This is a genomic window from Microbacterium sp. AK031 (genome assembly GCF_024807145.1).
Taxonomy (GTDB): domain Bacteria; phylum Actinomycetota; class Actinomycetes; order Actinomycetales; family Microbacteriaceae; genus Microbacterium.
In genome coordinates this window covers 282,620-395,048 of sequence record NZ_JANUCA010000002.1, presented here as the reverse complement: position 1 = coordinate 395,048, position 112,429 = coordinate 282,620, and the positions used below count along the sequence as shown (strand labels likewise).

Below are 112,429 nucleotides of genomic sequence, written 5' to 3'. Positions count from 1 at the left end.
CGTGCTCCGCGTACTCCACCGGGGCGCCACCGGGCTGGAACGCCGTGCGCTTCACCGTGATGACGGGCAGCCGGTTGGAGATCTCGAGCAACTCGCGTTCTTCACCCGTCGGTAGGCGCGCCGAGATGGATTGGTGGACGACGATCGGGCCGACCCCGTGATCGCGCAGGATGGAGTAGAGCCCTTGCTTCTCGAGCACGTCGTCACTGATGGGGCCGAACCGCGTGGGAAGCCAGTTGTGCATGATCGTCAGCGTCTCGCCGTCGGCGAATCGCAGGCGCTTCAATGCGATCAGCTCCGTATCGGGATCCAGCTCGAGCGCGGTCGCCGCCTTCGGGTTCTGCTCGGTCACCTGACTGAGCACTTTCGTGCTGGGGCTCCGGCCCTGATTCGACAGATCTTCGTACAGACTGCCCTTGCTCACCTTGCGGTGCACGCGGCGGCTCGTGATGAAGGTGCCGAGACCGCGCTTGCGCACGAGCAGGCCCTGATCGACGAGGTGCCGGATCGCGTATCTGACCGTCGGGCGCGACAGACCCAACCGCTTGCTCATCGCGACTTCGTTCTCGACCGGGTCTCCAGGTTGAACCGAACCGTCGGTGATCGCGGCCATCAACTGTTCGGCGAGCTGGAAGTACAGCGGAACCGGTGAGTTCCGGTCGAGCGAAACGGGGATCACGGCTTCTGCCGACATCGTCGCCTCATTCCTTTGCACAACATGTCAACTCATTATGACGACAATCCGTTCCGGGTGTGCAGAAACGCGCACGCGGCGGGTCATCGTCAGAGCTCGGAGCGCGACTGCAAGAACTGAGCGACCTCGTCCATCGTCGGCATTGCGACCGAGCAACCGCGGCGCGATGCGACGATCGCGCCCGCAGCCACGGCGTTGCGCATCGTGTCCTCGAGCGGCAGCCCCACCGTGGCGCCGTGCACAAGCTGGCCGCCGAACGCGTCACCGGCCCCCAAGCCGTTGATCGTCTGCACATCGAACGCCGCCTGCTCGATCATCCCCTCGGCAGTGGCAGCCAACGCGCCCTTGGCACCCTCCTTGACCACCACCAGACGCGGTCCGCTGTCCAGCAGCTCGCGTGCGATATCGGCCGGCGTTCCGCTGGTGCCGAGAGCGATCTCCACTTCGCGCACATTCCCGATCACGGCATCCGCCCGACCCAGAACCGGGCGCAGTCGATCGCGCACATCGCTCTCACTCGCCCAGAAATCGGCGCGGTAGTCGAGGTCGAGGAACACCTGGTCGGCCGTCGCGAATGCGGCGGTATGGGCCGCGGCCGACTGCTCGGAGGCGAACCCGGATGCCGTGATCCACAGCACTCGCGATGCCGCCGCGGCCTCGCCGAGCTCGTCGGCGTCGAGGCTCTCCTCCGGTGGTTGCGGGTCGCGGAAGAACGTCAGCCCTGGTTCGTGTGGTTCCTGCAGGTCGCAGACCGCGAGAGTGGTTCGGCGGCCGGGAACCGCCAGTGCCCAGCGGCTGTCGACGCCGAACGCCTCGAGTCGATCGACGACGAAGTCGTGGAACAGGTCGTCGCCCGTTCGCGTCACAACGGCGCTTCGCAGCCCGGCGCGCGACGCAGCAACCGCGACGTTCGTCGGCGAACCACCGAGATACTGGCGGTACGAATCCACGTCCTTCGGAGCACGCCCGTCGTCGGCGGGGTAAAGATCGACGACCGCTCTGCCGACCGTGACGACGTCGAAAGCAGGGTTCACATGTACAGACATAGCGACATACTAACAATCTGATAGAGTGCTGGGCATATTCAGCCCTAGAATTGGCGCAACGGTCACCGATCGGAGAACGAAAGCAATGATGCGAGCTCTGCGTAAAACAGGTAATGCGCCTGAAGATATCGCGTTGCTAGAAATGCCGCGCCCCGAAGCGGCCGCTGGGCAGGTTGTTGTGGATGTCGCGGCCGCGGGAGTGTGCGGAACTGACCTGCATATTCTCGACGGCAGTTACGGCTCGCGCCCTCCGGTCACTCTCGGTCACGAGGTGAGCGGCACGATCGTCTCGGTGGGTGATGGCGTGGATCCTGCACGCATCGGTGAGGCGGTCGCGCTCGAGACGTTCTTCTCCACCTGCGACGTATGCCGCGAGTGCCGCGCCGGTGCTCCGAATCGTTGTCTGTCCCGCGTATCGATTGGGTCGGGAGCTGACGGCGGGTTCGCGGAGCAGATCGTCGTCCCCTCCCGGAACGCGCGGCGCTTGCCCGAGCGTGTGAGCGTTGAACTCGGTGCGCTCAGCGAGCCGTTGGCGTGCGTCTGCCGTTCCCTGTTCCAGCCTTTTTCTGCCGTGCGAGCGGCGGATCGCGTTCTCGTGATCGGCCCAGGGGCCATCGGCCTGCTCGCCGCGCAGGTCGCACGTGTCTCCGGCGGCGAAGTGACCGTCCTCGGAACACCGGCAGACGCCGAGCGGCTCGAAGTCGCCACCGCACTGGGATTCACCGCCGTTGCCGATCCCGCCGACGCCCCCGAAGACATCGATGTCGTCCTGGAGTGCTCTGGTTCGGCCGGAGGAATGGCTGCCGGCGTCACTCGGGTTCGCCGCGGCGGTCGATACGTCCAAATCGGCCAGCGTGGGGACGCTGTCCCCATCGAACTAGCCCTCGTCTCCATCCATGAGCTCGTCATCACCGGCGGCTTCGCCAGTACGCCGGACTCCTGGGACCGCGCCATGCGGTTGCTCGAACTGCGTCTGATCGACCTCGCGCCGCTCGTGAGTCGAACGTATCGACTGGACCAGTGGCAGGAGGCGTTCGAGGCGGTGCGTACGAGTGCGGGCGTGAAGCAACTGCTGATCCCGAGCGCGGAGGCATGATGAAACTCGGGTACAACACCTGGTCCATGCCGAACACGCCGTTCGGCGAGGCCGTGCAGCTGCTGTCTCGCATCGGCTACGACAGCGTCGAGGTCACCGTGTGCGAAGGGTGGCGGACCGACGCGGCCACTGCGACCGACGAGGATGTCGTTCAATGGCGCGCATCCGCCGCCGCTGCCGGTCTCGATATCTCGAGCGTCACGGCGAATGCGCCGCTGGTCTGCGACGACGACACGTGGAGCGAGAGTCGTCGACGACTGATCCGTTCGTTCGAGGTCGCGGCCATTCTCGGCGATGGGCGGGCGCTGCCGGTGAGCCTCGGTGTGCACAAGCCAAAGGCGCCGCTGCTGGGTGGGAATCCGCCGCCCATCGTCGCTCAGGATAGCTGGGAGACGGATCGGACTCTCATCATCGACCGCTTCGGCGAGCTGGTTGAAAGCGCCGTCGCGCTCGGGTGCTCGGTCGCCCTCGAACCCCATGCCGGCGCAGTGGTATCGACTCCAGAGCACGCGCTCGCCGTCCTTGACGGTGTGAGGTCTCCCGCTCTCGGAATCAACCTCGATATTTCCCACTTCGCCGTGCGCGACTTCCGCCTGGAGGATGTGGTGGCATCGCTGCTGCCGCAGGCCGTCGTCGTCGAGGTGAAAGATCACAGGCGCACTGCTGACGGTTTCGACTTCCTCATCCCCGGCGAAGGGGAGTTCGATTACCCCGACTTCCTGCGGCTGCTCGCAGATGGCGGCTATGAGGGCACTGTCTCGGTCGAGATCAGCGTGCGGCGACAGGCGCTCGCTGACTTCGACGAGGCGAAAGCAGCCAAGCTCTCGTATCGCACCCTGACGGATGCCGCGGAGGCGGCAGCGGTCGTGCGCGGGGGGCTGCGGTGACAGATCTCGTCCGCGTGGGTGTCGTGGGACTTGGCAACTTCGGCACGATTCACGCCGACGCCGCGTCAGCGCTGCCGGGCGTGCAGGTAGCCGCGGTGTGCTCGCGCACTCTGGCGAAGGCGGAGGACGCCGCCCAACGATATGCCGGGGCGACGGGCTACGACAGCGTGGAGCGGATGTTGGAGCACGCGGAGTTGGATGCCGTACTCATCGCGACTCCCCATAAGCAGCACTTCGAACCGGCGATGCAGGCCATTTCGGCCGGTGTCGCGGCGCTGGTGGAGAAGCCGCTGACGACGTCGTTGCGCGAGGCGCACGAACTCGTGGTGGCGGCAGATGAAGCAGGTGTGGCGCTGGGTACCGTCTTTCAACGTCGTTTCGTCCCGGCGGTGCAGCGCATGCACGACGCAATTGCCGAGGGCCGTCTGGGTCGGGTGGTCGCAGCGGAGTGCCTGGCGCACCTCGGCCGCGACCGGCAGTATTACAAGCAGGATGATTGGCGTGGCTCGTGGAGCGGAGAAGGCGGCGGTGCGCTGCTGACGATGGCCATCCACTACATCGACATGATGAATTGGATGCTGGGCACGCCGGCTTCCGTCTATGGGCGCTGGGCGACGTTGAAGCATGCGGACTACATCGACGTCGAGGACGTCGCATGCGCCGTGGTCACCTACGACAGCGGAGCAATCGCGACGGTGCAGGCGACGACGACATTCGAGAACGGATTCGCCTCCCAGCCCAGTCCCACGGTCGGCCATCGAGCGCCCGGCTTCCGTCTGGCAGTGCACGGCACGGCAGGGCACAGCGTGGGCGTATCGGAGAATCCGGAGCTCGCGCAGGCGGTCAACGACGTGTGGACATTCGACGGAGAGGAGCAGCGCATGGCGACCTGGCGAACACTGGAGGAGGGGCGTACGAGCGTCCCGGAGTTCCATGGCCGGCAGATCGCGGAGTTCTTCGATGCCGTTCGCGAACGCCGCTCTCCGGCTGTCACGGGTCGCGACGGCCTGCGGGCGCTCGAGGTGGTCAAGGGCGTCTATCTCGCGCAGGAGCGGGGCTCCGCGGTGTCACTGCCGATGTCCGGCGCCGATCGCCGGGCCGCAGACCGACTCACAGAAGGTGCGGCATGAGCACCACTGGTCGGGTCGCTCTGGTCACCGGCGGAGCCACCGGAATCGGGCGGGCGACCTGTCTGGAACTCGCGCGGCGCGGCGTCACTGATATCCACATCGGATACTCACGTTCGGCGGCCGCTGCCGAGACGCTCGTCGCCGAACTGCACGACCTCGGCGCATCTGCCTTTCTGTTGCAGATCGATGTCTCGGATCGCGGCGCCGTCGACCGGGCGGCCTCGCATCTGATCGAGGTGAGCGGCGGTCTGGACATCCTGGTGAACAGCGCGGGAACGACGAAGAAGATCGAGTTCTCTGACCTCGACGCTGTCACGCCCGGGGTCTGGGACGAGATCCTCGGGACGAACCTTCTCGGCTCATTCTGGGTCTGCCGGGCGTTCGCGGAATCCCTCAAGGAGCGAGGCGGCTCCATCGTCAACGTGTCATCGATCTCGGCGACGCGCGTCGTCGGAAGCTCGCTTCCGTACAGCGTGAGCAAGGCTGCGCTGTCTCAGATGACCAGAGCTCTGGCGGTCGCCCTCGCGCCCTCCGTCCGTGTGAATGCGGTCGTTCCGGGGACCGTGTTGTCGGGCTGGCACGAACGGCTTGTCGGATCCGAGAAGGCCACGGCCAACTTCGAGGCAGAGGCGCAATCAGTGCCGATGGGCCGTCTCGCTGCCGCCGGCGACATCGCCGAGGCCATCGCGACGTTGGCACTCGATCTGGGCTTCGTCACCGGTCAGGAGATCATCGTCGACGGCGGCAAGGCACTTCGCTACTGACCCGACAGGTTCAGTTCGCGCCGCCGCGCGGAACCCACGCGTCGATCCGGTCCTTCGCTTCCTTGAGACCGACTCCGGTCGCGGCTCGGAAGAGCTTGATCGCGTGGATCCTCTGATCGGCGGCGACGAGCTGGTCGATCTGCGCGATGACGTCCGGTGGCAGCACTCCCTTGGCGACCGGCGGCACGGCCGCGGTCGGCGAGGCGACGTACGGGGCGAATCGATGCTGGGCGACCGTGATCGCGTTCGGCCAGGTGTCGATAAGGTTCTTCGTCTCGGCGAGTCCGAGCCCGGTCTGCTCTCGCAGCAGCTTGATCGCCTGGATCTTCTGCCCCTGGGAGAGGAGTCGTTCGACCTCATGCGCGGCTTCTGCCGTCACGACCGTCGGCGACGCCGCGAACGGGAGGGCGCTCTGCCCGGAAGGGCGGATCGAGGGCACCTCAGGGCGCATCGATCTCAGCGCGCGCCGCACCAGCACGATCACGACGACGATCACGATGACGACGCCGAGGACGGTCAGGATCTCCATCGCGCCATTCTAGGAGGCCGCCCTCTCGCGACCAGCCGCTTCCCACCCGCCACCGCGTACCCTTGAACACATGACTGAGTCCTCCCGCATCCGCTCGACGGGTCCCGCACGCCCGAAAACGGATGCCGCCACGCAGGTGCGTCCCCGTACCGAAGGCTGGACCCAGAAGAAGGACGAGAGCGGGCGTCCGCTGCTGCAGTTCGCGAGCCCGAAGCGCGGCAAGCCGCCGGTGCACCTCGCCGATCTCACAGTCGATGAGCGCGCCCTGAAGGTCAAGGAGCTCGGCCTTCCCGGCTTCCGTGCGAAGCAGCTGTCGACGCACTACTTCACGCACTACACGTCAGACCCTGCCGAGATGACCGATCTTCCCGCCGCGCAGCGCGAGGAGCTCGTCGCCGGCATGCTGCCGCCGCTGCTCACAGAGGTGCGGCGTCTCGAGACCGACAAGGGTGACACGATCAAGTTCCTCTGGCGTCTGCACGACGGTGCTCTCGTCGAGTCGGTGCTCATGCGCTATCCCGGGCGCATCACGCTCTGCGTCTCAAGCCAGGCCGGATGCGGCATGAACTGCCCGTTCTGCGCCACCGGCCAGGCGGGTCTGACCCGCAACATGTCGTCTGCCGAGATCATCGAGCAGATCGTGCGCGCGAACCGCCTGATCGCCGAGGGTGGTCTCGGCGGCAAGAAGGCCGACGACCACAGCATGGAGCGCGTCTCGAACATCGTCTTCATGGGCATGGGAGAACCGCTCGCGAATTACAAGCGCGTGATGGATGCTGTGCGCACTATGGTCGCCGAGCAGCCGCACGGCCTCGGCATGAGCGCCCGCGGCATCACGGTGTCGACGGTCGGCCTGGTGCCCGCCATCCGCAAGCTAGCCGACGAGGGCATCCCCGTCACCTTCGCGCTGTCGCTGCATGCCCCGGATGATCACCTGCGCGACGAGCTCATCCCGGTGAACTCGAAGTGGAAGGTCGACGAGGCGCTGGATGCCGCGTACGAGTACTACGAGAAGACCGGCCGCCGCGTCTCGATCGAGTACGCCCTGATCAAGGACATGAACGACCACGCCTGGCGTGCCGATCTTCTGGCCGAGAAGCTCAACCAGCGCGGACGCGGTTGGGTGCACGTGAACCCGATCCCGCTGAACCCGACGCCGGAGTCGGTGTGGACGGCATCCACCCGCGAGGTGACCAACGAGTTCGTGCGACGCCTCAACGACGCCGGCGTGCCGACGACCCTCCGCGACACCCGCGGCAAGGAGATCGACGGCGCCTGCGGTCAGCTCGTCGCGACGACGGACGACGAGGCTGCTTCGGCCGCGATGGCCTGAGGCGTCGGTCGATCGGCGTCGCGCTGCGCATCCGACTTTCCGATGCGCTCCGCCTCGTCGAGCCATCTCGCGATCTTGACGTCGTCCGATCCCTTGACACCCAGTAGGCGGTGCACACGGAACGGCCTGACGCCGCAGAACTTCATCGTGCTCCTGGCGACATGCGTGGCGGCGGGCAGCCCGAGAATGGGAGCAGCGGCCCACGGGGTGTCGGCGAGGAGGAACATCCGCCCGCGACGTCCTTTCAGGAGGCCTTCCGGCAGACCGTTCGAGGCGTAGCGGTATTCCTGTTGCGGAAGCAGGGCACGGTCGAAGAAGCCCTTGAGCAGTGCGGGCACCGACCCCCACCACAGCGGGGTCGCGATGATGATGGTCTTCGCCTCCTGCATGGCCTGTTTGGCGTCGGCGAGGTCGGGCTCCAACGGCATGCGCTCTCGGTAGCCGAAGCGCATGTGCGGATCGAAGTCGAGGTCGCGCAGGGCGAGCAGCCGAGCGTCGCCGTAGCCGTCGGCATAGCGCTGGGCGATGGATGCCGTGAGGGATTCGGCGTCCGGATGGCCATCGATGATGAGAGCAGAAGGCATGTGCGGTTCCAATCTTGACACTGTCTAGTGAGTGGACACTGTCAAGATAGGAGATGATGTTGCTTGTGTCAAGTTCCAAAAGCGGCTATCACCATGGCGATCTGGCGCGTGCTCTCGAGACGGCCGCCATGCAGCTGCTCGAGCGGATGCCGGCGGCCGAGATCAGCCTGCGAGAGGTGGCGCGTGCGGCGGATGTGAGCCACAACGCGCCCTATCATCACTTCTCCGACCGCCGCGGACTGCTCAAGATCCTCGCCGAGCGCAGCATGGCGGAACTCCTGAACGCCGTGGCCGAGGGATCGAAGGTGGATGGGGTGCGTGCGTCGCTTGTGGGGGCCGGGGGTGCGTACATCCGTTTCGCGGTTGAGCATCCGAATTCATTCGACGTCATCTACGACCCGACGGTCTGCGTGCCCGGCGCGCCGACCGAGACCATGGCGCCCCTCATCGAGGAGCTGGAGGCCGTGATCGCTGACGCTGCTCGTGCCGCCGGACTCGATGCGGCAGCCGATGTCGCGGCTCTGTGGGGTCTTGCGCACGGACTCGGTACCCTTGCAGCCGCGGGGCATCTGACGCTCGACGCGGCCCTCGCTGCGTTCGGTGGGACTGTCGATCGAATCGTCTGACCCCTCCCACGGCATCCGTTCCTGGGAGCCGCTCGCAGGACTCTTGCATCGAGTCCACAGGCGCTCTTTCCTACATTGGTCTGATGCCCTATTCCGCCCATCGACCGGGTCGCTTCGACTCGCAGGGTCAGATCATCCTCGACAGCGACGCGGATACTGACACCGATGACCTCGACTTCCTGCGCGAGTTCGAACCCACGGGTTCCGATTCCGCGCCCGCCGTCGATGACACGACGGACGCCTCGGTCGACATCGCTTCCATCGACGACGAGCCGTTCATCGGGACCACGCCCCGGCGCGAGGCTGCCGGGGAGCCTGATGCCGCGCCCGATGCCGCGAAGCGTGTGAAGCCTGAGCGTCAGCAGCGCATCCGCCGACCGCGTCGTCCTCGCACGCCCCGTTCACGCCTGCGCACCCTCGCCATTCTCGGTGGCGCCGACGGCGAGATCCTCGACCGTGTCCCCGGTGAGACCTCGCGCTTCGTGCAGATGTTCTTCGTGCTCGCCGGCACCGCCCTCGTCTCGGCGATCTCGATGCTGTTCGCACTCACGACGGGCGTGCAGGCGATCATCTGGCTGGCGGTGCCGCTGGCGATCATCTGGGCCTTGATCATCTTCAACCTCGACCGCTTCCTCACCTCGACGATGACGTCGACGCGCAACATCTGGAAGCTCATCGGCCTCGCCATCCCGCGCGTGATCATGGCCGTGATCATCGGCTTCGTCGTCGCCGAACCGCTCGTGCTGCAGATCTTCCACAACGACATCTCCCGTGAGGTCGCCGCGACGAATATCGTCCAGGCGCAGTCCGACCAGGAAGCCCTGGAATCCGGTCCGGAGAAGCTCGCGCTGGATGCCGCATCCGAGCGCGTCGCGACGCTGGAGAATCAGGCGGCGACCGGGATCGTCGCCGGCACCGACTCCTCGTCCGCCAGCGAATCCGCCGCCCAGGCGACCGTCGACGACCTGAACGCCAAAATGGCCGATCAGCAGGCGGTCATCGACCAGGCGCGTGCCCTGTACCAGTGCGAGCTCACCGGTGAGGGGGCAGGCACGGTGCCAGGCTGCACCGGCGTGAACGGCGAGGGTGCGAGCTCCGACGCCGCCGAGGCGCAGCTCGCCGAGGCGCAGCAGACGTACGACGCGCTCGCCGCCCAGCAGCGCGACGCGAACGACGATCTGGAAGCCGCCGGCTCCGCCGCCAAGGAGAACACCTCGGCGTCCGAATCGCAGAACCGCGAGCAGGCGCAGTCCCAGCTTCCGGCCGCCAGGGACAGCTATGACCAGGCTCTCGCCGCGTACAACGCGCGGGCGGATGCCGTGGCAGGAGGCAACGCGGGAGCCACAGGGCTGCTCAGTCAGATCAGTGGTCTGAATCGCCTCTCCGAGAAGGAGCCGGCGATCCTGTGGGCTCATTGGCTCATCGCCGCACTGTTCTTCATGATCGAGCTGCTGCCGGTTCTCGTGAAGGTTCTCACGAGCTTCGGCGAGCCGACGCTGTACGAGCGGACAGTTGCGATCCGCAAGCAGGTGGCACTGGACAAGGTGACCGCCGACGGATTCCGCGATCGTGCACGCATCGTGACGGAGCAGTCGGCCCCGCAGGCGACCTGAGTCGTGGACCGGAGCGGATCAGGCCCGGCCCACGACGGTGACGATCAGTGCCGCGAGCTCTTCCTTCGCCTGATCGGCGGGAAGCGCCGCCGACACCGCCGCATGTGAGAGAGCGTCAGCGGCACCGAAGATCGCGGTGAGCGACGCGGGCTTGACCCCGTCAGCACCGCTGAACGGTGCGAGGATCTCGCGGCATCGTTCGGAGTATGCACGCTCCGACTCGCGCTTGACCTGCTCGAGCTCCGGTGACCCTTCCAGCGCGGCGAGCACGCCCGTGAGTTCTCGCCCCTGAGCGAGCGCGCATTCGACGTACGAGTCGGCGATGGCGTTCGCGCGCCCGCGGAGAGACGGCTCGGCGGCATCCAGATACTCCTCGAGCATCGCCGTCTGGCGATCGTCGAACTCCGTGAAGAGGGCAGCGAGGAGAGCGGCGCGGGAGGCGAAGTGGCTGTAGACGACGGGCTTCGCGACGCCCGCTCGCTCAGCGAGCCGGCCGAGCGTCAGGGCGTCGGCGCCTTCCGAGCGGACCAGCGCCCACGAGACATCGATCAGCTGGCTGTACCTGTCTGCTCGCGAGAGCCTCTGTCGAGTCATCCGACACCGTCCTTGCCCTATGTACCATTGGTAACCTACGCTTGGTACATAACAACTCTACCGGAGGAAGTCCATGAGCAGTCTCGTCGTCGTCTCGCATGCCGATCGCACCTCGCTGACCCACAATGCCGCTCGCGCCACATTCGACGCGATCGAGGCGGCAGGCGGTGACGTCGAGTTCGCCGACCTCGCCGCTGAGGGCTTCGACCCGCGATTCACAGGCGCCGATCTCGACCTGTACCGAGGCAAGGGCCGCGTGCCTGCAGAGGTCGTCGCTGAACAGGAACGGATCGACCGGGCGGACCACCTGATCCTCGTGTTCCCGATGTACTGGTGGTCGATGCCCGCGCTGCTCAAAGGCTGGATCGACCGCGTCTTCGTCGGCGGGTGGGCGTACGACGCGACTCCGGGAAGCACGCAGTTCGGGATGCTGGATCGCCTCACAATCCATCTGATCATCGTCGCCGGAGATGACGCGGCGAGCTTCGAGCGGCATGAGATCCCGCAGACGGTGCGTACGCAGATCGAACGAGGGATCGTGAAGTACTGCGGCGCGACGCACGGGTCCACGACCTACGTCTACGAGTCCGACACCAAGGACCGCGACCTCCTTGCTGCTGAGCTTCACGAGCTCAGCGAGAAGATCGCAGACCGCACGGCCAGCCGTTCGGCTGCCGGCGTCCTGGCCTGACCGACGATCTACCGTGACCTGCTTTCGAATCGGGTGATCTACTCCTTCACGGCTCCGCCGGGCGAGGGCGTCGACCGGACGAGTGCCGACCCCTGAGGCGACTTCGGCGAGTGTGTACGCGCGTATCGCCGGGTGAGCGCGGGAGTGCAGCGCGATCGATCGCACCAGGCTGACGATCGCGGGTGAGCGCGACTCGCGGCTGCCAGGGATCGACGCATCGGGGCCGACGGCCCAGTGGTGGCCCGTGAGTGCCTCCTCCAGTGCGAGCAGCGGGCTCCGCAGGGCGGCATCGCTGAGGCGATCGTCGTCCTCGGCGAACCAGTCCAGCAGCCTCTCAATGGTCCAATCGCTCGAGAGTGGACCATTGAATGGTGAATCTATCGTGATCGGGTGGCTCATTGGACCAGAATGAACTCTCATGAGCGCAGATGACAGGGCCAATCAGCGGCTGGTGGACCATCCGACGGCCATCGTCGACTCCGCAGCGCTGGCCGCCAGGCTCGGACGCTGGTCGCATGGTGACGGCACACTGTCGGCACAGCTCGCACAACGCATCCGCTCCCTCGCCACGACCGGAGAGCTGCGCCCGGGGGACCGCCTGCCTGCCGAGCGCGCGCTCGCGGCGGCGATCTCGGTGTCGCGCGGGACCGTGGTGTCGGCATACGCGTCGCTCGCCGAGCAGGGTGCAGTGGAGCGGCGCCAGGGCAGCGGCACGCGCATCGCGGGGTCTTCTGTCACTCATACACGCGACAACGGACGCGGCGGACGCGGCGAGGCGCTCTTCTCGGCGCTGCCGGACGCGATCGATCTGCTGCGCACTGTTCCGCAGATCCCCGACGCGGCTGTGGCGATCATCCGGGCGCACGAACCGCGTCTCGATCTCGCGCTGAGCCCGGAGACGGACCCTGCCGGCTTCCCAATGCTCCGTCAGCAGATCGCCGACCTGCTGACGGCCGAGGGGACACCGACCTCACCTGAGCAGATCCTGGTGACCCATGGCGCACAGCAGGCCATCAGCCTGGTCGTGAACGCACTGGTCGGCCCTGGCGACGTCGTGCTCGCCGAGGAGGTGACCTGGCCGGGCGTGACGGACACCGTCGGACTGCGCGGGGGCAGCGTGCACGGCATCGCGATGGGCGAGGACGGCATCGACGTCGCCGCGTTGGAGGTGGCGATGGCTCGGATGCGCCCGGCACTGGTCGCCCTGAATCCGCACCATCAGAACCCGACCGGCACGCGGTTGACCGCCGCCTCGCGCACGCGTGTCGCCGATCTCGCGGCGCAGTACGGCGTGCCGATCATCGAGGACCGGGTCGTGGCCGGGATATCGTTCGATGGCGTCGTTCCGCCGACGCTCGCCGCTGAGCGACCGGATGCTCCCGTGATCGTCGTCGAATCCGTCTCGAAGTGGGCGTGGGCGGGTCTGCGGGTCGGGTGGTTGCGTGCGGATCCGGTGCTGGTGCGCCGCTTGCGCGGTGCACGTCAGCTGGCCGACCAATCCACGAGCGTGCCCGCTCAGCTGCTCGCGAGCGATCTGCTCGAGCACGCGGCTGAACTGCGGCGTGAGGTCTCGACCACGCATCAGGAAAGGCTGCGCCTGCTGCTCGGACTGATGGCGGAGCATCTGCCGGACTGGACGTTCCGCGAGCCGCGCGGCGGGCTCGCGCTGTGGGCGTCGCTACCCGTCGGATCGGCGGACGCCCTGGCGCGCATCGCCGCCGTGCACGGCGTCGCCGTCGCCGGCAGCGGCGAATTCGCGGCGGGCGTCTCACCTGACGATCACATCCGCATCCCGTTCACCGCTGCGGATGCCGTGCTCACCGAGGGCATCCGGCGCCTCGGCGACGCGTGGCGGGAGTATCGCGCGCTGCTGTGATGTTGAGGCGCCGTCGCCGGCGCCCCAACAGGCTCACTCTTTGACGGCTCCTGCGGTCAGACCCTGGACGATCCACTTGCTGGCGAGGGCGAACAGCACCATCGTCGGAAGGATCGTGACGACGGCGGCGGCCGACATCGAGCCCCAGTCGACGTTGAACGTCGAGATGAAGCCGTTCAGTGCGGCGGGCACCGTGCGGTTCTCCTCGGAGTGCATGAGCACGACCGAGAGGAACAGCTCGTTCCAGCAGTTCACGAAGTTGAAGATGAACGCCGCGATGATGCCGGGCGTCATCACGGGCACCAGCACTCTGAACAGCGCACCGAGGCGCGAGCATCCGTCGATCATGGCCGCCTCCTCGAGCGCCACGGGGACGTTCTCGAAGAAGCCGCGCAGCATCACGGTGGAGAACGGAATGCAGATCGCGACGTAGACGAGGATCAGGCCGAACTTGTTGTCGACCAGACCCAGGTCGGCCATCATCGAGTACAGCGGACCGAGTGCGATGAACGCCGGGATCATCTGCGTGAGCAGGAACGCGATCAGCACCGCGCCCTTGCTGCGGAACTCGAAGCGCGCGATGACGAATGCGCTCAGCAGCGCGATGAACGTGCTCGTGACACCGGCGACCAGTGCCACGATCGCGGAGTTCGCCAGGAACACCCCGAAGCTGCTCGTGTCGAACAGATTCACGTAGTTCTGGATCGAGGGCTGGCTCGGCCAGTACTCGATCGGGTACACGTTGACCGTGGCCGGCGCCTTGAACGAGGTCAGGGCGATCCAGTACAGCGGGAACAGCGTGATCAGCAGCCAGACGGCGAGCCCGACGAATCGCAGGATGCCGAGGCCGGAGACCTTCTTCTTACGGTTCCCGACCGGACGACGTCGAGCGCCGGTCGGAAGGACCATCTGTGCGGTGGCGCTCATCGGTTGGCCCTCCTCATCGCCATCAGGTAGAAGGCGCAGAACACGAACAGGAAGCCGACGACGATCAAGCCGATCGCGCTCGCGATGCCGTAGTTGCCCTGCTGGGTGTAATTGATCATCCAGGTCGTGATGATGTGGGTCTGATTCGCCGGTCCGCCCCTCGTCATCGCCCAGATGATGTCCGGGAAGTTGAAGATCCAGATCACCCGCAGCAGCACGGTCAGCATCAGGGTCATCCGGATGTAGGGGATGATCACCGAGAACAGCTGGCGGAGCTTGCCCGCGCCATCGAGACTCGCGGCCTCGAGCATCTCATCCGGCACCGACTGGAGCGCGGCGAGGATCATGATCGCGAAGAACGTCACGCCGTACCAGATGTTCGCGACGATCACCGCGACCATAGCGAGCTTCGGGTCGGCGAGCCACGGCAGCGGGGCGTCGATGAGCCCCGTCTTCATCAGCAGGTCGTTGATGACGCCGAACTCGGCGTTGAACATCCAGCGGAACAGCATCCCGATCAGGAAGCCGGACACCGCCCATGGGAAGAACACCAGAGCCTGGTACACGCCGCGGAAGCGGAATCGCGTGCGAAGTGCGAGCGCGATCAGGAACCCGATGACGAACTGCGGCACGAGCGAGCCGATGACCCAGAGCACGGAGTTCCATGCGACCTGCGGGAAGACCGGATCGCTGAAGATGCGGGTGAAGTTGTCGAATCCGACGAACGGGGTCGATGTCAGATCCCACAGATTCCAGTCATGGAACGCCATGCGGACGCCCTGAAGCATCGGGTAGTAGGTGAACCAGCAGACGAACAGGATGGCAGGAGCCAGGAAGGCGAAGATCGTCCAGGCGTGCCTGCTGCGAAAGACGCGCTTTCCCGGCCGCGCCGGGGCGGCCCCACCGGATTCACCGGTGGAGCGCCCCGAACGTGTCAGCAACGTCATGGTCAGCCCTTTTCAGAGGCGTACTTCTTGACCCAGTACGCATCCCACGACTCGAGCAGTTCGGCCGTGGTCATGTTGCCGAGCAGCACGTTCTGCACGTCCTGGTCGGATTTCTGAATCCACTCGCTCCACCAGCTCACGCCGCGCGGCTGCTGCACGTTGACGTAGGTGTCCGGATTCTCGGTCATCGTGACGTAGCTCGTCCACGGGCCGGTCGAGTAGAACTCGTCGTCGGATGCTTCGGCGATGATCGGCACGAGGCTGTTGGCCTGCGCGAACTCGGTGGCGGGTTCAGCAGAGGAGAGGAACTCGACGAGTTCGACAGCGGCATCCTTGTGCTTACTCGCCTCGGCGACACCCCAGCCGGCGACTGCGAGGGGCTGCGCCGCCTTGCCGTCAGGGCCGGTCAGCAGGGGTGCGGTGTCCCACTGGTCCTCGGTGAGGTTCGACTCCTGCACGGTCGCGATGACTTCCGGGTCCTGCAGCAGGAACGCGGTCGAGCCGTTCGTGAAGCCGGCCACCATCTCGGGGTAGCCCCACGAGACAGCAGAGGGCGGCGAACCCTGCTCGAACAGGTCGAAGTACGTGTCGACGGCATCCTGCGCCTCAGGCGCCGCGAAGATCGTCGAACCGTCTTCGAGGAGGAAGGCGTTGCTCGGATCGAGGTCGTCGACGAGGTAGGCCTCGATGGCGGCGACCACGTTCGTGTTGCCGTTCTGGCCGCCGCGGAACGCGTAGCCGTACGTGTTGTTCGTCGGGTCCTGGATGGCTGACGCCTGCTCGAGGAGCTCTTCCCAGCTGGTGGGAGGCCCGTCGAACCCGGCCTCTTCGACGAGATCGGTGCGGTAGAACAGCGACAGCCCGTAGAAGCCGTAGGGGACGAAGTAGCTCTCGCCTTCGCCCTCGGCAACGGCCTTCGCATTGTCGGTCAGGGCATCCCAGCCGTCCCAGCTCGCGAGCTCATCGCTCATGTCATACAGCCATCCGTTGTTCGAGAACGGACCGACGGTGATGTCGCGCACCTCGAGCACGTCGACACCAGAACCGGACTGCAGCATCTGCTGGATGGTCTGGTCGGCCTGCTCGGTGGGCGGCGAGACCAGCTTGACTGTGACGCCGGGGTTCGCGGCCTCGAAGTCATCGAGCAGGCCGCGCAGCAGTTCGGTGCGCGCGGGGTTGGTCAGGCTCTCGACCATCTGCAGCTCGACGTCGCCGCCGTCGCCGGAGGAATCGGAGCCGCCGCCCGAACATGCGGTCAGGGCCAGCAGGGCGACTGTGCCCACGCCGGCGATCGTCGTCAGACGAGTGCGCTTCATGACGTACCTCTTTCGTGTGTGGTGATTGTTCTCGGGGATTCGGGTCAGGATGCTGCGGACTCGGCCGCGCGGAGGATCTCGGGGATGCAGCGTTCGACGAACGCTTCGAAGTCGCTCACCTCGGTGTAGAGGTGCACGGAGAGGCGGTAGTAGCCGCGGCCTTCGAAGCTCGTGAACGCCGTCTCGACGCCGACGCGATCGAACAGCGTCATCCGCAGGTCGTCCGCCTCTTCGCGTGTCTTGCCGAGGCCGTCGGGCAGGCGGATGAGCCGCATGGCATCGACCGCTGCGGGCAGCTGCACGAGCGCCTCATCGGCGACATAGGGCTGCACGGCGTCTGCGATCATCTGCGCACCGACGTCGGCGAGCTCGCGCATCGTGGAGCGCGTGCGCTCCCAGGTGTACTCGCGTTCGATGAACTCGATGGCAGCGGGGGTGCTGATGTAGGTGGTCCCATCGATCGTGCCCTGCGTGTCGAAGCGACCGGGGTAGGGCTCGGGTGCTCCCCAGGAGTCGATGAGGGGCCAGAGTTCCTGCCGGTCGGGATCGGCCGTGACGAGAACCGCCGAGCCGCGCGGAGCACAGGGCCACTTGTGCAGGTTGCCGAACCACCAATCGCCGCCGCCGACAGTCGCGGCGTCTGCGACGAGTCCGGGTGCGTGCGCGCCGTCGACGAGCACGCGGATCCCGCGGTCTCGGGCGAGCGCGGTGATCTCTGCCGTGGGCAGCACGCGGGCAGTGGGTGAGGTGATCTGGTCGACGACGATCAGGCGCGTGCGCTCGGTGATCGCCTGGCGGAAGAGCTCGACGACCTCATCGGCAGCGGCGAACAGCGGTACGTGCACGGCGCGCACCTGCGCACCGAAGCGTCGAGCGAGTCGGGCCGCCCCCATCGTGACCGCGCCGTAGCCGTGGTCGGTGACGAGGATCTCGTCACCGGTGGCGAGGCGGAGGCTGTTGTAGACGACGGTCGCGGCGGCTGAGGCGTTCGGCACGAACGCGGTGTCCTCCGCACGGGCGCCGACGAACGGGGCGACGCTGGTGCGAGCATCCGCCACGCGTTCTGCAATTCGGGGGAACCACCCGACGGGGCTGCGATCGGCTTGCGCGCGCAGCTCGTTCTGATGCTGGACGACCTCGGTCGGGACAGCGCCGAACGAGCCGTGGTTGAGGTGGATGATCGCAGGGTCGAGGGGCCAGGCGTCACGGGCACGCATGCCAGATGCCAGGTGCACCGGGGCGATGGTGGATGTCGGCTGCTGCATGGTGCCTCGTTCGGAGAAGGTCGATCAAAGGGGGAACTTGTTGCACAACTTTGCCACAGGATGCCGAGAAAGGCGATTCTGAGACGTATATTTAGCGAAGTCGTAATACAACTTGGCGCACCGGTGTCCGCGCGGCAGACTCCGACTGTGGGTCGGCGCGGTACAGCGCCCGAGAGAGAGCAGGCACATGGGCGCGATGGAGACGGCCCTGCACGGACTGCGTGCGTTGATCGCCGACGGTGATCTGCGCCCCGGTGATCGATTGCCCAGTGAAGGTGAACTGTGCGAACGGCTCGGCGTATCTCGCGGTCCGCTCCGCGAGGCCATCCGAACGCTTGCAGCGCTCGGCGTGATCGACACGCGACACGGCTCGGGCAGCTACGTCTCCGAGCTGCACGCCGCCGATCTGATCAAGGGGCTCGGCCTCACCGTGGGCCTGCTGCCCTTGGACTCGATCATCGAGCTGTACGAGCTGCGCCGTGCACTGGAAGCACACGCCGCGAGTCTCGCAGCGGCCAGGGTCGACGTCGAGACGATCGAACGGCTGGACGCCTTGCTCGACCGACTGGAAGCAGTCACCGACGACGACGAGCTCTCAGAACTCGATCATGAGTTCCACTCCGCCATCGCAGACATCGCGGGCAACGACGCTCTCGCGATGCTCCTCGATGTGCTGCGGGCGCGCTCGCGGGCCTACCGGATCTTCACGACCGACGACGCTGCACAGATCAAACTGCTCTCCGACGCCGGACATCGGTCGATCCTGCGCGGGCTCGAGGCGCGCGATCCCGTCGCCGCCTCGGCCGCCGCTGCGGGGCACGTCGCGCAGACGGAGTTCTGGCTGCGAAAGCACCAGACGCCGACGCAGAGATGACGCATCGGTGACCTGCAGATGACGAAGCGCGACGCAACGCGCCCTCGCCGTTTCGTCAGCCGCTAGCGTTGAGCCATGGTCAACTATCGCTATCTCGGCAACAGCGGTCTCAAGGTCTCTGAGATCACCTACGGCAACTGGGTCACTCACGCATCGCAGGTCGGTGACGACGCCGCGGTGAAGACCGTGCACGCGGCATTGGATGCCGGTATCACGACGTTCGACACCGCGGACACGTACGCGAACACCGCCGCGGAGGTCGTGCTCGGCAAGGCGCTGGAGGGTCAGCGCCGCGAAGGTCTGGAGATCTTCACGAAGGTCTACTTCCCGACCGGTCCCAAGGGGCCGAACGACACCGGGCTGAGCCGCAAGCACATCCTCGAGTCGATCAACGGATCGCTCACGCGACTCGGCACCGACTACGTCGACCTCTACCAGGCGCACCGCTTCGACTACGAGACCCCGCTCGAGGAGACGTTCCAGGCATTCGCCGACGTCGTCCGACAGGGCAAGGCGCTGTACATCGGCGTCAGCGAGTGGACGGCCGAGCAGCTGCGCGAAGGTCACGCCCTCGCCAAGCAGCTCGGTGTGCAGCTCATCTCGAACCAGCCGCAGTACTCGATGCTGCACCGCGTGATCGAGGGCAAGGTCGTCCCGGCATCCGAAGAGCTCGGAATCTCGCAGATCGTCTGGTCGCCCATGGCTCAGGGCGTTCTCAGCGGAAAATACCTGCCGGGCCAGCCGGTTCCCGACGGCTCGCGCGCGACCGACCCGCACAGCGGCGCCGATTTCATCAAGGGCTTCCTGCGCGACGAGATCCTCACCGCGGTGCAGAAGCTCAAGCCCATCGCCGAGCAGGCCGGAATCTCGATGCCGCAGCTCGCGATCGCCTGGGTGCTGCAGAACAAGAACGTCGCGGCGGCTCTGGTCGGGGCATCCCGTCCCGAACAGCTCGCCGAGACGGTCAAGGCATCCGGTGTGACCCTCGACGCCGACACCCTGGCAGCGATCGACGCGGCCCTGGGCGACACGGTCAACCGCGATGCGGAGGGCACGTACTCGGTCTCGCCGAAGTCGCGCCTGGTCTGAGCCTGGCGCGCCGTCAGGCGACGCCCCCTGTTGTCGTCGAGGCCCCCCGTATCCGCGTCGGTACGAGAGGGCCTCGCCGGTGGGAGGGGGCGTCGGCGTCAGGCCAGCGTGATGTCGACCTGAAGCTCTGACGTGAGTCGCTCGAGATCTGCGCGCAGCGCGTCGAGATCAGCGGATGCCGGCACCTCAGCCGTCACGGATGCCTCGAAGAGGCGGCCGCCGGCCATCGCGGCATCCTTCGTCTCGGTGTCGATCCGCTCGATGCTGACGCCGTGCGCCTTCAGCACCGCAGACACCTCGCGGACGATGCCGGGCCGGTCGTTGCCGAGGATCTGCAGTGATATCGGCTGTGCGGCGGTGGCCGCCGCATCCGATCCGGTGTGCACGGCGACCGTGAGCAAGCCGTCCAGTGCATGCAACGCCGAAGTGAGTTCGTCCTGACGCTCGGGTGTCACAGACACCTGGATGACCCCGGCGAAGACTCCGGCGAGTTCGGCGAGCTGACTGTTCTCCCAGTTGCCGCCGTGGGCGTCGACGACGTCGGCGACGGCTGCGACGAGCCCGGGGCGGTCGGATCCGGCGACGGTGAGGATCAGAGTGGTCATGCCGTCAGGGTAGCGGGATCATTCGGACCAGACCCCGGTCTCGAGGAACTCATCCATGCGCGCGCGATGCGGGGCGAGGTGCCAGCCCTGTTCAGCAACCCACTCATCGGAGTAGTACGTGCCGGCGTAGCGGGCGCCGCCGTCGCAGATCAGCGTGACGACGCTGCCCTTCTTGCCGGAAGCTCGCATCCGCGAGATGAGCTGGAATGCGCCGACGAGGTTAGTGCCCGTCGAGCCGCCCGCCCAGTGCAGGGTGCGCTCGTTGAGCAGGCGGATGGCGGCGATGGATGCGGCATCGGGGATCTGCAGCATCTCGTCGATCACGCCAGGCACGAAAGAAGGCTCGACGCGTGGCCGTCCGATGCCCTCGATGCGGCTCGGTGTGCCGGTCGTGTAGTCCGCGGCACCGGTGCTCCAGCCGCCGTAGAAGGCGGAACCTTCCGGGTCGACCACGGCCACCTTGGTGGGATGCTGGCGGTAGCGCACATACCGGCCGAAGGTCGCGCTCGTTCCGCCGGTCCCCGCACCGACGACGATCCAATCCGGGATCGGGTGCCGTTCGCGCGAGAGCTGGCTGAACACGCTCTCGGCGATGTTGTTGTTGCCGCGCCAGTCGGTGGCCCGCTCTGCGTAGCTGAATTGATCGAGGTAGTGCCCACCGCACTCTGCCGCCAGACGCTCGGCCTCGCTGTACATGTCGGGTGCGCGGTCGACGTAGTGGCAGCGACCGCCGTAGAACTCGATCAGCGCGATCTTCTCGGGGCTGGTCGAGCGGGGCACCACAGTGACGAAGTCGAGTCCCAGCATGCGCGCGAAGTACGCCTCTGACACGGCAGTCGATCCGCTGGATGCCTCGACCAGCGTCGTGCCCTCGTTGATGCGTCCGTTCACCAGGCCGTAGAGCAGCAATGAGCGGGCCAGACGGTGCTTGAGCGAGCCGGTCGGATGCACGGATTCGTCTTTGAGATACAGGTCGATGCCCCACTCGAGCGGCAGGGGGAAGACGTGCAGATGCGTGTCGGCGCTGCGGTTGGCATCTGCTTCCAGCAGGGAGATCGCGGTGCTGGTCCAGGAGGTCATGGGTTCGAGCGTAGCTGTGCGGTCAGACAGCGAGGAGCACCGCGTGTTCGCCGCGGAGCGCGGAGCTCGAATGCTCGCTCTGCGGTGCAGCCTGCAGGGAATTGCTCCATGCGATGCCGCCGGCGATCAGACCTGCCAGCACGATCAGTACGGCGCCGAGGATCAGCCAACGCCTGCGCTTCCTCTTCTGGGCGCGGATGACGGGCGCCGGCTTCGTCAGAGGGCCGGGAACCGGGCTCGGGCGGGTGCTGAGGTCAGCCAGCGGCGGCGTCGGCTCGGCGGGGGGTCTCGGCTGTTCGTCGACCATCATCGTCCCTTCCGAGGGGAGCGATCACCCTCAGAGAGAGACTGTACCCGCACGCGACGTTCCGCCGTCGCCATCGACGTGGAGCAGCGATGCCTGCGACTGCTCCTGCCGCAGCCGGAACTCGAACCGCGAGCGGTCACCGCGGTGCAATGCGACGAAGTACTCGATCGGCATCCCGTTCGCATCCCGGCTGATGCTGCGCAGCCGCAGCAGTGCCGATCCCGCACTGACACCCAGCTGCTGCGCCTGATCGTGGGTCGCGACGGTCGCCTCCGCTGAGCGTACGCCGTCGGTCGCGCGGACGCCGTGCTCGGCGAGCACGCGGTAAAGCGACGCCTCGGACAGGTCGATGTCGAGGGTGAGGGCGCCGACGGCATCGGGCATCCACGTCGTGGAGAGCGACCACGGCTCGCCATCGACGTGGCGGAGCCGCTCAAGTGCGATGACAGGAGTGCCGACGGGCACCTCGAGGGCCGCGGCGACGTCGGCGTCGGCATCCTCGTGCTCGTGCCGGAGGATGTCGCTGTGCACGTGCCCGCCGCGTCGCGCGACGTCGTCGAAGAGACCGATCAGGGTGTGAACGAGGGCCTCGCTGGTGCGTGGACGCGACACGAACGTGCCCTTGCCCTTGACTCGTTCGACGAGGCCCTCATGCTCGAGCTGTGCGAGCGCCTGCCGCACGACCGTGCGCGAAATACCGTACCGCTCGCACAGCCGGTGCTCGCCGGGGAGCGGATCGCCGGGCTGCAGTCCGTCTCTGTCGATGCCGTCGATGATGAGCTGGCGCAGCTGGTCGTACATCGGCGCGGCGGAGTGCCGGTCGATCGCGTCGGTCGAGATGGCGGACATCTAGTACGCAACCCCCGCGTGCAATATGACGTTGGCGTACGGCGTGAATTCTCCGGAGCGCACGAAGGCGCGGGCGCCGTGGGTCACCTTCTTGAAATCGACGTGCTGCACGAGTTCGATCTCGATCCCGGGCAGCCGTTCGCGCAGCGCGGCCAGCACCTCTGGGCTCCGGTCTGCCACCTCGGCCGACACCGTCGCGCCCTCGACGACGAGCTCGGCGAGCACGGTGTCGAGCACGTCGAAGAACGCGGGCGCGCCAGGGCGATAGGCGAGGTCGATCCGTTCGGATCCGGGAGGGATCGGGAGCCCGGCATCCGTCACGACGATGAGGTCGGTGTGCCCTGTCTCGCTGATCACGCGTGAGAGCGCCGGGTTGATGGTTGTCGAGGTCTTGCGCATCGCGGGCTCCTGATCTCTGGCGGTCAGACTCTGGATGCCAGGAAGGCATCGACATCGGCGCGGACGGGCAGGCTGGGCGAGGCGCCCTGCTTCGTGACCGTGAGGGCGCCGGCTGCGGTGGCGAGGCGCACGGCTTCGGTCAGGGATGCCCCGTTCGCGAGAGCTGCTCCGAGGTAGCCGGCGTAGGCGTCGCCGGCCGCAGTGGTGTCGACGGCGTCGACCGGCAGCGGCGGCACGAGCGTCGCGCCTTCGGCCGTGACGACGCAGGAGCCCTGAGCGGCGAGCGTGATGACTGCGGCGCCGACGCCGTGATCGAGGAACCAGCGTCCGGCATGCTCGGCGGTCGCGGCATCTGTCACCTCGATGCCGCTGAGCACCGACGCCTCAGTCTCGTTCGGCGTGACGATGTCGATGTCGGCCCACACCTCGGCGGGCAGCGGAGCGGCAGGGGCGGGATCGAGGATCACGGTGAAGCCGAGTTCGCGGCCTCTGGCCGTGATGTGCGCAGTCAGAGCGGATGGCGTCTCGAGCTGGGTCAGCAGCACCGAGGTGGTCGGAGCGAGTGCGTCGAGCGCGGCATCGATCTGATCGGTGTTCAGCTCGGCGTTCGCGAGCGGCACCATCACGATGTCGTTCTGCGCCGAGGCGTCGACGCGGATGTGCGCGACGCCGGTCGGACCGGGGACCGTGCGCAGATGCGTGAGGTCGACGCCGGCCTCCGTCAGGCCGTCGACGACCAGGTCGTGGAAGAGGTCGTCACCGACGCAGCCGACGAAGCTCGTTCGCGCGCCGGCGCGCCCGGCCGCTACGGCCTGGTTCGCGCCCTTGCCGCCGAGCATCAGGGTGAAGTGATCTCCGAGGATGGTCTCTCCGCGAGCCGGGAGGCGCTGGGAGAAAGTGGTCACATCCGCCGTGACGCTGCCGACGATGACGACGCCGTTGCGTCCTTCGGTGGGTGAGACGGTCATGGGGCTCCTGTTTCCTCTGCGACGAGCGTCGTCTTCGGCTGGGTCTTCGACACGTCTGCGACGGTGCCTTTGACACGGGCCGAGTCCTGTCATTACATTAGCCGAACCCGAACTTGTAACGACAGGTTCGTCACAAGGAGTAGATCTCATGCCTGTTGTCGCCATCGCCCCGCGCCTGTATGTCGACAGCGCCGACACCGAACGCGTCTCGCGACTGCTCGCGGCCGGAGTCGTGCACGGCGTGACCACGAACCCGACGATCCTCGAGCGCGGTGGTCGCAAGGCGACCGAGATCCCCGACCTCTACGCGCGCTGGGAGGGCGAGGATGCGAAGGAGATCTTCTTCCAGACCTGGGGTGCTTCGCGTGACGAGCTGCTGCGCAACGCCGAGACGATCCGCGCGCTCGGCGATCGAGTGGCCGTGAAGGTGCCGGCGACCGCCGAGGGCTTCGCCGCGGCATCCGCCCTCGTCGCCGACGGAGCGACGGTGCTCATCACCGCCGTGTACTCGGTCGCGCAGGCGCTCGCCGCTGCGAGCGTCGGCGCGTCGTACATCGCGCCCTATCTCGGTCGATTGCGCGACGCCGGCGTCGACGGCGATGCGCTGATCCCCCAGATGCAGGCCGTATGCGCGGGCAGTGCGACGAACGTGCTCGCGGCGAGCCTGCGCTCTGCAGACGACATCGTGTCGCTGCGCCTGGCAGGTGTGCCGTACTTCACCGCCGCGCCCGATGTGCTCGATCAGGTGCTGCAGCACTCCGTGAGCGACAGCTCTGCGGTGGAGTTCGATGCCGCGATGGGGCGCATCGGGGCGTGACCTGAGCGGATCGGGATGCTACGACTCGGTGCCGCTCTCGGTGACGGCAACCGCCTGGCGCAGCCAGCGCTCGATGCCCGCGATGTGCGCGGTGGCCAGGGACGTCGCGAGGTTCGGATCGCGCTGCGCGATCGCGTCGGCGATGGCGCGGTGCTCCGACAGCGTCCGCTCGACAGCGCCCTGCTCTGTGAGTCCTCGCCAGATGCGCGCGCGAACCGTCTGACCGCTGAGGCTCTCTATGAGGCTCGCGAGGTAGGTGTTGCCCGCCATCCGGACGATCTCACGGTGGAACCGGATGTCGTGTTCCACGAGAGCATCGACCGAGACGTCGGAGTCGATGCCGTCCAACTCCGCGTGCAGCGCATCGATCTCCTCGGCGGTGCCGAGAGTGGCGGCGATGCCGGTGGCCTGGGATTCCAGCATCCGCCTGACGGCGAAGATCTCGAGCAGCGAATCGTCGTCGTGCATGTCGGCGACGAACGATATCGCCTCCAACAGCAGGTGCGGCTCGAGGCTGGTGACGTAGGTGCCGTCGCCGCGACGCACGTCGAGCACGCGGATGACCTCGAGTGCCTTCACGGCCTCGCGCATGGAGTTGCGCGAGAGGCCGAGACGCTCTGCGAGCTCCTTCTCCGGTGGGAGGCGGTCTCCGGGGGTCAGCTCGCCGGACACGATCATCGCCTTGATCTTCTCGATCGCCTCGTCAGTGACTGCCATGATCGTCATCCTAGCGATTGATCGGATGTCTGGGGCAGGATGGTGTCATGCGTGTTCTCGATTCACATCTGCACCTCTGGGATCCGTCACTTCTGGACTACCCGTGGCTGGAAGGTCCGTTGCGTGCACGGTTCGCGCAGGAGGAAATCGCGGCCGCCGTCGGTGCGGTCGATGACGAGCGTGGGTTCGTCTTCGTCCAGGCCGATTGCCTGGAGGCGCAGTATCTCGACGAGATCGACTGGGTGACCTCGCTCGCCGATCAGGTGGGCGTGCGCGGGATCGTCGCTGGAGCTCGGCTGGATCGCGGCGCTGAAACCATGCGTCACCTGGATGCCGTGGCAGGGCGACCTCTCGTCGTCGGAGTGCGGCATCTGCTGCAGGGCGAAGCGGATGGGTTCGCGGGGACTCCCGCATTCCGGGCGGGAGCGGCGGCGTTGGTCGACCGGGACCTGACGTTCGATGCGTGCGTCCGCGGTGAAGCGCAGCTGAGCGACGTGCTCCTGCTCGTGACGGAGATGCCGCGGCTTCGCGTCGTCCTCGATCACCTCGGCAAGCCCGCGGTCGGGACTGCCACGGCGCCGGAGGCGCCCTCCCCGGAGTGGTCAGCGTCGATGCACGCGCTCGGCACGCACGCGCAGGTGTGCTGCAAGCTCTCGGGTCTGCCCGCCGAGGCCGGCGGGTCATGGAGTGCCGAACAGCTGGAACCGTTCTTCGACGTCGCGCTTTCGGCGTTCGGACCCGAGCGGTTGATGGTGGGCAGTGACTGGCCGGTGTCGGCGGTCACGGCAACCGGCTGGAATGGCGGGGATGGCGCGGCGCTGGATGCGGGGGCCGGTGCGGCGCTGGATGCGGGCGCGCTCGGTGCATGGACGGATGCCGTGGCATCATGGGCGACCGCGCAGCACCTCGATGTCGATGCGATCATGTGGCGCAACGCCGAGCGCTTCTACCGCGTCTGACTCATTCACTCTCGCCGAGGCCCCTCTGGGCCCCGACACCCCCTCCTGAATACGTTGGTGCGAGGGGGCCGCGGCGGCAGGAGGGGGCGTCGGGGCGGCATCCTCCGCCGGTGACCCGTGCCCGGGGCTACTCCGCGCGGAGGCGCAGCTGCGCCATGCCGCCGTCGACCTCGATGAACGTACCGGTGGTGGATCCCGCTGACGGGCCCACCAGGTATGCGACAGCTGCGGCGACCTCGTCGGGTGAGACCAGGCGCCCGTGCGGCTGACGTGCTTCGAGCGCAGCACGCTCGGCCCCGGGATCGGCGGCCTGATCGAGCAGGCGTCCGACCCAAGGAGTGTCGGCCGTGCCGGGGTTCACGGCGTTGACGCGGATGCCCTCGCGCAGATGATCGGCGGCCATCGCGCGGGTCAGCGCCGACACCGCACCCTTCGACGCGCTGTACAGGGCGCGTGCGGGCAGGCCCGTCGAGGAGGCGATGGATGCCGTGTTGCATACCGCCGCGGCGGGTGACTTCCGCAGCCAGGGGAGTGCGGCAGCGGTCACGCGCGCGATGCCGGTGACGTTGACCGACAGCACCCGTGCCCACTCCTCATCGTCGTTCGCGCTGATGTCGCCGACCGCGCCGATGCCCGCGTTGTTCACGACGATGTCGATACGGCCGAACTTCTCTGCGGCGGCGGCGACCGCGGCATCCACGCTCGCGCGATCCGAGACGTCTGCCGTGAACGCAGCGAAGCGCGGGTCAGCGCCGGCTGTGTCGCGGTCGAGCACGGCGATCTGCGCGCCGTCGGCATGCAGACGGGCGGCGATCGCCGCGCCGATGCCCGATGCTCCACCGGTGACGATCGCGACGAGGCCTTCCAGCGGGGCCGTCACTTCGCAGCCTCCCACGCCACGAAGTTCTGCCGCTGACGGCCGAGGCCTTCGATGGAGATCTCGACGACGTCGCCCGCCTTGAGATACGGGTACTTGCCGGCGAGTGCCACGCCCTGGGGCGTGCCGGTGAGGATGAGGTCGCCTGGCTCGAGCGTCACATACTGCGAGAGATGATGCACGATGGTGCGGACGTCGAAGATCATGTCGGAGGTGTTCGAATCCTGGCGGGGTTCGCCGTTCACGAAGCTCTTCAGATTCAGGTCGGAGGCGTCGACCTCGTCCGGGGTCACCAGCCAGGGGCCGGTCGGGTTGAAGCCAGGCGCGATCTTGCCCTTCGACCACTGTCCGCCGGAGACCTCGATCTGGAAGGCGCGTTCTGACACGTCGTTCGCGACGACGTAGCCGGCGATGTGCGCATCGGCGTCATCGGGGGAGTCGAGGTACGCAGCGCGTGCGCCGATCACGATGCCGAGCTCGACCTCCCAGTCGGTCTTCTCACTGCCGCGGGGGATCGTCACGTCGTCATTCGGTCCGACCACGGTGTTCGGGGTCTTCAGGAAGATGATCGGGATCTTCGGCGGCTCCGAACCGGACTCCGCCGCGTGCGCGGCGTAATTCATGCCGATGCAGATCACGGCGCTCGGGCGCGCGATCGGCGCGCCGATGCGAAGATCCTCCGCTCCCTCGAGCGCCGGAAGCTCGTCTGCGGCGCGAGCCGCGTCCACGCGAGCACGGAAGTCTGTGGAGAGAAAATCTCCGTCGACATCGGATGTCACCGACCGCAGGTCAAGGTGGCGACCACCGTCGACCAGGACGGGAATCTCGGATCCAGGGGCGCCAAGCCGCGCGAACTTCATGGTTCTCCAGCCTCTCAGGGGAGCCGCCAGCTGACGGCACGTCTGATTGACAGTATAGACATCCGATGTTTACACTCCAAGAGATCCGTGCAGAATCTTCAAGCTGCACGAGGAGAGGAATCCCCCGTGAGCCGCGTCGTCGCACTCGAGACCACCGACATCCGCTTCCCGACGTCTCTGAGCCTTGACGGCTCGGACGCGATGAACCCCGATCCGGACTACTCGGCGGCGTACGTCGTGATCCGCACCGACGCTGCCGACGGCATCGAGGGGCACGCGTTCGTGTTCACGATCGGTCGAGGCAACGACGTGCAGGTGGCGGCGATCGATGCGCTCGCCGGGCACCTGGTCGGGCGTGAGATCGAGCCTCTTCTGGATGACATGGGCACCACGTTCCGCGACATCATCGGCGACTCGCAGCTGCGCTGGCTCGGCCCGGAGAAGGGCGTCATGCACATGGCGATCGGCGCCGTGATCAATGCGATGTGGGACATCAAGGCCAAGCGTGCAGGCCTGCCGCTCTGGCAGCTGCTCGCCCGCATGACCCCGGAGGAGCTCGTCGACCTGGTCGACTTCCGCTATCTCACCAACGCGCTCACCCGTGAAGATGCCCTCGAGATCCTGCGCGCGGGCGTCACCGGAAAGGAGGAGCGCGAAGCCGAACTGCTCGCCACCGGTTACCCGGGGTACACCACGAGTCCCGGCTGGCTGGGCTACTCCGACGAGAAGCTCGAACGCCTCGCCTGCGAGGCCATGGCCGACGGCTTCACCCAGATCAAGCTCAAGGTCGGTGCCGACCTCGACGACGACATCCGCCGCTTCCGCAAGGCGCGCGAGGTCGTCGGTCCCGACTTCCCGATCGCGATCGACGCCAACCAGCGCTGGGAGGTGTCAGAGGCGATCGAGTGGGTGAATGCGCTGGCCGAGTTCAACCCGGCCTGGGTCGAGGAGCCCACCAGTCCCGACGACATCCTCGGCCACGCCGAGATCGCCCGCGGCATCGCGCCGATCCGCGTCGCGACGGGTGAGCACGCGCAGAACCGGATGATCTTCAAGCAGCTTCTGCAGGCGAATGCGATCGAGGTCATGCAGATCGACGCCGTGCGCGTCGCCGGCGTGAACGAGAACATCGCCAACCTGCTGCTCGCCGCGAAGTTCGGCGTTCCGGTCTGCCCGCACGCCGGCGGTGTGGGGCTGTGCGAAGCGGTGCAGCACCTGTCGATGTTCGACTTCGTCGCCGTCACCGGCACCCGTGAGGGTCGCCTGATCGAGTTCGTCGATCACCTGCACGAGCACTTCGTCGTGCCGACCGACATCCAGGGCGGCTCTTACATGGCCCCCACCGCCCCGGGTGCCAGCATGGAGATGAAGGCGGCCAGCATCGCGAAGTACACCTGGAAGGGCGAGCATGTCATCGACTGAACTGCAGCTGCCAGCCCTCGGGTATGGCGCGGCGAACGTCGGGAATCTGTTCCGCGAGCTCTCCGACGATGAGTCGTGGGCGGTGCTGGATGCCGCGTGGGAGAGCGGAGTCCGCTACTACGACACCGCCCCGCACTACGGCCTCGGACTGTCGGAGAAGCGGCTCGGTGCGTTCCTGCAGACCAAGCCTCGTGACGAGTTCGTGGTCTCGACCAAGGCCGGTCGGCTCCTGCGCCCGAACCCCGATTTCAACGGCGGCCTCGACACCGCCCATGACTTCTTCGTGCCGGATGACCTGCAGAGGGTGTGGGACTTCTCGGATGCCGGCATCCGTGCGTCACTCGAAGAATCGCGTGAACGGCTGGGGCTCGACCGGATCGACCTCGTCTACCTGCACGATCCGGAGCGCCACGATCTCGACCTCGCGCTCGCCGAAGCCTTCCCCGCCCTGGAAGCCGTGCGTGCAGAGGGCGGCGTGCAGGCTATCGGCGTCGGATCGATGGCGGCGGATGCGCTGGCGCGTTCGGTGCATGAGGCCGACCTTGACATCATCATGATTGCCGGGCGCTACACGCTGCTCGAGCAGCCCGCCGCGACAGACGTGCTGCCGGCATGTCACGAGCGCGGGACTGGTGTGGTCGCGGCATCCGTGTTCAACTCCGGCCTGCTCGCCAAGGCCGAGCCGACACGCGACAGCCGCTACGAGTACGGCGGCGTGCCTGACGACATCTGGGACCGGCTGCAGCGCATCGTCGCCGTCTGCCGTGCGCATGATGTGCCGCTGCCCGCGGCGGCGATCCAGTTCCCGCTCCGCGATGCCGCAACGCGGTCGGTCGTGCTGGGCGGCTCGCGTCCCGAGCAGGTGCGGCAGAACGCCGAACTCGCGGCTCTCGACATCCCCACGGACTTCTGGGCGGAACTCGCCTCCGCCGGACTCATCCCCTGAAGCCTCAACGGAAGGAGTGCACCGTGCTCGAAGGAATCAATCCGCTGCTCACCGGGGAACTGCTGCTGCACCTGGATCGGATGGGGCATTCGGATGCCGTCGTCATCGCCGACGCGCACTTCCCGGCGTGGGCGCTGGGGCGCAACGTGCTCGATCTGCCAGGGACGACGACGCCGGAGGTACTGGCTGCGATCCGCACGGTGATCCCGCTCGATGATGCGCCGGGCCTCGATCTGATGGAGTCCGCCGACGGCGAGGTGCTCGACGTGCAGCGCGAACTCATGCATGCCGCAGGCACCACGCCGGGGACCACACGGTTCGTGGAACGTTTCGCGTACTACGACGTCGCGAAGCCCGCGTACCTCATGGTGCGCACCGGCGAGACGCGCAAGTACGGCAACGCGCTGCTGCGCAAGGGCGTGGTCGGGCACGCTTCGGCGTAGGCCGGCTTACGCTCCGGCCGTCGAGTCTCGCACCACGAGCGCGGCGGGGAACTCCTTTCGAGCAGGCGGGGTGGCGGCCGGGTCGGTGAGCTGCTCCAGCAGCATCTCGCCGGCGGCGCGACCCAGCTCATACCCGGGTTGGCGCACGCTCGTCAGCGGGACGAGGCTCTGGTGCGCCTGCTCGACGTCGTCGAAGCCGACCAGGGCAATCTCGCGCGGCACCGAGACGCCGTGACGCAGCAGGCCGGTGAGCACGCCGATCGCCACCATGTCATTGGCGGCGAAGATCGCGTTCGGTCGCTCGTCCGTCGGGAGCGTGAGCACAGATGCCGCGGCTTCCAGTCCGTCCTCGATCGACAGGCCGCGTGTCGGGACCACGGACACGCGCGTACCCGTTCCGGTGACGGCATCTTCGAGTCCGGCGAGGCGCTCGGCGGTCTGCACGATGCGCTCGGGGTCACCGACGAACGTGATCCGGTCTCGTCCGAGTGCCACGAGGTGCTCGCCGGCGAGCCGGCCGCCGCCGCGATCGTCGAAGAGCGCCGAGGCGACGGTCGTGGATGCGTGCGCGGGGCCGATCGTGACGGAGCGGATACCGCGATCAGCGAGCTGCTCGAGGCGGGGGACGACATCGCCCAGCGGCGAGATGATGATCCCCTGCACGCGGTGCTTCTCGAACATCTCGATGTTGCGCAGCTCCTGCGCGCTGTCGCGGTTGCTGTTGCTGAAGAACAGCGACCAGCCGCCTTCGCGGACGACCTCTTCAACCCCGCGGGAGAGCTCGTTGAAGTAGGGCAACCACGCATCGAGCAGGATCAGTGCGACTGCTTTGCTGGAGCCCGCGCGCAGCTGGCGCGCCGATTCGTTGGGTACGAATCGCAGCTGTTCGATGGCCGCGCGCACCTTCTCGCGGGTCGATTCGCCCAGCATGTGCGGATGATTCAGGAAGTTCGAGACCGTCGAAGATGAGACGCCGGCGGCGGCGGCGACATCCTTCACGCTGGCGGTCATCCGGTCAGCATATCCAAGCGGGTTGGCACGTTACAAGTAAGTCTTGACAAATCGCCATGCGCGCTCTTAGCGTGGGGGTCAGTGTTGATTTGTAACGTGCCAATCGACAGGACGAAAAGGGAGTTCGATCACCATGAACATCGGTTGCCACGGTCTGGTGTGGACGGGAACCTTCGATGCAGACGGCATCCGCCTCGCTGTCGAGAAGACCAAAGAGGCCGGATTCGACCTGATTGAGTTCCCGCTGATGGATCCGTTCAGCTTCGATGTCGAAGCGGCGACGGCCGCGCTCGAAGAACACGGGCTCGCAGTCAGCGCCTCTCTCGGGCTCTCGGAGGCGACCGACATCACCAGCTCCGATCCGGAGATCGTCGCCGCCGGTGAGGCGCTGCTGCTGCGGGCTGTCGACATCGTCGCGGAGCTCGGTGGGCAGCACTTCTGTGGCGTGATCTACAGCGCCATGCGCAAGTACATGGATCCCTTCACCGCGCAAGGGCTGGCCAGCAGCAAGCGCACGATCGCGAAGGTCGCCGATCGTGCCCTGGAACGAGGGGTGACGGTCTCGCTCGAGGTCGTGAACCGCTACGAGAGCAACGTGCTCAACACAGGGCGTCAGGCTCTCGCGTATGCGGTGGATGTCGATCGCCCGAATCTCGGCGTGCACCTGGACACGTACCACATGAACATCGAGGAGTCGGATATGGTCGCTCCGGTTCTCGACACCGCGACGAAGCTCAACTACGTCCACATCGGTGAGAGTCACCGCGGCTATCTCGGCACCGGCACGGTCGACTTCGACAGCTTCTTCAAGGCGCTCGCCCGCATCGACTTCCAGGGGCCGATCGTGTTCGAGTCGTTCTCGTCGGCAGTCGTCGCCCCTGACCTCAGCCGCATGCTCGGCATCTGGCGGAACCTCTGGACCGACGGCGCCGAACTCGGCACGCACGCGAACGCATTCATCCGCGACAAGCTCGTCGCGATGGAGTCGATCCGCCTGCACTGATGAGATCGCAGCAAAGGTGATCAAGTTGTTATTACAGGTCTGGTGCGGCCGGACGGCTTTAGGTACATTTAGATACAACTTGTGCTGATGCAGTCCAACATGCACAATTGATCCGATGTTTGAATGGGTCCCCGCAAACGGGAACCGCACACGACCTTCAAGGAAGCAGGTGAGTACATGAGCGATCCCATTCTCAGGGTCGAAGGCATCAGCAAGGGCTTCCCCGGCGTCCAGGCGCTCCAGGATGTGCACCTCGAGGTGCACGCCGGCGAAGTGCTCGTGCTCGTGGGCGAGAACGGCGCTGGCAAGTCGACGCTCATGAAGATCCTGTCCGGGATCTACACCCGCGACGAGGGCACGATCACCTTCGAGGGGGAGGAGGTCGAACTCACCAGCCCGCTGCAGGCGCAGCACCTGGGCATCACGATCATCCATCAGGAACTCAACCTGATGCCTGACCTCACCGTGGCGCAGAACATCTACATCGGCCGCGAGCCCACCACCGCTCTCATGCTCTCCGAGCGCAGACTCAACAGGCAGACTGCTGAGCTCCTCCGGCGGCTGAACATCGACCTCAACCCCCGGCAGCTCGTGGGCGAGCTCACGGTCGCCGAGCAGCAGATGGTCGAGATCGCCAAGGCGCTGTCGTTCAACGCGAAGGTGCTCATCATGGATGAGCCGACTTCTGCGCTCACGGACAGCGAGGTCGAGACCCTCTTCGTGCTCATCGAGCAGCTCAAGGCCAGCGGCACAGGCATCGTCTACATCTCGCACCGCATGGACGAGCTGCGTCGCCTCGCAGACCGCGTCTCAGTGCTGCGAGACGGGCGATACATCGGATCGCTGGAGAAGAGTGAGATCAGCGTTCCGAAGATCATCGAGATGATGGTCGGGCGCGTGATCGACGAGGGAACCCGCCCCCAGGCACGCGAGCACCTCGCCGACCCGGTGGTGCTCGACGTGCAGGGACTCACGACGAAGACGCTCCTGAAAGACGTCTCCTTCCAGCTCCACAAGGGCGAGATCCTCGGATTCGCCGGCCTCATGGGTGCGGGACGCACCGAAACGGCCCGCGCCATCATCGGCGCCGATCCCCGGGACAGCGGTGTCATCCAAGTCGGCGGACGCTCGGCGAAGATCAGTCAGCCGGCGGATGCTGTGAAGCTCGGCCTCGGATACCTCTCCGAAGACCGCAAGCGCCTCGGCCTCATGCTCGAGCAGAGCGTCACATTCAACACGGTTCTCGCCTCGCTCGACTCCTACGCAGGCGCCGTCGGATGGATGGGCGACAGCAAGGCGAAGCAGCGCACCAAGGAGTACGTCCAGAAGCTGCGGGTGAAGACCCCATCGGTGAATCAGGTCGTGAAGCTGCTGTCGGGCGGAAACCAGCAGAAGGTCGTCATCGCCAAGTGGCTCATGCGCGACTGCGACATCCTCATCTTCGACGAGCCGACCCGCGGCATCGACGTCGGTGCCAAAGAGGAGATCTACCGGCTCATGCAGCAGCTGGCGGATGCCGGGAAGTCGATCATCGTCATCTCATCGGAGTTACCGGAGATCCTCCGCGTCGCGAATCGCATCGCCGTGTTCGCGAACGGACGGATCACCGGAACCCTCCGCAACGAAGAAGCCAGCCAGGAGAAGATCATGCAACTCGCAGCCCACGGGGAGGAAGACTGATGAGCACCCCAGAACAGTCCGGATCGACGACGACCGTCATCCAGCAGGCAATGGTCGAGAACACGGACAAGCGCGACACGCGTGCATTCCTGAAGCGACAGGTGCAGCAGTCCCTGGCCTTCGGCACGCTGGTCGTCCTGCTGATCTTCTTCTCACTCGCGAGCCCGAACTTCTTCACCTTCAGCAACATCGCCTCGGTGCTGCTGTCGACGGCGGTCATCGGCATCCTCGCCCTCGGCACCACCTTCGTCATCATCACCGGCGGTATCGACCTGTCGCTGGGAACGGGCATGGCGCTGTGCTCGGTGATGACGGGTGTCTTCATCACGAACATGGGTCTGCCGGTCTGGCTCGGCGTCCTCGGCGGCATCGCGACCGGTGTGCTCATGGGCCTGGTCAACGGCTTCAACGTCACGTTCCTGCGGTTGCCCCCGTTCATCGCCACGCTCGCCATGATGATGATCGCCGGCGGTCTCGCCCTGGTCATCTCGGGTGTCGCGCCGATCTACTTCTCGACCTCCGCGCCTGACTTCAAACGGATCGCGCTGGGCGCGATCATCCCCGGCATCCCGAATGCCGTGCTGATCACGGCCGTGCTCGCGATCATCGCCTTCCTCGTGCTGTCGAAGACGCTGCTCGGTCGCTACACCTTCGCAATCGGATCGAACGAGGAGGCCACCAGGCTGTCGGGTGTGAACACTCGTCGCTGGACGATCTTCGTCTACATGTTCGCTGGCGCCTTCACGGGTATCGCCGGTGTGGTCATCGCCTCCCGCCTCGACTCGGCGCAGCCGCAGATCGGCACAGGATATGAACTTCAGGCGATCGCCGCGGTGATCATCGGCGGCACCTCGCTGCTCGGCGGTCGCGGATCGATCATCGGCACCGTGATCGGAGCGCTCATCATGAGCGTGCTCGTCAACGGGCTCAGCATCCTGTCGATCCAGACCGAATGGCGCAACATCGTCGTCGGTGTGGTGGTGCTGCTGGCGGTCTTCCTCGACTCGCTGCGCAACCGTCAGCGAACCTGAGATCTCGGGTGGCGGTGAAAGTGTGCCGCCCGCCACCCGCTCGGCTCCGGCCGAACCCGCGGAGCGATCCGCACGGCACGTCCCACACCGCAAATGTCCACATCGCCGACCGTGAGGCCGGCATCCACAGAACAATGGAGTTTCCATGCGATTTGGCAAGAAGACCGCATTCGCGGCACTCATGGCCGCATCCGCGCTCGTGATGGCGGGCTGCGCAGGCGGCGGCGGCGACATCATCGAAGAGGGTGCCCCCGACGGCGGCGGCAGCAGCGACGGCGAGATGTACATCGCGCTGGTCTCGAAGGGCTTCCAGCACCAATTCTGGCAGGCAGTGAAGAAGGGCGCGGAGCAGAAGGCTGAAGAGCTCGGCGTCAAGATCACTTTCGAAGGTCCCGCAGCCGAGACCGAGATCGCGCAGCAGCTCGAGATGCTCACGACCGCTATCGACAAGAACCCGGATGCCATCGCCTACGCCGCCCTCGACCCCGAGGCGTGCGTCGCTCCGCTGGAGCAGGCGCAGTCGAAGGACATCCCTGTCGTCTACTTCGATGCCCCGTGCAACGGTGACGTGGGCCTCAGCCTCTCAGCGACCGACAGCAAGGTCGCAGGAGCCCTGGCCGCAGAGCACATGGCAGAGCTGATCGGCGGCGAGGGCGAGGTCGGTATCGTCGGCCACTCGCAGATCAACTCGACCGGTGTCGAGCGTCGCGACGGCTTCGTCGAGAAGATCGAGGCCGACTACCCGAACATCGAGATCGTCGACATCCAGTACGGCGACGGCGACCACCTGAAGTCGGCCGACATCGCCAAGGCCATGATCGCGGCGCACCCCGACCTCAAGGGCATCTACGGCACCAACGAGGGCTCGGCCATCGGCGTCGTGAACGCCGTCGGCGAGCTCGGCCTCGAAAAGGGCAAGCTCACGATCGTCGGATTCGACTCCGGTGCGGCGCAGATCGAGGCCATCAAGAACGGCACGATGGCCGGCGCCATCACACAGGACCCGATCGGTATCGGCGAGCAGGTCGTCCAGGCGGCATATGACGCGGCCAACGGCGACTCCGTCGAGGAGTTCTACGACACCGGCTCGTACTGGTACGACGCGACCAACATGGAGGACGCGGACATCGCAGAGGTCCTCTACGAGTGATCTGATCGTTCGGCATCGGCCCCGCGCCTTCGGGTGAGGGGCCGATGTGCGTTCGAGCGGTACAGATGCAGGTCCAAAGCACACCTGCAGGTCCGGAATGCGGTTTCTCGACCTGCATCCGTGCTTTCGACCTGCAGGTGTGCTTCGGAGCGCCGCCCGGATCACCCCAGGGCGAGCAGTCGGGCGGGGTTGGCGACCAGCATCCGCTCCACGGCTTCGTCTCCGATGAGCGACCGCAGGCGGGGGAGATAGCGCTCGCCGAGGTAGGCGAGGCCTGGCATGCCACCGTACGAGATGTAGCGGGTGCGGCGAGCGACATCGCCGCCGAGCAGGATGCGTTCGCCGCCGCCCGCCGCGACCACCTTCTCCGTCAACTCGAGCAGCTCGGCGTCGCTGCGCGCGCGAGGCCGAGCGAAGCCGTCATAACCCAGATAGGCGCCACGCTCCGCGAGCGAGGCGTGCAGCCCGGCATCCGGATCCCGGTCGGCGTGCGCGAGCACGACCCGATCGGATGCCACGCCCTCCGCCGCGAGCAGGTCGAGCACCTCGTGCGCCGCGGTGCAGAACTCCAGGTGCACCATGATCGCCGCATGCGTCGCACGGTGCGCGGCGGCCAGAGCCTCGAGCGTCGTGCGCTCGAACGGACTGATCCGCCAATAGTCGATGCCGCCCTTGAGGATTCCGGCGCGCACCGGCGATCCGGTCGGAGTGCGTGCGGACCGCACGTCGGGGCTCTCGAAGACCTCACCGTCGTCCGCGGCCATGCCCGTGGTGACGTCGGCGATGAAGAGTTCCGCGAGCTGCTCTGCCGTCCAGACCTGCATCGGATGCTCTTCGCCGTAGTGCGCCTCGCGGTGCCGACCGGTCGTGGCGATGACGTGCAATCCGGCGGAAGCGCTGATGCGTGCGAGGGCCTCGGGGTCGCGTCCGAGGCCGAAGGGAGTGGCATCCACCATGGCGGCGAAGCCGCTGCCCTTCAGCAGCGACGCCTCCGCACCGGATGCGGCCTCGTCGTCGAGCTCGTCGCCGGGCAGCAGCGGACTCACCTGGAACAGGTGCTCGTGATAGTTCGTCGGCCCGAGCAGTGCCGGTTCGACGTCGCCGAGGACGGTGCGGCTCACCGCGGTGGCGCTCATCAGCGCACTCCCTCGGCGGCCTCCGCGAGCTGCTCGACGATCTCGGGTGTGAGATCGAGCTCGAACACGTCGGCGATGACCTGAGACCAGCCGTGGATGAAGTAGCGCCAGCCGTCGATCACCTGCAGGCCCTGGGCGCTCTCCTGCGCGCGCGCCTGGTGCAGGAACTCCAGCGAGCCCCGGTAGTTGAACTCCCAGACATACGCGCCCTCGGGGAAGACGACGTCGTCCGGCAGAGGGGAGCCGGGGCGGTCCTTGCCGAGCCCGGTGGCATTGACGATCAGCGACCCCTGCGGTGCGCCGGCGACGATCGCGGCGGCATCTTCTGGAGCATCAGTGCGCACGTATTCGATGAGATCGTCGCGGGTGCAGTGCTGGCGGTGCACCTCGCGCAGGTGCTCGAGCTTCTCGTCGTCACGTGCGGTCACGACCACGCGCCGCGGGGCATCCGCCCGCTCGGCGAGCGCCCAGCTGAGCGCCGTGCCCGATCCGCCCGCGCCGAGGATGACGACCTCGGCACCTGTGGCGGCGAAGTGAACGGTCGGCAGGAAATCGTTCAGGGCGAGGTCGACCGTGATCGGATCCTTCGCCCGCCCCGACAGGCGCGAGCCGCGCTTTGCGATGCTCGAGATCTCCGAGCACGACACCGCGAACGGGTCGAGTTCGTCGAACAGATCGGATGCCGCGGCGTACACATTCATCTTGTGCGTGGTGACCAGAGCGCCGCGGTGGTGTGGATCGTCACGGATCTGCTCGACGAGCGCGACGTACTGTTCGGGCGCGGCATCCATCGGCAGATCGTGGCCCACGAGCGTGCGGGTGGGCAGTCCGAGGATGTCGGCCCACAGCGGGAACACCTTCATGATCGACGACGAACCGGTGGTGACGCCGACGAAGCCCATGTAATCGGATGAGAGAGCGGTCATGCGAGGCCTTTCAGCGTGTGACGGGGTGGGCCGGCTCCTCGCCGGCGAGGACGGCGAGGACATCATCCAGCGAGTACGCGCCCATGTTGTCGACGGCCTGGGTGGTCTGCGCGCCCAGGTGCGGCGTCACGATCACCCGATCGGCGAGGTCATCGGCGAGCAGCGGACTGGCCGATGCCGCGGTGTCGCCGTCGAGCGTGTCCGCGGCATAGCCCGCGAAGCGGCCGTCGGCGAGCGCCGCGGCGATGGCCGTCTCGTCGACGAGGTCGGGACGGGCGGTGTTCACGATGACCGTGCCGGGGCGGATGCTGTCGAGCCGAGCAGTATCGATGAGTCGCTGCCCGCCCGGCGCATGCAGGGTGATGACATCGGCGCGCTCGAACAGCTCGTCGAGCTCGACGGGTTCGGCGACGAGTTCGCGGACGCGTTCGGCCTGGAGGAAGGGGTCGGCGACGAGGATGCGCGGCCCGAAGCCGCCGAGGCGCCGTGCGACGCCCTGGCCGATGCGGCCGAAGCCGACGATCCCGACGGTTGCGGCACCGAGCTCGCGTCCACGGCGTACGGACCAGTCACCCCGGCGCACGCGACGATCTCCGTCGGGGATGAAACGGAGCGCGGCGAGCATGAGGCCGACGGTGTGGTCGGCGACCGCGTCGGCGTTGGCTCCGGGGGTGTTGGTGACTCGGATGCCGCGGGCCTCAGCGGCGTCGATGTCCACAGCCTCGGTTCCGACGCCGTACCTCGCGAGAACCTTCAGTTTCGGGGCGGCGTCGAGGTGGGCGGCCGAGACGGTGCCGGTGCCTGCGATCCAGGCATCCGCCGTCGCTAGCAATGGAGCCAGGGCTGCGAGGTCGTGGTGCGCGGGGCCGCGAACGATATCGTGCCCGGCATCCGCTGCGCGGGCGACGAGGTCGAGGTCGCCGTCGGAGAAGGAGCGGCTGGTGGCGAGGATGATGCCCATCAGTTGCTCCCTCCGGGCGTCGGCATGGCCGGGACGGATGCACGATCGGGGGACAGATGCACGACTGGACCGGGCGCGTGGTCGTGCATCCGCGCCCCGGTCGTGCAGATGTACCCGGGCGCCATCATCGTGGGGCTCCGGCGAACCAGGGCGCCAGGGCGTCGTAGGCGGCGGTGAAGCGGGAGTGCCGCGCGGCGTGGACGCTGTGGCGCCCGGCATCCGGGGCGAACTCCGCCGTCACCTCGCTCAGCGTGCGGGCGGCTGAGAAGTCGGCGAGGCCGAGTCCGACCGCTCCGGTGACGGCGGCCCCGAGACTGTTCGCCTCTTCGACGATCGTGCGGCGACGCACCGGGATTCCCCACACATCGGCGAGGATCTGCAGCAGGGCATCGCTCTGCGCGCCGCCGCCGACGGCATCGATGCGGTCGATCGTGGCGCCCGACTCGCGGAAGGCCTGGATGCTGCTGAGCAGGTTGTAGCCGAGGCTCTCGAGCACCGCGCGCACCAGGTGCCGGCGCGTGTGATGCCGGCCGATGCCGACGAACGCACCGCGCGCATGCGGGTCCCACATGGGGGAGCGCTCGCCGAGCAGATAGGGCAGGAAGTACAGGTCCTCGGTGTCGAGATCACCGCCCGCTTCGGCGGTGAGCCGTGCGGTGTCCGGATGCAGCGGGTCGGGGGAGAGCGCCTCGCTGATCCACTGGATCGAGGCGCCGCCGGCCTGCATCGTCGCGGTGGGCACGAAGCTGTTCGGCACGACGTTGTCGAAGGTGAAGGTGCGCATCCCCTTGTCGATCAGGGGAGCATCCGAGGCGAAAGAGATCCAGGAGGAGGTGCCGAGGCTCACGTACGCGCCGTCCTCCGGGGTGACGATGCCCGAACCGACCGCGGCCATCGGCCCGTCGCCGCCGCCCATCACTACGCGCACACCCGTATGCAGTCCGAGGGCCTCTGCTGCGGCATCCGTCAGCGAACCGGCGATCGCGGTGGAGTCGAGGATCTCGGGGAACAGCGATCGGTCGAGGCGAGCCGCGGTGAGCACCTCGTCCGACCAGTCGCCCAGGTGCTGGTCGTAGGCGTTCGTCCCGGAGGCGTCGGAGCGGTCGGTCGCCAGGCGACCGGTGAGGCCGAGCACGATGTAGTCCTTCGCGACGCAGAAGCGCCGCACACGCGACCAGACGTCGGGCTCGTTGTCGCGCACCCACATGACCTTCTCCACCGAGTAGGTCGGGTTGAGTCGGTGACCGAGCACCCGGTACGCGTGCTCGGCGCGGAGCGACTGCTCCAGCTCGCGCTGTTGAGCGTCCGCGCGCGTGTCCGCCCAGATGATCGCCGGACGCACCGGCGCGCCCTCCCCGTCGAGCAGCACGGCGCCCATCATCTGCCCGCTGACGACGATTCCCTGCACGTCGGCCGGGGCAGTCGAGGTGCGGGCGAGAAGCTCGCGTGTCGCCGAGACGACGGCATTCCACCAGTCCTCGGGGCTTTGTTCTGCGACGCCGCCGGCGGCGAAGTGCGCCGGGTAACCGACCGTCGTGGATGCCACCAGCCGGCCGTCCTCGTGGTGCAGCGAGGCTTTGTTGCCGGTGGTGCCGAGATCGTGCGCGATGATCACAGTTCGTGCCTGCTTCGTTGGTTGCGGTTTCCTGATCGTGCTGTTTTGGAGTATACCTGTAATTACAAGTCCTGTAGTTACAAGTCGTAGGAGATCATCGTGAGCACCCCATCCGCCGTGGATATCCCCACCCTGCTGGAGATCTCACCGCAGGGCGGCATCGAAGGGCGGTCCCGCCGCTACGAGAAGTATCTGGGCGACATGGACGGCGTCTACCGAGATGAGCGAGCCTGGCAGGATGCCGTTGGAGAGCACGGCACGGAAGAACTGGTCTACTGGGTCGACGACCATCGCTACCAGCAGGGCCCCGGTGCCCTGATCGTCGGCACGAGCACCGTGCTGCCAGGTCGCTACGGCGAGGAGTTCGCCGTCACCCGCGGGCACCTGCACGCGGTCGCCGATCGGGCGGAGCTGTACTACTGCCTGAGCGGGCGCGGCGTCATGCTGCTGGAGACCCTGGACGGGCAGTCCTCGGCGGTCGAGCTCACCCCGGGCAAGGCTGTCAATGTGCCCGGACACTGGATCCACCGCAGCGTGAACGTGGGAGACGAGCCGTTCGTCACACTGTTCTGCTATGCCGCCGATGCGGGTCAGGACTACGGCGTGATCGCCGACGCGGGCGGCATGAAGAACCTCGTCATCGCAGACGGCGACGGCTGGGCGCTGAAGCCCAACCCCGACCACATTGGATACCGCGCGGAGTGATTCAGTGCGCACCGGTTCAGCGCTGCCGCGATCGATACGCGGCGACGGCGTTGCGATTGGTGCAGGTCGTGGAGCAGTAGCGGCGGGAGCGATTGCGGGAGAGGTCGAGGACGACGCCACCGCAGGTCTCGTCCGCGCACACCGAGATCCTGCTTCCCTCATTCGCGCGCACGACGTCGATGAGTGCCATCGCGGTCTCGGCGAGGATGCGTTCGGCGAACGGGCGATCGTCGGCGACCGCGTGGAGGTGCCAGTCCGCTCCGTCGTGGCGCACGAGCCGGGCATCGAGGGTGACCTCTCGGAGTGCGGCGTTGATGCGTGCGACCATCTCATCGCGTGACGCCAGCAGCACGGATCGCAGCTGCGGACGCAGTGCCCGAAGCCCGGTGAGTTCGGCCGGGTCGCGGTCGATCCGGCCCGTGTAGGGGAACGCCTCGAGGAAGGCGGCCACGTCATCTTCGGTGACCAGCGTGTCGGGGTCCTCTGCGGTGTTGACGAGGTGAACGGCGGCGCGCAGCGCCTCGACCGTGTCATCTGTGAAAAGCATATTGACACCTTACACTTTCGAGGCATAGTGTCATCGATCATGACCACTTTGGCTGATGACCGTCGCGCTCGTGCCGGCTTGCGGATCGGGCTCCCGCTCGCGATCGGTGCGGCATTCGCATTCGGCATGTCCGGCGCCTGGGCGCGCGGGCTGATCGATGCCGGGTGGACACCCGGTGCAGCCGTCACCGTGCGGATCTGGGTGGCGGCGCTCGTGCTGCTCGTACCCACGATCATCGCGTTGCGTGGTCGGTGGCGATTGCTGCGGCAGAACGCTGCGATCATCACCCTCTACGGACTGCTCGCCGTGACGGCGACGCAGCTGTTCTACTTCCAAGCGGTCGCGGTGATGGATGTCGGGCTCGCCCTGCTCATCGAGTACACGGCCCCCGTGGCGGTCGTGCTGTGGCTGTGGCTGCGTCATGGCGAGAAGCCGACAGTGCGCAGCATCCTGGGCGCGGTCATCGCATTCATCGGACTCGTCCTCATGCTCGACGTGCTCTCCGGCCGCATCGTCGACATCGGCGGAGTGCTCTGGGCGTTCGGTGCGATGGTCGGCGCAGCGGCGTACTTCCTGCTCTCCGGCAGAAGCGACACGGGGCTGCCGCCGCTGGTGCTTGCCGGAGCGGGCCTTCTCGTCGGCGCGATCGGACTGACGTTGGCGGGGGCCGTCGGCATCCTCCCCATCGCCTGGAACACGGATGACGTCACTTACCGATTCGGAACCGTCCCGTGGTTGGTTCCCGTACTCGCCATCGGCATCATCGCGACGGCGCTGGCGTACGTGCTGGGCATCGCGTCCACGCGTGTGCTCGGCTCGCGCCTGGCGTCGTTCATCGCGCTCGCCGAGGTCGTGGCGGCGCTGCTGTTCGGATGGCTGCTGCTGGGGCAGCTGCCGAACCTCGTCCAGGGCCTCGGTGCGGCTCTGGTGCTCACGGGTGTCGTGGTCGTGAAGCTCGGCGAGCCGGCGGCTCTGGTCTCGGGGGATCCCGTCCTCGCTCCACCGGGTGAACAGTTCGCGGATGGTCTTGAAGTCACCGACCCGCGGGACGAAACTGGCCGTGCCGGTGCTCGAACGAGCCTGGACGACGCGTAGGAGAGGACACGGACATGGCGCACGGAGACATCACCCACATCGACATTCCCGTCGGCGACATGGAGCGCGCGAAGGCCTTCTACTCGGGGCTGTTCGGGTGGGAGATCGCAGAGATCCCCGGCTTCGAGGACTATCCGATGTGGCAGGCGCCGAACAAGATCAGCGGGGGAGGGCTCGCGCCTCGCAGTGCCGACTTCACGCAGCCGCGCTCGTACGTCGAGGTCGAGTCGATCGATGACACCGTCGCCGCTGCCGTCGAAGCCGGTGCGACGGTGCTGATGGAGAAGCAGCCGATCAGCGAGACGAGCTGGTGGGCCGTGATCAGTGACCCCGATGGCAATTCGATCGGACTGTACGAGGGCGTGACCGACGCCCGTTGAGTTGTTTGTATACGTTGAGCGCCTAGCTCGCTCGGAAATGACTGACTGGCACGAATTGTGTATACACTGAGGGTGTGAGCACCGCAGTCGAGCGAACCAGAGCCAGCGATCGCGCCTACGCGACGCTGCTGGAGGAGATCCAGTCGGGCGACCTGGCGCCTGGCACGGTTCTTGCCGAGGTCGAGCAGGCGGCCAGGCTCGGAGTGAGTCGCACGCCTCTGCGCGAGGCGCTGCAGCAGCTCAGCGCCGATGGCCTCGTAGAGCAGCAGTCGCCGCGGGTCACGGTCGTGACCGACATCGACGCCGATGACATCCGCTCACTCTTCGAGATCCGCCGTGCGCTGGAGGAATCCGCTGCGCGTCTCGCCGCCGTGCGCGGCGATGCCGAGCTGTTCGCACGTCTTGCCGCGGAGTTCGCGGATGCCGGAGCGTCCCTCGGTGCAGCCACGGGCCGCGACGACTACTACGCGCTCATCGCCCGCTTCGATCGGGCAGTGGATGCCGCGGTAGGCAACGACTACATCGCCGCAGCCCTGCGCACGGTTCGCACGCATCTCGTCAGAGTGCGCCGACTGTCGCGCGACAACCCTGCCCGACTTGCCGCATCCGTCGCCGAGCACCGGCTCATCGCCGAGGCCCTTGCCGAACGCGACGGCGACCTTGCCGCGCACGCCACGCATGTGCATCTCCGAAATGCGCTCACCAGCATCCTCGACAGCATCCAGAACCCCGACATCACGCAGAACAGAGGACAGTCATGACCGTCACCCACCATGTCCGCGTCTACAAGAGCGAAGAAGACCTGCCCCGCGAGAACCAGCTCGCCTGGAAGATCGCCGAGGTCGCGACAGACGCTGTCGAGGTCGAGCAGGACGTCGTCGACATGATCATCAACCGCATCATCGACAACGCCTCCGTCGCCGCCGCATCCCTCACTCGCGGCCCGATCATCGCGGCCCGCGATCAGGCGTTCAGCCACCCGGCATCCACCGGCGGCGCCGGCGCGAACGTGTTCGGCGCCTCACTCGACAGGCGCACCAGCCCCGAGTGGGCCGCATGGGCCAACGGCGTCGCGGTGCGCGAACTCGACTACCATGACACGTTCCTCGCGGCCGAGTACTCGCACCCCGGAGACAACATCCCGCCGATCCTCGCGGCGGCCCAGCACGTCGGTGCCGACGGCCGTGCACTGGTGCGCGGCATCGCCACCGGCTACGAGATCCAGGTCGACCTCGTGAAGGCGATCTGCTTGCACAAGCACAAGATCGACCACGTCGCCCACCTCGGCCCGTCGGCCGCCGCAGGCATCGGCACGCTTCTCGGGCTCGACGCAGAGACCATCTACCAGGCCGTTTCGCAGGCGCTGCACACCACGACCGCCACACGCCAGAGCCGCAAGGGCGAGATCTCGACGTGGAAGGCGCACGCGCCCGCCTTCGCGGGAAAGATGGCCGTCGAGGCGGTCGACCGCGCCATGCGCGGCCAGACCAGCCCGTCGCCGATCTACGAAGGCGAAGACGGAGTCATCGCCTGGATGCTGGACGGTCCGGATGCCGCGTACGAGGTGCCGCTGCCCGCCGCCGGCGAGCCGAAGCGCGCGATCCTCGACACGTACACGAAGGAGCACTCCGCGGAGTACCAGGCGCAGGCCTGGATCGACCTGGCACGCAAGCTGCATGGTCAGGGCATCGACACCACGAACATCGACTCCGTCGTGCTGCACACCAGCCACCACACGCACTACGTGATCGGCTCCGGCGCGAACGACCCGCAGAAGTACGACCCGACCGCGTCGCGCGAGACACTCGACCACTCGATCCCCTACATCTTCACTGTCGCGCTGCAGGACGGCACGTGGCATCACGTCGACTCGTACGCGCCGTCGCGGGCCGCGCGCCCCGACACGGTCGAGCTCTGGAACAAGGTCACGACCCTCGAGGATGCCGAGTGGACCCGTCGTTACCACTCGAACGACATCGCGGAGAAGGCCTTCGGCGGTCGGGTCGAGATCCTCTTCGCAGATGGCACCACCCTCGTCGATGAGATCGCCGTCGCTGATGCGCACCCGCTGGGAGCGCGGCCGTTCGCCCGCGAGAACTACATCGCCAAGTTCCGACTGCTCGCCGAGCCGGTTCTGCCGCCTGAGGAGATCGAGCGCTTCCTGTCGCTGGTGCAGCGACTGCCGGAGCTCACCGCCGCCGAGGTCGCGGAGCTCTCGATCATCGCGAAGCCGGGCGTCGTGGCATCCGAACAGGTCACCAAGGGATTGTTCTGATGCTGTACTCCACCACCACTCCCGCCGAGAAGCGGCGTCTGTTCCGCGAGCGCCTCGCGACCGGCGAGCTTCTGCGTTTCCCCGGCGCGTTCAACCCGCTCAGTGCGCGGTTGATCGAGCAGAAGGGGTTCGAGGGCGTCTACATCTCCGGTGCCGTGCTCTCCGCGGACCTCGGCCTGCCCGACATCGGCCTGACGACTCTCACCGAGGTCGCCGGCCGTGGTCAGCAGATCGCCCGGATGACCGAGCTGCCCGCGATCATCGACGCCGACACCGGTTTCGGCGAGCCGATGAACGTCGCCCGCACGATCCAGACCCTCGAGGATGCCGGTCTCGCCGGAGCCCACATCGAGGACCAGATCAACCCGAAGCGCTGCGGTCACCTTGACGGCAAGGCCGTGGTCGATTCAGACACGGCGGTCAAGCGCATCCGGGCCGCCGCCGACGCGCGCCGCGACGAGAACTTCCTCATCATGGCGCGCACCGACATCGCCGCCGTCGACGGACTCGAGGCCGCGAAGGACCGCGCGAAGGCGCTGGTGGATGCCGGTGCCGATGCGATCTTCCCCGAGGCGATGCGCTCGCTCGAGGAGTTCGCCGCGATCAGGGCGGCGGTCGAGGTGCCGATCCTCGCGAACATGACCGAGTTCGGCAAGAGCGACCTCTTCTCAGTCGACCAACTGCGAGATGTCGGCGTGAACATCGTCATCTGGCCGGTGTCGATGCTGCGCATCGCGATGGGTGCGACCGGCCGTGCACTCGATACGCTGAACGAAGAGGGGCATCTGACCTCGAAGCTCGGCGAGATGCAGCATCGCGCCGATCTCTACGACCTCATCGACTACGAGTCGTACAACCACTTCGACTCCGGCGTCTTCAACTTCACCGTTACGAAGGAGTGAGCAGTGGCTGAGAACGAGATCAAGAAGGGCCTCGCAGGGGTCATCGCCGACGAGACGGCGGTCAGCAAGGTCAACCCCGAGACGAACAGCCTGCTGTACCGCGGATACCCGGTGCAGGAGCTGGCGGCGACGCAGTCGTTCGAGGCTGTCGCGTATCTGCTGTGGCATGGCGAGCTGCCTACCGACGCGCAGCTGGAAGAGCAGCGCACGACCGAGCGGCAACATCGCGCACTCGCCCCTGAGGTGAAGGATGCGATCGACCGTCTCCCGCTGGATTCGCACCCGATGGACGAGGTGCGCACAGCGGTCAGTGTGATCGGCGCCATCGAAACGGCCGGGATCAGCAACGTGCTGGACGCCGTCGGCACCCCTGAGGAGAATCTGCAGCGCAGCCTGCAGTTGTTCGCGGCGTTGCCCGCGATCGTGTCGTACGGCCAGCGTCGTCGTCAGGGCCTCGATGCCGTCGAGTCGCGTGACGATCTCGACTACGCGGCGAACTTCCTGTGGCTGACGTTCGGCGAGGAGTCTTCCCCGGTGGTTGTGGATGCCTTCAACCGTTCGATGATCCTGTACGCGGAGCACTCGTTCAACGCGTCGACGTTCACGGCACGCGTGATCACCTCGACCCTGAGCGATCTGTACTCGGCGGTCGTCGGCGCGATCGGCGCGCTGAAGGGCCCGCTGCACGGCGGAGCGAATGAAGCCGTGATGCACATCTTCGACGAGATCGGTTCGGCGTCCGAGGTCTCGACGTGGCTCGACACTGCACTCGCCGAGAAGCGCAAGATCATGGGCTTCGGACACCGCGTGTACAAGCGCGGCGACTCGCGCGTGCCGACCATGAAGGCCGCGCTCGACACCCTGGTCGCGCACTACGACCGCCAGGATGTGGCGGAACTGTACGAGACGCTTGAGAACGAGTTCGTGTCTCGCAAGGGCATCTACCCGAACCTCGACTACCCGTCCGGCCCGGCGTACAACCTGATCGGCTATGACACGCTCACGTTCACGCCGCTGTTCGTCGCGTCGCGTATCACCGGCTGGACCGCGCACATCCTCGAGCAGCAGGCGTCGAACGCGCTGATCCGCCCACTGTCCGCATACAACGGACCGGACGAGCGGCACATCGAGGAGTACGAGCCGGACACGGCGGCGATCAAGGTGCAGGAGCGGCCGGAGGAGGCCGCGGGCTGACACGCACTCAAGGGAGAATCATGACGAAGCGCAACGAAGCGGTTCTGGTCGACGTCGTCCGCACCCCGGTCGGACGAGGCAAACCCGGTGGCGCCCTGAGCGGAGTGCACCCGGTGGATCTGGCCGCGGGGGTGCTCTCGGCGATCCTCGAACGCAACGGCCTCGAATCCCGGCAGATCGACGATGTGCTCCTCGGCTGTGTCAGCCAGGTCGGCGATCAGTCGATGAACATAGCCCGACAGGCGGTGCTGGCGGCAGGATTCGACGAGACCATACCGGGCGCGACGGTCGACCGGCAGTGCGGATCGAGTCAGCAGGCCGTGCATATCGCGGCCCAGGGAATCATGGCCGGCGCCTACGATGCCGTGCTGGTGGGCGGAGTCGAATCGATGAGCCGCGTTCCCCTCGGGTCTTCTGCGGCAGGCGGATCGCCGATGTCGCCGCGGCTGCGCGCCCGCTACCCGGACGGGCTCGTGAACCAGGGCGTCTCCGCCGAGCTGATCGCGCAGCGCTGGGGCTTCAGCCGTGACGAACTCGACGCGTACGCGGCAAAGTCGCACCGTCGCGCGGCCCAGACATGGGCGGATGGATTCTTCGACGGCACGGTCATCGCCGTCGACGAGGCGCCGGACGCGCGGACCGATGAAACCGTGCGGGCCGGAACGACGGCCGAGAAGCTCGCCGGGCTTCAGCCCGCGTTCCGCACGGATGCTCTCGCGGCACGGTTTCCCGAACTGAAGTGGAGCATCACGCCGGGCAACTCGTCGCCGCTCACAGACGGTGCGTCTGCGGCTCTGCTCATGAGCGCGGAGCGCGCCGAGGCTCTCGGGCTTAGGCCCCGAGCCCGGTTCAAGGCCTTCGCCGTGGTGGGCGACGATCCGATGATGATGCTCACCGGTCCGATTCCAGCCACGCGCCGCATCCTGGAGCGAGCCGGGCTCACAATCGACGAACTCGACGCGTACGAGGTCAACGAGGCTTTCGCCTCAGTTCCGCTCGCCTGGGCTGCGGAGCTGGGAGCGGATGCTGCGAAGTTGAACCCGCGCGGTGGCGCGATCGCTCTTGGTCACGCGCTCGGATCGTCCGGCACGCGCCTGCTCGGGACGCTCATCGATCAGCTCGAGGCGACCAGTGGCCGCTATGGACTGCAGACTATGTGCGAGGGCGGCGGCATGGCCAACGCCACGATCATCGAACGGGTCTGAGTAGGCCGTTGGCTTCATTCGAATCGCGCAAGATGCTCCATCTGACCGTCGGATCGGTGCATTTGCGCGATTCGAACGATGAAGTCAGCGTCCGTTCCCGGCGAACCCGGTCGACTCCCGCCGGATGATCCGGAAGTCCGGCTTGATCGTGCGCGGGGGGCGACGCGCGCCCTTCTCCGCGATGCGCTCGATGAGCAGGTCGACTGCCGTGGTGGCGATCTGCTCGCTGCCCACGTCGACGCTCGACATCGAGGGGACGGAGAATCGGGCCTCGTCGATGTTGTCGAAGCCGATGACGGCGACATCGCCCGGCACACTCAGCCCTGCTTCGCCGAGTGCTCTCAGCGCACCCATCCCGAGTGTGTCGTTGAGGGCGAACACGGCGTCGAACGGGATCTTCTGATCGATCAGTTCGCGCGTGGTCGACGCGCCGGCGGAGTGGTTCCAATGCTCACAGGGGCGGATCAGGCTCTGATCGACGTCGATGCCGGCGCCCTCCAAGGCGAGGAGGTAGCCGTCCAGACGCAGGCTCGCCGAGCTCACCTCGGTGCCACGCCCGTTCTCCGCGCCGATGATCGCGATCCTCCGGCGCCCGATGTCGAGGAGATGCTCCACCGCTGCCCGTGCTGAAGATGTGTTGTGCATCGCGACATGGTCTGTCGGGCCGTTGAAGATCCGCTCGCCCAGCAGCACCAGCGGGAACTCGGTGCTCAGCGAGTCGGCATCCTTCTGGCCGAGCGCCGACGGGCTGAACATCAGTCCGTCGGTGAGTCGGAGGCGCCCGCCGGTGACGACCTGGAGCTCGCGCTCCCTGTCGCCGCTGGTCTGCTCGACGACGACGCCGAGGCCCCGAGCATCCGCCGCCCGGATGATCGCATCGGCGAGTTCGGCGAAGTAGTTCTCGCGCAGGGCGGGTACGGCCAGACCGATGACCCCCGTGCGTCCTGAACGAAGGCCGCGGGCGGAGAGATTCGGGCGGTAGTCGAGCTCATCGATCGCCACCAGCACGCGATCGCGAGTGTCGGGGCGCACGTGCGGGTAATTGTTGATGACGTTGGAGACCGTCTTGATGGAGACGCCGGCGAGCTGTGCGACGTCGTGCATCGTCGAATCCATCGGTCCCGCCAATCGCCGCTACTGCCGCCGTGCTTCTCACTCTAGTCTGCTGGGTGGGAAGCGCGAATGCGGGCGGGCGTATGGTGGCCCGCCCGCATCCGGCTGTCCCTGGGTTACTGACCCAGTTCGTTCAGCACGGTGTCCTGTGCCTGTTCGAGGGCTTCTTGGGCCGGAGTGCCGCTCTCGTAGATCTCGTTGAGAGTGACCGTGCGGAACTGGTTGTCCACGGTGGGCAGATTCTCGTTGGAGAACGACGCGAAGTGTCCGATGCCGTCCTTCACCGAGTTCAGCACGTCGAACAGATTCGTCTGGAAGTACTCGTTGAACTTGTTGTCCGGGTTGTGCGTGACCGCTTCGTCCTCCCAGACCGACATGTTGACGGGGTCGAAGCCGAGGACCTCCCACACGGCCACATTGGCCTCGAGGGACAACTTCGTGAATGCGAGGAACTCACTGGCGAGTTCCTTGTTCTCGCTCGCCGCCATCACGGAAGTGCCGGTGCCGCCGCCGCCGATCGTGAGGATGTCGGAACCCTCGATCTGCGGTGCCGGCGCGATGGCGATCTTGCCGGCAAGGTCCGGCATGTAGTCGACGTAGCGCGAGGTGTACCAGGCCGGGTAGACGACGGCCGCGAAGTCACCCTTGTTGATGGCGCCGAAAGCCTCTTCGCTGTCAGGGCTGCCTCCCGGGATCGTCGAGATCGCGCCCGAGTCCTTCATGTCCTGGAACATCTGCATCGTCTCGACGACTTCGGGGCTGTTCAGCGCGGGTGCGCCGAGGCCATCGTCATCGAAGAGCTGGCCGCCGTTCTGAGCGATCGCCAGCGGCTCGGTGAAGTAGACGCTCGTGCTCGCGACGCTGAAGGCCTTGTCCGTCGCCTCGTTGTACGCGGTTCCGGCTGCGGCGAAGTCGTCCCAGGTCTTGATCGTCGTATAGTCGATGCCCGCGCTCTCGAGCAGCTCCGTGTTGTAGAAGGCCACGAATGCGCCGACGTGCGTCGGGTATCCGTAGACCTTGCCGTCTCGGCTGTACAAGTCGAGCCGGGCCTGCACGATGTCGTCGACGTAGGGGTCGGCGGCATTCGTCAGGTCGGCGAGCGGCGGGTTCTCGCCCTTGACGAAGTTCGCGAACTTGCCGACCTCGATGTCAGCGAGGTCGGGCAACCCCTGGCCGGAATTCACGGCGAGCAGCAGCTTGTCGTGCATGTCCTGGTACGGGTAGACGGTGAGGTTGAGGTCGACGGCCTTGTCGGGGTTCTCCTCGTTCCACTTCTCGGCCATCTCTTCGTAGACCTGGCCGTGGAGTTCGGCGAACACCCACATTTCCAGTGCGGTGGCGCCGTCGGCGCCTTCGCCGCCGTCCGACTGGTCGCCGCTCGTGCAGCCGGCGAGGGCTCCGACTACCAGCCCTGTCGCGATCGTTGCGGTCAGAATCCTTCGGATTCGCATGGTGATACTCCTGACTGTGTGTTGGGTATTGCGGGTAAGGGATAGAGGGACAGCGTTGAGATCAGCCCTTCACCGAGCCGGCGGTCATGCCTGCGACGAAGAATCGCTGGAACGCGAGGAAGAGGATCAGGATCGGGATGAGAGAGAAGAACGAGCCGATGATCAGCAGCTCGTAGTTGTTGCCATGAGGGGTCAGTAGGGTGTTGAGACCGATCGGCAGCAAGAATTTTTCGGGCGAGCGCAGCACCAGAAGCGGCCAGAGGAAGTTGTTCCAGATGGTCATCCCGTTGAGGATCGCCATGGCGGCGAAGGCGGGCTTGGCGATGGGGACGACGAGGCGGAAGAAGATGCCGAACTCGGTGACTCCGTCCACGCGACCGGCTTCGAGGATCTCCTTCGGCACGCCGAGGAAGTACTGGCGGAAGAAGAAGATCGTCACGGCCTGGGCGAGGAACGGCAGGACCACGATCCAGTACTGGTCGGCGGCACCGATGTCGTTGACCTGCACGTAGAGCGGCAGCATGAGCATCTCGAAGGGGATCGTCATCAGGATGATCACGAGGATGAAACCCAGGCTCTTGCCGCGGAACTCGTACATCGCGAATCCGTAGGCGACGAACGAGCTCACCAGCAGCGTGCCGGCCACCTGGATGACGGTCAGCGCCAGACTGTTCCAGAACCATTGGAAGTACATCCCGGAATCGGTGAAGAGCATCACGTAGTTGTCGAGGCTCAGTTCTGAGAAGTCGATCGAGAACGAGATGCCGTTGCGGATGACCTCGTTGCCGTCCTGGAAGGTGCCCACGAAGATCGCGAGCACGGGCACCAGCGAGATCAGTGCGATCACGATCAGGAAGGCGCCTTGTATGAGTGCGGCCGTCCTACGGGTCACGCGCGGCCGCGGCGCGGCGACACTCGAGGTGCGGTCGGGCCTGGTGGCTGTCTGCTGGCTCATCGCGCCGACTCCTTCTTGAACGTTCCCGTTGCGGTGAGCTGGGTGAGGTTGATGGCGAGGACCAGTACCAGAAGCACGACTCCGACGGCGGAGGCGAAGCCGAGATCGTTGTCCTGGATGCCCTTCCGGTACAGGTAGCCGACGATCGTGAGGCCTTGGTTGTTCGGGGAGTTGTTCCCGGCGTAGAGCATGAAGCTCTCCAGGAACATCGCCAGCCCGCCGTACACGCTGATGGTGGTGACGTAGACGATCGTCGGCTTGATGCCGGGAAGTGTCACGTTGAAGAACTGCTGGATCTTGCTCGCGCCGTCGATCGATGCCGCTTCGTAGTACTCGCTCGGAATCGCCTGCATCCCCGCGAGGAAGTACATCGTGTTGACGCCTGCCCAGCGCCACAGGGCGAGAAGCAGGAGCGCTGCCAAGCCGGTGAGGTCTTCGCGGAGCCAACGCACCGGCCCGAAGCCCAGGAACTCGACGATCTGGTTCATCAGTCCCGAGTCCGTCTCGGAGAACATCAGCCGGAACACGATTCCGGCGACCACCACCGACGTCAGAGCCGGCACGAACAGCGACGACTTGAAGAAGTTCTTGATCCGGCTGCTTCCCAGTTTGGAGTTGATGATGGCTGCGAGCACCATCGGGATGGGCACGAGGATCACGAGCGTCAGCACCATGTAGCGGATGCTGTTGAACATGGCCTTCCAGAAGACCGGGTCGCGCCAGAGCCGCTCGTAGTTCGCGGTGCCGATGAAGGTCGCCTGACCGTACAGAACCTCTTGGAAGCTCATGATCACGGAGCGTCCGACAGGGACCAGCCAGAAGATGAGCAGCGTCACCAGGAACGGCAGGATGAACAGGTAGGGCGCGAGCCGCTGACTGTAGAGCAGCTTCTTCATGCGATGTGTTTCGGCCATGGCAGTTTCTTCCTCGAACTAAGCCTCTGGGACTGAACTTCTCCGTCCTCGGTTGAGAAGGCTATACTCCGGAGAGAAAATTTACAACGTTGTATTTCTGTGCTCGACAGACGATCCTGAGCTGATGTCGTGCACGGATGCGAGCAGTGAAGAGCCGATGACGGAAGGCGCACCAATGACGGACGAGATCTGGCGGGACCCCCGGGTCGAGGTCGAGGAGAGACTCGATGCGCTCGTCGCAGAACTGACCGCAGAGGAGAAGATCGTTCAGCTCGGCGGATACTGGGCGGACCAGCGCACCTCAGGCGAGATCATCGCACCGATGCAGGATGTGTTCTCCGAAGGCAGGGCGCCCTTCGAGCGCGTCGTGCGCAACGGCATCGGCCAGCTCACCCGGGTGTTCGGCACCGCGCCGGTCTCGGCGAGTGAGGGGATGGGGCGCATCCGCGATGCTCAGCGGCACCTGCTCGACACCACGCGCATCGCCATCCCGGCGATCGTCCACGAGGAATGCCTGACCGGCTTCACCACGCACGGGGCGACGGTCTATCCGACCGCGCTCGCATGGGGTGCCACCTTCGACCCGGAACTGGTGGGCGAGATGGCGCGCGCGATCGGTCGCGACATGTCGGCGGTCGGCGTCCATCAGGGGCTGTCCCCGGTGCTCGATGTGGCAACCGATTACCGTTGGGGTCGGGTGGAGGAGACCATGGGCGAAGACCCCTATGTGGTCTCCACGCTCGCATCCGCCTACGTCCAGGGTCTCCAGGATTCCGGCGTCATCGCGACGTTGAAGCACTTCGCCGGGCACGCGACCTCGCGAGGCGGGCGCAATCATGCGCCGGTCGCGATGGGAGAGCGCGAGCTGCGCGATCTCGTACTCCCGCCCTTCGAGATGGCCGTTCGGGTCGCCGGAGCGCGCAGCGTGATGAATTCCTACACCGAGACCGATCGGGTGCCCGCTGCGGCGGATCGATGGCTGCTCACGGATCTGCTCCGGGGAGAATGGGGCTTCGACGGCACGGTCGTCTCCGACTACTGGGCCGTCGCCTTCCTGAAGTCCAAGCACGCGGTGGCCGGGACCATGGCCGAGGCCGGCCGCCTCGCGCTGCACGCCGGGCTCGATGTCGAACTCCCCGACATCTCGGCGTTTCTCGCTCTGGACGAGAACGATCCTGATCCTGATCGCACTGCCGCCGACATCGACACGGCGCTGAGGCGCGTGCTCAGGCAGAAGATCGAACTCGGGCTGCTCGACGAGGGATGGGAACCGGCTGAACCCGCCGACCACGACCTCGACAGCCCGGCCAACCGTGACATCGCTCGACGAATGGCGGAGAAGTCCGTCGTCCTGCTCGACAACTCCGCGGATCTGCTCCCGCTGTCTCGTGGGACATCGCGCATCGCGCTCGTCGGCCCCTGCGCCGATGACCCGAGTGCGATGATGGGGGCTTATTCGTTCCCGGTGCACGTCCTGTCCCGGCATCCGGAGTTCGGGCTCGGGCTGGACGCGTTGTCACTCCCGGACGCCCTGCGGGCGTCCTTCCCAGGGGCGGATGTCGTCGTGGAGCGCGGTTGTCCGCTGCAGGCTCCCGGCACGGCGGAAGATCTCGCACGCGCAGTGGACGCCGCGACGCACGCCGACGTCGCGGTCGTAGTCGTCGGCGATCACGCCGGCATGTTCGGCAAGGGCACTTCTGGCGAGGGGTCGGACGCGCCTTCCCTCGAGCTTCCTGGTGAGCAGGGCGATCTCGTCGAGGCGATTCTGGCGACGGGCACTCCCGTCGTGCTCCTCGTCCTCTCCGGCCGTCCTTATGCGCTCGGACGCTTCGTCGGGCGTGCCGCTGCGATGCTGCAGGCGTTCATGCCCGGAGTCGAAGGCGCCGGCGCCATCGCGCGCATCCTGGTGGGAGAGGTCAATCCGAGCGGTCATCTGCCGGTGCAGGTGCCGCACGGGGCCGCAGCACTTCCGCATACCTATCTCGCACCTCCACTCGGACAAGACGGCGACCGGATCAGCAATCTGTCGATCGCTCCGGCCTTCCCGTTCGGCCACGGTCTGTCCTACACGACCTTCGAGATCCACGACCTCGTCCTCGACCGCGCCGAGATGGCCACGGACGGCGCGGTCACCGCATCGGTGACGGTGACGAACACGGGCGGGCGAGCAGGAGAGACCGTCGTGCAGCTGTACTCCGCCGACCCCGTCGCGCAGGTGACCCGGCCGGTGCAGCAACTCGTCGGCTACGCGCGGATCGCGCTCGAAGCCGGTCAGCGCACCCAGGTGTCGTTCACCCTGCACGCGGACCGCTTCTCGTTCACCGGGCTCGCTCGCCGGCGAATCGTCGAGACGGGAGATATCGTGCTCTCCGCCGGACTCTCCGTCGGCGCTCTCGCACGATCGCACACCCTTGTCATGACCGGAGCCACGCGCGAAGTCGTCGACCCGGTGCTGTGTACCGAGGTCGCATGCACCCCCACAGCAACAGCAGTCCCCACGATCTCGTAATGGAAGAGGAACAGAGAATGCCCGCAGCCCGACTGACCATCGACCCGCACTTCGTCACGGGGCGGATCCACCGACGGCTGTTCGGTGGGTTCGTAGAGCACCTCGGCCGGCACGTCTACGACGGCATCTACGAACCGGGCCACGAGACGGCGGATGCCGAGGGCTTCCGGCAGGACGTGATCGAGCTCGTCCGCGAGCTCGGCGTCTCGACGATCCGCTACCCCGGGGGAAACTTCGTCTCCGGGTTCCGCTGGGAGGATTCGGTCGGGCCGCGCGAGCAGCGTCCACGCCGGCTGGATCTGGCCTGGCATTCCACGGAGACGAACGAGGTGGGGCTGCACGAGTTCTCGTCGTGGCTGGAGAAGGTGGGCAGCGACCTCATGCTCGCAGTGAACCTCGGCACCAGAGGCACGTTGGAGGCGCTCGACCTTCTCGAGTACGCCAACATTCCCGGGGGCACCGAGCTCAGTGAGCGTCGCCGCGCCAACGGACGTGACGAGCCCTTCGCCGTCGAGATGTGGTGCCTCGGCAACGAGATGGACGGGCCCTGGCAGCTGGGGCACCGATCGGCGGACGACTACGGCAAGATCGCCGCGCAGACGGCCAAGGGCATGCGTCAGCTCGACCCTGACGTCACTCTCGTGGTGTGCGGTTCGTCCAGCGCCGCCATGCCGACCTTCGGCGAATGGGAGCGCGTGGTTCTCGGCCACACCTACGACGATGTCGACTACATCTCGTGCCACGCGTACTACGAGGAGAAGGACGGTGACATCGATTCCTTCCTCGCATCGGGCGTCGACATGGATCGCTTCATCGAGTCGGTCGTCGCGACGGCCGATCACGTCGGCGCCGTCCGAGGCAGCTCGAAGCGGATCGACATCTCCTTCGACGAGTGGAACGTCTGGTACATCGATCGCTATCACGGCGTCGACAAGATCACCGGGATCGAGAACTGGCCGGTGGCACCGCGCATCCTCGAGGACAGTTACTCGGTGCTGGATGCCGTTGTCTTCGGCGGTCTGATGATCTCGCTGCTCAAGCACGCCGATCGGGTCACCAGCGCCTCGCTGGCTCAGCTCGTGAACGTGATCGCCCCGATCATGACCGAACCGGGTGGTCCCGCCTGGCGGCAGACGACGTTCTTCCCGTTCTCGATCACCTCGCGCCTGGCGCAGGGCGATTCGCTCGAGCTCAAGCTCGACTCTCCGACGTACGAGACCGCGCGTTTCGGCGAGGTTCCGCTGGTGGATGCCGTGGCGACCTACGACGCCGAGACCGGTCGCTCCGCGGTGTTCCTCGTGAACCGCAGCACGACGGATGAGATCACGGTCACGATCGACGTCGCAGGGCTCGGCGACGTCTCGGTGCTCGAGTCGCACACTCTGAGCGACGCAGACATCTACGCCAAGAACACCCTCGAGGAGCGCGAGCGCGTCGTTCCGCGTCAGAACGACACGGCATCGCTCGCGGGAGGTGCGCTCACGATCGTCCTTCCTCCGGTCTCGTGGAACGCGATCGCGCTGGGGTGAGTGCGAGACTTGCATCTCAAGCCGCTTGAGGTCGCAGTGTGGAGGACATGAACGACACAGAGCACACTCTCCATCTCATCGGTGACGTCGCACGCCGCACAGGCCTGAGCGTCAGCGCCATCCGCTACTACTCCGACGAAGGTCTCGTAAGCCCCACTGACGATACCGACGGTGGGCATCGGCTGTACGACCTGGATGCCATCGCCCGCTTCGAATTCATCCGCACCCTGCGCGATCTCGACACCGGTCTGGAGCAGATCCGTCGCGCCCTGACCGGCGTCGTGTCGTTGCGTGATCTTCTCGCCGAACATCTGGACGTCGTGGAGAGTCGCGCGAAAGAGCTGCAAGCGAAGAGAGCTGTCCTGCGTGCGCTCGTGCGGAAGGAGAGCACATCGGAACGCGCGAAGCTCCTGCAGCGTCTGGTGACGATGTCCGACGGCGAACGGCAGCGATTGGTCGACGAATTCTTGGAGAGCGTCTCCTCCGACCTTCCTGATGCCGCGGTCGAGAAGATCCGAGAGGCGCATCCGCGTCTTCCGGAGGACCCCTCCCCGGAACAGCTCGATGCGTGGATCAGCCTCTCCGAACTGCTGAGGGATGAGAACTTCCGAGAGGAGATGCGCGTCTACCTCCGTGAGACATATGCGACCGAAGCCGGCAGGAGGATGTCGGCGCCGGCGGTGCAGGAATTCATCAGCTCAGCAGGCGGCGACCTGATGCCGAAGCTCGGTGCGGCTCGCGCGGCGGGACTCGCGTCCGATGATCCCCGGGTGGTTCTGCTCGCCGATCAGCTCGTCCAGCAGAGCGCGACGGCTGGGGGCGTCGCCCGCGACGACGACCTGCGAAAGCGATTGGCGGACGTCTACAGCAGAGTGGACTCGATCACCTCGGAGGCGCTGCAGCACAAGGGGTACCGTGCCACGGAAGGGCGCTACCTCGAACTGGTCGCGATCATCAACGATCAGCCCGCTCCCGATGCAGAGCTCGCCCGCGCCGCAGGGCATGCGGATGCGGATCAGGAGCCGGATCTCGGCCGCTTCGGCCGCTGGCTCTCCGAGGCCATCCTCGCCACGATCGGGTGACCGGCGCGGTCGGTTCCGGACGCACCGCCCGAGTGGAAATCACATATGATCGCGCCACGAGTGGCGGGGTTCGTAGCCCAGCACGCGGCGCGCCTTGTCGATCGACAGCAGAGTCTCGTTCGCACCGACCTCGCGCGTGACCGTAACGTCGGGGAAGACCTCGGCGATGAGCTCGGCGTTCGGACGCGACATCACGGTGTCGGCCGCGGCGATGATGAACTGGTCGAAGCCCGGTGCGGCACCCTCGAGTGCCCGCTGCACAGCCTGGGCGCCGTCGCGCGCGTCGATGTAGCCCCAGAGGTTCCATTTCCGCTGCAGTGCGTCTTCATCGAAGCCCGGGAAGGCCGCGTAGTCCTCAGGAATCATGACGTTCGAGAATCGCAGCGCGGTGATCGAGACGTCCGGATGCCACCGCACCAGCTCATCCGCCATCCGCTCCTCGAGCGTCTTCACGAGGGAGTAGACCGACTCGGGCCTGGCCGGGTACTCCTCGTCGACGGGGATGTACGGGGGCGGAACGTCGAACGGCAGGCCCAGCACCGTCTCGCTCGACGCGTAGACGATGCGGCGGATGCCCAGTCGAACCGCCGCCCAGAACACGTTGAAGGTCGCATTCATGTTGTTCTGGAACGTCGCCACGTCGCTGCGGATCCCGGGTGCCGGGATCGCACCGAGATGGACGACTGCGTCGATCCCATCGTGGCGATCTCCGACGCCGCCGAGGGCGTCGATGACCTGGCCGTAATCGGCGAGGTCGACCTGAACGAATGAGGGGCCGCGTGATCCGACGACGTCCATGCCGATGACGTCGTATCCGTGCGCGCGCAGTTCACGAGCGACGACGGTGCCGAGTTTGCCGGATGATCCGGTGAGAGCGATGCGCATGTCTCCAGACTGGCACGACCCGCGGCCCTCAGGCCGTTCGAGTCGCGCAAAGTGCTGCATCCGGCTCAGGATGCGTGCATTTGCGCGACTCGAACGGCAGGGGTCGGCCTCAGCCGAGCTCGATCACCGACCACGACAGCGGCGGCAGCGTCGCCTGCACGGAGCCGTCTTCGATTCCGACTCCGGCGAGCGGCACCATGCGCACAGCATCCTGCGTGGACTCGAGGTTCGCGGTGTGGCGATCCCCGTCCTCGGGAACGGTCAGCGTCTCGGCCTGGCGCACGCGCAGATCGCCGAGCCCGCGCAGGTCGATCGTGAGGTCGTTCGACTCCTCCAGCGAGCGGTTGGCGACGAACAGGACCAGGCGTCCGGTCTCCTGATCCCACGTCGCCGCGGCGTCGACGGCATCCACATCTCCATAGCGTTTCGTACTGATCTGCGAAGACGACACCGCGAGGCGAAGGATCTGCCCGCGCGCGAGCCTGGCCATTCGCTCGAAGGGCCAGAACGTCGACTGCCGCCAGGCCGCGCCGTCCTCTTCGGAGCGGATCGGTGCGATGACGTTGACCAGCTGCGCCTGGTTGGCGATGCGCACGCGGTCGCCGTGGCGCAGCAGGCTGTTGAGGAACGTGCCGACGACGACGGCATCCGTCACGGAATAGGTGTCCTCGATGAGGCGCGGGTGGGTGCGCCACGACTTCGACACCTGATGCGGCTGATCCTCGGTGTCGAGCCCCGTCTGGTACCAGACGTTCCACTCGTCGAACGAGATGTCGACCTGCTTGGTGTGCTTGCCCGCAGCCTTCACGGCGTCGATCGTCGCGACCACACCTTCGATGAAGGCATCCATCTCGACCGCCTCCGCGAGGAACGACTCGGCGTCGCCGTCGTGTTCCTGGTAATAGGCATGCATCGAGATGTAGTCGACCTCGTCGTAGGCGTGCGTGAGCACGGTGTGCTCCCACGTGCCGAACGTCGGCATGCCGCGGTTCGAGGAGCCGACCGCGACGAGTTCGATCGAGTCATCGACGAGCTTCATCGCCTTGGCGGTCTCCTGAGCGAGACGGCCGTACTCGGCTGCCGTCTTGTGCCCGATCTGCCACGGCCCGTCGAGTTCGTTGCCCAGGCACCACAGTTTGATGTCGAACGGATCGGCCGCGCCATTGCTGCGGCGCAGGTCCGACCAGTACGTGCCGCCGGGGTGGTTCGCGTACTCCACGAGAGCGCGTGCCTCTTCGACGCCGCGCGTGCCGAGGTTGATGGCCTCCATGATCTCGACATCGGCCTCGCGCGCCCAGTCCACGAACTCGTGCAGTCCGAATGCGTTGGTCTCGATCGTGTGCCAGGCGCCGTCGATGCGTGTCGGCCGCTGGTCTGCGGGCCCTACGCCGTCCTCCCAGAGGTATCCGGAGACGAAGTTGCCGCCGGGGTAGCGGATGACGGTCGGGCCCATCTCCTTGACGAGCGCGAGCACGTCCTTACGGAAACCGCGCTCGTCGGCCAGCGGGTGCCCTGGCTCGTAGATGCCGGTGTACACGCAGCGGCCCATGTGCTCGACGAACGAGCCGAAGAGCCTGCGCGGCACGTCGGCGATCGTGTAGTCGCGGTCGATGGTGATACGGGCGTGGGACATTGCTCTCCTTGTTTCTGGCTGTATTGCCGGGGTGCGGGGATGGGTTACTGACCGCCGAAGCCGCTGGTCGCGACGCCCTTGACGATCTGCTTCTGGAAGATCATGAACACGATGATCAGCGGGAGGGCGGCGAGCACCGCCTGCGCCATGACCTGCGCATACTGCACGCCGTAGGCGCTGATCACGGTCTGAAGACCCACGGGCAGCGTCATGAGTGTCGTGTCGTTGATGACGAGGAACGGCCACAGGAAGTTGTTCCATGCGCCGATGAACACGAAGATCGCCACCGACGCCAGGATCGGCCGCGACAGCGGCAGCACGATCGACCAGAAGATGCGGAACCGGCTCGCGCCGTCCACACGCGCGGCGTCCTCGAGTTCGATCGGGATCGCGTCGAAGAACCGCTTGAGGATGAACACCATCGCCGGCACGACCACCTGCGGCAGGATGAGCCCCCAGTAGGTGTCGATCATGTTGAACGTCAGCATCTGGTAGAACAGCGGGATGATCAGCACCTGCGGCGGCACGACGATCGAGGCGATGATCGCCACGAACAGCCATTTGCGCCCGCTGAAGTCGAGACGGGAGAACGCGTAGGCGGCCAGCGCCGAGATCGCCAGGGTGATGAGGGTGATCGCGGCCGATGTCCACAGGCTGTTGAACGCCCAGGTGTAGACATTGCCCTGCGAGAGGATCGCGACGAAGGCCTCGACGGTGGGACCGGATGCGCCGATCCAGGACGCGTCGCCGGACGCGGCATCCGTCTCGGTCTTGAACGCCGTGGCGATCGCCCACAGGAACGGCAGCAGCCAGCCGATCGCGAGGATGGCGAGCACGACGAATGCCGCGATGCGCAGCGGGCCGAAGGGCTTCTGCCCTGGCAGGTGAGTGCGTCGGGGGCGTCGACGCGCCCCGGGCGCGACGATCGCCTCGGTCGGAGAGAGGGTGGCGGTGGACATCACAGCTCCTTCCGGCGACGCGAGACCAGAGCCTGCGCGACACCCACGATGACGATGAGGGCGAAGAACACGTACGAGATCGCGGCCGAGTAGCCGAATCGGTAGTTCACGAAGCCGGCTTCGTAGATGTACTGCACGATCGAGCGGGTGGTGTCGCTCGCGACCCCGCCGAGCATCTGATACGCCTGGTCGAACAGCTTCAAGGAGGCGAGGATCTGCAGGATCAGGATGAGCACGGTGGCCGGTCCCAATTGCGGGAGCGTGATCGACCAGAACTGGCGCCACGGGCCGGCGCCGTCGAGCGACGCCGCCTCGTACTGTTGCGGCGGGATGTTCTGCATGGCGGCGAGGTAGAGCAGGAAGTTGAATCCGACCGTCCACCACACCGTCGCGATGACGATCGACAGCATGTTCGTGTCGGGGTTCTGCAGCCAGGCCAGCGGCTCGAGGCCGAAGGCCTCCAGGATGTTGTTTGCCGCCCCGATCTGCGGATTGAAGATCCACACCCAGATCTGCGAGATCACCGTCGAGGCGAGGAGATACGGCATGAAGAACGACAGCCGCCACAGCCACTGGCCGGGGAGGCCGCGATCGACGAGCGCCGCCATCAGCAGCGCGATCGCGACGAGCGGGACGGTGGACAGCAGCGTGAACCACACGGTGTTCCACATCGACTGCCACATCACCGGATCAGTCAGCGCCTCGGCGTAGTTGGCGAAGCCGACGAACCCACCGCCGGCGCCGGTCAGGGACTGGTTGGTGAAACTGAGGTAGATGCCGTGCGCGATCGGCCACACGAGGAACAGCGCGAAGGCGATGAGGAACGGCGCGAGGAATGCCCAGCTGATGAGCTGCTCACGATTGCGGCTTCCGGCCCGACGGACCTGGACGGCGGACGATGCGGAGCCAGTGACGATCGTGCGCGTGGCGGCACCTGATGCGGTGGCAGAGGTCATCATGGCTTCCACGTCCCTTCGGGGTCAGCCGGGTTGGGTTGGGAGAGCATGGTGTTCACGCGGGCCTCGAATCGGTCGACCGCTGCGGCTGGATCATCCCCGCTGAGCAGCACTCCCTGCACGGCGGCGCCGAAGTCCTCCTGAACGCTGGACCCCGATCCGGTGAACCAGGCGGCCGGATCGTAGACGACATGCTCCGCTGCCTCGGCGTAGTTCGCCTGCGGGACCAGATCGGCGTACTCCGGGGACTCGGTGACCGGCAGGAACGCGGGAATGTGCCCGGCCTCGGCCCAGCCGAAGGAACCCTTCAGCATGTCCGCGACGAACTGGTAGGTCAGTTCGCGCTTCGTCTCGTCGGCGTTCATCTGATGGGGAAGGACGAACGAGTGGGAATCGGCGTACACGGCAGGGGTTCCGTACAGGGTAGGGATCATCGTCGCGTCGAACGGAATGCCTGCGTTCTGCATCGTGCGCAGCTCCCAGACGCCCGTCATGAACATGCCGCTCTTGCCCGTGGCGAATTCGGCGACCGCGGAGCCGTAGTCGTTCTGGGCGGCGGCGATCTCGCCGTCGAGCAGGGTCTGCATGAACACGAGGGATTCGACCGCGGCGTCCTTGTCGATCACGGCTTTGCCGCCGACCGGCAGCTCCATGGCGAGTCCGTGCTGTGCGTAGAGCCCGTAGAACAGACGCCACATCTGTGCGCCGTCGCCGAGATAGCCGTAAGACAGCGCGTGCCCCTCGGCCGTGCCGCTGACGGTGCGGAGCTGATCGAGGAACTCCTCAGGAGACGTCGTCTCCCGCAGACGCCCCTGGGTGTCGAGCACGCCGGCCGCGTCGCAGACGTCGGTGTTGAACATCAAGACGAACGGATGCGCGTCGAGCGCGACGCTGAAGAGTCGGTCTCCGACGAAGCCCTTGTCCCAGATGGGAGCGGGGAAGGTGCTCTGGTCGACGCCGAGCTCGGCCAGCCGACCGAGATCCCAATCGTCGAGAAGGCCGCCTGGCGCCCAGCCGTTCACTCGGGTGGCGTGCATGATCGCGACATCGGGAGCGCGGCCACCGGCACCCGCCATGGCGAGTTTCGTGTAGTACGGCGTTCCCCAGGCGAGCACGGTGGGGCGGATCCGATACGCGTCCTGCGCGCCGTTGACCCCATCCAGCAGAGACGACATCGTGACGCCGTCACCGCCGCTCAGGAGATGCCAGAACTGCAGAGTCTGGGCGTTGTCGCTAATCGCGGGGCCGGGAGCGCACCCCGCGAGCAGGGCTGCGCCGGCGGCCAACGAACTGGCAGTCAGAAATTGTCGGCGGGATAGATCGAGCGGTGGTGTCATCGTCACTCCTTCGTGACCGGGGTTGGCGTCTACATGATTACATCGCAGTAATCAGTATGCAAGGACACGCCGAAGATCGATCGCCAGGCGCGCTCAGGGACGGTGGCCGGAGGAGGGACGCCCGGTGCTCGCGCGTTCCACGACCCGGTGCGGGAGGGTGCGGGATCGCGGCGCGGCCGTGCGGTCGACCATCCTCGATTCGAGCAGGTCGAGGACGGATTCCGCGAAGTCGCCGCGATCGAACGCGACGGTGGTGAGCGATGGCGAGGTGAACTCCGAGATCTCCACGTCGTCGAATCCGGTGACCATCACATCGTCCGGCACGCGGATGCCGTGCTCGTGCAGGACATGCAGCGCCCCGACAGCCAATGAATCGGTGAACGCCACTACCGCGTCGAACGCGACCTCGCGCGCGATCAGCGTCCTCGCGGCATCCGCCCCCGATGCCATCGACCAGGGGAGGCGGTTCACCTCCAGGCGCGGATCGCGGGCGATGCCCGCTTCGCGCAGTGCATCGTGCACGCCTTCCAGGCGGAGGCGGCTCGTGGCGGTCGCGAACGACGCGTTGTCGTCGCCGCCGATCACGGCGATCCGCTCCGCCCCGCGCGACAGCAGGTGGCGAGTGATATCGGCGGCTGCGAGCCGGCTGTCGACGCGCACATGGTCTGCGCGGTGCTGCTCCACCTCGCCGATCACGACGAGCGGTGGTAGGCGGTCGGCGTAGCGGATGACGCTGTCCTCAAGCCGGATCGGATTGAGGATCAAGCCGTCGATCAGGTGGGAGCGAGCGCGGGCGAGCAGTTCTCGCTCCCGTTCGGGCGTCGCGGCGGTCTCCTCGATCTGCACGGCGAGCCCGTGTTCGTGTGCGGCGTCGACGATGCGATGCAGCAGCTCGGCCGAGAACGCGGTGGCGAGGTCGGGGAGCGCCAGGGCGATGGTGCCGGATCGTCCGCTGCGCAGTCCGCGGGCGCTCAGGTTGGGCACGAAGTCGAGTTCCGCCATGGCGGCTTCGACCCTGGCCTTGGTCTCTTCGCGCACGAACACGGCGCCGGTGACGACGTTGGACACGGTCTTCTGTGAGACACCGGCGAGAGCGGCGACATCTTGCATCCTCGGGCGAGGCGGCACCGACGCTGTCATGCGGCCAGCCTAGCCGCGCTCGTGAACTGCCGAGGATTACAGCGGGGTGACGACCGGCGCGGCTAGTCCGACCGCAGCAGAGCCCCAGGTTGCAAGCTTCTGATGGACTCCGTCGTGCGTTTCGTCGGTGACGGCCTGCACATACGCCTGTTCCAGGACATCGGCGATGAGGACGCGCACCCCCGACTCGGCGGAACGGACGGCGGCCTCTACCATCGCGAGGCTCAGCACGTTCGCATGCACCTCTCCGGACGGAACGCGGCCGTCGCGCAGAGCACCGACGAACTCCACGAGCGACCCGGCGATCTCCTCGGGCACCGCAGCCATCGGCTCCGCCACCTCGACGTCGGCGGGCACGCCGCCGTGCGGGACGAGCTGTCGCCGCGGCGCCGAGTCGCCGTCCCAGACGGCCGAACCGTGCTCGCCGTTGACCCGCCACATCCCGTTCCAGGATGTCTCCAGTCCGTCCGCGCACCAGCTGCCGGTGTACGTGTAGCGCACGCCTCCGGCGAACTCGAACACCGCGGTGGCCGCAGCGCCGGCTGAGTACCAGCTCCACGACGGGTTGTACTCCTCGCAGTAGACCGAGACCGGATCGTCGTCGAGGAGGAAGCGCGCGACGTCGAAGGCGTGGATGGCCATGTCGACGAGCAGCACGTGCGGCATCGCCTCACGGAACCCGCCGAAGTGCGGCGCCTTGAAGAACTCGGTCGTCGTGGATCCGAGCCTGCCGAGCGAGACGATCTGCTCCCGGAACGCGGCGACCGAGGCGTAGTACCGCCGCGACTGGCTGGTCATGAGCAGCTGTCCGCTGGCCTCGGCCGTCGCCGCGAGCGAGAGGGCCTGCGAGACGGTGGGTGCGATCGGCTTCTCACAGAGCACCGGCAAGCCGGCGAACAGGGCCTCCGTGTTCACCGGGTGGTGGGCGACGGGGACGGTGACGTTGATGACGGCGTCGGCACCGGTCGCGCCGGCGACCGCCGAGACGCTGGTTCCGACCAGCACGCCGCCCTCGCCCGGCTGCAGACCGGCATCCGAGACCGCCGCTTCAGCCAGCGACGTGTCGAGGTCGACGACGCCGACGAGCTCGGTGTCCGGGTTCGCGAGGATGGTGCCCAGCCATGCGCGACCCATTCCTCCGGCACCGACGAGCACGAGTCGAACCGGAGCCGTCGGGTCCGCGAGCGTCGCGAAGCCGCCGTTCAGGGGCGCACTCATCGGGCGAGCGCTCCCTGGTATCCGCGGCCGTTGTAGAAGTCCTCGGTTTCGTAGCGCAGCAGCACCGGGGCGGCCCGCTCGGGGCGCACGGTCACCGCCCAGCGGACGCCGTTCGCGAGCACCCGACGGACGTGCTGGTGGTGGTAGACGGGGTAGTCCTGGTCGCCCGGCGAGAAGAAGAAGATCTTGCCGAAACCGCGCCGGTACGTCATTCCGGAGCGGAACACCTCGCCGCCCGTGAAGGTGGAGAGGAAGACCAGTTCGTCCGGTGCAGGGACATCGAAGAACTCGCCGTACATCTCCTGCGCGGGGATGATGAACGGGTGCGGGATTCCCTGTGCGATCGGATGCGTGGGATCGACCGTCCACACGAGCTCGCGGTCCTCCTCCGAACGCCACCGAAGCGTGCAGCTGGTGCCCATGAGCTTGCCGAAGATCTTCGACCAGTGGGCCGAGTGCAGCACGAGCAGGCCCATCCCGGCGAGCACGTGCTGATGCACCCGCTCGACGACCTCGTCGGCGACCTCGGCGTGTGCGGCATGACCCCACCAGACGAGCACGTCGGTCGCGGCGAGGGCCTCCTCGGTCAGGCCGTGCTCCGGTTCGTCGAGGGTCGTCGTGGTGACGATCGCCTCGGCGCCCAGGTGCTCCTCGATGCCCTCCTTGATCGTCGTGTGCATGCCGTCGGGGTAGATCGCACGGACCTTCTCCTCCAGCTGCTCATGGCGGTTCTCGCCCCAGACGAGAACGCGGACCGGGGTGGCTCGGGTATCGGACATGGTGGTGCTCCTTCAGGGATGTGTCGGGTGGTCTGGCGTGCTCGAGGTCATTTCACGGCACCGCCGGTGGCGCCGGCCGCGATGAACCGCTGGGCGATGACGAGGAGCAGGATCGCGGGCAGCGATGACAGCACGGCAGTCGCCATCACGGCACTCCAGTTCGAGACCTGCGAGCCGAGGTACTGGTAGATGCCGAGCGTCACGGGTCGCACTTCCTCAGTGGTGGTGAGCGTGAGTGCGAAGAGGAAGTCGCTCCACGAGAACAGGAACGCGAACAGGCCCGCCGTTATCAGCGCGTTGCGGCTCACCGGCACGACGATCGAGACGAATGCGCGAACCAGGCCGGCGCCGTCCACTCTGGCCGCCTCGACGATGGACGGCGGGATGGTCTGCATCGACGCTCGCAGGATCAGGATCGCGAAGGGGATCGCGTGCGAGGCATCGGCGAGGATGAGCCCGAGGATCGAGTTCAGCAGTCCGAGGTCGTTGTACGCCGAATACAGCGCGTTCGCGATCACGATGCCGGGGATCATCTGCGCGATCAGGATGACGAGCAGGGCGATGCTGATCCACCGGAAGCGGAACTGCGCGAGCGCATAGGCCGCGGGGGCGGCGATCGCGAGGCTCAGCACGACGGTGCCGAGGGAGATCGCGAGGCTCGTGAGGAGATGGCCGCCCTGATCGGCGATCGCCTTCTCGTAGCCGGCGAAGCTCGGGTTGACCGGGAAGAAGTCTCCCGTGAGCGTGTTCCCTGACGGCTGCAGCGAAGCGTTCACCATCCAGTACACGGGGAAGAGCATGATCGCGAGGATCACGACTCCGATGATCGTGTAGCCGAGGTGCCGCTCCGAGCCGCGTCGCCTGCGCGTTCCGGCCGGGTCGAACGGGCGTCCTCGCCGGGCGCCACCGGTGACGATCGTGGTCGTGGTCATGGTGGGTCCTTACTCGTCGACGGCGCGACGGTTGACGCGCAGGTACACGATGGCGAAGAGCAGCGAGATGACGATCAGGATGTTGCTGAACGCCGCCCCGACCCCGAATTCGAAGTTCACGAACGACTCCTGGTACGACCGCACGGCGAGGGTCTGAGTCGCGTTCGCAGGCCCTCCGTTCGTGAGACCGAGGATGATGTCGAGCACCTTGATCGTGTACACCACGCCGAGGACGAGGACCACGCTCACGACGGGCCGGAGGTTCGGCCAGGTGATGTGGCGGAACGCCTTCCAGCCCGTCGCACCGTCGAGTGCGCCTGCCTCATAGAGCTCGTCGGGGATGTCCTGGAGACCGCCGTAGAGGATGGTGACGTTGAACGGGATGCCGATCCAGATGTTCACGAGCACCACGGCGAACAGCGCGACCGCCGGGCTCGTGAGCCACGGCACTCCGGAGAGGCCGATCGACTCGAGCGTGAGGTTGAGGACGCCGCTGTCCTGATCGAGGATCGAACGCCAGGTGGCGCTCGAGACGATCAGCGGCAGCAGCCAGGGGAGCAGCAGCATCGCCCGCAGGAACGAGCTCAGTGGGAAACGGCGCTTGAAGAACACGGCGAGGGCGAGTCCGATCACGAACTGCCCGGCGATCGAGCCGATCGTGAACAGTGCCGTGTTCAGTAGAGCCGGTGTGAACAGCTGCGAACCGAAAACGGTCGCATAGTTCTCGAGCCCGACCCAGGGCGCTTCGCCGGTGAAGAAGGTCTTCGTCGTGTACTCCTGCAGGCTCATCGTGACGTTCTTGACCACGGGGTAGCCGAAGAACAGGACGATGTAGAGCGCGGCGGGCAGGACGAAGCCGAGCTTCACGAGTTCCTCGCGCCGGAAGCGCCGGGAGTGCTTCCGGACGGATGCTCCCGCGATGCTGCTGCTCATCGGGATCAGCCGGCCGCTGCCTGATCGAACGCCTCGTCGGGCGTCGCCTGCCCGGTGAGGGCGAGCTGGATGGCGGTGTAGATCTCGGTGGCGGCTTCCGGCCACTGCTCACCGAGCTCGCCGGTGCGCGAACGGGCGTTCGCGACCTGCTCGGTGAACGCCGCCATCTCCGGCACCTTCTCCACGTACTGCTCGGCGAGCGCGGTCTTCGTCGGAACGGTGAAGCGGGCCTCGGCGAGTGCGAGCTGGTTCTCATCGCTCGAGATGCACTCGACGAACTCGGCCGCCTTCGCCTGCTTGGCGTCGTCGCCCGTCACCGGGACGGTCCACACCTCGCCGCCGAGCGGTGCGACCGGCGTCTGACCGGCCTCGTTTACCGGCACCTGAACGCTGCCGTAGTTGAGGTCGGCATCCGCGCTGAGCGCCGGGATCTGCCACGGTCCGTTGATCATCATCGCGGCCTTGCCGGCCATGAACTGGTCGTTGACGTCGGCCTGCGACCAGTTGATGACGCTCTTCGAGGCGGAGCCGGAATCGACGAGGTCGACCTGCAGTTGGAGGGCCTCGGCGACCTCAGGGGAGGTGAGGTCCGTCTCATCCCCACCGTTGGTCCACATGAACGGGAGGAACTGCCAGCTGCCTTCGTAGGTGGCGATCGAGCTGAATGCCAGGCCGTAGGTGTCGCCCTCGGTGAGCGCGGCCGCTGCGGTCTTGAGCTCGTCCCACGTCGTCGGCGGGGTGATGCCCTTAGCCGCGAGGAGGTCCTCGTTGTAGAACAGGCCGAGCGTGTTGACGGTCGGGGCGAGTCCGAACACCTCGCCCTCGTAACTGGCGGCGTCCAGGATGCCCTGCGCGAAACCGGACGTGTCCACGTCGTAGTCGCTGAGCGGAGACAGGCCGCCGGTCGCGGCGATCTCCTGGACATCCGGGTTGTCGAGCATGAGCACGTCCGGCAGCGTCTTGGACGAGGACTGCTGCAGCACCTTCTGGATGAGGTCCTTGCCGGGGACCGTTTCGCGCTTGATCGCGACACCGACCTCATCGGCGCAGAGGTCGAGCGCGTCCCCGACGAGGGTCTTGTCGGGTTCGTTGTTGTAGTAATCGAGGATGGTGAGGGTGTCCGGGTCGCCACTGGTCGCCGCGCCGCCGCCGCAGGCGGTCAGTGCGAACGGGGTGATCGCGAGGATCGCGAGCGATCCCAGGACGTGCTGCCTGCGGATCGGCCCGCGGGTCGATGTGACGGTTGATCGCATGTCGTGGCTCCTTTGCCTGATGTCGAAAGCGCAGCCCGGAGAGTTAACCGGTTTACTGGGTGCGTCGGAGACCAGCTTCCCCCGGGGGCGGTGGCGAAGTCAAGGAGATATTTAACCGCTTTACTGCATCGTGATCCGTGAGAGACTGGCCGGACGATCGGCACCGAGAGACGGGGATTCATGGCAACGATGCGCGACGTCGCGCGGCTCGCCGGGGTCTCCGTGGCCACGGTCTCGTTCGTCGTCAACGACTCCAAGCCGGTCACGCCGGGTACCAGGCTCCGCGTCGAGGAGGCGATGGCCGAGCTCGATTTCCGTCGCAACGCCGTGGCGCGGGCGCTGGCCAGCCGCCGCACGCGCATCATCGCGCTCCTGTTCCCCGTTCTGCAGCATCGGCTCTCGGACACTGCGGCCCGTTTCTTCACCGGAGCGGCAGAGGCCGCATCCGAACTCGGCTACACGGTCGTCCTCTGGCCGGTGGCGAACGACGCCGACTCCCTGCGGGAGCTCACCTCGGACGGGCTCATCGACGGCGTCATCCTCATGGAGGTGCAACTCGACGATCACCGGATCGACCAGTTGCTCGCAGCGAAGACCCCGTTGACCCTCATCGGCCGCAACCGGGATCCGTCCGGCCTCGACTACGTCGACGTCGACTTCGAGGGCATGGTCGAGCAGTCGATCGACCGTCTGCAGTCGCTCGGGCACCGGGACTTCGTCCTGCTCGAGGAGTCGGAGAGCCTGGGGCTCGAGGGGTACGGGCCGGCGGTCCGCGTGGATGCGACCTTCCACGCCGTCTGCGCGGCGCGCGGGTTGAGAGCGCGGACCCTTCGGTGCGCGGCGACCCCGGCCGCTGGGCGCGCGTTCGCATCGACGCTGCTCGCGGAGGCGCCCGAGGCGACCGCGATGCTCGTTCTCAATGAGCATGCCGCGGTCGGTCTGGTGAGCGGGCTCGGAAGGCTCGGCGTATCCGTCCCCCGCGACCTGTCGATCGTCCTCATCGGGTCCACGGTCGAGATCTCCGCCATGGCGGATCCCGAACTGGCCGTCGTGGTCTCGCCGGCTGCGGAACTCGGGCGGATGGGCGTCGAGACGCTGGTCGGTCGCCTCGACGGCACGCTGGGCGTTCTCCGCCATGAACTCGTCATGGGAGCGTTCCACGAGGGCGAGTCACTCGCACCTGCGCCGGCAGATCAAGCCTGATTGCGACGCCAGCCGGCGTGCGTTCGACGACGAGGCCGAGTGCGTCGATGCTCCGATGAGAGTGGTGCGCATGTCGCGAGAGCGACGCGAAGGTGAGCCGGTGGCGCGCGGCGTCATACACTCAACGGCGTGAGCGAGTCGAGCAGTACCCCAGGTCGCACCGTCGGAGTCCGCGACGTCGCCGCCCTCGCCGGGGTGTCAAGGCAGACTGTGTCGCGCGTGCTGAACGATCACCCGGACGTCGCGCCCGAGACCAAAGCCCGCGTGCTGAAGGCCATGCACGAGCTCGGCTACCGGATGAACAACGCCGCCCGGGCGCTCGGCACGCGGCGCTCCCGCACGCTCGGCGTGCTCGCCTCGGATGCGCTGCAGTACGGGCCGTCGCGCAGCATCGCCGCGATCGAGAACGCGGCCAGAGGGGCCGGCTACTGGGTGAGCACGGCCTTCGCCGATGCCGGCGACGAGAAGTCGGTCGCCGCTGCGCTCGAGCACCTCATCGCGCAGGGTGTGGAGGGCATCGTCGTCGTCGCTCCGCATGCCCGCACCCTTCATGCGCTTGACGCTCTGCGCGTGAGCGTCCCCGTGCTCACACTGCATTCCGCCGGTCGCGGTCCTCGCGGACTCTCGGTCGATCAGGCGGCCGGCGCGCGGCTCGCCGTCGCCGCCTTGGCGGATGCCGGACACCGCCGCATCGCGCACCTCGCCGGCCCAGCGGACTGGCTGGAGGCCGAGTCCCGTGCCGAAGGATATGCGGCAGAGCTCGCCGATCGCGGCTTCGACGCCGCACTGGTGCTGGTGGGGGACTGGACTGCGCGCTCCGGCTACGAGGCGACCGGTGCCGTGCTGGCGGCGGGCGTCACTGGGGTGTTCGCCGCCAACGACCAGATGGCGCTGGGTCTGCTGGGCGGGCTGCACGAGGCGGGTGTCGCGGTGCCGGACGAGATCAGTATCGTCGGCTTCGACGACGTTCCCGACGCGGCGTTCTACTGGCCGCAGCTCACGACCGTTCGTCAGGATTTCGAGGAACTCGCGCGACGTGCCGTCGCATCGCTCATCGGTGAGGCGGATGCCGCGGCATCCGCCCTCGCCCCCATCGCGCCGGTGCTCGTGCCGCGCCGGTCCGTCGCTCCGCCACCGCACGCTTGACCGACCGACGAGCACGCCCATAGACTTCTGACTGCGACCGTGACCGGTCACAGTTCTCGACAGCATCCGATTGAGGAACCCGTGAGCAACGAAGCCCCTGCATTCGCCCCCGAAATCGAGTCGGCCATCGCCGCAGTCCGCGCCGACGTCGCCCGTCTGCACGGCGAACTCGTCCGCAACGGTCTCGTGGTGTGGACGGGCGGCAACGTCTCCGGTCGTGTGCCCGGCGCGGATCTGTTCGTGATCAAGCCGTCAGGCGTGAGCTACGACGACCTGACGCCTGCGAACATGATCCTGTGCGACCTCGACGGCGAAGTCGTCCCGGGCAGTGAAGGCAGCGGAAGGGCGCCGTCCAGCGACACCGCCGCCCACGCCTACGTCTACCGGAACATGCCCGAGGTCGGCGGCGTCGTGCACACCCACTCGACCTTCGCCGTCGCGTGGGCAGCACGCGGCGAGGAGATCCCCTGCGTCATCACCGCGATGGCCGACGAGTTCGGCGGACCGATCCCCGTCGGACCATTCGCGATCATCGGCGACGACTCGATCGGACGCGGAGTCGTCGAGACGCTCAGCGGTCATCGCTCGCGCGCCGTGCTGATGCAGAACCACGGGCCGTTCACGATCGGCGTGAACGCCAAGGATGCCGTGAAGGCCGCAGTCATGGTGGAAGACGTCGCCCGCACCGTGCACTACGCGCGGGAGGCCGGCCCGCTCATCCCGATCCCGCAGGATGCCATCGACAGTCTCTACAACCGCTACCAGAACGTGTACGGCCAGAGTGAGGACACCAGACGATGACCGCTCGCGATGACATCGCCGCAGGCCGCACCAGTCTCGGCATCGAACTCGGCTCGACCCGCATCAAGGCGTGTCTGATCGGGCCGAATGCCACCGACGTGCTCGCCACCGGATCATTCGCCTGGGAGAACCGTCTGGAGAGCGGTCTCTGGACCTACGCGCTGGATGAGGTCTGGCAGGGACTGCAGGCAGCGTTCGCCGATCTCCTCGCAGACGCCGAGCGGCGCCACGGCGTGCGTCCCGATACCTTCGGCGCGATCGGCATCTCCTCGATGATGCACGGCTACCTGGCCATCGACGCCGCCGGCGACCTGCTCGTCCCGTTCCGCACCTGGCGGAACACGAACACGGGCGTCGCGGCCGCAGAGCTCACCGGTCTGCTCGGCGTGAACATCCCGCTGCGCTGGTCGATCGCGCACCTGCACCAGGCCGTGATCGATGACGAGCCGCACGTGCCGCAGCTCGATTTCGTCACGACTCTCGCCGGATACGTGCACTGGAGGCTCACGGGACAGAAGGTGCTCGGCGTCGGTGACGCCTCCGGCATGTTCCCGATCGACTCCGCCACGTGCGACTACGACGCGGGGATGCTGGATGCCTATTCCATTCTCACGGCCGACCGCCTTCCCGCACCGCTCGCCGAACTGTTCCCCCGTGTGCTTCCCGCGGGCGCGGCGGCGGGCACGCTCACGGCAGAGGGCGCTGCGCTGCTGGATCCGACCGGCGCCCTGCTCCCCGGCATCCCGCTCTGCCCGCCCGAGGGCGACGCGGGCACCGGAATGATCGCGACGAATTCCGTCGCCCCGCGCACCGGCAACGTCTCGGCGGGGACGAGCATCTTCGCGATGGTCGTGCTGGAGCGCCCTCTCACGACCGTGCACCACGAACTCGATCTCGTGACGACCCCGGCCGGAGACGCGGTCGCCATGGTGCACTGCAACAACGGCGCCAGCGAGCTCGCCGCCTGGGCCGGCCTGTTCACGCGGTTCTCGGCGGCGGCGGGGCAGCCGCTGGACGACGATGCGGTGTTCGACGCGCTGCTGCGCGAAGCGCTCGACGGCGAAGCGGATGCCGGGGGCCTGCTGGCCTACAACCACCTCGCCGGCGAGCCGATCGCCGGACTCGACGAGGGGCGCCCGCTGTTCGTCCGCACTCCCGACAGCGACTTCTCGCTCGCGAACTTCATGCGCGCCCAGGTGTACGGCGTGTTCGGCACGCTCGCACTCGGTATGCAGGTGCTCGAAGCCGAGGGCGTCGGCCTTGACCGCATGTTCGCGCACGGCGGCATGTTCCGCACCGCCGGTGTGGCACAGCGCTTCCTCGCCGGCGCGCTCGGCGCCCCGGTCGCCGTGGGCGAGCTGGCGTCAGAGGGCGGAGCCTGGGGTATCGCCGTACTGGCTTCGTACCTCGCGCACGCGGACTCGGCGGATCTGGGCTCATACCTCGACGGGCAGGTGTTCGCTGCGGCATCCCTCTCCACCGTCGCACCAGAGCCGGCCGACGTCGCCGGCTTCGCCACCTACCTCACCCGCTATCGTGCCGGTCTCGCCATCGAGTCCGCTGCGATCGACTCGCTCTGATCTCCCGCGAAAAGGACCACGCACATGACACTGACCACTTCTCTCGACGCCTACGAAGTCTGGTTCCTCACCGGAAGCCAGCATCTGTACGGCCCCGAGACGCTCGCTCAGGTCGCCGAGCAGTCGCGCTCGATAGCAGAGGTGCTGGACGGCGCGGCAGACGTGCCGGTGAAGATCGTCTGGAAGCCGGTGCTCACCGACTCCGCCGCGATCAAGCGCATCGCGCTCGAAGCCAACGCCGATGACCGCGTCATCGGACTCGTCGCCTGGATGCACACCTTCAGCCCCGCCAAGATGTGGATCGCGGGGCTCGACGCCCTGCAGAAGCCGCTCGCGCATCTGCACACGCAGGCGAACGTCGAACTGCCGTGGGCCGACATCGACTTCGACTTCATGAACCTGAACCAGGCCGCCCACGGCGACCGCGAGTTCGGCTACATCCAGACCCGCCTCGGCGTGCCGCGCAAGACCGTCGTCGGCCACGCGAGCGACCCCCGGGTGCAGCTGGAGATCGGCACCTGGCAGCGCGCGGCCGCCGGGCTCGCGGCATCCCGCAGCCTGAAGCTCGCGCGTTTCGGCGACAACATGCGCTTCGTCGCTGTCACAGAAGGCGACAAGACCGAGGCCGAGTTGCGCTTCGGAGTGCAGGTCAACACGTGGGGCGTGAACGAGCTGGCGGATGCTGTCGCCGCGGCGTCCTCGTCGGACGTCGATGCGCTCGTGGCCGAGTACGAGGAGCTCTACGAGGTCGTCCCGGAGCTCCGTCGCGGGGGAGAGCGCCACCAGTCGCTGCGTGACGGTGCGGCGATCGAGCTCGGGCTGCGGTCGTTCCTCGAAGAGGGCGGCTTCGGAGCCTTCACGACGTCGTTCGAGGATCTCGGGTCGCTCAAGCAACTGCCGGGACTCGCCGTGCAGCGGCTGATGGCCGAGGGATACGGCTTCGGCGCCGAGGGCGACTGGAAGACCGCCGTACTGGTGCGTATCGCGAACGTGATGGGTGCAGGCCTCCCCGGAGGCGCGAGCCTCATGGAGGACTACACCTACGACATGACGCCTGGCGACGAGCTGATCCTCGGTGCACACATGCTCGAGGTTTCGCCGTCGCTGACCACTGCGAAGCCCACGCTCGAGATCCACCCGCTCGGCATCGGCGGCAAGGACGACCCGGTGCGCCTGGTCTTCACCGCCGATTCCGGCCCTGCGATCGTCGTGGCGATGAGTGACATGCGCGACCGCTTCCGCCTCACTGCGAACGTGGTGGAGAACGTCGCCCCGCGGGCGGCTCTGCCGAACCTGCCTGTCGGACGCGCCGTCTGGAAGCCCGCGCCCGACTTCAACACCAGTGCCGCAGCCTGGCTCACGGCCGGCGCAGCGCACCACACGGTCATGTCGACGGCCGTCGGACTGGAGGCGTTCCGCGACTTCGCCGAGATGGCAGGCGTCGAGCTGCTCGTGATCGACGAGGAGACGACGCTGCCCGAGTTCCAGAAGCAGGTGCGCTGGAACCAGGCGTACTACCGTCTCGCGCAGGGACTGTGACCGTGGCGGCCGCGGCCCAGACGCCGCGCTCCGGGCGCCAACTGACGCTCGCCGGGCACGGCTACGAGGCCGTCATCGCGAGCGTGGGAGCCACGCTGCGCACGCTCACCTTCGACGGTCGCGATCTCATCGTGCCCTTCGCCGCCGATGAGGTGCGCCCCGGTTATCGGGGAGCGACGCTCGCGCCGTGGCCCAACCGCGTCGTCGACGGCAAGTACTCGTTCGGTGGTGACGAGCACCAGCTCGCGCTCACGGAGCCCGCCCGCGGGCACGCGCTGCACGGACTGCTCGCGTGGACCGAGTTCGCCGACCGCGTCGTGGAGGATGACCGCGTCGTGCTGGTCGCCGTGATCGAGCCGCAGCTCGGGTATCCGTTCCGCATCGAAGTCGCCGTCGAGTTCCACCTCGATTCCCACGGTCTGAATCAGACGGTCACCGCGCGCAACATCGGGGCGGATGCTGCGCCCTGGGGCACTGGTCCGCATCCGTATCTGGTGGCTGGTGCCGGGCGAGTCGATGACTGGATGCTCACCCTCCAGGCATCCGAGGTTCTCACCGTCACGCCTGACCGGCTGAGCCCGGTCGCGGTGGAAGCCATCGACCAGCATCCGGAATGGGACTTCCGCGAACCGCGCAGGATCGGCGACGTGTTCATCGATCACGCCTTCACCGAGATCTCACGTGCCGAGGGCGTCGCCGAGGTGCGCGTCGTGGCCGCGGACGGCCGCGGCGTCGCTCTGAGCTGGGATGAGCGCTGCCCGTGGGTGCAGGTGCACACGGCCGATCTCCCGGCGGATGCCCCGAACAGCCGGATCGGTCTGGCGGTGGAGCCGATGACATGCCCGCCCGACGCGTTCAATTCCACGGTCGATCTGATCGTGCTCGATCCGGGGGCCGAGACCGCTGCATCCTGGCGGTTCCGCGCGATCTGATCACGCACCATCCATGGGCATCTCTGCCCACGGGTGCCCCTTCGCATTGGCAATACGATGGGATTCGTGACGAATGAGACTCCGGAGAATCCCCAGAACACCCCGACGAACGTGCCGGAGTCGGTGAATGAAGCAGCCGGCCAGCACGGCTTCGACGGTCGGATCTCGTCGGATGCTGTGGCACCGGATGCTGCGCCCGAATCCGCTCCGGCGCCCGACAGCGCAATCGAACCTGAGCCGGTGGTTGCGCCGATCGCGGAGCCCGTGGTCGCTCCCGTCGAGGCCCCGGCTGTCGTGTCGCCGAACGACGCGCCCGCGTACCCGCAGGCTGCGCCAGGGGGACACGAACTTCCGGGAGCGCCCTACCCCGGTGCGGCTCAGACTGCTCCTGCTCAACAACCAGCCCCTGGCTATGCCCCGAATACCCCGATCCACGACCCGAACGCGCCGATCTACGACCCGAACGCCGCGGTGTATCCCGGAACCGCCCCGGCATACGATCCGAACGCGCCCCAGGGATACTCCGCCGGCGGATATCCGTCCGGCGCATACTCCGCAGCGCCGGCCGCTCCGAAGAAGCCGATGTCGAAAGGGCTGCTGTTCGGCCTCATCGGCGGCGCAGCGGCGCTCGTCCTGCTGATCGCCGCCGCGATCATCGTGCCGAATCTTCTGCGTGGGGCTGCCCCGACAGCATCCGACGCGGTGGAGGAGTACCTGACGGCGCTGTCCGAGGGCGACGCCGAGACGGCGCTGACGTTCGTCGAGACGTACGCCGACGACAGCCTGCTCACCGATGAAGTGCTCGCCGCTTCGCTCGAGCTCGCCCCGATCACCGACATCGTCGTGGCGGAATCCGAGGATGCGACCGAGTACGAAGCGACGGTCTCGGCATCCTTCGCTGTCGGAGGCGAGACGATCGAGCGGGAGTTCACGGCGTACAGCTCCTCTGACGACGGATGGGTGATCAGCGACGGTCTGGTCATGGCGACGCTGTCGAACTTCGAGGGACTCGGACTGACGGTGAACGGCGCCGAGCCTGCTGACTCATCGACGTCGCTCTTCCCCGGCGCGTACCGGCTCGCACTGGGTTATGAGGAGTTCGCACTCGATTCCGAGACGGACACCTTCACGTTGACGACGGATGACGACAGCGAGCTGTTCTGGGACATCTACCCGGTGCTCACCGATGACGGCGCCGCCACGTTCCGGTCCCTCGTGCGCACAGCCATCGAGGAGTGTGTGGCGATGAAGACGCTCGCGACGCCGTGCGGCATGGACATCACCGATATCGACCTCAGCGGCTACACGCCGGTCGACGGTTCAGTCACCAGGACGATCACCAGCGACGGGCAGGCGACGCTCGACAGCATGGTGGCGGACGTCGACTACTCCACGCCCACGCTCGTCTCGACGTATGACACCCCTGATGTGGACATGACGCTGCAGGGCACCAAGGACGGCACGACATCAGAGTTCGAGGTCTGGTTTGGCGGGTACATGGACACGCCGTCGGTCGACTTCGCCCAGGAGACCCCGACGGTCACCTGGGACTGATGTCGCCACTGTTTCACCGTCCGAGCCAGCCGCGCAACGCGCGAGTGACCCAGGGGAGCACCCAGTAGGTCATGATCGGGGTGAGCACGATCGTCGTCGCGAGCACCCGTAACCACAGTGGCAGCTCGCCCCACCCGGGAACCGGTGTCATCGCGAGGCTGAAGAGCAGGTTGACGGGGAAGAATCCGAGCCAGATCGTGACGGCCTGCTTCCAACGCGGTGGTGCGGGCGGAGCATCCTCGACGGTGGCGGCATCCGGAATCCGGAGCGATCCCGTCGCCGGTTCATCGAACCAGCCCTCGATCCCGGTGCGCCTGCGCGCATGCTCGCTGCGCACGAAGCCCTCGCCCATCGACAACCACCAGGTGCGTTCCGGCGACTGCTCCCACGCATCGAGAGTCTCGACGCTGGCGAACCGGTAGAGCATGTGCCAGAGCTGCGAGTCCTCGCCGGCGCGCACCCATCCTGAGCCCAGGAATCCTGGGTGCTTGTTCGCGAGATTGACGCCGGTCTGCACCCAGGCGGTCGCCTCGGAGATGCGTGCGGGATCCACCTCGCGGCGGATGGAGACGGTGATCGGAACGCTGGACATGGTGGGCCCCTCGGAGAAAAAGCGTGCTTGTGGCGGATCCGAGTGTATGCGGGCCATGTTTCGGGTTTGCTTCGAGCGGGAAAGGAGGACCCCCGCCGACCCGATTCGGCGGGGGTCTCGGGAGCATCGCTCACCTTTGCGCGGAAAGTCCTGACTACCCGATCCGGTCTGAGTTCCTCCGCGCATCTGCAGTTCTACGTGTCGAATGTGACCGGATGGTGAACGGCCATCGAACGTGCGACGTCGACATCGGTCGCCCTTCTCGCCCGGGCCACGGAATACATGGACGCCCTAGTAAATCCCCGGGTGCCAGAGTAAACTGTTCATCGTGCCAACGAAGGCGCGAAGGGACATCACATAATGACTCGTACCATCCCCCATTTCGTAGGCGGATCGCTTCTCACCTCGAAGGACGGACGCTTCGGCGACGTCTACGACCCGAGCACCGGCAGCGTCCAGGCCCGTGTGCCGCTCGCCTCGGCGGGTGAAGTCCGTCGTGTGATCGATGACGCGGAAGCCGCGCAGCCGGGGTGGGCTGCGACCAACCCGCAGAAGCGGGCGCGTGTGCTTCTGCGCTTCCTCGATCTCGTGCAGAAGAACATGACCGAACTCGCGACGCTGCTCTCCAGCGAGCACGGCAAGACAGTGGAAGACGCCAGGGGCGACATCCAGCGAGGGCTCGAGGTGATCGAATTCTCCGCCGGTGCGCCGCACCTGCTCAAGGGGGAGTACGCCACTGAGGCCGGCTCCGGTATCGACGTCTATTCCATGCGTCAGCCGCTCGGCGTCGTCGCCGCCATCACGCCGTTCAACTTCCCGGCGATGATCCCGCTGTGGAAGGCCGGCCCCGCGATCGCCGCGGGCAACGCCTTCGTGCTCAAGCCCAGCGAGCGAGACCCGTCCGTACCGGTGCGTCTCGCCGAGCTCTTCCTCGAAGCGGGCCTGCCTGCAGGCATCTTCAACGTCGTCCACGGTGACAAGGAGGCCGTCGACACGCTGCTGACGGATCCGCGTATCCAAGCCGTCGGTTTCGTGGGCTCGACGCCGATCGCCGAGTACATCTACACGACTGCGACCGCGCACGGCAAGCGCGCACAGTGCTTCGGCGGGGCGAAGAACCACATGATCGTGATGCCGGATGCCGACCTCGATCTCGTGACGGATGCTCTGATCGGATCCGGGTACGGCTCAGCGGGAGAGCGCTGCATGGCGATCTCGGTCGCCGTGCCGGTGGGCGACGAGACGGCGGACGCGCTCGCCGCGAAGCTCACGGAGCGGGCCAGTCAGCTGCGGATCGGGCCCGCCCTTGCCGAGGACGTCGACTATGGGCCGCTCGTGGCACGGTCGGCCGTCGAGCGCGTGGAGGACTACATCCAGCAGGGCATCGATGCTGGGGCGACGCTGCTCGCCGATGGCCGCGGACTCACCATCCCCGGCCATGAGGAGGGCTTCTACCTCGGGCCGACTCTGTTCGACCACGTCACCCCGGACATGTCGATCTACCGCGAGGAGATCTTCGGTCCAGTGCTCGTGATCGCGCGCGCAGCGGACTACGAGCAGGCACTGGCGATGGCATCCGATCATGAGTTCGGCAACGGTGTCTCGATCTTCACGCGAGATGGCGACGCCGCGCGCGACTTCACGGCGCGAGTCAACGTCGGCATGGTCGGCGTCAACGTGCCGATCCCCGTACCGATCGCATACTTCACCTTCGGCGGTTGGAAGAGGAGCGGGTTCGGCGACCTCAACCAGCACGGAGCCGACGCGTTCCGCTTCTACACGAAGACGAAGACGGTGACGAGCCGCTGGCCAGCGCACGGTGTGCGCGACGGTGCGAGCTTCGTCATCCCGACCATGCACTGAGATCGACTGCATCACTGACCGACCACATCACTGATCTGCCCACAAGGCGAGAGGATCCCCGATGACGATGATCACCACAACCACCGAGGAGCGCGAGGCCATCCTGCACGCGGTGCGCGAGTTCGCCGAAGCCGAACTCGCACCGTTCGCCTCCGAACGCGACGAGAACGATGTATTCCCCCGTGAGGCGCTGGGGCGAGCCGGCGACCTGGGCCTGGGCGGCATCTACGTCGATGAGGAGTTCGGCGGCACCGGACTGTCACGGCTCGACACCGTCGCGATCTTCGAGGAACTCGCGAAAGGCGATCCCGCCGTCGCCGCCTACATCTCCATCCACAACATGGTCGTGTGGATGCTCGACACCTACGGGTCGGACGACCAGCGCGGCCAGTGGCTGCCCGACCTCACCAGCATGACTGGGTTCGGCGCCTACTGTCTGACCGAGCCCGGTGCCGGATCCGACGCTGCTGCCATCGCCACGAGCGCGATCCGTGACGGCGACGATTACGTGCTGACCGGTGTCAAGCAGTTCATCTCCGGTGCGGGTGAAGCCGCGGTGTACGTCGTCATGGCGCGTACCGGCGAGGCGGGAGCCCGCGGCATCTCCGCTTTCCTCGTGCCAGGCGATTCCACGGGCCTCTCCTTCGGCGCGCTGGAGAAGAAGATGGGTTGGCACGCCCAGCCGACGCGGCAGGTGATCCTCGATGAGGTGCGGGTGCCGGCATCCGCTCTGCTCGGTGTCGAGGGGCAGGGCTTCGCGATCGCGATGTCGGCGCTCAACACCGGCCGGCTCAACATCGCGGCATGCTCGATCGGCGGCGCGCGCTGGGCGCTGGACAAGGCACGGCACTACGTGCACGAGCGATTCACGTTCGGTGAGGCGCTCGCCGAGAAGCAGAGCATCGTGTTCGCGATCGCCGATATGGAGACCGACCTGCACGCGGCGCGACTGCTCGTCGAAGACGGCGCCCGCGCGGTCGACGAGCAGGCGGATGATGCGACCGTTCGCTGCGCGATGGCCAAGCGCTTCGCGACGGATGCCGGATTCCGCGTCGCCAACGATGCCCTTCAGCTGCACGGCGGCTACGGGTACCTTCAGGATTACGGGATCGAGAAGGTCGTGCGAGACCTGCGCGTCCACCAGATCCTGGAAGGGACGAACGAGATCATGCGCATGATCGTCGGACGCGACGCCCTGAAGGCGGCATCATGAGAATCGCATTCCTCGGGCTCGGGCACATGGGCCTGCCGATGGCGCGCAACCTGCAGGCGGCCGGCCACGACGTGGCGGGGTTCGACGTGATGCCGGAAGCGCGCGACGCCGCGGCGGCAGGCCGGGTGCCGATTGCTGAGTCGGGAGCGGATGCCGCGACCGATGCGGATGTCGTCATCACGATGTTCCCGGCCGGGAAGCATGTGATCGAAGCGTACGAGGGCGGTCTGCTGGCCGCGGCGCGACCGGGCACGCTGTTCATCGAGTCATCCACTATCGCTGTGGATGATGCACAGACCGCGCACGCGCTGGCGATCGCTGCGGGCCATCGCAACATCGATGCGCCGGTCTCGGGCGGAGTGGTCGGAGCCGAGAACGCGACGCTCGCGTTCATGGTCGGCGCATCCGACGACGATTTCGCTGCGGCGCTGCCGCTGCTCGAGGCGATGGGCAAGCGGATCGTGCACTGCGGCGGACCGGGGCTCGGCCAGGCCGCGAAGGTCTGCAACAACATGATCCTCGCCGTCTCGCAGATAGTCGTGGGCGAGGCCTTCGTGCTCGGCGAGCGCCTCGGCCTCTCGCATGACGCGCTGTACGACGTGGCCGCGAACGCTTCCGGTCAATGCTGGGCGCTGACGACGAACTGCCCTGTTCCGGGGCCGGTTCCCACGAGCCCGGCGAACCGCGACTACCAGCCCGGGTTCGCCGGCGCCCTGATGGCGAAGGATCTCGGACTCGCTCTGCAGGCGATCGAGCAGACGTCGACGGATGCTCGAATGGGGCGCCTCGCACAGGAGATCTACGCGGCGTTCGCTGCCGGCTCCGGCGGCGGTCGGGACTTCTCCGGCATCATCACGGACATCCGCGACGGACAGGTGTGATGATCGTCGGAGAGGTTTCGCTGAGAGGGAGCAGATGACGGAGTACGAGACGATCCTGGTCGAGCAGCGCGGACGCGTGGGGTGGATCACCCTGAACCGACCACAGGCGCTGAACGCGTTGAACTCGCAGCTCGCGCAGGAGGTCACGGCAGCAGCCGTCGCTTTCGACGCCGATGACGGCATCGGTGCGATCGTCGTCACGGGTTCGGAGAAGGCCTTCGCCGCCGGCGCCGACATCAAGGAGATGGAATCGATGTCGGCCGCGGAGATGCGCGCGACCGACCACTTCGGCGCGTGGAGCGACTTCGTCGCCGTGCGCACCCCTGTGATCGCGGCGGTCAGCGGCTTCGCGCTCGGTGGTGGTTGTGAGCTGGCGATGATGAGCGACATCATCCTCGCCGCCGACTCCGCGAAGTTCGGTCAGCCCGAGATCAACCTGGGCGTGATTCCGGGTATGGGCGGCACGCAGCGGCTGATCCGCGCGGTCGGCTACTACAAGGCTGCCGAGCTCATTCTCTCCGGACGCATGATGGGCGCCGAGGAGGCTGAGCGCGCAGGGCTCGTGTCACGGGTGGTGCCGGCATCCGATCTGCTCGCCGAGGCGACGACGCTCGCCGAGACGATCGCCTCCAAGGGGCTGCCGAGCCTCTATGCCGCGAAGGCTGCGCTGGATGCCGCGATGGAGACGTCGCTCGCTGACGGCCTCGCCCACGAGAAGGACGCGTTCGCCGCGCTGTTCGACACGGCCGACCAGAAGGAGGGCATGGCCGCCTTCCGTGAGAAGAGGGCGCCGAACTTCACGAACCGCTAGGCGGGGTCGGGCACAACCGCACGATCAGGGAACACCTGCACGACGAAACCCGGCTTCCGCTCGTGCAGTCGTGCCCCGGTCGTGCACGTGTACCCGGACTCACTCACCCAGCGAGTCGATGATCTTCTCCAGGCGGCGCGCACGTGTCTCCTCGGCCTTCGCCTCGGCGATCTGACGCGCGATCTCCTTCCGCTTTGATGGCGGCAGGTTCTCGAAGGCCGCGCGGACGGCGGGGTCGGCATCCAGCGCTTCGGCCAGTGCCGGCGGGATCTCGATGACGCGCTCCTCGGTGTCCGGACTGATCGTCACCTCGATCTCCTCGCCGATCTCGACGCCTGCCTCCGCACGGGACGCCTTGCTGAATCCGATGGCGTTCTCGCCGCCCATGCGGGAGAGCCGAAGCCGGATGCTGCGATCGCCGAAGTCCACCACCACGGGAAACGCCTTGCCCGCGCCCAGGGTCGCGACCTGCTCGTCGGTGAGGAGAATCGCGGGCGCAGGCCCACGGCCTTCCAGCACGGTCTTGATCTGCAACTCGGTCATGGCGCCCAGGCTACAGCGGCGGAACTCATCTTTCGAGGGCCGTCGCCAGCACAGCGCCCCGCTCGTCGATCAAGCGACGCATGTACTCGCGCATGAACAGGCGATCGACGAGCGCGCCGATCGGTCCGAACGGTGAGCGGAACGTGATGGTGTCGCGCATGAGCGTGCCCTGAGGGTGCACCTCGAAGACGTGCTCGTGGTGGAAGGCGCCGAACGGCCCTTTCGCCTGCCGATCGCAGAAACGTCGCGGCGGGTCGATGTCGAACACGACCGAGCTGAGGTGGAACGGCACGCCGAAGTGCCGCGCGCGCCACGTCACGGTGGAGCCTTCGGTGAACACTCCACCGTCAGGACCCTTCACCATCGTCTCGTCGTAGCGCGCCATCGACTCGACGTGCAGCGCGGGGTCGAGCGCCGCGGCGAAGACCTCGGTGGGTGTGGCGCGGATGACGCGCTCGAGAGTGAACCGGGCCACTAGAGGTGCGTCATCAGAGCGGGTCCGGCTGTGGGCGCGGATCCGTGAAGTCCCCGGCATTCTTGCGAAGACGGGCCACGATCGCGACGAGGTCTGCCGCATCCGTCGAGTTCACACCAGGGCGGCTGAACACCTCGCCGTTGAGAGCGGTGGTCGCTCGTTCGACGAGCGCGCGACCGTCGTCGGTGAGCACGAGCATGGCAGCGCGTCGGTCGTGCGGATGCGGTTCGCGCAGGATGAGGCCGTCGCGCACCAAGCGGTCCGCGGTACTCGTCACCGTCGTGGCGTGCACCTGCAGGCGAGCCACCACGCTGGACAGGGGAAGACGGCCTGCACGACTGAACGCGAGAAGGCGCAGCACCTCGAATCGTGCGAAGCTCAGGCCGAAGGGCTTCAATGATGCATCCACTCGGGCGAGCAAGAGCTGCTGTGCGCGCATCACCGAAGTCACAACAGTCATGCCGTCCGCGGCATCCGACCACCCGTGCGCCAGCCACTGCCGCTTCGCTTCGGCGAGCGGATCGGTGGGAAGGGGACGGGGAAGAGCCACGGTTCAACCGTATCGGCAGAACCAGGTGTGGACGGCGAAGTAGGAGGGTGAATCTGAGTATCATGAACAATGAAATCCGATTCCATCGGTCTCGCCGACTAGAATCGACCCAGTCGTGAGGAGCATTCGATGAAGATCTTCGTCTTGGTCAAAGAGGTGCCGGACACCTATGGCGATCGCAGGCTGAGTCTGGAGACCGGGCTGGCCGATCGTGCGGCCGGCGATGTGGTCCTGGATGAGATCACCGAGCGCGCTCTGGAGGTCGCCTTGTCTTACTCCGACAAGAACGACGGCACTGAGGTCGTCGCGCTCGCGATGGCCCCGGAGTCGTCGACAGCATCGATCCGTCGCGCTCTCGCGATCGGCGCGGCATCCGCTGTGCATATCATCGACGAGCAGCTCGCGGGGGCCGATCTCGGACTCACGGCCGAAGCGCTCGCCGCGGCCATCCGACGCGCCGAACCCGACCTCGTCATCACCGGGAACCTCTCCACCGACGGATCCGGCGGCATGATCCCTGCCATGCTCGCCGAGCACCTCGGCTATTCGCAGGCGACCGCGCTCAATGCCGTCGAGATCAGCGCAGATGGTGTCTCCGGTACGCGGGCCGCCGACGACGGCAATCAGTCGGTCTCGGCATCCTTCCCAGCGGTGATCTCGATCACTGAGGCTCTTCCGGATGCGCGGTTCCCCAATTTCAAGGGCATCATGGCGGCGAAGAAGAAGCCCCTCGAGGTGCTCTCTCTCGACGACCTCGGCGTCTCCGCCGACCCGGCCGCCGCTCCCCGCACCATCATGACGACCGTTTCCGAGAAGCCCCCGCGCGCGGCGGGTGTGAAGATCACGGATGAGGGTGACGCCGGCGCGAAGCTGGTCGAGTACCTCGTGCAGAACAGGCTGGTGTGACGATGAGCTACCCCGAGAACTCGATCCTCGTCCTCGTCGACGTGACTCCTGCCGGCGATGCCGCCAGCTCGACGGCGGCACTCATCGGTGCCGCGTCGACGATCGGATCTCCGGTCGCGCTGGTTCCCGGCGGTTCACAGAGCGCGGTGGATGCCGCGGCCGCTGCCGGTGCATCGGTCGTCCTCACCGCGGATGCCGATGCGGAAGCCCTCACGGTCCCGCTGGTCGACGCGCTGCAGGCGGCATACGAGAAGGTGCAGCCGGACGCGGTGCTGATCTCGAATTCGATCACAGGCCGTGATGTCGCCGGCCGCTTCGCGGTGCGCGAGCGGCTCGCCGTGTCGGTGGATGCGATCGGCGTCTCCCGCGATGACGAGGGCATCGTCGCGCACCATTCCGTCTACGGCGGGGCCTACCTCGTGGATTCCGCGCCGACGTACGGCGCGCCGGTCATCACCGTGCGCCAGGGCGCGGTGGATGCTCGTGCGGAGGCCGTCGCATCTCCGACGGTCGAAACGCTCGAGGTGACAGCATCCGGTGCCGCAGCTGCGAAGGCGGGCGCGATCGAGGTCGTCGAGGCGGAATCGTCACGTCCTGAGCTGCGCGGTGCCACGAAGGTCGTCTCGGGCGGTCGTGGTCTGGGTTCGAAGGAGCAGTTCGTGCTCGTCGAGCAGCTCGCCGACGCGCTGGGTGCCGCGATCGGCGCCTCACGTGCGGCGGTCGATGCCGGCTACATCCCGTACGCGCACCAGGTCGGTCAGACCGGCGTCTCGGTGTCGCCGCAGCTGTATGTCGCGGTCGGCATCTCCGGTGCCATCCAGCACCGCGCCGGCATGCAGACTGCCAAGAACATCGTGGCGATCAACAAGGACGGCGAGGCGCCGATCTTCGACGTCGCCGACTTCGGCATCGTCGGCGACCTGTTCAAGATCGTGCCGCAGGTGGTCGAGGCGCTCGAAGCGCGGAAGAAGTAGCGATGACGACGCGGATGCTCAGGCGCGGTCTGCCGCGCGTGGCCGGTGGCGAGCCCTGGCCCCCGGCCGGTGACGTCGAAGTGGCGGATGCTGTGGCGCAGGACACTACGCCGGTGCCTGTTCCTGCAGCTGGAGAAGGCTTCGACTCCTTGTCGGTCGCTAAGCCCGTTTCGTCTCCTCAGGCTTCCCCCGCGGCGCTAAACGACCCGCGGGGGGCAGCTGCTGCGACGCCGCTGAGGCGTGGGCTCCCTCGAACACCGGGAGGAGAGTCGTGGCCTCCGGCCGATGCGGTCTCGGTCCCACCTGCGGCAGCAGCGCCAGCGGTGGCGGCGTCCGCCGCGACTCCCTCAGCGGATTCCACTCAGACCTCCAGGGTCGCCCCGCGAGGGAGCGAAGCGACCGAGACGAAACGGGCCCCGCGAGCGGAGCGAGTCGAAACCTCGCCGGCCGCGACATCCGGTACCGGTGATGCCCTGCGACGCGGCCTGCCGCGCACGCCAGGAGGCGAACCCTGGCCTCCTGCCGGCACGACCGCGATCGTTGCGGCTGCCGTTGCCGTCGAAGGCGTGGCAGAGACGCGCACCGACGACTTCATCGAGGCATCCGACATCCCGGCATCCACGGAACTCGCGACGGTCGACGTCAGCACGCCGCTGCCGTTCCAGCGCACGGTCTTCCCAGGCAAGAACGCGTTCACGCATCCCGCACCTGCTCCGGAGCCCACCCGCATCGGCCCGTTCACCAAGGCCCAATGGGCGGGTGCTGTCATCGTCGGCGGCATCGGACTGCTCGGTGCCGCGGCGATGGCGGTGCTGTTCGTCCGCTGGCTGCTGAGTCTCTCCGGCATGCAGGAATTCCTGCAGACCTACCCCGGCGAATACCACCTCCCCGAGGGTGCTCCGGTCGGGTTCCCCGGCTGGCTCGGATGGCAGCACTTCTTCAACGTGTTCCTGATGGTGCTGATCATCCGCTCAGGGCTCAGCGTGCGCAATGACAAACGCCCGACCGCGTTCTGGACGGCGCGGGGCAACGCGAAGAGCAAGATCAGCCTGACGCTGTGGTTTCACCAGTCGCTCGACATCCTGTGGCTCGTCAACGGCATCGTGTTCGTGATCCTGCTGTTCGTGACCGGGCAGTGGATGAGGGTGATCCCCACCAGTTGGGAGGTCTTCCCGAACGCACTGTCCGCGACGCTGCAGTACGTGTCGCTGGACTGGCCGACCGAGAACGGCTGGGTCAACTACAACTCGCTGCAGCAGCTCGCGTATGGCGCGACGATCTTCATCGCGGCGCCTCTCGCGGCCATCACCGGCGTGCGCATGAGCGGTATCTGGCCGAAGAACGCAGCGAAGCTCAACGAGGCGTACCCGGTCGAATGGGCGCGCGCGCTGCACTTCCCGGTGATGCTGTACTTCGTGGTGTTCATCGCGATCCACGTGTTCCTCGTGTTCGCGACCGGAGCACTGCGCAACCTCAACCACATGTACGCCGCGCAGGGCTCCGCTGATCCGAACGCCTATGCGGACAACTGGACCGGATTCTGGTTCCTGGTGGCATCACTCGTCGTCATCGCGGCCGCATGGGTCGCCGCACGCCCGATGGTGCTGGCGCCGATCGCGAAGCTGTTCGGGAACGTCAGCGCCCGCTGAGCGGGTCAGCGCACGAATCGCACTTCGGTGAGCGTCTCACCGAGGAACGGTTCGGTGTGAGTCGCGCCGTCGAGCGTGAAGCCGTTGCGCGCGTAGAAGCGGTGGGCGCGGGGGTTGTCCTCCGCCACCCAGAGGTACAGCGGCTCGTCCTTCTCGACGGCCGCATCGAAGAGCTTCTGGCCGAGGCCGGTGGAGTGCCACTTGTCGAGGAGGTAGATGAAGTACAGCTCGCGGAACGCCGGGGCATCCTTGTCGCGCGCAGGACCGGAGCCGACGAAACCGACGATCTCACCGTCGACGAGCGCGGCGCTCATGCTGAAATCTTCGCCCTGTGCTGCCCAGTGGGTCCACAGCTCTGCCATGCGGCGGGGGGACACGCGCTCCAACGCAGCCTTGCTGACCAGATGATCGTAGGTCTCGTGCCAGCACTGCGCGTGCACGCGACCCAGTGCCTCCGCATCCACATCGCGGACCGGACGGATGATGACTTCAGGCTGGGCTTCGGCGCTCATGCCGCGACTCTACGCGCGCCTTGGACGAAGATGAAATCGAGCGACCCCCCTGTTCGATTCCCACAAAGGAGTTCAGGGATCATGCATCGCTGGCTACTATCGATCCTCGTGAACGTGATCTGGCGAACTCTTCTCGTGATGTGGCGTGCTCGTCGGCGGCTGCGCCGGGAAGGCCAGCTCGAACCCGGCGACGTCGGGCGGATCAGGGTGACGACTCTCCCCACCGACATCGACGTGCTGCGCCATATGAACAACGGCCGCTATCTGTCGCTTTTCGACCTCGGGCGCTGGGACCTGCTTGTGCGCACGGGTATGGCCGACGCGATGAAGAGCAACGGCTGGTATGCCGTCGTCTCAGCCGAGACCGTCACGTTCCGCAAGTCGCTTCAACTGTGGCAGCTCTTCGACATCGAGTCGCGCCTGCTCGGGCATGACGACAGGGCGATCTATCTCGAGCACCGCGCCGTGGTCGACGGGGAGGTCTATGCCAGGGCGATCATCCGTGCCCGCATGCTCAAGCGCAGCGGCGGCACGCTGTCGCACCAGGAGCTCTTCGCGGCCGTCGGGCGTCCGGAGGGACTGCCGGACGTGGATCCGTGGGTGCACGAGTGGGCCGCGGCATCCGCTCTCCCGCCGGTGCGGAAGCCTGCGCCGAGTATCTGGATGTGAGGCGCGCTAACGTAGCGGCGTGCTGACGATCCTCGCCACCACCGGACGCGTGCTGCTGCGGCACTGGCCGGCGCTGCTGGCGTGGTTTGCGGCAGGCGCACTCGGGCACTACCTCGCGATCCAGCTGGCCGGCTATGTCGGCGCGTGGAGTTCCACCTGGGGCTTCGTGCTGCTGCCGCTGGCGATCCTCTCCAAGCCTGGACGCAGCTCGCCGAACAGATCGAAGCAGCGCCACCTCCACCACGGCGAGTGCGCTGCCTGCTGACGCCGTTCTTCAACTCGGCTTCAACGTGGCGAGCGTCGCCGTCATCGTCGTGGCGTTCGCCGGCCGTTGGGCATGGAAGCGGTACGGAACGCGACTTCCGAAGCCTTTCTCCCTCGTCGCCGTCTACCTGGAGGCGGTCTGGGTCTGCTTCTCGCTCTTCCTCATCAGCGATGGCATCGACGCCGTCACCGCGTGGGTCGACGGCCGCGCCACCATGGTGTGGATCGGTCATCTGCGCGAGTGGGTCGGTTCGCAGCTCACGCCGATCGCGTGGATCTGGGACGGCGTGGAATGGCTGCTCGGCGAAGCAGGCGGCATCCTGATCCAGCCGCTCGCATGCTGGCGATCGCCGGTGTGATCTACGGACAGGCGATCGTGGCGGAGAGTGTGCGGCTGCGCTACCGCTTCATCACGCGCACCCGGCAGCGGATCGAGCGACTCCCAGGGCCAGTGTCCCGCTGGATGGGTGAGTTCGGCGAGCAGTTCATCGGCCGCTTCCGTCCGCTCGGCAAGGCGATCGTGCTGATGTGGCGGGCCGGACCCGTGATGATCGCCACCTATGTGTTCCTCTACACGGTCGTGCTCGCTGCAGATGCGCTGCTGAGCCTCGCGATCACACGGTTGCTGGAGCCGAACGAGCTCGCATCGTCCTGGCGGGTCGCAGACATTCTGATCTTCCTGCTCGTTCCGTTGATCCTCGAGCCGATCCGCTTCGTGCTCGTGGCCGCATCGTACGACGCCACGCTGGGTGCGCTGCGGACGCGGGCCGACGCCGAGCGCGTGGCTGTCGAGGTGGTCGATCCGAGCCCGGCGCCGACGGCTCAGGGGTCGATCGAGAACTGAACGATCTTCGGGGACTCCGCCGGCGGTGCGATGTTCACCCAGAACGGGCCTTCGGCGTCTTTCGGCACGATGTACGGCATGAGCAGCTCGTACGGCTCGGTGACGGTGCTGTCGCAGGTGGTCGGCTCCGCGGAGCTGGACGACAGTCCCAGGTCGAGCCGACCCTCACTCCATTCGCGGCCGCTGCTCTGCTCGATCAATGTCGGCGCGGGGCAGGAGATCGGTTCGGCGCCCGGAGTGACGGGAATGACGGCGACGACCACTTCAGCGCCCTCGGGCACGGTCAGTCCCTCGACGTCCCCGAGGTACTGACTGCGGATGGGACCCCAGGTCGCGCCGCCGAGTTCGACGGTGCCGTCTTCGGTCTCGGGTGCTACCTGGGTGGTGGAGCGGTGGAGGAAGTACTCCTGCCACTCGTTCCAGCCGATGACCCCTGCCGTGACCGGCGCGAGCACAGCCAGGGCGATGCGCGGGAGGGTGTTCCGCCGCCACCAACCGGTCATGGCGTCGCCCAGTCTGTGTCACGCACGGATTCCTCGTCGCTGATGGTCAGCTCATCGAGCGGGATGATCAGCTCGATGACCGAATCGAGGCGGGTGTCGCCTGCGAGGGAGACGTGCCGGTCACCATCGCGTCCGGGAGTTCGAACGCGATGGTGCCCCTGCGAGGGATGCCGGGGACGAGGTTTGTCGAGAACAACGAGTCCATCCGTTCACTTGCCCGGAACTCAAGCGCGTCGATGGTCAGCGTCGCGCCCTTGAGGAGACGGCCGGTCGTCACGGATTCGGCATCCAGATCGATGAGCAGCCAGGTCCCGTCTGCACTCCACCCGCTCGAGGCCGTGACGGTGCTCGCCGCGCGCACATCGAGGATCGTGACCACGATCTCGCGCCCGACAGTCGTCCATTGATTGCGCCGCGGCGTCGATGCGGCCGGCGCGGCGGATGACTGCGGATCGGCGTCCTCAGAAGCAACGGGCGGGGCGACGGTCGCAGACGCACTCGAAGAGCGTTGCTTGCTCCCCTGGTCGGTCACAGCAAAATCATAGAGCGACGTGAAGGAGGCCGAAGTAGTGGGCGCTTCGCAGTGTCACCGCTCCGCGATGCGACTGCGCTCCTAGGCTGAGCACATGTCAGAGTCGTCCTTTCCCGGGGCCAATCAACTAGCCGATCAGGCGGTCGAACTCGCGAGTCGCTGGATCGCCGAAGCGGCCGAGGTCGAGGTCGATCCTGCGGCCGCGCGCCTCGCCGATCTGCTGCAGGACAAGAACGGGCTCCCGTTCACGCTCGGGTTCGTCGACGGCGTGATGCGGCCCGAATCCCTGAGCGCTGCCGCCGCCCAGCTGCAGCGGATCGCACCGATGGTTCCCGACTTCCTGCCCTGGTACCTGCGCGGCGCTGTGCGCCTCGGCGGTGGCATCGCCCCCCTGATCCCCACTCCGACGGTGCCGATCGCCAGGCGCGTGCTGCGTGAGATGGTCGGACATCTCGTGGCCGATGCCCGCCCCGCGAAGCTCGGTCCTGCGATCGAGAAGCTCCGCGAGACGGGCGCGCGACTGAACCTGAACCTGCTGGGCGAAGCCGTGCTGGGCGAGGCGGAGGCGAAGCGCCGACTCGACGGCATCCATGAGCTCATCAGACGCGACGACGTCGACTATGTCTCGGTCAAGGTCTCGTCGGTCATCAGCCATATGTCGATGTGGGCGTTCGACGAGATCGTCGATGCCGTCGCCGCCCGCCTGCTGCCGCTCTATCTGACGGCCGCTTCCAATGGCACCTTCATCAACCTCGACATGGAGGAGTACCGCGATCTCGATCTCACGATCGCGGTGTTCACCCGCATCCTCGAAGACGTTCGCCTGCAGCGACTCGAGGCGGGGATCGTGCTGCAGTCCTATCTGCCCGATGCGCTGGATGCGCTGCGCGAGCTCACGGCATGGGCGAAGGCGCGCGTCGAGCACGGCGGAGCGAAGATCAAGATCCGACTCGTCAAGGGCGCCAATCTCGCCATGGAGCGAGTGGATGCCGTGATGCACGGGTGGCCGCTGGCCACCTACGACACGAAGCTCGATACCGACGCGAACTACCTGCGGCTGCTCGATGAGGCTCTGCGCCCCGAGAACACCGCCGCCGTTCGGATAGGCGTCGCCGGCCACAACCTTTTCGGCATCGCGCATGCCTGGCTGCTCGCCGGCGAACGCGGCGTCACGGGCGACGTCGAGTTCGAGATGCTGCTCGGCATGGCGCAGGGGCAGGCGCAGGCCGTCTCCCGCGAGGTCGGCCCCGTGCTGCTGTATGTGCCCGTGGTCAAGCCGGACGAGTTCGATGTGGCCATCAGCTACCTGGTCAGGCGGCTGGAGGAGAACGCAGCATCCGAGAACTTCCTCTCTGCGGCGTTCCACCTGCACGACGATTCTTCCCTCTTCGAGCGCGAGAAGCACCGATTCCTCCAGTCGCTGGAGCGGGCGGGCGACCGCACGATGAGGCGTGTCCCGTTCCGCATCCAGAACAGGCAGGACCCTGTGCATGAGTCGCTGCGGCCCGCGACCACCCCGCAGAGCGACGACGGCGACCTCACGAAGGCCGTGCTCGGCATCGCCAGGGGATCGGAGGGCGTGGACGGCTCCGATGGCGGCGGGGCATTCATCGAGACGGCCGTGTACTCGCCCCGCGAGGCTGATTCGGATTCCGCTGGGGCGCCCGGCTTCGTCAACACGACCGACAGTGACCCCGTGCTTCCGGCGAACCGTGAATGGGCGGACGGCATACGAGCGCGTATCGAGACGTCGACGGTGGGCGAAGTGACATTGCGCGAGGCCGCAATCCACGATGCGACCGTGCTGGATCAGACGATCGCGCGCGTGCACGCAGCCGCTGCCGCCTGGGGTGCGCGGCCCGCGTCCGAACGTGCGGAGACGCTGCTGCGTGCGGCAGCCGCGCTGGAATCGCATCGCGGAGAGCTCATCGAGGTCGCGGCATCCGAGACCGGAAAGGTGTTCTCCGAGGCGGATGTCGAGGTCAGCGAGGCCGTCGACTTCGCCCGCTACTACGGCGCGAAGGCGCGTGAGCTGGACTCCATCGCGGGCGCTGCGTTCGAACCCGCCCGTGTGACCGTCGTCACACCGCCGTGGAACTTCCCCATCGCGATACCGTCCGGCGGCGTGCTCGCGGCGTTGGCGGCCGGCTCCGGCGTGATCTTCAAACCCGCGCCGCAGGCCAGGCGATGCGCGGCGGTCGTCGCGGAAGCGCTCTGGCAGGCGGGTATCCCGAGGGACGTGCTCGCCCTCGTCGACATCGAGGAAGGCGATCTGGGGCGCCAGCTCATGTCGCATCGCTCGGTCGATCGGGTCATCCTCACCGGATCCTGGGACACCGCCGCGCTGTTCCGATCCTGGCGTCCAGACCTTCCACTGCTCGCGGAGACCAGTGGTAAGAATGCGATCGTCATCGCACCGTCAGCGGATCTCGACCTCGCCGTCGCCGATCTGGTGAAGAGCGCATTCAGCCACGCGGGACAGAAGTGCTCAGCGGCCTCACTCGCGATCCTGGTCGGGCCGGTGGGGCGCTCCAAGCGCTTCGCCCGCCAGCTGACAGATTCCGTGCGTTCGCTGAACATCGGATGGCCCACTGACCCGCTCGCAGAGATCGGCCCCGTGATCGAAAAGCCGCAGGGCAAGCTCGCCTGGGCGTTGGCCGAGCTCGAGGATGACGAACAGTGGCTGATAAAGCCTTCCTTGGTGGGGGGCGATGAGACCGGGCGGCTGTGGCGTCCCGGCATCCGCGTCGGGGTGGAGGCCGGGTCTCGCACCCACCGCGAGGAGTTCTTCGGCCCGATTCTGGGCATCATGCACGCGCCGACCCTGGCTGCCGCTATCGATCTGCAGAACGACGTGGCATACGGCCTGACCGCCGGGCTGCACACCCAGGATCCCGACGATCTCGCGCTCTGGCTCGATCGGGTGCAGGCCGGCAATCTCTACGTCAACCGCGGCATCACCGGGGCGATCGTGCAGCGTCAGCCGTTCGGCGGCTGGAAGCGGTCTTCGGTCGGACCCGGTGCGAAGGCGGGCGGGCCGAACTATCTGATCGGCCTGGGATCGTGGCGTTCGCTGCCGCGTGGCAGGGCATCGAGCACTCTGCATCTGCGGGGACTCGACAGTCGCATCTCGGGGCTCATCGAGTCCGCGCAGGCATCGCTGGACTTCGAGGCCTTCGAGTGGCTGCGTCAGTCGGCGCTGTCGGATGCCGTGGCGTGGGATCGTGAATTCGGCCAGGTACGCGACGTGTCTCAGCTCGGCGTCGAACGGAACCTGTTCCGTTATCGTCCGGTGCCCGTGGTGGTGCGGGCGACAGCGGACGCTCCGCTGCAGGACGTGCTGAGGGTGGTGCTCGCGGGTATCCGCTCCGGTGCCGGCTTCTTCGTGTCCATCGCCGGCGGACTTCCCTCCGCCGTGCGCAGCGCACTCGGCGACCTCGGTGCACTCATCGCGGTGGAGAGCGACGCGGAGTGGATCGAGCGGATGCTGCGGCGCGAGGAACCGGCATCCGGCGACGTCCTCGCGGACCACCCGAACCGCGCTTCGGGCTCCCGGGTGCGTCTCATCGGCGGGCGGGATGCCGTTGCCGAACTGCACCGTTCATTGGCAGCGGCCCTGGGCGGCGACCCCGACGTGGCCGTCTACGACAACGAGGTCACCTCAGCCGGACGACTCGAACTGCTGCCGTTCCTGCACGAGCAGGCGATCAGCATCACGGCGCATCGTTTCGGGAACCCCGACGACTGGAGTGCCGACGTCATCTGACCAGCGGCGCGATTGATCAGCGACGCGATGTAAAAAATTCTTGACACGGATGCCGCGGCGGCGGTACGTTCGAGATGTCAAGAATCCTTTACATCGGAGATGCGCCATGGTCTATACGGAACGCAACACATGGGTCGGGCTGATCGTCACGGCAGTCATGATTCCCAGCTACGTCATCGTCATCCTGCAGCGAGCGGGAGGTGGGCCGCTCGCGGCGGTCGACTGGTTCCCGATCATGCTGTGGACGATCGGCATCAGCATCGTGGTCAGCATCCTATGGGGGATGTTCGCCGGGGCGCGTGATCCGAAGGGTGCGACGGCCACGGATGTCCGCGATCGCGACATCGACCGGATGGGAGGGCGCGTCGAGCACTCATTCCTCGTCATCGCAGGTCTCGGCGTCATCGTGTTGTGCGCCATCGGCGCGGATGCGTTCTGGATCGCCAACGCCATGTTCTTCGGCTTCGCCGTCTCAGCTTTCATCGGCGGTATTGCCCGGATCATCGCCTACCGTCGTGGGCTCGTCTGATGGTCAAGCCCACACTCGTCACCAACAGCATCCGCTCCAGACGCGAGGAAGCCGGGATCACCCAGGCCGATCTCGCCAGTCGCATCGGCGTCACGCGGCAGACGCTCATCGCGATCGAGCAGGGAAGATACTCTCCCACGCTCGAACTCGCTTTTCAGATCGCCCGCGCTTTCGAGGTCGGCATCGACGATCTCTTCCAATACCCGGAGGATTGAGATGGACACCGCAACGATTCCCACCACGATGACCGCCTGGCTCGGCACCGACTACGGTCCAGCCTCAGGAACAGTGCAGCAGCAGGTCGACGCGCCTCGGCCCGGCAAAGGCCAGGTGCTTCTGCGAGTGAGGGCGACAGCGCTCGCGGCCGGCGATGTGCGCCTGCTGCTCGGAGACCCTCGGCTCGCGCGCCTTGCGTTCGGGCTGCGGCGTCCGAAGCAGCCGATCCGGGGCATCGACGTCGCAGGAACGGTCGTCGCCGTCGGCGAGGATGTCTCGCAGGAGCGCATCGGCGAAGAAGTCGTCGCGGAGCTGAACGCCGGCGGAGGACTCGCGACATTCGTCGTGGCACCTGCCGCGCGGCTCGTGGCACGACCCGACGATGTCGAACCGGGCGTCGCGGCGACGCTGTCGGTCTCGGCCGGCACCGCGCAGCAGGCGCTCGATCTTGCGGGCGTCGAGAGCGGGCACCGGGTGCTGGTGCTCGGCGGATCAGGTGGCGTCGGCACCTTCGTGGTGCAGCTCGCCGCTGTTCGCGGCGCCGAAGTCGATGCGACCTGCAGCGATCGCAATCGCACGCTTCTGGAAGGAATCGGCGCGATGCGCACGTTCGACGATCGAACCGCATCGGCGTCGGCTCCGCCTGCCGGCAGAAGGTACGACGCCATCATCGACATCGTGGGGACTCGACCGCTGCGCGCGCTGCGCGACATGCTGACGCCCGAGGGAACCCTGGTGATGGTCGGCGGAGGCGGCGGAAGCGTACTCGGGCCTCTACCGCGGATGCTGCGCGCCGCCCTCCTCTCGATCGGATCGAGTCGCCGCATCCGCTCGCTCATGGCGATGCCGAAGCCGGAGATGACGGCCGCGCTCATCGAACTCGCACGTGCAGGCCGGATCACCCCGGTGATCGAGCGCACATACTCATTCGCGCAGGCGAACACGGCGCTTGCCCACGTCGAGGCCGGCCACACCGTGGGGAAGGTCGTGGTCAGGGTAGAGCAGTGAGGCGCCGATGGCGTCGCGACGGGTGTGCAGTGGCGCATCCACAGATTCGGATGACACAATGAACACTGGCGTGCCTGCGTCGCATCTTCCCCGCTAGTCTCGGCATTGAGCGGTGGGTCGAACTTCCGCCGGGCCCCTGGACAGCGTCCGCCGCATCTCTTCGAGGAGCAAGATGTCGACGCCAGAAACCGTCACCACCCCCACGCCCACACGCACCGCGCAGCACCGCCGGTACCTGATGTGCCGCCCCGAGCACTTCACGGTGAGCTACAAGATCAACCCCTGGATGGAACCGGCGAACTCCACCGACACGGCGAAGGCCGTGGCGCAGTGGCAGAAGCTGTACGACCTCTATCTGCAGCTCGGCCACGAGGTGGAGCTGATCGATCCGCTCGAGGGCTTCCCCGACATGGTGTACACAGCCAACGGCGGCTTCGTGATCGACGGACGTGCGTACGTGCCGAAGTTCCGCTTCGTCGAGCGCGCCGGTGAGGCGCCCGCATTCGCGGACTGGTTCCGCGCCAACGGCTTCGACACGGTCGAGCCGGAAGAGGTCAACGAGGGTGAGGGCGACTTCCTGCTCGTCGGCGACACGATCCTGGCCGGCACCGGATTCCGCTCCGCCGGCGACAGTCACCGGGAAGTGGGGGACGTGTTCGGCCGCGAGGTCATCTCCCTGAATCTCGTCGACCCGCGTTTCTACCACCTCGACACCGCCCTCTCGGTGCTCGACCCCGTCGAGGGCGCAGAGAACGGTGGCCCGGAACGTGCGAACATCGCCTATCTGCCTGGTGCCTTCGACGACGCCAGCCGCGCGCTCCTGGAAGAGCGGTTCCCGGACGCCATCCTCGTCGCCGATGCGGACGGCGCAGTGTTTGGGTTGAACTCGGCGAGCGATGGATACAACGTCATCATCTCGCCGCGCGCTGTCGGCTTCGAGAAGCAGCTGCGCGAGCGCGGTTACAACCCCATCACCGTCGACCTTTCCGAGCTGCTGCTCGGCGGCGGCGGCATCAAGTGCTGCACGCTCGAACTGCGCGCGGCGGCCGACTCGGGGGTGGGCGCATGACCACAGCACCGGCTCCCGCAGGAACCGAGACGCACGTCGCCCGGAACTACAGTCCGCTGCCCGTCACGGTCGCATCCGGTGAGGGCGCGTGGGTCACCGACATCGAAGGCAAACGGTACCTCGATCTGCTCGCCGCCTACTCGGCCGTGAACTTCGGCCACCGGCATCCGGATCTCGTCGCGGCCGCGAAAGCACAGCTCGACCGCGTGACACTCGTGAGCCGTGCGTTCATGAGCGACCGGCTCGAGCCCTTCGCAGACGCGCTTGCCCGGCTGTGCGGCAAGGAGCTCGTGCTGCCGATGAACACCGGCGCCGAGGCCGTCGAGACGGGCATCAAGGTCGCCCGTGCGTGGGGTTACCGGGTCAAGGGCATCGCCCCCGGAAAGGCGCGCATCGTCGTCGCCGCCGGCAACTTCCACGGCCGCACCACGACGATCGTCAGCTTCAGCGACGACGAGTCGGCCCGCGACGACTTCGGACCGTACACGCCCGGTTTCGACGCGGTGCCGTTCGGTGATGCGGATGCGATCGCCGCCGCCATCACGGATGACACGGCGGCCGTGCTCGTCGAGCCGATCCAGGGCGAGGCCGGAGTGATCATCCCGCCTGCGGGCTATCTCACGCGCGTCCGCGAGATCTGCACCGAGAAGAACGTGCTGTTCATCGCGGACGAGATCCAGGCCGGACTCGGCCGCGTCGGTGAGACGTTCGCGTGCGACCGCGAAGGCGTCGTGCCCGATCTGTATCTGCTGGGCAAGGCACTCGGCGGCGGCATCCTTCCGGTCTCTGCCGTCGTCGGTGACCGTGACGTGCTCGGCGTGATCCGGCCGGGTGAGCACGGTTCGACGTTCGGCGGGAACCCGCTCGCAGCTGCGGTCGGACTGCGCGTCGTGGAAATGCTGGAGACGGGTGAGTTCCAGGAGCGCGCCCGCGCGCTCGGCGCGCACCTCGAGCGGGGGCTGCAGAAGCTCGTCGGCCATGGCGTCACCACCGTGCGCGTCGCAGGCCTGTGGGCCGGTGCCGACATCGACCCCGCGCACGGTACGGGCCGGGAGATCAGCGAGAAGCTGATGGAACGCGGCGTGCTCGTCAAAGACACGCACGGCCAGACGATCCGCATCGCTCCGCCGTTGGTGATCCGCGCGACCGAGATCGACTGGGCCCTCGAGCAGCTTCGGCTGGTGCTTGAGAGCTGACGTCAGTGCTGTAGCTCGGTGGCCTCGACCCCGCGGTGCAGAGTCTCCGGAAGGAACCGGATCCCGACGATCCCGATCACACTGAGCACGATGAGGTAGACGGCCACAAGCCACGGTGACCCGCCGGTCGCAGCGACCAGCGCGGTTGCGACGAGCGGCGCCGTGCCGCCGACCAGAGCTGCAGGGATCTCACGCGAGATCGCGATGCCGCTCCAGCGCATGCGGGTGGGGAACAACTCGGCCAGCATCGCTGCACTGACCCCGATCGTCCCGCCCTGGATGACAGCGAGGCCGAGGATCAGTGACAGGCCGACCAGCCAGGAGTTCTCCGTGTTGAACAACCAGAACATCGGGAACGCGAACACCACGCCGAAGATCGCTGCGGCCATGAGCACCGGTTTGCGCCCGATGCGGTCCGCGAGGCGGCCGCACAGTAGCGTGACCGGGATCGTGAGGAGTTCTGCGATGACGAGCCCGATCAGGGCATGCGTCGGGTCTACCGACAGGGTGCCGGTCGTGTAGTTCAGCGAGTATGTCTGCACGACGTAGACCCACGGCAGGGCGAAGACGAAGAGCGCCATGCCAGGAAGGAGGATCCGCCAATGCGTGCGGACGGCTTCGACGAGCGGCGCCGTCGTCACCTCACCCTTGCGCTCGGCCGCCTTGAACGCCGCGGTCTCTTTCACCCGCAGACGGAAGTACAGCGCGAATGCGACGATGACAATACTGGCGACGAAGGGGATGCGCCAGCCCCACGCCAGGAAGAGCTCGCTGGGCATCAGGCTCACCAGGGCGAAGCAGCACGTGGCCAGCGCCATGCCGACGTACACGGCGGAGCCGGGGAAGCCGGCGACGAACGCGCGGTTCTTCGTCGGAGCGGACTCACTGGCCATGGTCATGGCGCCGGCGAACTCCGCACCGGCACCCGCGCCCTGGAACAGCCGAAGCACGATCAGCAGGATCGGCGCCCAGATGCCGATCGACTCTCCCGTCGGCAGCAGGCCGATGAGCGTCGTGGCCAGGCCCATCATCAGCAGGGTCGTGAGCAGTGTGGTCTTGCGGCCGATGCGATCGCCGAAGTGCGCGAAGATCAGGCCGCCGACCGGGCGGGCGCCGAAACCGACAGCGAAGGTCGCGAACGCTCCGAGCGTGCCGGCGAGGGTGCCGGCGCCGGGGAAGAACAGCGGTGCGAAGATCAGCGCCGACGCGAGCCCGTACAGCGTGAAGTCGTACCACTCGATGATGGTTCCCACCGAACTGCCGATGATGGCGCGGCGGCGCTGGTCCTTGGTGTCGAGTCCTGATCGGTCGATGTCTGTGGCGGCGACGTCAGTCATGTCACTCCTTCGTGGGCGGTCGCACCCACATTAGGAGCCGGCATGGTGCGCAGCGATGTGCGTTTCGCACACGGTCAGGGCGACAGCGTGCGCGGACAGCACATCGGCGCCAACGTCGATGAGGGACGGCAGAAGCTCCTCGGAGCGGGCATCACCGTAGTGCTCGTCAATGAGGCGCGTGAACTGCTCGGGCGTCGGGGATCACGGCACTCGGAGCACGCCGTTGCGTCGGTGAGGGAGCGCCGCGATCGCCTCGTTGCGCAGTGCGGCGGGAAGCAGGTGAGCCGGCGCGTCCTGATAGACGATCGGACGCAGGAAGCGGCGGATCGCCGTTGCGCCCACCGATGTGTGCAGTGACGTCGTCGCCGGCCACGGCCCGCCGTGGTGCTGTGACCACGTGACGGCGACCCCGGTCGGCCAGCCGGCGAACAGCACGCGTCCGGCCCGACTCTCGAGGAGCGCGAGCGTGGCCGCGACCTCGTCGCCCTCCTCGGAGTGCAGCGTGGCAGTGAGGCTGCCGGGAACGGCGCGCAGGGCCGCGTGCAGGTCGTCGTCGCCGTCGTAGCGCACCAGCAGAGTCACGGGACCGAACACCTCGGCCAGCAGCACCTCTGGATCGGCCGTCACGGCCGCCGCGTCGGTGGCGAGTACAACCGGCTGCGCCCCGGTCTCGGTGGGCGCGCCGCGACCGAGCAGTTCGACCGACGAGGATCCGAGCAGCGCGTCGATGCCGGCGGGGAAGGCGTCGGTGATGCGGTCGGTGAGCAGCTGCCCGCCGGTCGCATCGGTGACGGCTTCGGCGACGGACGCTTCGAATCCGGCATCACGGGGTATGAAGACGACACCGGGCTTCGTGCAGAACTGTCCGACCCCGAGCGTGAAGGATCCGACCAGCCCGGTCGCCAGTGCCGCACCGCGTGCGGCGGCCGCCGTCGGGGTGATCACGACCGGGTTGATGCTGCCGAGCTCGCCGTAGAACGCGATAGGGTCCGGACGGCCGTTCGCGAGATCGAACAGTGCGCGGCCACCGGTGACGGAGCCGGTGAAGCCGGCGGCCTGGATCGCTGGATGCTGCACCAGCGCGTTTCCCGCTTCTCGGCCTTCGATCAGCGCGAACGAACCCTCTGGTGCGCCCGCCGCGCGCAGCGCCTCGGTGACGACCTCTGCAGTGCGACGCGACAGGTCGGGGTGTCCGGAGTGCGCCTTCACGATCACGGGGTTGCCCGCCGCGAGTGCGGATGCGGTGTCGCCGCCGGCGACGGAGAACGCGAACGGGAAGTTCGAGGCGGAGAACACGGCGACCGGTCCCACGCCCGTGAGTTGACGCCGCAGCTCAGGGCGACCGGACACGGCATCCGCATCGTCGACAGTGAGCTCGAGGTACGAGCCCTCCTCTACGACGGTGGCGAACAGTCGCAGCTGCCCTGAGGTGCGCCCGACCTCGCCGCGAAGGCGCGTCTCGCCGAGGCGCGTCTCGCGATCGGCGATCGTGACGAGTTCATCGATGTGCGTGTCCAGCGCATCGGCTATGGCGCGCAGCCACCCCGCACGCTCACCGGCATCGGCGGCGCGCCAGATCGGTGCGGCGTCGGATGCGGCGGCAGTGAGGACGTCGATCTCTGCGGTGGTGGTTGCGGGTGCCATGGTCATGACAGTGTCCTTTCGCTGGAATCGCCGAACCGGATGCCGAGCCCGAGGTGCGCGCGTTCGGTGAGGCGACCTTCGGTGATGGTGACGGGGGAGGGCTCGGCGAGCGCGCCGAGTGCACCGAACCCGGCGTCCTCGACGTCCTCGACGAGCACGTCGGAGTCGAGGGCGAGGGCCAGTTGTCCGGAGAGTTCAGGTAGCAGGTGCGGGTGCAGCACCGCTCCCGCGTCCGCGACGGATGCCGCGATCCGGCGGAACGGTGTGATGCCGCCGACCCGCACGATGTTGGGTTGCAGGATCTGAGCAGCCTCGGCGCGGATGAAGTCCTCGAAGCGGTACACCGTGTGCAGATTCTCGCCGAGCGCGATCGGCACGCGTGACGCAGTGCGAAGGCGCCGGGCGAGCTCGGCGTGGCCGGCGAGATCGTCGGCGCGCAGCGGCTCTTCGATCCAGGCGATGTCGTGGACGGCCAGAGCCTCGATGGAGCGGGTCGCCCGGTCGAGGTCCCAGCGCTGGTTGGCGTCGATCATGAGCGCACGATCAGCGCCCAACACCTCTCGGACGGCGGCCACGCGCTCCAGGTCTTCTTCGACCGAGGGCTTTCCGACCTTGATCTTCACCATGTCGAAGCCGGCGTCGATCCAGCGCCGCACCTGGGCGACGAGCTCGTCGAGCGAATAGTGCAGGTTCACGCCGCTGCCATAGGCGGCTACGCTCGATCGCCGGGTGCCGAGCAGCGCTGACACCGAGACACCGTCGGCTCGTGCGGCGGCATCCCACAGTGCGAGGTCGAGTCCGGACAGTGCGATCGTGGTGATGCCGCCCCCGCCCGCTTCGTGCAGGTGGGCCCAGGCCTGCGGCCACAGTTCGGACGGATCGTTCGTGCGACCGACGGCGAAGTCTGCGATGTCGTGCTGCAGCAGTGCGAGCACGGTCTCGGCGCCGATCTGAGGCGTCCAGGAGAAGCCCCATCCCTCGACGCCGTCACTGCGCAAGACGTGCGTCTCGATCACGCCGACGGACGTGACATCGGCCGCCCACGGGCGGGTCAGCGGAACCCGCAGCAGTCGTGCATCGAACGCCGAGATGACACTCATGCCAGGGCGTGCCCCGCCTCGAGGGTCGCGGCGAGCCGGCGCTCCTGGTCCGGAGTCGGGTCGACCAGCGGCGCGCGCACTGCGCCGACTGGTATGCCCGAGACGCGCAGCCCGGCTTTCACGAGCGAGACACCGAACCCTGGAGTCTCGTCGCGCAGTGCGACCAGCGGCGCGTAGAAGCGGTCGATCAGCTCGAGTCGGCGCGCTTCATCGCCGTCGCTGTAGGCGCGGTAGTAGGCGTTGGCGACAGCCGGCGCCATCGCGAAGGTCGACGATGAGTACAGCGGAATGCCGATCGCGCGGTACGCGGCCTGCGTCAGCTCAGCCGTGAGCAGCCCGTTGAAGAACGCGAAGTCGTCGCGCCCGGCATTTGCGACGGCGCGCACGATGAGCTGAGCGGCGCCGATGTCGCCGGCGCCGTCCTTGAATCCGATCACCTTCGGGTTGTCCGCGAGCCTGCGCATGGATGCCGCGGTGAACTGCGCATTGGCGCGGTGGTAGACGATCACCGGGAGATCGGATGCCGCGGCCACCGCTTCGATGTAGGCGACGAGCCCGTCCTGGGGGGCGCCGACGAGATACGGGGGCATGACGAGCAGAGCATCGGCGCCGGCATCCGCTGCGCCGCGTGCCGCGTCGATCGCGTGCCCGAGAGGGCCACCCGATCCCGCGATCACCGGCACGGCTCCGCCGACCGCCTCGACCGTGGTGCGAGTGACCAGCGCATGCTCCGCGATGCTCAGCGCGTGGAACTCGCCGGTACCGCACGCGGGGAACACCCCGCCCGCCTCGTGAGCCACGCCGTTCGCGACATGCTGCGCGAGCAAGCCCGTATCGACGGCGCCGTCTGCGGCGAACGGCGTGACGGGGAAGAACAGGATGCCTTCGAAATTCATGCTGGTTGCTCCTTCCGAGCGATCTGCAACTGGTCTCGCCAGCCGTAAGTGGGGTGCCAGCCGAGGAGCTCGGCGGCCTTGGCATTGGAAAACGCCGGAGACGTGCCGGTGAGAACGGCCGCGACGTCTTCGGTGTCAGGGAAGAACTGCGGCACGAGGTCGGCGAGCGGTTGTCGCGCCAGCGCGTCGTCGGCGCCGACGAAGTAGGTCTCTGCGTTCGGTGTGTGCGGCAGCGCGGCCAGCAGCGTGTCGGCGAAGCCGGCGACATCGCGCGCGTCGACGTAATTGAACAGCGCCGGTGCCGAGAGCGCCGGATCATCGAGGCGCTCCTGAACCGTGTGGCCCTGCTGTGTCGGTGCGCCATCCCATTCTTCGGGGGCGATCACGTAGCAGGGGCGGAACGCCGCGTAGCGGACGTCGTCTCCGGTCTGGCGGTGGAGCATCGAGATGCTCTGCTCGATGACCAGCTTCGACAGGGCGTAGGCGTTCGACGGCTTCGGCGGGGTGCGCTCATCCAGGGGGAATCGATCCGGCACCCACCCGTCCGCGCCATAGCCGAGGACGGTCGGGCTGGAAGCGGCGACGATTCGGCGGATGCCTGCGCGCACGGCGCCGCCCATCACGGAGACGGCGAGACCGGAGTTGACGCGGAGGATGACGTCCTCCGGCGCGCTGAAGGGCACAGCGATCGCCGCCAGATGGATCAGCGCATCAGCGTGCGACGCGGCGAGGGCATCGGCGGTGGCGGTCGCATCGGTGAGGTCGATGGCGATCTGGGCGACGCCCTCCAGCTCGGACGCGTCCGACACGTCAAGATCGAATGAGACGATCTCATGGCCGCGGGCCGTGAGGCCGGCGACGAGGCTGCGGCCGAGGCGTCCGGCCCCGCCGGTGATGACGATGCGGCTCATGACTGCGCCAGCAGACGTGGCCCGAGATCGGTGATCCGCACGGCCTGGCCGGTCTCCAGCGAGCGGTTGCCTGCGATCCCGACGGCGATCGAATGCAGCCCGTCGGTCCAGTCCGCGGGGCGCGCGAGCGGGTCATCACCCGGGCCCTCGAAGACGTCGCGCAGCAGCAGGGCATCGCCTCCGCCGTGGCTTCCTTCGCCGGTGATGATCGGCACCTCGACGGCCTCTTCCCAGTGCCGCTGCACGATCAGGCGTTCGCCGTGCCGCCGCAGGGCATCGTCGCTGTCGACCGCGGTCGCGCTGGGATCGAGCACAGGGTGCAGTTCCGTATCGATGAGAACGGCGCTGCGCTCCACCACGTCGAGCTCTGCGCGGCCGAGAGTGCCGTTGACCGCCACGCGATAGCCCTCCCACGGAGCGTGGGCATTGAGCGAATACGACATGGTCGCGCCGGAGGCGTAGTCGACGACCAGCGCGAGATTGTCTTCGATCGTGATCCCCTCCCCGAAGACGGACTGGTCGCGGATGTAGCCGTCGTGCTGTTCAGCTTCGAGATAGAGCTGCGTCAGCCGCACGTCGTCTCGCAGATCCAGCTCGAACGCGTCGTGCGCTCCGTCGTGGGTGCCTCGTGCGGGCAGCGCGGCGACTCCGCGTCTGATCGCCTGGTCTGCGCCGTAGAAGCGCAGGCCGCCGGAGGCGAACACCCGTGTCGGGGTGGAGGCGATCCACCAGTTCACCAGGTCGAAGTGGTGGCTGGATTTGTGCACGAGCAGACCGCCGGAGTTCGCCTTGCTGCGATGCCACCGCCGGAAGTAGTCCGCCCCGTGCTTGGTGTCGAGCATCCACTGGAACTCGACGGAGGTGACATCGCCGATCCCGCCGCCCTGGATGAGTTCGCGGAGCGCGCTGTTGCGCGGCGAATAGCGGTAGTTGAATGTCAGCACGACGTTGCCGCCGGTACGGGCGACGGCGTCTTCGATGGCTGTCGCGCTGGCGGCGTCGATCGTCAGCGGCTTCTCGACGACCACATCGGCGCCGGCGTCGAGGGCGCGGACGATGAGCGGCGCGTGCTGGTCATCGCGCGCGCAGATGATGACGCGCTCAACGCGCTCTGCGCTGATCATGCGTTCGAGGTCGTCGGGCTGCCACAGTGATGGAGCCGCCTGACCCGCGGCGGTGACGGCGTCGGCATAGTGCTGGGCGCGCACCGGATTGGGCTCGCAGATCGCGACGAGCTCGGCGCTCTCCGCATACGTGCCGGTGATCGCGCCGACGTACATCTGCGCGCGGTGGCCTGCGCCGACGAGGGCGTAACGAGTGCGGGTCATTGCACATCCATCCAACTCAGGAAACGTTTTCTCAGCGTAGCATCCCCGTCAAGCAGGCCGCGTCTTGGCGGTCTCTACCGGCTCTTCGGCGACGGGCCAGTGCTCTCGCGCACCGTGATCTCGGGTATCAGCAGAGTCGATTCGGGGACGGATGCTCCCTCGAGCAGTGCGCGCATGGCTGCCCATGCGTCACGCCCGAGCTGCGCCGAAGGCACGGTCGCCGTAGTGAGCGGCGGCGTCGTGTACGCGGCGAACGGGATGTCGTCGAAGCCGGTGACCGAGATGTCGTCTGGCACGCGGATGCCACGAGCCGCGAGGGCGGAGAGCAGGCCCATGGCTACGAGGTCGTTGAACGCGAGAGCGGCGGTCGCACCGGCGGCGATGACCTCATCAGCCACGCGTGCGCCGCTGTCGAAGCCGACGCCGGCCGAGATCTCGGTGATCTGCAAGTCCGGATGGGTGGCGCAGGCGGCGTCGAGCGTCGCCCGACGGGCGGCGCCGGACGCACTGCCCGGCACGCCGGAGAGATAAGCCAGATGTCGATGTCCGAGTCCGTGCACGTGCTCGACGAGTTCGGCCATCGCGGAGCCGTAGTCGGCCGAGACCGTTGGTGCGGCATCCTGTGCCGGACGGTTCACGACGACGGCGGGTGCCACGCTCGCCAGGAGCGTCGCGAGCTGCTCGGCCGGCATGCGGGGTGCGCACAGCACGACCCCGTCTGTACGACGGCGAGTGGCCGAGACGAGATCGATCTCTTCGCCGACCTGCTCCGCGCTGTCTGCGATGAGTACGTGGTAGCCGTCCTCGGCGGCGGCGCGGCTGAGGCCGTGCAGGATCGCCTGGAAAGTCGGGTTGGCCAGATCGGGGATCACGACGGCGATGGTCTGGGTCCGTCCGAGGACGAGGCTGCGAGCGAGGGGATTGGCGGAGTAACCGAGCTCGGCGGCCACCGCGCGCACGCGTTCGGCCAGGTCGGGATCTACCGTCGGGTTGCCGTTCATGACCCGCGACACGGTCGACAGGGAGACCCCCGCCGTCTGCGCGACATCCGTGATCCGCACGCGAGATGTCGGATTCGTCATCGGCACCGCCCTTCGAGAACGGGGTCCATACTATCGAGAAAGCGTTTTACGAGGGAGTGCGCATGAGGCCGGATCGACAAGACCGTGGTGTGAAACAGGAGCGGATCGCTGCGGTGCGTCGCGCGAGCGGTGGTGGCGCCCTGGTGCTGGGCTCGCACGAGGCGGTCAGCTGGTACCTCGACGGTATCCGCACGCATGTGTCGCTGGCAGGGCCGCCGACGCTCGCCGTTCGCGTGGACGACGGCGGAGACACACTCTTCGTCGCGGCGAACGAGGCCGATCGGCTCATCGCCGAGGAACTCCTGCCCGACGATGCGGAGCGAATCGTGCGGGTGCCGTGGCAGAAGTCGCCGTTGCTGGCGGCGACCGAAGCCGGTTCGGCGGTATCCGAGGGGGATGCCGCGCTCGCGCTGCGGGCGGCACGGGCCTCGCTGCTGCCGACCGAGACCGAACGCTACCGGGAACTGGGGCGCGAGACCGCGCGGGTGCTGACGGATGTCGCGGCCGAACTGGGACCGCAGGCATCGGAGCAGGAGGCGGCAGCACTCCTCGCGTCAGGGCTCATCGGTCGGGGGATCGATCCGCTGGTCGTACTCGTCGCCGGTGCCGAACGGGTCGAGCACCGGCATCCGCTGCCGACGGCGTCTCCGTTGGGTGAACGCGCGATGCTCGTCGTATGCGGTCGGCGGCACGGCCTGATCGCGAACGCGACGCGCTGGGTCGGCGCCGCGGGTGCAGCGGACGGTCGGATACTCGAGGTCGAAGCGGCCTACCTAGCTGCGACGCGCTCCGGCGCCGGGCTGGATGACGTCTTCGCGGCAGGGTGTGAGGCGTACGCGTGCAGCGACTTCGCAGCGGACGAGTGGAGGAATCATCATCAGGGAGGTCCGACCGGGTACGCCGGACGGGACCCTCGCGCGACCGGATCCAACGGCGACCGCGTGCATGAGAATCAGGCATTCGCGTGGAACCCATCGGCGCCTGGCGCAAAGGTCGAGGACACCATGCTCCTCACCGCAGGTGGGTTCGAGGTCCTTACGAGCGATGAGCGCTGGCCGACCGTGGAACATGCCGGTCTGGGGCGGCCTGTGGCATGGGAATGGGCGGATTGAACGACCGATACGGCCGCTGATCGCGGTGGACAGGAACCGGTTTCTCGGGTAGCTGCCGGTGAATCACCGTGGCTGCGCTCAACGCACCGACGGCTCCTCGTCCTCACCGTGCGACGGCACGTCCGGGTCATCGTGCGCCGAGAACTCGTCTGTCGACACCAGGGTGTCGATGTCGAGCGTCGCCGGTCCGGCATCCGTTCGGTTCTCTGCGCTGAGCAGCTCCGCGGAGATGCGGGTCGGTGTCGTCGGCGCGACAGGCAGGCCGAGACGGCGCTGGAGATGGCGCAGCCAGCGCGGCTGCGCACCGAGCAGACCCTGAGCATCGCGCGCCTCGACCTCGAGGCCGTAGTAGTCGCCGATCTTGTCGATGAGTTGCGCGCGTTCTGCCCGCGCATATGCGCGCCGCTCCCGCGTGAACGCCACCACCGTCGACCAGCAGATGAGCAGCATGACGATGCTGAACGGCAGGGCGATGGTGATGGCGGCCGTCTGCAGGGCCGTCAGGCCCCCTGCCAGCAGCAGCGCGATGGCGAGTGCCGCCGTGACCAGCACGAAGAAGGTGCGGATCCAGCGCTTAGGGTTCTGCTGCCCGCCGGTCGCGATCATCCCCATCACCAGCGCTCCCGAATCCGCGGAGGTGACGAAGAAGATCGTGATGAGGAGCATGACGCCGATCGTGATGATCTGCGTTCCCGGAACGTGCTCCAGCATCAGGAACAGCGCGCCCTGCAGGTCGACGGTGCCGTCCTCATTCGTGAGGATGCCGGGTGTCTGGAGTTCAAGGGCGAGCGCCGATCCGCCGAGCACCGAGAACCACAGGATGCCGAGCAGCGTCGGCACGAGGATGACGCCGGCGACGAACTCGCGCACCGTGCGGCCCTTCGAGACCCGTGCGATGAAGATTCCGACGAACGGGGCCCATGAGATCCACCAGCCCCAGTAGAACGAGGTCCACTGCGACTGCCATTCCTCGCCCGCTGTGCCCTGGAACGCGCTGACGTTGAAGGCGAGACTGACGAAGTTCTGGATGTAGTTGCCGATCGACTGCACGAAGTCCCGGAGGAGGAATTCGCTCGGGCCCATGACGAGGAGGTACAGCACGAGGGCGCCGGCGAGGATGAGGTTCACTGTCGAGAGCAGTTTCATGCCCCTGGTGAGACCCGACAGGACGGACA

The 112,429-nt window shown here is 67.0% G+C and carries 110 protein-coding genes (2 of these 110 cut by a window edge); 56 read left to right on the top strand and 54 right to left on the bottom strand.

Annotated elements, in window-relative coordinates; all coding sequences use genetic code 11:
* Together HDC95_RS07205 and HDC95_RS07200 are read right to left on the bottom strand one after the other, a co-directional pair.
* Positions 1-694, bottom strand: the 5' portion of a protein-coding gene (locus HDC95_RS07205) for a GntR family transcriptional regulator (RefSeq protein ID WP_259062635.1). Its footprint begins 50 nt before the window's first position; only the first 694 of its 744 coding nucleotides appear in the window; its start codon is at positions 692-694; its stop codon lies off the left edge, out of view.
* Between the two features lie 89 nt (positions 695-783).
* Positions 784-1,740, bottom strand: coding sequence for a PfkB family carbohydrate kinase (locus HDC95_RS07200; RefSeq protein ID WP_259062634.1), 957 nt, complete (start codon positions 1,738-1,740; stop codon positions 784-786).
* Positions 1,741-1,882: 142 nt separating this feature from the next.
* On the opposite strand from HDC95_RS07200, the gene HDC95_RS07195 reads away from it, so the two are divergent.
* From HDC95_RS07195 to HDC95_RS07180, 4 genes are read left to right on the top strand one after another with little or no spacing between them, the layout of a single operon-like run.
* Entirely contained in the window at positions 1,883-2,836 is a 954-nt protein-coding gene (locus HDC95_RS07195) for an alcohol dehydrogenase catalytic domain-containing protein (protein ID WP_259062633.1), read from the top strand.
* Positions 2,833-3,723, top strand: coding sequence for a sugar phosphate isomerase/epimerase (locus HDC95_RS07190; protein WP_259062632.1), 891 nt, complete (start codon positions 2,833-2,835; stop codon positions 3,721-3,723). The genes HDC95_RS07195 and HDC95_RS07190 overlap by 4 nt, the downstream gene beginning before the upstream one ends.
* The gene (locus HDC95_RS07185) at positions 3,720-4,853 is read left to right on the top strand and encodes a Gfo/Idh/MocA family protein (protein WP_259062630.1); all 1,134 of its coding nucleotides are present in this window, start codon (positions 3,720-3,722) and stop codon (positions 4,851-4,853) included. Before HDC95_RS07190 ends, HDC95_RS07185 begins: the two co-directional genes overlap by 4 nt.
* On the top strand, positions 4,850-5,617 hold the full coding sequence (locus HDC95_RS07180) for an SDR family NAD(P)-dependent oxidoreductase (protein WP_259062629.1): 768 nt from the start codon (positions 4,850-4,852) through the stop codon (positions 5,615-5,617). Before HDC95_RS07185 ends, HDC95_RS07180 begins: the two co-directional genes overlap by 4 nt.
* A 10-nt stretch (positions 5,618-5,627) precedes the next feature.
* Here the strand turns inward: HDC95_RS07180 and HDC95_RS07175 are convergent, their stop codons facing one another.
* Positions 5,628-6,146: a ribosomal protein L7/L12 gene (locus tag HDC95_RS07175; RefSeq protein WP_259062628.1), complete on the bottom strand. Its 519-nt coding sequence runs from the start codon at positions 6,144-6,146 to the stop codon at positions 5,628-5,630.
* 70 nt (positions 6,147-6,216) lie between these two features.
* On the opposite strand from HDC95_RS07175, the gene rlmN reads away from it, so the two are divergent.
* Positions 6,217-7,479, top strand: a complete 1,263-nt coding sequence (rlmN, locus tag HDC95_RS07170) for a 23S rRNA (adenine(2503)-C(2))-methyltransferase RlmN (RefSeq protein WP_259062627.1) — start codon at positions 6,217-6,219, stop codon at positions 7,477-7,479.
* On the opposite strand, the gene HDC95_RS07165 is transcribed toward rlmN, so the two are convergent.
* A complete protein-coding gene (locus tag HDC95_RS07165; RefSeq protein WP_259062626.1) occupies positions 7,428-8,063 on the bottom strand; it encodes an NAD(P)H-dependent oxidoreductase in 636 nt (211 codons plus the stop codon). The two genes, rlmN and HDC95_RS07165, sit on opposite strands and share 52 nt — an antisense overlap.
* Positions 8,064-8,119: 56 nt before the next feature.
* On the opposite strand from HDC95_RS07165, the gene HDC95_RS07160 reads away from it, so the two are divergent.
* Positions 8,120-8,689, top strand: a complete 570-nt coding sequence (locus HDC95_RS07160) for a TetR/AcrR family transcriptional regulator (protein WP_396652682.1) — start codon at positions 8,120-8,122, stop codon at positions 8,687-8,689.
* Between the two features lie 83 nt (positions 8,690-8,772).
* A complete protein-coding gene (locus HDC95_RS07155; protein ID WP_259062624.1) occupies positions 8,773-10,302 on the top strand; it encodes a DUF4407 domain-containing protein in 1,530 nt (509 codons plus the stop codon).
* 18 nt (positions 10,303-10,320) lie between these two features.
* On the opposite strand, the gene HDC95_RS07150 is transcribed toward HDC95_RS07155, so the two are convergent.
* Positions 10,321-10,896: a TetR/AcrR family transcriptional regulator gene (locus HDC95_RS07150; RefSeq protein WP_259062623.1), complete on the bottom strand. Its 576-nt coding sequence runs from the start codon at positions 10,894-10,896 to the stop codon at positions 10,321-10,323.
* 73 nt (positions 10,897-10,969) lie between these two features.
* Between HDC95_RS07150 and HDC95_RS07145 the strand changes: the two genes are divergently transcribed.
* Both HDC95_RS07145 and HDC95_RS07140 read left to right on the top strand, forming a co-directional pair.
* On the top strand, positions 10,970-11,587 hold the full coding sequence (locus HDC95_RS07145) for an NAD(P)H-dependent oxidoreductase (RefSeq protein ID WP_259062622.1): 618 nt from the start codon (positions 10,970-10,972) through the stop codon (positions 11,585-11,587).
* Between the two features lie 418 nt (positions 11,588-12,005).
* Positions 12,006-13,463 carry a PLP-dependent aminotransferase family protein gene (locus HDC95_RS07140; RefSeq protein WP_259062621.1) on the top strand — a complete coding sequence of 486 codons (1,458 nt, stop codon included), beginning with the start codon at positions 12,006-12,008 and terminating at the stop codon, positions 13,461-13,463.
* A gap of 33 nt (positions 13,464-13,496) precedes the next feature.
* Here HDC95_RS07140 and HDC95_RS07135 read toward each other — a convergent pair whose 3' ends face one another.
* From HDC95_RS07135 to HDC95_RS07120, 4 genes are read right to left on the bottom strand one after another with little or no spacing between them, the layout of a single operon-like run.
* A complete protein-coding gene (locus HDC95_RS07135; RefSeq protein WP_259062620.1) occupies positions 13,497-14,390 on the bottom strand; it encodes a carbohydrate ABC transporter permease in 894 nt (297 codons plus the stop codon).
* Positions 14,387-15,337, bottom strand: a complete 951-nt coding sequence (locus HDC95_RS07130; RefSeq protein WP_259062619.1) for a carbohydrate ABC transporter permease — start codon at positions 15,335-15,337, stop codon at positions 14,387-14,389. The genes HDC95_RS07135 and HDC95_RS07130 overlap by 4 nt, the downstream gene beginning before the upstream one ends.
* 2 nt (positions 15,338-15,339) lie before the next feature.
* Positions 15,340-16,653, bottom strand: a complete 1,314-nt coding sequence (locus HDC95_RS07125; protein WP_259062618.1) for a sugar ABC transporter substrate-binding protein — start codon at positions 16,651-16,653, stop codon at positions 15,340-15,342.
* A gap of 44 nt (positions 16,654-16,697) precedes the next feature.
* Complete coding sequence (locus tag HDC95_RS07120; RefSeq protein WP_259062617.1) at positions 16,698-17,918, bottom strand: aminotransferase class V-fold PLP-dependent enzyme; 1,221 nt, start codon at positions 17,916-17,918, stop codon at positions 16,698-16,700.
* Between the two features lie 187 nt (positions 17,919-18,105).
* On the opposite strand from HDC95_RS07120, the gene HDC95_RS07115 reads away from it, so the two are divergent.
* Both HDC95_RS07115 and HDC95_RS07110 read left to right on the top strand, forming a co-directional pair.
* Positions 18,106-18,792 carry a FadR/GntR family transcriptional regulator gene (locus HDC95_RS07115; protein WP_259062616.1) on the top strand — a complete coding sequence of 229 codons (687 nt, stop codon included), beginning with the start codon at positions 18,106-18,108 and terminating at the stop codon, positions 18,790-18,792.
* A gap of 75 nt (positions 18,793-18,867) precedes the next feature.
* A complete protein-coding gene (locus HDC95_RS07110) occupies positions 18,868-19,881 on the top strand; it encodes an aldo/keto reductase family protein (RefSeq protein WP_259062615.1) in 1,014 nt (337 codons plus the stop codon).
* Positions 19,882-19,979: 98 nt separating this feature from the next.
* On the opposite strand, the gene HDC95_RS07105 is transcribed toward HDC95_RS07110, so the two are convergent.
* Genes HDC95_RS07105 through HDC95_RS07080 form a run of 6 tightly spaced genes read right to left on the bottom strand, consistent with a single transcriptional unit; the run spans position 19,980 to position 24,089 of the window.
* Positions 19,980-20,486, bottom strand: a complete 507-nt coding sequence (locus tag HDC95_RS07105) for a glycine cleavage system protein R (RefSeq protein ID WP_259062614.1) — start codon at positions 20,484-20,486, stop codon at positions 19,980-19,982.
* A gap of 18 nt (positions 20,487-20,504) precedes the next feature.
* Entirely contained in the window at positions 20,505-21,566 is a 1,062-nt protein-coding gene (locus HDC95_RS07100; protein WP_259062613.1) for a PLP-dependent cysteine synthase family protein, read from the bottom strand.
* A gap of 22 nt (positions 21,567-21,588) precedes the next feature.
* Entirely contained in the window at positions 21,589-21,876 is a 288-nt protein-coding gene (locus HDC95_RS07095) for a hypothetical protein (RefSeq protein WP_259062612.1), read from the bottom strand.
* 27 nt (positions 21,877-21,903) lie between these two features.
* Positions 21,904-22,722, bottom strand: a complete 819-nt coding sequence (locus HDC95_RS07090) for a GntR family transcriptional regulator (protein ID WP_259062611.1) — start codon at positions 22,720-22,722, stop codon at positions 21,904-21,906.
* Positions 22,723-23,121, bottom strand: coding sequence for a D-ribose pyranase (gene rbsD / locus HDC95_RS07085; protein ID WP_259062610.1), 399 nt, complete (start codon positions 23,119-23,121; stop codon positions 22,723-22,725).
* 23 nt (positions 23,122-23,144) lie between these two features.
* Entirely contained in the window at positions 23,145-24,089 is a 945-nt protein-coding gene (locus HDC95_RS07080) for a ribokinase (protein ID WP_259062609.1), read from the bottom strand.
* Between the two features lie 148 nt (positions 24,090-24,237).
* Here HDC95_RS07080 and HDC95_RS07075 point away from each other — a divergent pair, with 148 nt between their 5' ends.
* Entirely contained in the window at positions 24,238-24,906 is a 669-nt protein-coding gene (locus HDC95_RS07075) for a transaldolase family protein (protein WP_259062608.1), read from the top strand.
* Positions 24,907-24,924: 18 nt separating this feature from the next.
* On the opposite strand, the gene HDC95_RS07070 is transcribed toward HDC95_RS07075, so the two are convergent.
* On the bottom strand, positions 24,925-25,623 hold the full coding sequence (locus tag HDC95_RS07070) for a FadR/GntR family transcriptional regulator (RefSeq protein WP_259062607.1): 699 nt from the start codon (positions 25,621-25,623) through the stop codon (positions 24,925-24,927).
* Between the two features lie 47 nt (positions 25,624-25,670).
* Between HDC95_RS07070 and HDC95_RS07065 the strand changes: the two genes are divergently transcribed.
* Positions 25,671-26,582 (top strand): amidohydrolase, encoded by a 912-nt coding sequence (locus HDC95_RS07065; protein ID WP_259062606.1) that lies wholly within the window; start codon positions 25,671-25,673, stop codon positions 26,580-26,582.
* A gap of 127 nt (positions 26,583-26,709) precedes the next feature.
* Here the strand turns inward: HDC95_RS07065 and HDC95_RS07060 are convergent, their stop codons facing one another.
* Both HDC95_RS07060 and HDC95_RS07055 read right to left on the bottom strand, forming a co-directional pair.
* A complete protein-coding gene (locus HDC95_RS07060) occupies positions 26,710-27,462 on the bottom strand; it encodes an SDR family NAD(P)-dependent oxidoreductase (protein WP_259062605.1) in 753 nt (250 codons plus the stop codon).
* Positions 27,459-28,319 (bottom strand): fumarylacetoacetate hydrolase family protein, encoded by an 861-nt coding sequence (locus HDC95_RS07055; protein ID WP_259062603.1) that lies wholly within the window; start codon positions 28,317-28,319, stop codon positions 27,459-27,461. The genes HDC95_RS07060 and HDC95_RS07055 overlap by 4 nt, the downstream gene beginning before the upstream one ends.
* A gap of 126 nt (positions 28,320-28,445) precedes the next feature.
* Here HDC95_RS07055 and HDC95_RS07050 point away from each other — a divergent pair, with 126 nt between their 5' ends.
* The 3 genes from HDC95_RS07050 to HDC95_RS07040 are packed head-to-tail and all read left to right on the top strand — an operon-like array spanning position 28,446 to position 31,130.
* Positions 28,446-29,741, top strand: a complete 1,296-nt coding sequence (locus HDC95_RS07050) for an L-fuconate dehydratase (RefSeq protein WP_259062602.1) — start codon at positions 28,446-28,448, stop codon at positions 29,739-29,741.
* Entirely contained in the window at positions 29,728-30,687 is a 960-nt protein-coding gene (locus tag HDC95_RS07045) for an aldo/keto reductase (protein ID WP_259062600.1), read from the top strand. The genes HDC95_RS07050 and HDC95_RS07045 overlap by 14 nt, the downstream gene beginning before the upstream one ends.
* A 23-nt stretch (positions 30,688-30,710) precedes the next feature.
* Entirely contained in the window at positions 30,711-31,130 is a 420-nt protein-coding gene (locus tag HDC95_RS07040; RefSeq protein ID WP_259062598.1) for an RbsD/FucU family protein, read from the top strand.
* Between the two features lie 6 nt (positions 31,131-31,136).
* Here HDC95_RS07040 and HDC95_RS07035 read toward each other — a convergent pair whose 3' ends face one another.
* Positions 31,137-32,141 carry a LacI family DNA-binding transcriptional regulator gene (locus tag HDC95_RS07035; protein ID WP_259062597.1) on the bottom strand — a complete coding sequence of 335 codons (1,005 nt, stop codon included), beginning with the start codon at positions 32,139-32,141 and terminating at the stop codon, positions 31,137-31,139.
* 133 nt (positions 32,142-32,274) lie between these two features.
* On the opposite strand from HDC95_RS07035, the gene HDC95_RS07030 reads away from it, so the two are divergent.
* The 4 genes from HDC95_RS07030 to HDC95_RS07015 all read left to right on the top strand — a co-directional run bounded on the left by HDC95_RS07030 (position 32,275) and on the right by HDC95_RS07015 (position 37,005).
* Positions 32,275-33,144, top strand: coding sequence for a sugar phosphate isomerase/epimerase (locus tag HDC95_RS07030; RefSeq protein ID WP_259062594.1), 870 nt, complete (start codon positions 32,275-32,277; stop codon positions 33,142-33,144).
* 177 nt (positions 33,145-33,321) lie between these two features.
* Entirely contained in the window at positions 33,322-34,824 is a 1,503-nt protein-coding gene (locus HDC95_RS07025) for a sugar ABC transporter ATP-binding protein (protein WP_259062593.1), read from the top strand.
* Entirely contained in the window at positions 34,824-35,855 is a 1,032-nt protein-coding gene (locus tag HDC95_RS07020; RefSeq protein ID WP_259062592.1) for an ABC transporter permease, read from the top strand. The genes HDC95_RS07025 and HDC95_RS07020 overlap by 1 nt, the downstream gene beginning before the upstream one ends.
* Positions 35,856-36,000: 145 nt before the next feature.
* Positions 36,001-37,005 (top strand): ABC transporter substrate-binding protein, encoded by a 1,005-nt coding sequence (locus HDC95_RS07015; RefSeq protein ID WP_259062591.1) that lies wholly within the window; start codon positions 36,001-36,003, stop codon positions 37,003-37,005.
* 161 nt (positions 37,006-37,166) lie between these two features.
* Here the strand turns inward: HDC95_RS07015 and HDC95_RS07010 are convergent, their stop codons facing one another.
* The 4 genes from HDC95_RS07010 to xylB all read right to left on the bottom strand — a co-directional run bounded on the left by HDC95_RS07010 (position 37,167) and on the right by xylB (position 41,643).
* A complete protein-coding gene (locus HDC95_RS07010) occupies positions 37,167-38,141 on the bottom strand; it encodes a phosphotriesterase (RefSeq protein WP_259062590.1) in 975 nt (324 codons plus the stop codon).
* Positions 38,141-39,067 carry a shikimate dehydrogenase gene (locus HDC95_RS07005; protein WP_259062589.1) on the bottom strand — a complete coding sequence of 309 codons (927 nt, stop codon included), beginning with the start codon at positions 39,065-39,067 and terminating at the stop codon, positions 38,141-38,143. The genes HDC95_RS07010 and HDC95_RS07005 overlap by 1 nt, the downstream gene beginning before the upstream one ends.
* A 10-nt stretch (positions 39,068-39,077) precedes the next feature.
* Positions 39,078-40,028, bottom strand: coding sequence for an NAD(P)-dependent oxidoreductase (locus HDC95_RS07000; protein WP_259062588.1), 951 nt, complete (start codon positions 40,026-40,028; stop codon positions 39,078-39,080).
* Between the two features lie 124 nt (positions 40,029-40,152).
* Positions 40,153-41,643 (bottom strand): xylulokinase, encoded by a 1,491-nt coding sequence (gene xylB, locus HDC95_RS06995; RefSeq protein WP_259062587.1) that lies wholly within the window; start codon positions 41,641-41,643, stop codon positions 40,153-40,155.
* A gap of 99 nt (positions 41,644-41,742) precedes the next feature.
* Between xylB and HDC95_RS06990 the strand changes: the two genes are divergently transcribed.
* The gene (locus HDC95_RS06990; protein WP_259062586.1) at positions 41,743-42,348 is read left to right on the top strand and encodes a glucose-6-phosphate isomerase family protein; all 606 of its coding nucleotides are present in this window, start codon (positions 41,743-41,745) and stop codon (positions 42,346-42,348) included.
* A 16-nt stretch (positions 42,349-42,364) separates the two neighbouring features.
* On the opposite strand, the gene HDC95_RS06985 is transcribed toward HDC95_RS06990, so the two are convergent.
* Positions 42,365-42,895, bottom strand: a complete 531-nt coding sequence (locus HDC95_RS06985) for a CGNR zinc finger domain-containing protein (protein ID WP_259062585.1) — start codon at positions 42,893-42,895, stop codon at positions 42,365-42,367.
* Positions 42,896-42,934: 39 nt separating this feature from the next.
* Here HDC95_RS06985 and HDC95_RS06980 point away from each other — a divergent pair, with 39 nt between their 5' ends.
* The 7 genes from HDC95_RS06980 to HDC95_RS06950 all read left to right on the top strand — a co-directional run bounded on the left by HDC95_RS06980 (position 42,935) and on the right by HDC95_RS06950 (position 49,946).
* Complete coding sequence (locus tag HDC95_RS06980) at positions 42,935-43,990, top strand: DMT family transporter (RefSeq protein WP_259062582.1); 1,056 nt, start codon at positions 42,935-42,937, stop codon at positions 43,988-43,990.
* 14 nt (positions 43,991-44,004) lie between these two features.
* Positions 44,005-44,370 carry a VOC family protein gene (locus tag HDC95_RS06975; RefSeq protein WP_259062581.1) on the top strand — a complete coding sequence of 122 codons (366 nt, stop codon included), beginning with the start codon at positions 44,005-44,007 and terminating at the stop codon, positions 44,368-44,370.
* A gap of 74 nt (positions 44,371-44,444) precedes the next feature.
* Positions 44,445-45,131 (top strand): GntR family transcriptional regulator, encoded by a 687-nt coding sequence (locus HDC95_RS06970; RefSeq protein WP_259062580.1) that lies wholly within the window; start codon positions 44,445-44,447, stop codon positions 45,129-45,131.
* Complete coding sequence (locus HDC95_RS06965; protein ID WP_259062579.1) at positions 45,128-46,645, top strand: MmgE/PrpD family protein; 1,518 nt, start codon at positions 45,128-45,130, stop codon at positions 46,643-46,645. The genes HDC95_RS06970 and HDC95_RS06965 overlap by 4 nt, the downstream gene beginning before the upstream one ends.
* On the top strand, positions 46,645-47,547 hold the full coding sequence (prpB, locus tag HDC95_RS06960) for a methylisocitrate lyase (protein WP_259062578.1): 903 nt from the start codon (positions 46,645-46,647) through the stop codon (positions 47,545-47,547). The genes HDC95_RS06965 and prpB overlap by 1 nt, the downstream gene beginning before the upstream one ends.
* Positions 47,548-47,550: 3 nt before the next feature.
* Positions 47,551-48,741 carry a bifunctional 2-methylcitrate synthase/citrate synthase gene (locus tag HDC95_RS06955; RefSeq protein WP_259062577.1) on the top strand — a complete coding sequence of 397 codons (1,191 nt, stop codon included), beginning with the start codon at positions 47,551-47,553 and terminating at the stop codon, positions 48,739-48,741.
* Positions 48,742-48,761: 20 nt separating this feature from the next.
* Positions 48,762-49,946, top strand: a complete 1,185-nt coding sequence (locus HDC95_RS06950; protein ID WP_259062576.1) for a thiolase family protein — start codon at positions 48,762-48,764, stop codon at positions 49,944-49,946.
* An 84-nt stretch (positions 49,947-50,030) separates the two neighbouring features.
* Here the strand turns inward: HDC95_RS06950 and HDC95_RS06945 are convergent, their stop codons facing one another.
* The 4 genes from HDC95_RS06945 to HDC95_RS06930 form a co-directional block, all read right to left on the bottom strand.
* Positions 50,031-51,050 (bottom strand): LacI family DNA-binding transcriptional regulator, encoded by a 1,020-nt coding sequence (locus HDC95_RS06945; protein WP_259062575.1) that lies wholly within the window; start codon positions 51,048-51,050, stop codon positions 50,031-50,033.
* Between the two features lie 125 nt (positions 51,051-51,175).
* Positions 51,176-52,510 (bottom strand): ABC transporter substrate-binding protein, encoded by a 1,335-nt coding sequence (locus HDC95_RS06940; RefSeq protein ID WP_259062574.1) that lies wholly within the window; start codon positions 52,508-52,510, stop codon positions 51,176-51,178.
* Between the two features lie 61 nt (positions 52,511-52,571).
* Positions 52,572-53,465 carry a carbohydrate ABC transporter permease gene (locus tag HDC95_RS06935; protein ID WP_259062573.1) on the bottom strand — a complete coding sequence of 298 codons (894 nt, stop codon included), beginning with the start codon at positions 53,463-53,465 and terminating at the stop codon, positions 52,572-52,574.
* The gene (locus HDC95_RS06930; RefSeq protein WP_259062572.1) at positions 53,462-54,379 is read right to left on the bottom strand and encodes a carbohydrate ABC transporter permease; all 918 of its coding nucleotides are present in this window, start codon (positions 54,377-54,379) and stop codon (positions 53,462-53,464) included. Before HDC95_RS06930 ends, HDC95_RS06935 begins: the two co-directional genes overlap by 4 nt.
* Before the next feature lie 175 nt (positions 54,380-54,554).
* Here HDC95_RS06930 and HDC95_RS06925 point away from each other — a divergent pair, with 175 nt between their 5' ends.
* From HDC95_RS06925 to HDC95_RS06915, 3 genes are read left to right on the top strand one after another with little or no spacing between them, the layout of a single operon-like run.
* On the top strand, positions 54,555-56,888 hold the full coding sequence (locus HDC95_RS06925; protein WP_259062571.1) for a glycoside hydrolase family 3 N-terminal domain-containing protein: 2,334 nt from the start codon (positions 54,555-54,557) through the stop codon (positions 56,886-56,888).
* Between the two features lie 17 nt (positions 56,889-56,905).
* Complete coding sequence (locus HDC95_RS06920) at positions 56,906-58,417, top strand: alpha-N-arabinofuranosidase (protein ID WP_259062570.1); 1,512 nt, start codon at positions 56,906-56,908, stop codon at positions 58,415-58,417.
* A 47-nt stretch (positions 58,418-58,464) separates the two neighbouring features.
* Entirely contained in the window at positions 58,465-59,499 is a 1,035-nt protein-coding gene (locus HDC95_RS06915; RefSeq protein WP_259062569.1) for a MerR family transcriptional regulator, read from the top strand.
* 39 nt (positions 59,500-59,538) lie between these two features.
* Here the strand turns inward: HDC95_RS06915 and HDC95_RS06910 are convergent, their stop codons facing one another.
* The 11 genes from HDC95_RS06910 to HDC95_RS06860 all read right to left on the bottom strand — a co-directional run bounded on the left by HDC95_RS06910 (position 59,539) and on the right by HDC95_RS06860 (position 71,524).
* Positions 59,539-60,384, bottom strand: coding sequence for an NAD(P)-dependent oxidoreductase (locus HDC95_RS06910; protein WP_259062568.1), 846 nt, complete (start codon positions 60,382-60,384; stop codon positions 59,539-59,541).
* 109 nt (positions 60,385-60,493) lie between these two features.
* The gene (locus HDC95_RS06905; protein ID WP_259062567.1) at positions 60,494-62,017 is read right to left on the bottom strand and encodes an alpha-N-arabinofuranosidase; all 1,524 of its coding nucleotides are present in this window, start codon (positions 62,015-62,017) and stop codon (positions 60,494-60,496) included.
* A gap of 44 nt (positions 62,018-62,061) precedes the next feature.
* A complete protein-coding gene (locus HDC95_RS06900; protein ID WP_259062566.1) occupies positions 62,062-62,976 on the bottom strand; it encodes a carbohydrate ABC transporter permease in 915 nt (304 codons plus the stop codon).
* Entirely contained in the window at positions 62,976-63,932 is a 957-nt protein-coding gene (locus tag HDC95_RS06895; RefSeq protein ID WP_259062565.1) for a carbohydrate ABC transporter permease, read from the bottom strand. Before HDC95_RS06895 ends, HDC95_RS06900 begins: the two co-directional genes overlap by 1 nt.
* Positions 63,932-65,269, bottom strand: a complete 1,338-nt coding sequence (locus HDC95_RS06890) for an extracellular solute-binding protein (protein WP_259062564.1) — start codon at positions 65,267-65,269, stop codon at positions 63,932-63,934. Before HDC95_RS06890 ends, HDC95_RS06895 begins: the two co-directional genes overlap by 1 nt.
* 93 nt (positions 65,270-65,362) lie before the next feature.
* A complete protein-coding gene (locus HDC95_RS06885) occupies positions 65,363-66,409 on the bottom strand; it encodes a LacI family DNA-binding transcriptional regulator (protein WP_259062563.1) in 1,047 nt (348 codons plus the stop codon).
* Positions 66,410-66,445: 36 nt separating this feature from the next.
* Positions 66,446-67,627 carry a Gfo/Idh/MocA family protein gene (locus HDC95_RS06880; RefSeq protein WP_259062562.1) on the bottom strand — a complete coding sequence of 394 codons (1,182 nt, stop codon included), beginning with the start codon at positions 67,625-67,627 and terminating at the stop codon, positions 66,446-66,448.
* Entirely contained in the window at positions 67,624-68,406 is a 783-nt protein-coding gene (locus tag HDC95_RS06875) for a ThuA domain-containing protein (RefSeq protein ID WP_259062561.1), read from the bottom strand. Before HDC95_RS06875 ends, HDC95_RS06880 begins: the two co-directional genes overlap by 4 nt.
* 47 nt (positions 68,407-68,453) lie before the next feature.
* Positions 68,454-69,338 (bottom strand): carbohydrate ABC transporter permease, encoded by an 885-nt coding sequence (locus HDC95_RS06870; protein ID WP_259062560.1) that lies wholly within the window; start codon positions 69,336-69,338, stop codon positions 68,454-68,456.
* A 9-nt stretch (positions 69,339-69,347) separates the two neighbouring features.
* Positions 69,348-70,271: a carbohydrate ABC transporter permease gene (locus tag HDC95_RS06865; RefSeq protein WP_259062559.1), complete on the bottom strand. Its 924-nt coding sequence runs from the start codon at positions 70,269-70,271 to the stop codon at positions 69,348-69,350.
* A gap of 5 nt (positions 70,272-70,276) precedes the next feature.
* Positions 70,277-71,524 (bottom strand): ABC transporter substrate-binding protein, encoded by a 1,248-nt coding sequence (locus HDC95_RS06860; RefSeq protein ID WP_259062558.1) that lies wholly within the window; start codon positions 71,522-71,524, stop codon positions 70,277-70,279.
* Between the two features lie 180 nt (positions 71,525-71,704).
* Here HDC95_RS06860 and HDC95_RS06855 point away from each other — a divergent pair, with 180 nt between their 5' ends.
* The 7 genes from HDC95_RS06855 (at position 71,705) to HDC95_RS06825 (ending at position 80,279) form a co-directional block, all read left to right on the top strand.
* Positions 71,705-72,727: a LacI family DNA-binding transcriptional regulator gene (locus HDC95_RS06855; protein ID WP_259062557.1), complete on the top strand. Its 1,023-nt coding sequence runs from the start codon at positions 71,705-71,707 to the stop codon at positions 72,725-72,727.
* Positions 72,728-72,856: 129 nt separating this feature from the next.
* Complete coding sequence (locus tag HDC95_RS06850; RefSeq protein ID WP_259062556.1) at positions 72,857-73,873, top strand: LacI family DNA-binding transcriptional regulator; 1,017 nt, start codon at positions 72,857-72,859, stop codon at positions 73,871-73,873.
* An 81-nt stretch (positions 73,874-73,954) separates the two neighbouring features.
* A complete protein-coding gene (locus HDC95_RS06845; RefSeq protein ID WP_259062555.1) occupies positions 73,955-74,674 on the top strand; it encodes an L-ribulose-5-phosphate 4-epimerase in 720 nt (239 codons plus the stop codon).
* Positions 74,671-76,254, top strand: a complete 1,584-nt coding sequence (locus HDC95_RS06840) for a xylulokinase (RefSeq protein ID WP_259062554.1) — start codon at positions 74,671-74,673, stop codon at positions 76,252-76,254. The genes HDC95_RS06845 and HDC95_RS06840 overlap by 4 nt, the downstream gene beginning before the upstream one ends.
* A 24-nt stretch (positions 76,255-76,278) precedes the next feature.
* Positions 76,279-77,793: an L-arabinose isomerase gene (gene araA / locus HDC95_RS06835; RefSeq protein ID WP_259062553.1), complete on the top strand. Its 1,515-nt coding sequence runs from the start codon at positions 76,279-76,281 to the stop codon at positions 77,791-77,793.
* 2 nt (positions 77,794-77,795) lie between these two features.
* Positions 77,796-78,725, top strand: a complete 930-nt coding sequence (locus HDC95_RS06830) for an aldose 1-epimerase family protein (protein WP_259062841.1) — start codon at positions 77,796-77,798, stop codon at positions 78,723-78,725.
* Positions 78,726-78,791: 66 nt separating this feature from the next.
* Positions 78,792-80,279 carry a hypothetical protein gene (locus HDC95_RS06825; protein WP_259062552.1) on the top strand — a complete coding sequence of 496 codons (1,488 nt, stop codon included), beginning with the start codon at positions 78,792-78,794 and terminating at the stop codon, positions 80,277-80,279.
* A gap of 13 nt (positions 80,280-80,292) precedes the next feature.
* Here the strand turns inward: HDC95_RS06825 and HDC95_RS06820 are convergent, their stop codons facing one another.
* Positions 80,293-80,871 carry an antibiotic biosynthesis monooxygenase gene (locus tag HDC95_RS06820; protein WP_259062551.1) on the bottom strand — a complete coding sequence of 193 codons (579 nt, stop codon included), beginning with the start codon at positions 80,869-80,871 and terminating at the stop codon, positions 80,293-80,295.
* A 360-nt stretch (positions 80,872-81,231) separates the two neighbouring features.
* Here HDC95_RS06820 and HDC95_RS06815 point away from each other — a divergent pair, with 360 nt between their 5' ends.
* The 4 genes from HDC95_RS06815 (at position 81,232) to HDC95_RS06800 (ending at position 85,639) form a co-directional block, all read left to right on the top strand.
* The gene (locus HDC95_RS06815; RefSeq protein WP_259062550.1) at positions 81,232-82,734 is read left to right on the top strand and encodes a CoA-acylating methylmalonate-semialdehyde dehydrogenase; all 1,503 of its coding nucleotides are present in this window, start codon (positions 81,232-81,234) and stop codon (positions 82,732-82,734) included.
* Between the two features lie 67 nt (positions 82,735-82,801).
* On the top strand, positions 82,802-83,947 hold the full coding sequence (locus tag HDC95_RS06810; protein ID WP_396652681.1) for an acyl-CoA dehydrogenase family protein: 1,146 nt from the start codon (positions 82,802-82,804) through the stop codon (positions 83,945-83,947).
* Complete coding sequence (mmsB, locus tag HDC95_RS06805; protein WP_259062547.1) at positions 83,944-84,828, top strand: 3-hydroxyisobutyrate dehydrogenase; 885 nt, start codon at positions 83,944-83,946, stop codon at positions 84,826-84,828. Before HDC95_RS06810 ends, mmsB begins: the two co-directional genes overlap by 4 nt.
* A 34-nt stretch (positions 84,829-84,862) precedes the next feature.
* Entirely contained in the window at positions 84,863-85,639 is a 777-nt protein-coding gene (locus tag HDC95_RS06800; RefSeq protein WP_259062546.1) for an enoyl-CoA hydratase-related protein, read from the top strand.
* A gap of 99 nt (positions 85,640-85,738) precedes the next feature.
* Here HDC95_RS06800 and HDC95_RS06795 read toward each other — a convergent pair whose 3' ends face one another.
* Genes HDC95_RS06795 through HDC95_RS06785 form a run of 3 tightly spaced genes read right to left on the bottom strand, consistent with a single transcriptional unit; the run spans position 85,739 to position 87,207 of the window.
* Complete coding sequence (locus tag HDC95_RS06795) at positions 85,739-86,182, bottom strand: YdeI/OmpD-associated family protein (RefSeq protein ID WP_259062545.1); 444 nt, start codon at positions 86,180-86,182, stop codon at positions 85,739-85,741.
* A 25-nt stretch (positions 86,183-86,207) separates the two neighbouring features.
* Positions 86,208-86,657: an SRPBCC family protein gene (locus tag HDC95_RS06790; RefSeq protein ID WP_259062544.1), complete on the bottom strand. Its 450-nt coding sequence runs from the start codon at positions 86,655-86,657 to the stop codon at positions 86,208-86,210.
* A 13-nt stretch (positions 86,658-86,670) separates the two neighbouring features.
* Positions 86,671-87,207, bottom strand: a complete 537-nt coding sequence (locus HDC95_RS06785) for a MarR family winged helix-turn-helix transcriptional regulator (RefSeq protein ID WP_259062543.1) — start codon at positions 87,205-87,207, stop codon at positions 86,671-86,673.
* A 129-nt stretch (positions 87,208-87,336) separates the two neighbouring features.
* On the opposite strand from HDC95_RS06785, the gene HDC95_RS06780 reads away from it, so the two are divergent.
* The 3 genes from HDC95_RS06780 (at position 87,337) to HDC95_RS06770 (ending at position 90,736) form a co-directional block, all read left to right on the top strand.
* Positions 87,337-88,113, top strand: coding sequence for an electron transfer flavoprotein subunit beta/FixA family protein (locus HDC95_RS06780; protein ID WP_259062542.1), 777 nt, complete (start codon positions 87,337-87,339; stop codon positions 88,111-88,113).
* A 2-nt stretch (positions 88,114-88,115) separates the two neighbouring features.
* On the top strand, positions 88,116-89,087 hold the full coding sequence (locus HDC95_RS06775) for an electron transfer flavoprotein subunit alpha/FixB family protein (protein WP_259062541.1): 972 nt from the start codon (positions 88,116-88,118) through the stop codon (positions 89,085-89,087).
* 566 nt (positions 89,088-89,653) lie between these two features.
* Complete coding sequence (locus tag HDC95_RS06770; RefSeq protein WP_259062540.1) at positions 89,654-90,736, top strand: cytochrome b/b6 domain-containing protein; 1,083 nt, start codon at positions 89,654-89,656, stop codon at positions 90,734-90,736.
* 5 nt (positions 90,737-90,741) lie between these two features.
* Here HDC95_RS06770 and HDC95_RS06765 read toward each other — a convergent pair whose 3' ends face one another.
* Positions 90,742-91,248, bottom strand: coding sequence for a GNAT family N-acetyltransferase (locus tag HDC95_RS06765; RefSeq protein ID WP_259062539.1), 507 nt, complete (start codon positions 91,246-91,248; stop codon positions 90,742-90,744).
* A 108-nt stretch (positions 91,249-91,356) separates the two neighbouring features.
* On the opposite strand from HDC95_RS06765, the gene HDC95_RS06760 reads away from it, so the two are divergent.
* From HDC95_RS06760 to HDC95_RS06745, 4 genes are read left to right on the top strand one after another with little or no spacing between them, the layout of a single operon-like run.
* A complete protein-coding gene (locus HDC95_RS06760) occupies positions 91,357-91,917 on the top strand; it encodes an acyl-CoA thioesterase (RefSeq protein ID WP_259062538.1) in 561 nt (186 codons plus the stop codon).
* Positions 91,918-91,936: 19 nt separating this feature from the next.
* A complete protein-coding gene (locus HDC95_RS06755; RefSeq protein ID WP_259062537.1) occupies positions 91,937-92,182 on the top strand; it encodes a hypothetical protein in 246 nt (81 codons plus the stop codon).
* A gap of 25 nt (positions 92,183-92,207) precedes the next feature.
* Positions 92,208-92,540, top strand: coding sequence for a hypothetical protein (locus tag HDC95_RS06750; RefSeq protein WP_259062536.1), 333 nt, complete (start codon positions 92,208-92,210; stop codon positions 92,538-92,540).
* Complete coding sequence (locus HDC95_RS06745) at positions 92,519-93,025, top strand: hypothetical protein (protein ID WP_259062535.1); 507 nt, start codon at positions 92,519-92,521, stop codon at positions 93,023-93,025. Before HDC95_RS06750 ends, HDC95_RS06745 begins: the two co-directional genes overlap by 22 nt.
* Here the strand turns inward: HDC95_RS06745 and HDC95_RS06740 are convergent.
* Positions 93,004-93,528: a tetratricopeptide repeat protein gene (locus tag HDC95_RS06740; protein WP_259062534.1), complete on the bottom strand. Its 525-nt coding sequence runs from the start codon at positions 93,526-93,528 to the stop codon at positions 93,004-93,006. The two genes, HDC95_RS06745 and HDC95_RS06740, sit on opposite strands and share 22 nt — an antisense overlap.
* Before the next feature lie 67 nt (positions 93,529-93,595).
* Positions 93,596-94,060: a DUF4352 domain-containing protein gene (locus tag HDC95_RS06735; protein WP_259062533.1), complete on the bottom strand. Its 465-nt coding sequence runs from the start codon at positions 94,058-94,060 to the stop codon at positions 93,596-93,598.
* A 94-nt stretch (positions 94,061-94,154) separates the two neighbouring features.
* On the opposite strand from HDC95_RS06735, the gene HDC95_RS06730 reads away from it, so the two are divergent.
* The 6 genes from HDC95_RS06730 to rocD all read left to right on the top strand — a co-directional run bounded on the left by HDC95_RS06730 (position 94,155) and on the right by rocD (position 101,844).
* Entirely contained in the window at positions 94,155-97,826 is a 3,672-nt protein-coding gene (locus HDC95_RS06730; protein ID WP_259062532.1) for a proline dehydrogenase family protein, read from the top strand.
* 106 nt (positions 97,827-97,932) lie between these two features.
* The gene (locus tag HDC95_RS06725; RefSeq protein WP_259062531.1) at positions 97,933-98,355 is read left to right on the top strand and encodes a hypothetical protein; all 423 of its coding nucleotides are present in this window, start codon (positions 97,933-97,935) and stop codon (positions 98,353-98,355) included.
* Entirely contained in the window at positions 98,355-98,570 is a 216-nt protein-coding gene (locus HDC95_RS06720) for a helix-turn-helix transcriptional regulator (RefSeq protein WP_259062530.1), read from the top strand. The genes HDC95_RS06725 and HDC95_RS06720 overlap by 1 nt, the downstream gene beginning before the upstream one ends.
* 1 nt (position 98,571) lies before the next feature.
* Positions 98,572-99,579, top strand: coding sequence for an NAD(P)-dependent alcohol dehydrogenase (locus HDC95_RS06715; protein ID WP_259062528.1), 1,008 nt, complete (start codon positions 98,572-98,574; stop codon positions 99,577-99,579).
* A gap of 172 nt (positions 99,580-99,751) precedes the next feature.
* Positions 99,752-100,648: a dimethylargininase gene (gene ddaH / locus HDC95_RS06710; RefSeq protein WP_259062527.1), complete on the top strand. Its 897-nt coding sequence runs from the start codon at positions 99,752-99,754 to the stop codon at positions 100,646-100,648.
* Positions 100,645-101,844 (top strand): ornithine--oxo-acid transaminase, encoded by a 1,200-nt coding sequence (gene rocD / locus HDC95_RS06705; RefSeq protein ID WP_259062525.1) that lies wholly within the window; start codon positions 100,645-100,647, stop codon positions 101,842-101,844. Before ddaH ends, rocD begins: the two co-directional genes overlap by 4 nt.
* 2 nt (positions 101,845-101,846) lie before the next feature.
* On the opposite strand, the gene HDC95_RS06700 is transcribed toward rocD, so the two are convergent.
* The 7 genes from HDC95_RS06700 to HDC95_RS06670 all read right to left on the bottom strand — a co-directional run bounded on the left by HDC95_RS06700 (position 101,847) and on the right by HDC95_RS06670 (position 110,142).
* Positions 101,847-103,181: an MFS transporter gene (locus HDC95_RS06700; RefSeq protein WP_259062524.1), complete on the bottom strand. Its 1,335-nt coding sequence runs from the start codon at positions 103,179-103,181 to the stop codon at positions 101,847-101,849.
* A 201-nt stretch (positions 103,182-103,382) separates the two neighbouring features.
* Positions 103,383-104,831: an aldehyde dehydrogenase (NADP(+)) gene (locus HDC95_RS06695; RefSeq protein WP_259062523.1), complete on the bottom strand. Its 1,449-nt coding sequence runs from the start codon at positions 104,829-104,831 to the stop codon at positions 103,383-103,385.
* Complete coding sequence (locus HDC95_RS06690) at positions 104,828-105,925, bottom strand: mandelate racemase/muconate lactonizing enzyme family protein (RefSeq protein ID WP_259062522.1); 1,098 nt, start codon at positions 105,923-105,925, stop codon at positions 104,828-104,830. Before HDC95_RS06690 ends, HDC95_RS06695 begins: the two co-directional genes overlap by 4 nt.
* A complete protein-coding gene (locus tag HDC95_RS06685; RefSeq protein ID WP_259062521.1) occupies positions 105,922-106,821 on the bottom strand; it encodes a 5-dehydro-4-deoxyglucarate dehydratase in 900 nt (299 codons plus the stop codon). Before HDC95_RS06685 ends, HDC95_RS06690 begins: the two co-directional genes overlap by 4 nt.
* Entirely contained in the window at positions 106,818-107,732 is a 915-nt protein-coding gene (locus HDC95_RS06680; RefSeq protein WP_259062520.1) for an NAD(P)-dependent oxidoreductase, read from the bottom strand. Before HDC95_RS06680 ends, HDC95_RS06685 begins: the two co-directional genes overlap by 4 nt.
* The gene (locus tag HDC95_RS06675; protein WP_259062519.1) at positions 107,729-109,060 is read right to left on the bottom strand and encodes a Gfo/Idh/MocA family protein; all 1,332 of its coding nucleotides are present in this window, start codon (positions 109,058-109,060) and stop codon (positions 107,729-107,731) included. The genes HDC95_RS06680 and HDC95_RS06675 overlap by 4 nt, the downstream gene beginning before the upstream one ends.
* Positions 109,061-109,134: 74 nt before the next feature.
* On the bottom strand, positions 109,135-110,142 hold the full coding sequence (locus HDC95_RS06670) for a LacI family DNA-binding transcriptional regulator (protein ID WP_259062518.1): 1,008 nt from the start codon (positions 110,140-110,142) through the stop codon (positions 109,135-109,137).
* Positions 110,143-110,204: 62 nt separating this feature from the next.
* Between HDC95_RS06670 and HDC95_RS06665 the strand changes: the two genes are divergently transcribed.
* Positions 110,205-111,254 (top strand): Xaa-Pro peptidase family protein, encoded by a 1,050-nt coding sequence (locus HDC95_RS06665; RefSeq protein WP_259062517.1) that lies wholly within the window; start codon positions 110,205-110,207, stop codon positions 111,252-111,254.
* A 78-nt stretch (positions 111,255-111,332) separates the two neighbouring features.
* Here the strand turns inward: HDC95_RS06665 and HDC95_RS06660 are convergent, their stop codons facing one another.
* Positions 111,333-112,429: the 3' portion of a BCCT family transporter gene (locus HDC95_RS06660; RefSeq protein WP_259062516.1), read on the bottom strand. 808 nt of this gene lie beyond the right edge of the window; the window shows 1,097 of its 1,905 coding nt (coding positions 809-1,905); the start codon falls outside the window, past its right edge; its stop codon occupies positions 111,333-111,335.

What these genes read in the sequence shown, in the direction of transcription:
- HDC95_RS07200 (WP_259062634.1), bottom strand. Translation starts at nt 1,740, where the DNA reads ATGTCTGTACATGTGAACCCTGCTTTCGACGTCGTCACGGTCGGCAGA.
- HDC95_RS07195 (WP_259062633.1), top strand. Translation starts at nt 1,883, where the DNA reads ATGCCGCGCCCCGAAGCGGCCGCTGGGCAGGTTGTTGTGGATGTCGCG.
- HDC95_RS07190 (WP_259062632.1), top strand. Translation starts at nt 2,833, where the DNA reads ATGATGAAACTCGGGTACAACACCTGGTCCATGCCGAACACGCCGTTC.
- HDC95_RS07180 (WP_259062629.1), top strand. Translation starts at nt 4,850, where the DNA reads ATGAGCACCACTGGTCGGGTCGCTCTGGTCACCGGCGGAGCCACCGGA.
- HDC95_RS07175 (WP_259062628.1), bottom strand. Translation starts at nt 6,146, where the DNA reads ATGGAGATCCTGACCGTCCTCGGCGTCGTCATCGTGATCGTCGTCGTG.
- rlmN (WP_259062627.1), top strand. Translation starts at nt 6,217, where the DNA reads ATGACTGAGTCCTCCCGCATCCGCTCGACGGGTCCCGCACGCCCGAAA.
- HDC95_RS07165 (WP_259062626.1), bottom strand. Translation starts at nt 8,063, where the DNA reads ATGCCTTCTGCTCTCATCATCGATGGCCATCCGGACGCCGAATCCCTC.
- HDC95_RS07160 (WP_396652682.1), top strand. Translation starts at nt 8,120, where the DNA reads ATGTTGCTTGTGTCAAGTTCCAAAAGCGGCTATCACCATGGCGATCTG.
- HDC95_RS07155 (WP_259062624.1), top strand. Translation starts at nt 8,773, where the DNA reads ATGCCCTATTCCGCCCATCGACCGGGTCGCTTCGACTCGCAGGGTCAG.
- HDC95_RS07150 (WP_259062623.1), bottom strand. Translation starts at nt 10,896, where the DNA reads ATGACTCGACAGAGGCTCTCGCGAGCAGACAGGTACAGCCAGCTGATC.
- HDC95_RS07145 (WP_259062622.1), top strand. Translation starts at nt 10,970, where the DNA reads ATGAGCAGTCTCGTCGTCGTCTCGCATGCCGATCGCACCTCGCTGACC.
- HDC95_RS07140 (WP_259062621.1), top strand. Translation starts at nt 12,006, where the DNA reads ATGAGCGCAGATGACAGGGCCAATCAGCGGCTGGTGGACCATCCGACG.
- HDC95_RS07135 (WP_259062620.1), bottom strand. Translation starts at nt 14,390, where the DNA reads ATGAGCGCCACCGCACAGATGGTCCTTCCGACCGGCGCTCGACGTCGT.
- HDC95_RS07130 (WP_259062619.1), bottom strand. Translation starts at nt 15,337, where the DNA reads ATGACGTTGCTGACACGTTCGGGGCGCTCCACCGGTGAATCCGGTGGG.
- HDC95_RS07125 (WP_259062618.1), bottom strand. Translation starts at nt 16,653, where the DNA reads ATGAAGCGCACTCGTCTGACGACGATCGCCGGCGTGGGCACAGTCGCC.
- HDC95_RS07120 (WP_259062617.1), bottom strand. Translation starts at nt 17,918, where the DNA reads ATGCAGCAGCCGACATCCACCATCGCCCCGGTGCACCTGGCATCTGGC.
- HDC95_RS07115 (WP_259062616.1), top strand. Translation starts at nt 18,106, where the DNA reads ATGGGCGCGATGGAGACGGCCCTGCACGGACTGCGTGCGTTGATCGCC.
- HDC95_RS07110 (WP_259062615.1), top strand. Translation starts at nt 18,868, where the DNA reads ATGGTCAACTATCGCTATCTCGGCAACAGCGGTCTCAAGGTCTCTGAG.
- HDC95_RS07105 (WP_259062614.1), bottom strand. Translation starts at nt 20,486, where the DNA reads ATGACCACTCTGATCCTCACCGTCGCCGGATCCGACCGCCCCGGGCTC.
- HDC95_RS07100 (WP_259062613.1), bottom strand. Translation starts at nt 21,566, where the DNA reads ATGACCTCCTGGACCAGCACCGCGATCTCCCTGCTGGAAGCAGATGCC.
- HDC95_RS07095 (WP_259062612.1), bottom strand. Translation starts at nt 21,876, where the DNA reads ATGATGGTCGACGAACAGCCGAGACCCCCCGCCGAGCCGACGCCGCCG.
- HDC95_RS07090 (WP_259062611.1), bottom strand. Translation starts at nt 22,722, where the DNA reads ATGTCCGCCATCTCGACCGACGCGATCGACCGGCACTCCGCCGCGCCG.
- rbsD (WP_259062610.1), bottom strand. Translation starts at nt 23,121, where the DNA reads ATGCGCAAGACCTCGACAACCATCAACCCGGCGCTCTCACGCGTGATC.
- HDC95_RS07080 (WP_259062609.1), bottom strand. Translation starts at nt 24,089, where the DNA reads ATGACCGTCTCACCCACCGAAGGACGCAACGGCGTCGTCATCGTCGGC.
- HDC95_RS07075 (WP_259062608.1), top strand. Translation starts at nt 24,238, where the DNA reads ATGCCTGTTGTCGCCATCGCCCCGCGCCTGTATGTCGACAGCGCCGAC.
- HDC95_RS07070 (WP_259062607.1), bottom strand. Translation starts at nt 25,623, where the DNA reads ATGGCAGTCACTGACGAGGCGATCGAGAAGATCAAGGCGATGATCGTG.
- HDC95_RS07065 (WP_259062606.1), top strand. Translation starts at nt 25,671, where the DNA reads ATGCGTGTTCTCGATTCACATCTGCACCTCTGGGATCCGTCACTTCTG.
- HDC95_RS07055 (WP_259062603.1), bottom strand. Translation starts at nt 28,319, where the DNA reads ATGAAGTTCGCGCGGCTTGGCGCCCCTGGATCCGAGATTCCCGTCCTG.
- HDC95_RS07045 (WP_259062600.1), top strand. Translation starts at nt 29,728, where the DNA reads ATGTCATCGACTGAACTGCAGCTGCCAGCCCTCGGGTATGGCGCGGCG.
- HDC95_RS07035 (WP_259062597.1), bottom strand. Translation starts at nt 32,141, where the DNA reads ATGACCGCCAGCGTGAAGGATGTCGCCGCCGCCGCCGGCGTCTCATCT.
- HDC95_RS07030 (WP_259062594.1), top strand. Translation starts at nt 32,275, where the DNA reads ATGAACATCGGTTGCCACGGTCTGGTGTGGACGGGAACCTTCGATGCA.
- HDC95_RS07025 (WP_259062593.1), top strand. Translation starts at nt 33,322, where the DNA reads ATGAGCGATCCCATTCTCAGGGTCGAAGGCATCAGCAAGGGCTTCCCC.
- HDC95_RS07020 (WP_259062592.1), top strand. Translation starts at nt 34,824, where the DNA reads ATGAGCACCCCAGAACAGTCCGGATCGACGACGACCGTCATCCAGCAG.
- HDC95_RS07015 (WP_259062591.1), top strand. Translation starts at nt 36,001, where the DNA reads ATGCGATTTGGCAAGAAGACCGCATTCGCGGCACTCATGGCCGCATCC.
- HDC95_RS07010 (WP_259062590.1), bottom strand. Translation starts at nt 38,141, where the DNA reads ATGAGCGCCACCGCGGTGAGCCGCACCGTCCTCGGCGACGTCGAACCG.
- HDC95_RS07005 (WP_259062589.1), bottom strand. Translation starts at nt 39,067, where the DNA reads ATGACCGCTCTCTCATCCGATTACATGGGCTTCGTCGGCGTCACCACC.
- HDC95_RS07000 (WP_259062588.1), bottom strand. Translation starts at nt 40,028, where the DNA reads ATGGGCATCATCCTCGCCACCAGCCGCTCCTTCTCCGACGGCGACCTC.
- HDC95_RS06985 (WP_259062585.1), bottom strand. Translation starts at nt 42,895, where the DNA reads ATGCTTTTCACAGATGACACGGTCGAGGCGCTGCGCGCCGCCGTTCAC.
- HDC95_RS06980 (WP_259062582.1), top strand. Translation starts at nt 42,935, where the DNA reads ATGACCACTTTGGCTGATGACCGTCGCGCTCGTGCCGGCTTGCGGATC.
- HDC95_RS06975 (WP_259062581.1), top strand. Translation starts at nt 44,005, where the DNA reads ATGGCGCACGGAGACATCACCCACATCGACATTCCCGTCGGCGACATG.
- HDC95_RS06965 (WP_259062579.1), top strand. Translation starts at nt 45,128, where the DNA reads ATGACCGTCACCCACCATGTCCGCGTCTACAAGAGCGAAGAAGACCTG.
- prpB (WP_259062578.1), top strand. Translation starts at nt 46,645, where the DNA reads ATGCTGTACTCCACCACCACTCCCGCCGAGAAGCGGCGTCTGTTCCGC.
- HDC95_RS06950 (WP_259062576.1), top strand. Translation starts at nt 48,762, where the DNA reads ATGACGAAGCGCAACGAAGCGGTTCTGGTCGACGTCGTCCGCACCCCG.
- HDC95_RS06945 (WP_259062575.1), bottom strand. Translation starts at nt 51,050, where the DNA reads ATGCACGACGTCGCACAGCTCGCCGGCGTCTCCATCAAGACGGTCTCC.
- HDC95_RS06940 (WP_259062574.1), bottom strand. Translation starts at nt 52,510, where the DNA reads ATGCGAATCCGAAGGATTCTGACCGCAACGATCGCGACAGGGCTGGTA.
- HDC95_RS06935 (WP_259062573.1), bottom strand. Translation starts at nt 53,465, where the DNA reads ATGAGCCAGCAGACAGCCACCAGGCCCGACCGCACCTCGAGTGTCGCC.
- HDC95_RS06930 (WP_259062572.1), bottom strand. Translation starts at nt 54,379, where the DNA reads ATGGCCGAAACACATCGCATGAAGAAGCTGCTCTACAGTCAGCGGCTC.
- HDC95_RS06925 (WP_259062571.1), top strand. Translation starts at nt 54,555, where the DNA reads ATGACGGACGAGATCTGGCGGGACCCCCGGGTCGAGGTCGAGGAGAGA.
- HDC95_RS06920 (WP_259062570.1), top strand. Translation starts at nt 56,906, where the DNA reads ATGCCCGCAGCCCGACTGACCATCGACCCGCACTTCGTCACGGGGCGG.
- HDC95_RS06915 (WP_259062569.1), top strand. Translation starts at nt 58,465, where the DNA reads ATGAACGACACAGAGCACACTCTCCATCTCATCGGTGACGTCGCACGC.
- HDC95_RS06910 (WP_259062568.1), bottom strand. Translation starts at nt 60,384, where the DNA reads ATGCGCATCGCTCTCACCGGATCATCCGGCAAACTCGGCACCGTCGTC.
- HDC95_RS06905 (WP_259062567.1), bottom strand. Translation starts at nt 62,017, where the DNA reads ATGTCCCACGCCCGTATCACCATCGACCGCGACTACACGATCGCCGAC.
- HDC95_RS06900 (WP_259062566.1), bottom strand. Translation starts at nt 62,976, where the DNA reads ATGTCCACCGCCACCCTCTCTCCGACCGAGGCGATCGTCGCGCCCGGG.
- HDC95_RS06895 (WP_259062565.1), bottom strand. Translation starts at nt 63,932, where the DNA reads ATGACCTCTGCCACCGCATCAGGTGCCGCCACGCGCACGATCGTCACT.
- HDC95_RS06890 (WP_259062564.1), bottom strand. Translation starts at nt 65,269, where the DNA reads ATGACACCACCGCTCGATCTATCCCGCCGACAATTTCTGACTGCCAGT.
- HDC95_RS06885 (WP_259062563.1), bottom strand. Translation starts at nt 66,409, where the DNA reads ATGACAGCGTCGGTGCCGCCTCGCCCGAGGATGCAAGATGTCGCCGCT.
- HDC95_RS06880 (WP_259062562.1), bottom strand. Translation starts at nt 67,627, where the DNA reads ATGAGTGCGCCCCTGAACGGCGGCTTCGCGACGCTCGCGGACCCGACG.
- HDC95_RS06875 (WP_259062561.1), bottom strand. Translation starts at nt 68,406, where the DNA reads ATGTCCGATACCCGAGCCACCCCGGTCCGCGTTCTCGTCTGGGGCGAG.
- HDC95_RS06870 (WP_259062560.1), bottom strand. Translation starts at nt 69,338, where the DNA reads ATGACCACGACCACGATCGTCACCGGTGGCGCCCGGCGAGGACGCCCG.
- HDC95_RS06865 (WP_259062559.1), bottom strand. Translation starts at nt 70,271, where the DNA reads ATGAGCAGCAGCATCGCGGGAGCATCCGTCCGGAAGCACTCCCGGCGC.
- HDC95_RS06860 (WP_259062558.1), bottom strand. Translation starts at nt 71,524, where the DNA reads ATGCGATCAACCGTCACATCGACCCGCGGGCCGATCCGCAGGCAGCAC.
- HDC95_RS06855 (WP_259062557.1), top strand. Translation starts at nt 71,705, where the DNA reads ATGGCAACGATGCGCGACGTCGCGCGGCTCGCCGGGGTCTCCGTGGCC.
- HDC95_RS06840 (WP_259062554.1), top strand. Translation starts at nt 74,671, where the DNA reads ATGACCGCTCGCGATGACATCGCCGCAGGCCGCACCAGTCTCGGCATC.
- araA (WP_259062553.1), top strand. Translation starts at nt 76,279, where the DNA reads ATGACACTGACCACTTCTCTCGACGCCTACGAAGTCTGGTTCCTCACC.
- HDC95_RS06820 (WP_259062551.1), bottom strand. Translation starts at nt 80,871, where the DNA reads ATGTCCAGCGTTCCGATCACCGTCTCCATCCGCCGCGAGGTGGATCCC.
- HDC95_RS06815 (WP_259062550.1), top strand. Translation starts at nt 81,232, where the DNA reads ATGACTCGTACCATCCCCCATTTCGTAGGCGGATCGCTTCTCACCTCG.
- HDC95_RS06810 (WP_396652681.1), top strand. Translation starts at nt 82,802, where the DNA reads ATGATCACCACAACCACCGAGGAGCGCGAGGCCATCCTGCACGCGGTG.
- mmsB (WP_259062547.1), top strand. Translation starts at nt 83,944, where the DNA reads ATGAGAATCGCATTCCTCGGGCTCGGGCACATGGGCCTGCCGATGGCG.
- HDC95_RS06800 (WP_259062546.1), top strand. Translation starts at nt 84,863, where the DNA reads ATGACGGAGTACGAGACGATCCTGGTCGAGCAGCGCGGACGCGTGGGG.
- HDC95_RS06795 (WP_259062545.1), bottom strand. Translation starts at nt 86,182, where the DNA reads ATGACCGAGTTGCAGATCAAGACCGTGCTGGAAGGCCGTGGGCCTGCG.
- HDC95_RS06780 (WP_259062542.1), top strand. Translation starts at nt 87,337, where the DNA reads ATGAAGATCTTCGTCTTGGTCAAAGAGGTGCCGGACACCTATGGCGAT.
- HDC95_RS06775 (WP_259062541.1), top strand. Translation starts at nt 88,116, where the DNA reads ATGAGCTACCCCGAGAACTCGATCCTCGTCCTCGTCGACGTGACTCCT.
- HDC95_RS06765 (WP_259062539.1), bottom strand. Translation starts at nt 91,248, where the DNA reads ATGAGCGCCGAAGCCCAGCCTGAAGTCATCATCCGTCCGGTCCGCGAT.
- HDC95_RS06745 (WP_259062535.1), top strand. Translation starts at nt 92,519, where the DNA reads ATGCTGGCGATCGCCGGTGTGATCTACGGACAGGCGATCGTGGCGGAG.
- HDC95_RS06740 (WP_259062534.1), bottom strand. Translation starts at nt 93,528, where the DNA reads ATGACCGGTTGGTGGCGGCGGAACACCCTCCCGCGCATCGCCCTGGCT.
- HDC95_RS06730 (WP_259062532.1), top strand. Translation starts at nt 94,155, where the DNA reads ATGTCAGAGTCGTCCTTTCCCGGGGCCAATCAACTAGCCGATCAGGCG.
- HDC95_RS06725 (WP_259062531.1), top strand. Translation starts at nt 97,933, where the DNA reads ATGGTCTATACGGAACGCAACACATGGGTCGGGCTGATCGTCACGGCA.
- HDC95_RS06720 (WP_259062530.1), top strand. Translation starts at nt 98,355, where the DNA reads ATGGTCAAGCCCACACTCGTCACCAACAGCATCCGCTCCAGACGCGAG.
- HDC95_RS06715 (WP_259062528.1), top strand. Translation starts at nt 98,572, where the DNA reads ATGGACACCGCAACGATTCCCACCACGATGACCGCCTGGCTCGGCACC.
- ddaH (WP_259062527.1), top strand. Translation starts at nt 99,752, where the DNA reads ATGTCGACGCCAGAAACCGTCACCACCCCCACGCCCACACGCACCGCG.
- rocD (WP_259062525.1), top strand. Translation starts at nt 100,645, where the DNA reads ATGACCACAGCACCGGCTCCCGCAGGAACCGAGACGCACGTCGCCCGG.
- HDC95_RS06700 (WP_259062524.1), bottom strand. Translation starts at nt 103,181, where the DNA reads ATGACTGACGTCGCCGCCACAGACATCGACCGATCAGGACTCGACACC.
- HDC95_RS06695 (WP_259062523.1), bottom strand. Translation starts at nt 104,831, where the DNA reads ATGACCATGGCACCCGCAACCACCACCGCAGAGATCGACGTCCTCACT.
- HDC95_RS06690 (WP_259062522.1), bottom strand. Translation starts at nt 105,925, where the DNA reads ATGAGTGTCATCTCGGCGTTCGATGCACGACTGCTGCGGGTTCCGCTG.
- HDC95_RS06685 (WP_259062521.1), bottom strand. Translation starts at nt 106,821, where the DNA reads ATGAATTTCGAAGGCATCCTGTTCTTCCCCGTCACGCCGTTCGCCGCA.
- HDC95_RS06680 (WP_259062520.1), bottom strand. Translation starts at nt 107,732, where the DNA reads ATGAGCCGCATCGTCATCACCGGCGGGGCCGGACGCCTCGGCCGCAGC.
- HDC95_RS06675 (WP_259062519.1), bottom strand. Translation starts at nt 109,060, where the DNA reads ATGACCCGCACTCGTTACGCCCTCGTCGGCGCAGGCCACCGCGCGCAG.
- HDC95_RS06670 (WP_259062518.1), bottom strand. Translation starts at nt 110,142, where the DNA reads ATGACGAATCCGACATCTCGCGTGCGGATCACGGATGTCGCGCAGACG.
- HDC95_RS06665 (WP_259062517.1), top strand. Translation starts at nt 110,205, where the DNA reads ATGAGGCCGGATCGACAAGACCGTGGTGTGAAACAGGAGCGGATCGCT.